Annotated in this window: 86 protein-coding genes and 4 pseudogenes; 52 read left to right on the top strand and 38 right to left on the bottom strand. The window is 64.6% G+C overall.

Annotated features, from left to right (window positions below; translation table 11 throughout):
- Window positions 1–130: 130 nt before the first annotated feature.
- From ugpC to BFL43_RS13155, 5 genes are read right to left on the bottom strand one after another with little or no spacing between them, the layout of a single operon-like run.
- Window positions 131–1,240 carry a sn-glycerol-3-phosphate ABC transporter ATP-binding protein UgpC gene (gene ugpC, locus BFL43_RS13175; protein WP_084892985.1) on the bottom strand — a complete coding sequence of 370 codons (1,110 nt, stop codon included), beginning with the start codon at window positions 1,238–1,240 and terminating at the stop codon, window positions 131–133.
- A gap of 16 nt (window positions 1,241–1,256) precedes the next feature.
- Window positions 1,257–2,132, bottom strand: coding sequence for a carbohydrate ABC transporter permease (locus BFL43_RS13170; protein WP_084892984.1), 876 nt, complete (start codon window positions 2,130–2,132; stop codon window positions 1,257–1,259).
- Window positions 2,132–3,091, bottom strand: a complete 960-nt coding sequence (locus tag BFL43_RS13165) for a sugar ABC transporter permease (RefSeq protein WP_084892983.1) — start codon at window positions 3,089–3,091, stop codon at window positions 2,132–2,134. Before BFL43_RS13165 ends, BFL43_RS13170 begins: the two co-directional genes overlap by 1 nt.
- 4 nt (window positions 3,092–3,095) lie before the next feature.
- Complete coding sequence (locus BFL43_RS13160) at window positions 3,096–4,502, bottom strand: sugar ABC transporter substrate-binding protein (protein ID WP_084892982.1); 1,407 nt, start codon at window positions 4,500–4,502, stop codon at window positions 3,096–3,098.
- Window positions 4,502–5,494, bottom strand: coding sequence for a sugar-binding domain-containing protein (locus BFL43_RS13155; RefSeq protein WP_240498228.1), 993 nt, complete (start codon window positions 5,492–5,494; stop codon window positions 4,502–4,504). Before BFL43_RS13155 ends, BFL43_RS13160 begins: the two co-directional genes overlap by 1 nt.
- Before the next feature lie 120 nt (window positions 5,495–5,614).
- Between BFL43_RS13155 and BFL43_RS13150 the strand changes: the two genes are divergently transcribed.
- Window positions 5,615–6,634, top strand: coding sequence for an NAD(P)-dependent alcohol dehydrogenase (locus BFL43_RS13150; RefSeq protein WP_084892998.1), 1,020 nt, complete (start codon window positions 5,615–5,617; stop codon window positions 6,632–6,634).
- Between the two features lie 14 nt (window positions 6,635–6,648).
- Window positions 6,649–8,124 (top strand): mannitol dehydrogenase family protein, encoded by a 1,476-nt coding sequence (locus BFL43_RS13145; RefSeq protein WP_084892981.1) that lies wholly within the window; start codon window positions 6,649–6,651, stop codon window positions 8,122–8,124.
- Window positions 8,125–8,197: 73 nt separating this feature from the next.
- Here the strand turns inward: BFL43_RS13145 and xylB are convergent, their stop codons facing one another.
- From xylB to BFL43_RS13125, 4 genes are all read right to left on the bottom strand, one after another.
- On the bottom strand, window positions 8,198–9,595 hold the full coding sequence (xylB, locus tag BFL43_RS13140; protein WP_084892980.1) for a xylulokinase: 1,398 nt from the start codon (window positions 9,593–9,595) through the stop codon (window positions 8,198–8,200).
- Between the two features lie 2 nt (window positions 9,596–9,597).
- A complete protein-coding gene (gene treY, locus BFL43_RS13135) occupies window positions 9,598–11,925 on the bottom strand; it encodes a malto-oligosyltrehalose synthase (protein ID WP_084892979.1) in 2,328 nt (775 codons plus the stop codon).
- 32 nt (window positions 11,926–11,957) lie between these two features.
- The gene (gene glgX / locus BFL43_RS13130) at window positions 11,958–14,246 is read right to left on the bottom strand and encodes a glycogen debranching protein GlgX (RefSeq protein ID WP_240498229.1); all 2,289 of its coding nucleotides are present in this window, start codon (window positions 14,244–14,246) and stop codon (window positions 11,958–11,960) included.
- A 251-nt stretch (window positions 14,247–14,497) separates the two neighbouring features.
- Entirely contained in the window at window positions 14,498–16,774 is a 2,277-nt protein-coding gene (locus tag BFL43_RS13125) for an acyltransferase family protein (protein WP_084892977.1), read from the bottom strand.
- A gap of 127 nt (window positions 16,775–16,901) precedes the next feature.
- Here BFL43_RS13125 and BFL43_RS13120 point away from each other — a divergent pair, with 127 nt between their 5' ends.
- The 8 genes from BFL43_RS13120 (at window position 16,902) to BFL43_RS13085 (ending at window position 24,060) form a co-directional block, all read left to right on the top strand.
- Window positions 16,902–18,209: an adenosylmethionine--8-amino-7-oxononanoate transaminase gene (locus tag BFL43_RS13120; RefSeq protein ID WP_084892976.1), complete on the top strand. Its 1,308-nt coding sequence runs from the start codon at window positions 16,902–16,904 to the stop codon at window positions 18,207–18,209.
- Between the two features lie 52 nt (window positions 18,210–18,261).
- Window positions 18,262–19,404, top strand: coding sequence for an 8-amino-7-oxononanoate synthase (locus tag BFL43_RS13115; RefSeq protein ID WP_084892997.1), 1,143 nt, complete (start codon window positions 18,262–18,264; stop codon window positions 19,402–19,404).
- Window positions 19,405–19,470: 66 nt separating this feature from the next.
- On the top strand, window positions 19,471–20,190 hold the full coding sequence (gene bioD / locus BFL43_RS13110) for a dethiobiotin synthase (RefSeq protein WP_143695293.1): 720 nt from the start codon (window positions 19,471–19,473) through the stop codon (window positions 20,188–20,190).
- A 35-nt stretch (window positions 20,191–20,225) separates the two neighbouring features.
- On the top strand, window positions 20,226–21,239 hold the full coding sequence (bioB, locus tag BFL43_RS13105) for a biotin synthase BioB (protein WP_084892975.1): 1,014 nt from the start codon (window positions 20,226–20,228) through the stop codon (window positions 21,237–21,239).
- A 14-nt stretch (window positions 21,240–21,253) separates the two neighbouring features.
- Entirely contained in the window at window positions 21,254–21,490 is a 237-nt protein-coding gene (locus BFL43_RS13100; protein WP_206186660.1) for a hypothetical protein, read from the top strand.
- Window positions 21,490–22,077: a DUF2567 domain-containing protein gene (locus tag BFL43_RS13095; RefSeq protein WP_168176629.1), complete on the top strand. Its 588-nt coding sequence runs from the start codon at window positions 21,490–21,492 to the stop codon at window positions 22,075–22,077. The genes BFL43_RS13100 and BFL43_RS13095 overlap by 1 nt, the downstream gene beginning before the upstream one ends.
- Window positions 22,078–22,118: 41 nt before the next feature.
- Window positions 22,119–23,612 carry an MFS transporter gene (locus BFL43_RS13090; protein WP_084892972.1) on the top strand — a complete coding sequence of 498 codons (1,494 nt, stop codon included), beginning with the start codon at window positions 22,119–22,121 and terminating at the stop codon, window positions 23,610–23,612.
- Window positions 23,605–24,060, top strand: coding sequence for a MarR family winged helix-turn-helix transcriptional regulator (locus BFL43_RS13085; RefSeq protein WP_084892971.1), 456 nt, complete (start codon window positions 23,605–23,607; stop codon window positions 24,058–24,060). Before BFL43_RS13090 ends, BFL43_RS13085 begins: the two co-directional genes overlap by 8 nt.
- Here the strand turns inward: BFL43_RS13085 and BFL43_RS13080 are convergent.
- On the bottom strand, window positions 24,016–24,711 hold the full coding sequence (locus BFL43_RS13080; protein ID WP_084892970.1) for an NUDIX domain-containing protein: 696 nt from the start codon (window positions 24,709–24,711) through the stop codon (window positions 24,016–24,018). The two genes, BFL43_RS13085 and BFL43_RS13080, sit on opposite strands and share 45 nt — an antisense overlap.
- Window positions 24,712–24,902: 191 nt before the next feature.
- On the opposite strand from BFL43_RS13080, the gene nadA reads away from it, so the two are divergent.
- From nadA to BFL43_RS13065, 3 genes are all read left to right on the top strand, one after another.
- Window positions 24,903–25,922, top strand: a complete 1,020-nt coding sequence (gene nadA / locus BFL43_RS13075; RefSeq protein ID WP_084892969.1) for a quinolinate synthase NadA — start codon at window positions 24,903–24,905, stop codon at window positions 25,920–25,922.
- Window positions 25,919–26,785, top strand: coding sequence for a carboxylating nicotinate-nucleotide diphosphorylase (nadC, locus tag BFL43_RS13070; RefSeq protein ID WP_084892968.1), 867 nt, complete (start codon window positions 25,919–25,921; stop codon window positions 26,783–26,785). The genes nadA and nadC overlap by 4 nt, the downstream gene beginning before the upstream one ends.
- A gap of 186 nt (window positions 26,786–26,971) precedes the next feature.
- Complete coding sequence (locus BFL43_RS13065; RefSeq protein WP_084892967.1) at window positions 26,972–28,012, top strand: NAD(P)-dependent alcohol dehydrogenase; 1,041 nt, start codon at window positions 26,972–26,974, stop codon at window positions 28,010–28,012.
- 60 nt (window positions 28,013–28,072) lie between these two features.
- Here BFL43_RS13065 and BFL43_RS13060 read toward each other — a convergent pair whose 3' ends face one another.
- Window positions 28,073–28,459, bottom strand: coding sequence for a phage holin family protein (locus BFL43_RS13060; RefSeq protein ID WP_084892966.1), 387 nt, complete (start codon window positions 28,457–28,459; stop codon window positions 28,073–28,075).
- 116 nt (window positions 28,460–28,575) lie between these two features.
- On the opposite strand from BFL43_RS13060, the gene hisD reads away from it, so the two are divergent.
- The 21 genes and pseudogenes from hisD to BFL43_RS12955 all read left to right on the top strand — a co-directional run bounded on the left by hisD (window position 28,576) and on the right by BFL43_RS12955 (window position 51,857).
- Window positions 28,576–29,904 (top strand): histidinol dehydrogenase, encoded by a 1,329-nt coding sequence (hisD, locus tag BFL43_RS13055; RefSeq protein ID WP_084892965.1) that lies wholly within the window; start codon window positions 28,576–28,578, stop codon window positions 29,902–29,904.
- On the top strand, window positions 29,901–31,025 hold the full coding sequence (locus BFL43_RS13050) for a histidinol-phosphate transaminase (protein ID WP_084892964.1): 1,125 nt from the start codon (window positions 29,901–29,903) through the stop codon (window positions 31,023–31,025). Before hisD ends, BFL43_RS13050 begins: the two co-directional genes overlap by 4 nt.
- The gene (gene hisB, locus BFL43_RS13045) at window positions 31,022–31,642 is read left to right on the top strand and encodes an imidazoleglycerol-phosphate dehydratase HisB (RefSeq protein WP_084892963.1); all 621 of its coding nucleotides are present in this window, start codon (window positions 31,022–31,024) and stop codon (window positions 31,640–31,642) included. The genes BFL43_RS13050 and hisB overlap by 4 nt, the downstream gene beginning before the upstream one ends.
- Window positions 31,639–32,283, top strand: a complete 645-nt coding sequence (gene hisH, locus BFL43_RS13040) for an imidazole glycerol phosphate synthase subunit HisH (RefSeq protein WP_084892962.1) — start codon at window positions 31,639–31,641, stop codon at window positions 32,281–32,283. Before hisB ends, hisH begins: the two co-directional genes overlap by 4 nt.
- 31 nt (window positions 32,284–32,314) lie before the next feature.
- Window positions 32,315–32,572, top strand: coding sequence for a hypothetical protein (locus tag BFL43_RS13035; protein WP_084892961.1), 258 nt, complete (start codon window positions 32,315–32,317; stop codon window positions 32,570–32,572).
- A gap of 6 nt (window positions 32,573–32,578) precedes the next feature.
- Window positions 32,579–33,319, top strand: coding sequence for a bifunctional 1-(5-phosphoribosyl)-5-((5-phosphoribosylamino)methylideneamino)imidazole-4-carboxamide isomerase/phosphoribosylanthranilate isomerase PriA (gene priA, locus BFL43_RS13030; RefSeq protein WP_084892960.1), 741 nt, complete (start codon window positions 32,579–32,581; stop codon window positions 33,317–33,319).
- Between the two features lie 13 nt (window positions 33,320–33,332).
- A complete protein-coding gene (locus BFL43_RS13025; RefSeq protein WP_240498227.1) occupies window positions 33,333–34,187 on the top strand; it encodes an inositol monophosphatase in 855 nt (284 codons plus the stop codon).
- Complete coding sequence (gene hisF / locus BFL43_RS13020) at window positions 34,184–34,957, top strand: imidazole glycerol phosphate synthase subunit HisF (RefSeq protein WP_084892959.1); 774 nt, start codon at window positions 34,184–34,186, stop codon at window positions 34,955–34,957. The genes BFL43_RS13025 and hisF overlap by 4 nt, the downstream gene beginning before the upstream one ends.
- A 43-nt stretch (window positions 34,958–35,000) precedes the next feature.
- Window positions 35,001–35,348, top strand: a complete 348-nt coding sequence (hisI, locus tag BFL43_RS13015) for a phosphoribosyl-AMP cyclohydrolase (RefSeq protein WP_084892958.1) — start codon at window positions 35,001–35,003, stop codon at window positions 35,346–35,348.
- A gap of 42 nt (window positions 35,349–35,390) precedes the next feature.
- Complete coding sequence (locus BFL43_RS13010; protein WP_028462844.1) at window positions 35,391–35,573, top strand: 4-oxalocrotonate tautomerase family protein; 183 nt, start codon at window positions 35,391–35,393, stop codon at window positions 35,571–35,573.
- Window positions 35,574–35,598: 25 nt separating this feature from the next.
- Window positions 35,599–37,158: an anthranilate synthase component I gene (locus BFL43_RS13005; RefSeq protein ID WP_143695292.1), complete on the top strand. Its 1,560-nt coding sequence runs from the start codon at window positions 35,599–35,601 to the stop codon at window positions 37,156–37,158.
- Entirely contained in the window at window positions 37,151–37,939 is a 789-nt protein-coding gene (locus tag BFL43_RS13000; RefSeq protein WP_084892994.1) for a Trp biosynthesis-associated membrane protein, read from the top strand. Before BFL43_RS13005 ends, BFL43_RS13000 begins: the two co-directional genes overlap by 8 nt.
- Before the next feature lie 148 nt (window positions 37,940–38,087).
- Complete coding sequence (gene trpC, locus BFL43_RS12995; protein ID WP_084892956.1) at window positions 38,088–38,906, top strand: indole-3-glycerol phosphate synthase TrpC; 819 nt, start codon at window positions 38,088–38,090, stop codon at window positions 38,904–38,906.
- 16 nt (window positions 38,907–38,922) lie between these two features.
- Window positions 38,923–40,197 (top strand): tryptophan synthase subunit beta, encoded by a 1,275-nt coding sequence (gene trpB, locus BFL43_RS12990; protein WP_084892955.1) that lies wholly within the window; start codon window positions 38,923–38,925, stop codon window positions 40,195–40,197.
- Window positions 40,190–41,017 carry a tryptophan synthase subunit alpha gene (gene trpA, locus BFL43_RS12985; protein WP_084892993.1) on the top strand — a complete coding sequence of 276 codons (828 nt, stop codon included), beginning with the start codon at window positions 40,190–40,192 and terminating at the stop codon, window positions 41,015–41,017. Before trpB ends, trpA begins: the two co-directional genes overlap by 8 nt.
- Window positions 41,014–41,937: pseudogene (gene lgt / locus BFL43_RS12980) on the top strand (prolipoprotein diacylglyceryl transferase); the annotation flags it as partial. The gene trpA and the pseudogene lgt, both read left to right, overlap by 4 nt.
- Window positions 41,938–42,452: 515 nt before the next feature.
- On the top strand, window positions 42,453–47,024 hold the full coding sequence (gene gltB, locus BFL43_RS12975) for a glutamate synthase large subunit (RefSeq protein ID WP_084892953.1): 4,572 nt from the start codon (window positions 42,453–42,455) through the stop codon (window positions 47,022–47,024).
- A complete protein-coding gene (locus BFL43_RS12970; RefSeq protein ID WP_084892952.1) occupies window positions 47,017–48,522 on the top strand; it encodes a glutamate synthase subunit beta in 1,506 nt (501 codons plus the stop codon). Before gltB ends, BFL43_RS12970 begins: the two co-directional genes overlap by 8 nt.
- Window positions 48,523–48,627: 105 nt before the next feature.
- A complete protein-coding gene (pyk, locus tag BFL43_RS12965; RefSeq protein ID WP_084892951.1) occupies window positions 48,628–50,046 on the top strand; it encodes a pyruvate kinase in 1,419 nt (472 codons plus the stop codon).
- Between the two features lie 421 nt (window positions 50,047–50,467).
- Window positions 50,468–51,349, top strand: coding sequence for an acyl-CoA thioesterase II (locus BFL43_RS12960; protein WP_084892950.1), 882 nt, complete (start codon window positions 50,468–50,470; stop codon window positions 51,347–51,349).
- A gap of 22 nt (window positions 51,350–51,371) precedes the next feature.
- Window positions 51,372–51,857 carry a hypothetical protein gene (locus tag BFL43_RS12955; protein ID WP_084892949.1) on the top strand — a complete coding sequence of 162 codons (486 nt, stop codon included), beginning with the start codon at window positions 51,372–51,374 and terminating at the stop codon, window positions 51,855–51,857.
- Between the two features lie 9 nt (window positions 51,858–51,866).
- Here the strand turns inward: BFL43_RS12955 and BFL43_RS12950 are convergent, their stop codons facing one another.
- Window positions 51,867–52,748: a crotonase/enoyl-CoA hydratase family protein gene (locus BFL43_RS12950; RefSeq protein WP_084892948.1), complete on the bottom strand. Its 882-nt coding sequence runs from the start codon at window positions 52,746–52,748 to the stop codon at window positions 51,867–51,869.
- A 195-nt stretch (window positions 52,749–52,943) separates the two neighbouring features.
- Between BFL43_RS12950 and BFL43_RS12945 the strand changes: the two genes are divergently transcribed.
- Complete coding sequence (locus tag BFL43_RS12945) at window positions 52,944–54,770, top strand: long-chain fatty acid--CoA ligase (RefSeq protein ID WP_084892947.1); 1,827 nt, start codon at window positions 52,944–52,946, stop codon at window positions 54,768–54,770.
- Here the strand turns inward: BFL43_RS12945 and BFL43_RS12940 are convergent.
- On the bottom strand, window positions 54,762–55,442 hold the full coding sequence (locus BFL43_RS12940; protein WP_084892946.1) for a YoaK family protein: 681 nt from the start codon (window positions 55,440–55,442) through the stop codon (window positions 54,762–54,764). The two genes, BFL43_RS12945 and BFL43_RS12940, sit on opposite strands and share 9 nt — an antisense overlap.
- A gap of 185 nt (window positions 55,443–55,627) precedes the next feature.
- Between BFL43_RS12940 and BFL43_RS12935 the strand changes: the two are divergent.
- A pseudogene (locus BFL43_RS12935) lies at window positions 55,628–57,465 on the top strand (long-chain fatty acid--CoA ligase).
- A gap of 45 nt (window positions 57,466–57,510) precedes the next feature.
- Window positions 57,511–58,185: an HAD family phosphatase gene (locus BFL43_RS12930; protein WP_206186659.1), complete on the top strand. Its 675-nt coding sequence runs from the start codon at window positions 57,511–57,513 to the stop codon at window positions 58,183–58,185.
- Here the strand turns inward: BFL43_RS12930 and BFL43_RS12925 are convergent.
- The 4 genes from BFL43_RS12925 to BFL43_RS12910 all read right to left on the bottom strand — a co-directional run bounded on the left by BFL43_RS12925 (window position 58,167) and on the right by BFL43_RS12910 (window position 62,749).
- A complete protein-coding gene (locus tag BFL43_RS12925; protein WP_084892944.1) occupies window positions 58,167–58,364 on the bottom strand; it encodes a hypothetical protein in 198 nt (65 codons plus the stop codon). The genes BFL43_RS12930 and BFL43_RS12925 overlap by 19 nt on opposite strands.
- A complete protein-coding gene (locus BFL43_RS12920) occupies window positions 58,357–59,601 on the bottom strand; it encodes a helix-turn-helix domain-containing protein (protein ID WP_168176628.1) in 1,245 nt (414 codons plus the stop codon). The genes BFL43_RS12925 and BFL43_RS12920 overlap by 8 nt, the downstream gene beginning before the upstream one ends.
- Before the next feature lie 143 nt (window positions 59,602–59,744).
- The gene (locus BFL43_RS12915) at window positions 59,745–61,067 is read right to left on the bottom strand and encodes a lipase family protein (protein ID WP_084892942.1); all 1,323 of its coding nucleotides are present in this window, start codon (window positions 61,065–61,067) and stop codon (window positions 59,745–59,747) included.
- A gap of 158 nt (window positions 61,068–61,225) precedes the next feature.
- Window positions 61,226–62,749, bottom strand: a complete 1,524-nt coding sequence (locus BFL43_RS12910; RefSeq protein ID WP_084892941.1) for an MFS transporter — start codon at window positions 62,747–62,749, stop codon at window positions 61,226–61,228.
- A gap of 107 nt (window positions 62,750–62,856) precedes the next feature.
- Here BFL43_RS12910 and BFL43_RS12905 point away from each other — a divergent pair, with 107 nt between their 5' ends.
- Window positions 62,857–63,384 carry a TetR/AcrR family transcriptional regulator gene (locus tag BFL43_RS12905; protein WP_084892940.1) on the top strand — a complete coding sequence of 176 codons (528 nt, stop codon included), beginning with the start codon at window positions 62,857–62,859 and terminating at the stop codon, window positions 63,382–63,384.
- Here the strand turns inward: BFL43_RS12905 and BFL43_RS12900 are convergent.
- The 3 genes and pseudogenes from BFL43_RS12900 to BFL43_RS12890 all read right to left on the bottom strand — a co-directional run bounded on the left by BFL43_RS12900 (window position 63,359) and on the right by BFL43_RS12890 (window position 66,030).
- Entirely contained in the window at window positions 63,359–63,844 is a 486-nt protein-coding gene (locus BFL43_RS12900) for a phosphoribosyltransferase (RefSeq protein WP_084892939.1), read from the bottom strand. The two genes, BFL43_RS12905 and BFL43_RS12900, sit on opposite strands and share 26 nt — an antisense overlap.
- Before the next feature lie 58 nt (window positions 63,845–63,902).
- Window positions 63,903–64,991: pseudogene (locus BFL43_RS12895) on the bottom strand (dihydrodipicolinate reductase).
- A 31-nt stretch (window positions 64,992–65,022) separates the two neighbouring features.
- Window positions 65,023–66,030 (bottom strand): annotated as a pseudogene (locus BFL43_RS12890) (Rieske 2Fe-2S domain-containing protein).
- Between the two features lie 118 nt (window positions 66,031–66,148).
- On the opposite strand from BFL43_RS12890, the gene BFL43_RS12885 reads away from it, so the two are divergent.
- Window positions 66,149–66,790: a TetR family transcriptional regulator gene (locus BFL43_RS12885; protein ID WP_084892992.1), complete on the top strand. Its 642-nt coding sequence runs from the start codon at window positions 66,149–66,151 to the stop codon at window positions 66,788–66,790.
- On the opposite strand, the gene BFL43_RS12880 is transcribed toward BFL43_RS12885, so the two are convergent.
- A complete protein-coding gene (locus tag BFL43_RS12880; RefSeq protein WP_084892938.1) occupies window positions 66,791–69,163 on the bottom strand; it encodes an FdhF/YdeP family oxidoreductase in 2,373 nt (790 codons plus the stop codon).
- 452 nt (window positions 69,164–69,615) lie between these two features.
- Here BFL43_RS12880 and BFL43_RS12870 point away from each other — a divergent pair, with 452 nt between their 5' ends.
- The 3 genes from BFL43_RS12870 to BFL43_RS12860 are packed head-to-tail and all read left to right on the top strand — an operon-like array spanning window position 69,616 to window position 72,919.
- Entirely contained in the window at window positions 69,616–70,536 is a 921-nt protein-coding gene (locus BFL43_RS12870) for a WcbI family polysaccharide biosynthesis putative acetyltransferase (protein WP_084892936.1), read from the top strand.
- Window positions 70,533–71,543, top strand: a complete 1,011-nt coding sequence (locus BFL43_RS12865; protein WP_084892935.1) for a hypothetical protein — start codon at window positions 70,533–70,535, stop codon at window positions 71,541–71,543. The genes BFL43_RS12870 and BFL43_RS12865 overlap by 4 nt, the downstream gene beginning before the upstream one ends.
- Window positions 71,540–72,919, top strand: a complete 1,380-nt coding sequence (locus tag BFL43_RS12860; protein WP_084892991.1) for a glycosyltransferase — start codon at window positions 71,540–71,542, stop codon at window positions 72,917–72,919. The genes BFL43_RS12865 and BFL43_RS12860 overlap by 4 nt, the downstream gene beginning before the upstream one ends.
- A gap of 25 nt (window positions 72,920–72,944) precedes the next feature.
- Here the strand turns inward: BFL43_RS12860 and BFL43_RS12855 are convergent, their stop codons facing one another.
- Window positions 72,945–74,129: an acyl-CoA dehydrogenase family protein gene (locus BFL43_RS12855; RefSeq protein ID WP_084892934.1), complete on the bottom strand. Its 1,185-nt coding sequence runs from the start codon at window positions 74,127–74,129 to the stop codon at window positions 72,945–72,947.
- 355 nt (window positions 74,130–74,484) lie between these two features.
- Between BFL43_RS12855 and BFL43_RS12850 the strand changes: the two genes are divergently transcribed.
- The 4 genes from BFL43_RS12850 (at window position 74,485) to BFL43_RS12835 (ending at window position 78,828) form a co-directional block, all read left to right on the top strand.
- Window positions 74,485–74,757: a hypothetical protein gene (locus BFL43_RS12850; protein ID WP_143695291.1), complete on the top strand. Its 273-nt coding sequence runs from the start codon at window positions 74,485–74,487 to the stop codon at window positions 74,755–74,757.
- A gap of 65 nt (window positions 74,758–74,822) precedes the next feature.
- Entirely contained in the window at window positions 74,823–75,593 is a 771-nt protein-coding gene (locus BFL43_RS12845) for a thioesterase family protein (protein ID WP_084892932.1), read from the top strand.
- A 692-nt stretch (window positions 75,594–76,285) separates the two neighbouring features.
- A complete protein-coding gene (locus BFL43_RS12840) occupies window positions 76,286–77,236 on the top strand; it encodes an alpha/beta hydrolase (protein WP_084892990.1) in 951 nt (316 codons plus the stop codon).
- 2 nt (window positions 77,237–77,238) lie between these two features.
- On the top strand, window positions 77,239–78,828 hold the full coding sequence (locus BFL43_RS12835) for an NAD(P)/FAD-dependent oxidoreductase (protein WP_084892931.1): 1,590 nt from the start codon (window positions 77,239–77,241) through the stop codon (window positions 78,826–78,828).
- Window positions 78,829–78,830: 2 nt separating this feature from the next.
- Here BFL43_RS12835 and BFL43_RS12830 read toward each other — a convergent pair whose 3' ends face one another.
- The 4 genes from BFL43_RS12830 to BFL43_RS12815 form a co-directional block, all read right to left on the bottom strand.
- Complete coding sequence (locus BFL43_RS12830) at window positions 78,831–79,910, bottom strand: AraC family transcriptional regulator (RefSeq protein ID WP_084892930.1); 1,080 nt, start codon at window positions 79,908–79,910, stop codon at window positions 78,831–78,833.
- Between the two features lie 88 nt (window positions 79,911–79,998).
- The gene (locus tag BFL43_RS12825) at window positions 79,999–80,613 is read right to left on the bottom strand and encodes a Type 1 glutamine amidotransferase-like domain-containing protein (RefSeq protein ID WP_084892929.1); all 615 of its coding nucleotides are present in this window, start codon (window positions 80,611–80,613) and stop codon (window positions 79,999–80,001) included.
- 29 nt (window positions 80,614–80,642) lie between these two features.
- On the bottom strand, window positions 80,643–81,410 hold the full coding sequence (locus BFL43_RS12820; RefSeq protein ID WP_084892928.1) for a glucose 1-dehydrogenase: 768 nt from the start codon (window positions 81,408–81,410) through the stop codon (window positions 80,643–80,645).
- A gap of 29 nt (window positions 81,411–81,439) precedes the next feature.
- Window positions 81,440–82,459: a zinc-dependent alcohol dehydrogenase family protein gene (locus tag BFL43_RS12815; protein WP_084892989.1), complete on the bottom strand. Its 1,020-nt coding sequence runs from the start codon at window positions 82,457–82,459 to the stop codon at window positions 81,440–81,442.
- A gap of 126 nt (window positions 82,460–82,585) precedes the next feature.
- Here BFL43_RS12815 and BFL43_RS12810 point away from each other — a divergent pair, with 126 nt between their 5' ends.
- A complete protein-coding gene (locus BFL43_RS12810) occupies window positions 82,586–83,482 on the top strand; it encodes a helix-turn-helix transcriptional regulator (protein WP_084892927.1) in 897 nt (298 codons plus the stop codon).
- Between the two features lie 100 nt (window positions 83,483–83,582).
- On the top strand, window positions 83,583–83,996 hold the full coding sequence (locus tag BFL43_RS12805) for a cupin domain-containing protein (RefSeq protein WP_084892926.1): 414 nt from the start codon (window positions 83,583–83,585) through the stop codon (window positions 83,994–83,996).
- Window positions 83,997–84,073: 77 nt separating this feature from the next.
- Here the strand turns inward: BFL43_RS12805 and BFL43_RS12800 are convergent, their stop codons facing one another.
- Window positions 84,074–85,414, bottom strand: a complete 1,341-nt coding sequence (locus tag BFL43_RS12800) for an APC family permease (RefSeq protein WP_084892925.1) — start codon at window positions 85,412–85,414, stop codon at window positions 84,074–84,076.
- A gap of 208 nt (window positions 85,415–85,622) precedes the next feature.
- Between BFL43_RS12800 and BFL43_RS12795 the strand changes: the two genes are divergently transcribed.
- Window positions 85,623–85,838, top strand: a complete 216-nt coding sequence (locus BFL43_RS12795) for a hypothetical protein (protein ID WP_143695290.1) — start codon at window positions 85,623–85,625, stop codon at window positions 85,836–85,838.
- On the opposite strand, the gene BFL43_RS12790 is transcribed toward BFL43_RS12795, so the two are convergent.
- The gene (locus tag BFL43_RS12790) at window positions 85,827–86,039 is read right to left on the bottom strand and encodes a zinc-ribbon domain-containing protein (protein WP_084892988.1); all 213 of its coding nucleotides are present in this window, start codon (window positions 86,037–86,039) and stop codon (window positions 85,827–85,829) included. The two genes, BFL43_RS12795 and BFL43_RS12790, sit on opposite strands and share 12 nt — an antisense overlap.
- A 123-nt stretch (window positions 86,040–86,162) precedes the next feature.
- Here BFL43_RS12790 and BFL43_RS12785 point away from each other — a divergent pair, with 123 nt between their 5' ends.
- Window positions 86,163–87,053 carry an alpha/beta hydrolase gene (locus BFL43_RS12785; RefSeq protein ID WP_084892923.1) on the top strand — a complete coding sequence of 297 codons (891 nt, stop codon included), beginning with the start codon at window positions 86,163–86,165 and terminating at the stop codon, window positions 87,051–87,053.
- Window positions 87,054–87,120: 67 nt separating this feature from the next.
- On the opposite strand, the gene BFL43_RS12780 is transcribed toward BFL43_RS12785, so the two are convergent.
- The 3 genes from BFL43_RS12780 to BFL43_RS12770 all read right to left on the bottom strand — a co-directional run bounded on the left by BFL43_RS12780 (window position 87,121) and on the right by BFL43_RS12770 (window position 88,514).
- The gene (locus BFL43_RS12780) at window positions 87,121–87,600 is read right to left on the bottom strand and encodes a hypothetical protein (protein ID WP_084892922.1); all 480 of its coding nucleotides are present in this window, start codon (window positions 87,598–87,600) and stop codon (window positions 87,121–87,123) included.
- Window positions 87,597–87,914, bottom strand: a complete 318-nt coding sequence (locus BFL43_RS12775; protein WP_143695289.1) for a hypothetical protein — start codon at window positions 87,912–87,914, stop codon at window positions 87,597–87,599. Before BFL43_RS12775 ends, BFL43_RS12780 begins: the two co-directional genes overlap by 4 nt.
- A gap of 162 nt (window positions 87,915–88,076) precedes the next feature.
- Window positions 88,077–88,514, bottom strand: a complete 438-nt coding sequence (locus tag BFL43_RS12770) for an Hsp20/alpha crystallin family protein (protein ID WP_084892920.1) — start codon at window positions 88,512–88,514, stop codon at window positions 88,077–88,079.
- Window positions 88,515–88,916: 402 nt separating this feature from the next.
- On the opposite strand from BFL43_RS12770, the gene BFL43_RS12765 reads away from it, so the two are divergent.
- Window positions 88,917–89,636 carry a GAF and ANTAR domain-containing protein gene (locus BFL43_RS12765; RefSeq protein ID WP_084892919.1) on the top strand — a complete coding sequence of 240 codons (720 nt, stop codon included), beginning with the start codon at window positions 88,917–88,919 and terminating at the stop codon, window positions 89,634–89,636.
- A gap of 148 nt (window positions 89,637–89,784) precedes the next feature.
- On the opposite strand, the gene arr is transcribed toward BFL43_RS12765, so the two are convergent.
- Together arr and BFL43_RS12755 are read right to left on the bottom strand one after the other, a co-directional pair.
- The gene (gene arr, locus BFL43_RS12760; protein ID WP_084892987.1) at window positions 89,785–90,213 is read right to left on the bottom strand and encodes an NAD(+)--rifampin ADP-ribosyltransferase; all 429 of its coding nucleotides are present in this window, start codon (window positions 90,211–90,213) and stop codon (window positions 89,785–89,787) included.
- Window positions 90,214–90,343: 130 nt separating this feature from the next.
- Window positions 90,344–90,703, bottom strand: coding sequence for an Rv2640c family ArsR-like transcriptional regulator (locus tag BFL43_RS12755; RefSeq protein ID WP_084892918.1), 360 nt, complete (start codon window positions 90,701–90,703; stop codon window positions 90,344–90,346).
- Window positions 90,704–90,798: 95 nt separating this feature from the next.
- Between BFL43_RS12755 and BFL43_RS12750 the strand changes: the two genes are divergently transcribed.
- Entirely contained in the window at window positions 90,799–91,296 is a 498-nt protein-coding gene (locus BFL43_RS12750; RefSeq protein ID WP_084892917.1) for an ArsI/CadI family heavy metal resistance metalloenzyme, read from the top strand.
- Between the two features lie 49 nt (window positions 91,297–91,345).
- On the opposite strand, the gene BFL43_RS12745 is transcribed toward BFL43_RS12750, so the two are convergent.
- The 5 genes from BFL43_RS12745 to BFL43_RS12725 all read right to left on the bottom strand — a co-directional run bounded on the left by BFL43_RS12745 (window position 91,346) and on the right by BFL43_RS12725 (window position 96,388).
- Window positions 91,346–91,765 carry a low molecular weight phosphatase family protein gene (locus BFL43_RS12745; protein WP_084892916.1) on the bottom strand — a complete coding sequence of 140 codons (420 nt, stop codon included), beginning with the start codon at window positions 91,763–91,765 and terminating at the stop codon, window positions 91,346–91,348.
- Complete coding sequence (gene arsB, locus BFL43_RS12740) at window positions 91,765–92,865, bottom strand: ACR3 family arsenite efflux transporter (RefSeq protein ID WP_084892915.1); 1,101 nt, start codon at window positions 92,863–92,865, stop codon at window positions 91,765–91,767. Before arsB ends, BFL43_RS12745 begins: the two co-directional genes overlap by 1 nt.
- Window positions 92,862–93,245, bottom strand: a complete 384-nt coding sequence (locus tag BFL43_RS12735; RefSeq protein ID WP_084892914.1) for a metalloregulator ArsR/SmtB family transcription factor — start codon at window positions 93,243–93,245, stop codon at window positions 92,862–92,864. Before BFL43_RS12735 ends, arsB begins: the two co-directional genes overlap by 4 nt.
- A gap of 139 nt (window positions 93,246–93,384) precedes the next feature.
- The gene (locus tag BFL43_RS12730) at window positions 93,385–94,326 is read right to left on the bottom strand and encodes a manganese catalase family protein (protein WP_084892913.1); all 942 of its coding nucleotides are present in this window, start codon (window positions 94,324–94,326) and stop codon (window positions 93,385–93,387) included.
- Window positions 94,327–95,329: 1,003 nt separating this feature from the next.
- On the bottom strand, window positions 95,330–96,388 hold the full coding sequence (locus BFL43_RS12725) for a YihY/virulence factor BrkB family protein (RefSeq protein WP_084892986.1): 1,059 nt from the start codon (window positions 96,386–96,388) through the stop codon (window positions 95,330–95,332).
- Window positions 96,389–96,477 lie beyond the last annotated feature (89 nt).

The raw sequence follows: 96,477 nt of genomic DNA, 5'->3' as shown, positions 1-96,477 counted from the left end.
CCGCCAAGCTCAGCTCGGCGTGTTGAACCAATGACCGGATCAACCGTTATTCAGACAGTCCCCTTACAACCAGGGTGGCAGGGAGGGTGCAACAGGTGGGTTTGACTGATTCGGGTGGGTTTGTCTTCGATCAGAGGCTGATGCGCTCCCCGGTCTCGGGGTGAAAGAGGTGTACCTTGCCGCTGTTCTGCCGAAGCCGCACAGCCTCACCCAGTTTTGCCGGTGATCGTTGTCCCGATCGGGCGACCAGGGTCAGCGGGCCGCCTTCGAGGCTGCGGACGTTCTGGTCCTCGAGGGTGGCGTAAACGTAGGTCTCGCTGCCGAGTTCTTCCATCAGGGCCACGGTGACACCGAGGCCTTCGCCGCCGTCACCGAGGGAGAGTTCCTCGGGACGGATGCCGACAGTGACCTCGTGCAGCCCTGACTTCTCCAGCAGGGTTGTCGAGTCGGCGTCGAGATCGATGGTGGCGCCGGCGACCGAGACTCTGCCGTCGCGTACTGGTGCGGTGAACAGGTTCATCGCGGGGGAGCCGATGAACCCGGCGACGAAGGCGTTCTTCGGGCGGTCGTAGAGCTCGGTGGGTGTGCTGAACTGCTGCAGAACACCCTTTTTGAGCACTGCGACCCGGTCGCCCATGGTCATCGCCTCGACTTGGTCATGGGTGACGTAGACGGTGGTGGTGCCGAGCCGCCGCTGTAGTGCCGCGATCTGGGTGCGGGTCTGCACACGCAGTTTGGCGTCGAGGTTCGAGAGCGGCTCGTCCATGCAGAAGACCTGTGGTTCGCGGACGATCGCGCGGCCCATCGCCACGCGTTGGCGCTGACCACCGGAGAGTTTTCCGGGTTTGCGGTCGAGGTACTCGGTGAGGTCGAGGACTTTGGCGGCCTCGGCGACCTTGCGCTTGCGTTCTTCGAGGCCGACACCGCGCATCTTGAGTGCGAATCCCATGTTCTCGCCGACGGTCTTGTTGGGGTAGAGGGCGTAGTTCTGGAAGACCATGGCGATGTCGCGGTCTTTGGGCGCCACGCCGACCATGTTGTCGCCGCCGATCTTGATGGCGCCGCTGTCGATCTCTTCGAGGCCGGCGAGCATGCGTAGGGCGGTCGACTTGCCGGAACCGGATGGGCCGACGAGGACGACGAACTCGCCGTCTTCGATGTCGAGGTTGAGGGAGTCGACGGCCAGTGAGTCGGCGCCGGGGTAGACGCAGCAGGCGTTTTCGTAGCTGATGGTTGCCATGATTGTGTGCTCCTGTTTATTTGATGGCGCCGAAGGAGAGGCCGCGGACGAGTTTGTTTTGGGCGATCCAGCCGCAGATGACGACCGGCAGGGCGGCGATCACGGAGGCGGCGGAGAGTTGGGCCCAGAACAGGCCCTGCCCGGACATGAAGCCGGTCAGTGCCACCGGCATGGTCTGGGCGTTGACGGCGGTCATGTTCACCGCTAAGAAGAACTCATTCCACGAGAAGATCACGCAGATCAGTGCGGTGGCGGCGATGCCGGGGGAGATCAACGGGAGGATGACCTCGCGGACCGAGGTCCACAGGCTGGCACCGTCGATCTCGGCGGCCTCCAGCAGTTCGCTGGGGACCTCGAGGAAGAACGATCGCATCATCCACACCGCGATCGGGAGGTTCATCGAGGTGTAGAGAATGATCAGCGTCCAGACGTTGTCGAGCATGCCGATCTGCCCGACGATCACGTAGAGCGGGATGATCACCGCGACCACCGGCAGCATTTTGGTGCTGATGAAGAAGAACAGCGCGTCGCTGGTCTTCTTGACCGGTCGCAGCGACAACGCGAACGCGGCCGGAACACCCAGTAGCAGAACGAAGATCGTGGACACGGTGGTCACGAACAGCGAGTTGAGCAGTGCGGTACCGACCCCGGCGTCGAAGACCGCCTTGAACTGGTCGAGGGTCGGGGTGAAGAAGAACGTCGGGGGATTGGTCGCGGCGTCGCTCTCCTGTTTGAATGCCGTGAGCACCATCCAGGCGACCGGGAAGAAGAACCCGATGGCGATGAGCCAGGTGAAGACGGTCAGCAGGCTTCCGCCGGTATTGCGCCTCTTCTTGATGTCCTTGATGTCGGTATGCGTTTGTGCCGGTGGCTTGTTCAGTGTCGTGGACATCAGGCTGCCTCCTCTTTTCCGCTGAAGCTCTTGAAGATCAGGCGTAGGGCCAGGCTCGACAGGATGATGGTCGCGACGACCGTCACGACGCCCATGGCTGCGGCCTGTCCGACGTCGAAGCCGAGGAAGGCGCGCTGGTAGATGTAGAAGGGCAGGTTCGAACTGGCGACTCCGGGTCCGCCTGCGGTCATCATGTAGACCGCGTCAAAGGTGTTGACCAGGTAGATGGCCCCGAGCACCGAACCGAGTTCGATGAACCGCCGCAGGTGCGGCAGCGTCAGTTCCCGGAAGAGGCGGACGCTGGTGGCGCCGTCGACGCGGGCCGCCTCCTGGATGTCCTTGGGCATCGACTGCAGGCCGGCCAGGATCAGCAGCATCATGAACGGTGTCCACTGCCAGACCAATTCGGCCATGACACTCGCGAGGGGGAACTCGCTGAGCCAGTCGACGTCGCCGAGCCCGAAGGGGCTCAACGCCCAGTTGACCAGACCGTTGGTGGGGGAGAGCAAGCTGGTCTTCCACAGCAGTGCGGCCGCGACCGGCGTGACCAGGAACGGTGTGATCAACAGGGTTCGGACGATGCTGCGGCCGATGAACTTGCGGTCGAGCAGGATTGCGAAGAACAAGCCCAGCACGACGGAGATGACCACGGTCCCGACGATCAGGATGACGGTGTTCAGGGCGACGGTGCGGAACTGGCTGTCGGTGAAGACATCCACGTAGTTGTTGAGCCAGTTGAACTCTCGGGAACCGGGACGGACCAGGTTCCATGACTGGGTCGAGTAGTACAGCGTCACGATGAACGGAATCTGCGTGACGATGATCATGAAGATCAACGCAGGCAGCAGCGGACCCCGTCGGCGCCAGCCCTCGGCGCGCGAGATCTGATCGCGTTTGGACTTTATCGGCGGTGATGCGGGCTCGGGCTCTGTGTTGCGCTCGGCGAGTGCGGTGGCCATGTCCTCACTGCTCCTTCTTGTAGGACTCGCCGACTACCTCGGCGTACTTCTGGGACTGCTCGAGCGCCTCGTCGACAGTGATCTGGCCGGCGATCGCCGCACTGATCTGTTGACTGACCCGCGTGCCGAAGTCTTGGAACTCGGGGATGGCCAGGAACTGGATTCCGGTGTACGGCACCGGGTCCACGGTCGGTTTTGTCTGGTCGGCGGACTGCATCGCGTTCAGTGTCGGCTCGGCGAATGCACCTGATATCTCCTTGTACTGCGGGAGGTCGTACGTCGAGAGTCGACTTCCGGGCGGGACGCTCGCGGCACCCAATTGCTCGGCCACCGTCTTGATGTAGTCCTTGCTGGTCATCCATTCGATGAACTTCCAGGCGTCGTCCTTCTTCTTGCTGCTCTCGGGGATGCCGAGCGACCAGGCGTAGAGCCAACCGTTGTCGCCCTTGGCCATACTCGGCGCCATCGAATACCCGACATTGCCTGCGATATTGCTGTCTTCAGGGCTCTCGAGGACCGACACCGCCGACGTGGCGTCGTACCACATGGCGACCTGACCTTGTGACATCAAGTTGGCGCATTCCTGGAAACCTGTTGAGGCAGCTCCGGGTTCGCCGTACTGACGTACGGTGTCGACGTAGAACTGCACGGCTTCTTTCACCTGGGGGCTGTCGAGTTGCGCGTTCCAGTCCTCGTCGAACCATCGGCCACCGAAGGCGTTGATCACGGTGTCGAGGGGTGCCAAGGTCTCACCCCAACCCGGCTTGCCGCGCAGACAGATCCCCGAGACGCCGTCGGTGTTGAGCTTCTTGGCGGCCTCTTGCACTTCGGGCCAGGTCGGCTCCGCAGGCATGGTGATACCCGCGTCCGCGAGCATCTGCTTGTTGTACATCAGGAACGACGATTCGCCGTAGAACGGCGCCGAGTACATGTTCCCTTCGTAGGAGAGTGCCTCGCGAAGGGTGGGGATGAAGTCGTCCTGGTCGTACCCGGGGCTCGAGACCATGTACGGGGTGAGATTGACCAACCAACCGTTCTCGGCCCAGGTCGCGGTCTCGTAGTTGCTGATCATGACGACGTCGAACTCTCCGCCGCCGGTTGCGACGGAAGCGGTGATCTTCGCCCGGGCCTCGTTCTCGGAGAGGGTGACGAACTTGAGTTTGATACCGGGATTTTCCTTCTCGAACTGAGGAGACAGTGAAATCGCGTCAGTCATCTGCGAGTTGGACACCAAGGCGATGGTGACTGCTTCACTGCCACCGTCGGTGAAGGATCCGGCGCCGGCACAGGCGGTAGCGGTCAACGCAACCGTCGATGCGAGGGCAAGTGGGGCAAGAAGTCGTCGCCAACGCCGGCGGTGGCCCGGCGACGGGTCGGCGCCGTAAGCGTCGCGCTTGGGTGAACCAGTCATCATTGACCTTCCTGTTGCGAGATGAGCCAACGTGCGCAAGTCAGATCGGTCACCAATGTGGTGGCCAGTCCGCCGCGCACGGCGCCCAGAATCGACTCTTGGCGGTGCGCTCCACCGGATACGAGAATGGTTGTGCGGCAGCCACGAACGGCGTCCAGGGAGACCGACACCGTGCGGTCGACGAGTGAGGACTCGACCGCGGTGCCGTGTACGTCGTAGAACCGGCCGCCGATTTCACCGACCGCGTCCAGGCCGGCCAGTTCGTCGAGGACCGCCGCATCGAGGTAGGCGCCTTCGAAGAGAGTCGTCGACGTGGAGACCGAACCGACGCCGAACACCATGACGTCGGCTTCGTCCGCGGCACCCAGGGATTGGGAGAGGATCGAGTCCCGGCGCATCGCGGTGACGGTCTCGGCGTCGGCGTACAGCGGTGCCATCAGACGAAGTGGCTGGGCGCCGAGCCGCTCGGCAAAACGGGACAGCGCGTGGTCGACGCCGGTGTGATATTCCACCGATGTCATCGAACCGTCCATCTGGACCACGCGCCGGCAGTTCGCTGCGCGCGATCCGAGAGAATCCGCGACCGCGACGGTCTCGGGACCCCACGTGAATCCCAGTGTGTCGGAGGGAAGTAGTCGCCGGGTCAGCACCGAGGCACCGGCTCTCCCGAGTGCGGCGTTGCCGGTGGGTGTTCCGTCGGCGGACTGATCGATGATCAGGACTTCGTCGAGCCCGAACAGCGACTCGATCTCGCGTTCTTCGTCGGTGTGGATGGATCCGGCGAGGTGCGGGGGTGCATCGATGACCACACGCACCAGGCCCTGAGCGCGGGCCCGGGCGATGAGACGTCCGGCCGTCGGACGCGAGAGTCCGAGACGACCGGCCACCTCGGCCTGTGTGAGCCCTTCGAGGTGGTACATCGTGGCCGCACGGACCAGCAGGCGCAGGTCTTGACCTGTGTCGACGGATGGCTCAAGTGGTGACGCGTTCACGCGCCCTCCTCGCTAGATCGTGAGCATATGCTCACTAGTCGTGGATATGCTCAGTAAGCTAACATCCCAGCTGTGACGCACGCAACACCCTTGGAGGAAAGTGACATGCTGCCGACGACGATGAGAGCCAGTGTGCTGACGGCCCCTGGCGAGTTGATCCTCGAACGGCGAGACGTCCCGTCCCCGGACTCAGGTCAGGTGTTGATCCAGGTCAGCGCCGTCGGCGTGTGCGGTTCCGACGCGCACTACTACCGGCACGGCCGTATCGGCGACTATGTCGTCACCGCCCCCCTCGTACTCGGCCACGAAGCCGCAGGTCGAATCGTCTCGGTGGGAGCAGGCGTACCGGTAGACCGAATCGGTGAGCGCGTTTCGATCGAACCGCAGCAACCGGATCCCGACAGCGCACCGAGCCGCCGCGGCGAATACAACCTTTGTCCGCACATGCGCTTCTACGCGACGCCGCCCGTCGACGGAGCGTTGGCGGAGTACGTTCTGATCGGTTCGGCCTTTGCTCATTCGATACCCGATTCGGTGAGCGATGAGGCCGCAGCACTGTTCGAGCCCCTGTCGGTCGCGATCGCTGCGACCCGTAAAGCGGCTGTCGGGGTGGGCGACCGGGTGCTGATCGCCGGCGCAGGACCGGTGGGCCTGCTCTGCGCGCAGGTCGCGAGTGCGGCCGGGGCGGCCGAAGTCGTCGTCACCGACATCAATCCGGAGCGCTGCGCTGCCGCGCTGCGTTTCGGCGCCACCACGGCAGTCGGTCCAGATGAGCTGCCCGTCGCCCTCGACGCGGACTCCTTCATCGACGCGTCCGGCGCGGAACCGGCCATCCTTGCCGGCATCGCATCGGTGCGTCCCGGTGGGCGGGTTGTGCTGGTCGGTATGGGATCGTCGTCGACCATGACCTTCCCGGTGGCGTTGATCCAGAACCGGGAGCTCATCATCACCGGGGTGTTCCGATACGCGAACACGTGGCCGGCCGCACGGGCTCTGGTGACGTCGGGCAAGGTGGACCTCGACGCGATGGTCACCGCACGTTTCGGACTCGACGACGTGGCGCAGGCCCTCGATGCCGACCGCGCGCCGGGCAGTATCAAGGCGGTCATTTACCCGGGTCGCACCGGATCCCCGTCCTAAGGAGTTGGCAGGCAATGACACTGGACAACGCACACCTGGCCGACATCACGACCATCGCGACCCCGGCGTATCTGCGCGGCGAGCTGACATGCGGCATCGTGCATTTCGGCGTGGGGGGATTTCATCGCGCCCACCAGGCGATGTACATCGACCGGTTGCTCACCGCCGCAGCTGATTCCCGCGCGTGGGCGATCTGTGGCGTCGGGGTGTTGCCGAGCGACGCGCGGATGCGGGACGCGCTGGTTCCGCAGGACGGTCTGTACACCCTGACCCTCAAACATCCCGACGGCACTGTCGAGACGTCGGTGATCGGGTCGATCGCCGAATACCTCTATGCCCCCGACGATCCAGAGGCGGTGGTGGCAAAGTTGGCCGCGCCGGAAACCCGAATCGTCTCGCTCACCGTGACCGAGGGTGGCTACAACTTCTCGGCGACGACGGGCGAGTTCGACGAATCGAATCCGGCGATCGTCGCAGACCTGACAGAGGACGCGATCCCCGCTACGACGTTCGGGCTGGTGATCGCGGCTCTGGAGCGGCGTCGAGCGCAGGGTTTGCCCTCTTTCACGGTGATGTCCTGCGACAACATCCAGGGCAACGGCGATATCGCCCGTAAGACATTCACCGCGTTTGCCGAGCTCAAAGATCCGGAGTTGGCGGCGTGGATGTCCGAACACACCTGCTTCCCCAACTCCATGGTCGACCGCATCACCCCCGCGACCGCGCCCGAGTTGCTGACCGAGGTCCTCGAGCGCACCGGCGTCGCCGATCGCTGGCCCGTGGTGGCGGAACCGTTCACGCAGTGGGTTCTGGAGGACTCCTTCTCCGATGGTCGCCCGGCCCTGGAAACCGTCGGTGTTCAGGTGGTGTCCGACGTCGGGCCCTACGAGCTGATGAAGCTGCGCCTGCTCAACGCAAGCCATCAGGCCCTGTGCTACTTCGGATACCTGATGGGGTACCGGTATGTACACGACGCCGCACAGGACCCATTGCTGCGCAACCTGTTACGCGGATACATGAGCAACGAGGCCCGTCACACGCTGCTGCCCGCGCCGGGGGTCGACGTGGACGAGTACATGGACACCCTGATCGAACGATTCTCCAACCCGGCGATCGGCGACACCATTGCGCGACTCTGTCAGGATTCGTCGGACCGAATCCCGAAGTGGCTGTTGCCGGTGATCTCCAGTCAGTTGAAGACCGGCGGCGACGTGCGGCTGGCGGCCGCGGTGGTGGCGAGCTGGACCCGCTACGCCGAGGGCGAGGACGAGAACGGCGAGCCGATCGATGTTGTCGATCCACTCGCGGAGACGCTGGTTCCGCTGGCGAAGAAGAGTCGCAACGACCCGTTGGCCTTCGTCGCCAACACCGCATTGTTCGGTGATCTCGCCGAGGACGACCGGTTCACCCGACCGTACCTCTGGACCCTGGAGTCGTTGCGCGGCAAGGGTGCTCGTGAGACGCTGAGCGAGCTCGTGGCCGCCGAATAAGGCACGCCCGACGGCGTTTTCGGCACGCTCGGCGGCTTCTGTCGAGCGTGCCCCTGGTAGCGCCGAACGGGCCTCAGCGGCCGACGGTCAGTGCGGTGGCCTCCTGGTACTGCTCGTACACAGCCGGAACAGGGTCGGCCTCGTAGACGCTCTCGGCGGCTGCGGTCCAGGCGGGAGGCTCGTGGGTGTTCGTCAGTGTCCACGCCGCCTGCCGGGCGGCACCGACTGCGACGTACTCGCCGGGCTCCGGCACGACGACGGGGCAGCCGAAAATGGCCGGTGCGATCTCACGTACGGCCGCAGATCTGGCTCCTCCGCCGACAAGGATGATCCGGTTGATCTCGATGCCCTGCTCCACGATCCGGTCGGCGCAGTATTGCAGTGAGCACAGCAGACCTTCGATGCCTGCGCGAGCGATGTTGGCCTTGCCCAGATTTCGACCGGTCATCCCGTGGAGAGCGCCACGGGTGTGCGGTAGGTTCGGCGATCGTTCTCCCTCGAAATAGGGGACCAACGACAGACCTTCGGCTCCCGGGGGTGCCGACAACGCGAGGTCCGAGAACGTCTGAAGGTCTACGCCGAGCATGTCCGCGACCGCCGCGAGGACCGGTGCGCCGTTGAGTGTGCAGACCAGCGGCAGTTGTCTGCCGGTCGCATCGGCGAATCCGGCCACGAGTCCGTCGTAGTCGGCAGGGGATCGGTCACCGACGGCGCTGACCACACCCGAGGTGCCCAGCGACACAACACAATCACCGGGCCCGGCACCCAGGGCCAGGGCGGCGGCGGCATTGTCGCCTGCCCCTGCGCCGAGGCCTGCACCGCCGGCGGTGCGGGCAGCGGTCTCGGACGGCGCGGCGATGCGAGGAAGTAGCGGACTTCGTCCACGAAGCGCCAATTGCAGGAGGTTGTCGTGATACTCGCCGGTGCCTGCGCTGAAATAGCCGGTCCCACTGGCGTCGCTGCGGTCAGTCCAGAGTTCTGCTATGTCGGACGAGCTCGACAGCCGCCAACTGAGCCAGTCGTGGGGAAGGCACACCGCGGCGGTGCGATCGGCGTTCTCGGGCTCGTGATCGGCAAGCCATCGCAGTTTCGACACGGTGAAGGACGCGACGGGAAGGAGACCGGTTTCATCGACCCACGGTTTCGGCCCTCCGAGGTCGTCGATCAGGTCGGTGGCCGCGCTGTCGGAGCGGGTGTCGTTCCACAGCAAGGCGTCTCGGACCACCGCGCCGTTCTCGTCGAGACAGATCATGCCGTGTTGCTGCGCTCCCACCGACACCGCGGCGACGTCGTCGATGCCGCCGGCGTCGTCGATCGCTCCCTGCAGCGCGTCCCACCACCTGTCGGGATGGATCTCGGTGCCGTGCGGATGCGGTGCGCTGCCGGACCGGACGATCCTGCCGTCCTCGGTGTCGCACACCACAACCTTGCTGGACTGGGTCGACGAGTCGATTCCGGCGACCAGCGTCATCTCTACTCCTCAGCGCGCTCGAGAATCGCGACCGAGGTTGCGAGCCGCGCCGTCGCCACGCTACCGGTGAAATCGGCTCCGGTCAGCAATTCTCGCCATGTGCCTGCGGGAAGCTCGAGTGTCGTCTGCTCCCAGTCGCTGTCTTCCAGTCGTGCGGTCCAGCGGCAGCCGGCCACGATCACCGAGACGCCGGTTCCTCGTTCACCGCGACCGAAGGCGACGACATGGGCTGCGGCGGGACCGGACGCCGACAGGGCGTGATAATCACCGGCCACGAACACGTCTGGTCGCCGGCGCCGCAGGTGCAGCGCGGTGCGCACGACGGCCACCTTGGGATGGTCCACCGACTGCGAGTAGTCGACGGGACGTCGATTGTCCGGGTCGACCAGCGAATCGTCGAACCACTCGGTGCCCTGGTACACATCGGGGATACCAGGGGCGAGTAGAGCCAGTGCCTTCTGCACCACGGCATCGGACTCGAGGTGATGCCGGGTGTCGTGGACGAGTTCGGTCAGGTCGTCGGCGCACGGGCCGTCGAAGATCTGATCCAGCCAGGTATGGACGGCGGATTCGAAGGCCTCGTCGACCTCGGTCCACGTGGTCCCGACCCCGCCTTCGCGAATCGCCTTCGTCGCGTAATCGTGTATCCGAGCGCGTAACTCCGCTGTGATCACGCCGTCCACCGGCCATACGCCGAACAGATTCTGGCGCAGGAACAATCCGGTGACACCGGCAGGCGCGGGGTTGCGAGCCTGGGAGCGATCGGTCAGCTCTGCCCAACGCTCCGGAATCTGCGACAGGAACCCGATCCGCGCCCGGACGTCTTCGCTGCGCTTGGTGTCGTGCGTCGACAATGAGGTCAGCGCGCGCGGCCACGCCGACGCCCGGTCAGTGTTGAAGTGGTGGAAGTCGTCGAGGGAATCCGCGAAGACCCCAGGGCTGCCACCGACCTCTTGCAGGCTGACCAATCTCGCGGTCCGGTAGAAGAGGCAGTCTTCGACGCTCTTCGCCGTCACCGCACCACAGACCTGCGCCAGGCGTGCCCGCGACTCTGCATCGGAGGTGACTGCCGAACCGATCAGATCGAAGGACGACGACAGTGCGGGGAGCCGCTTCCTCTCGGTGTCGAGAAGCGACTCGAGCGTGCCCGACAGCACCGGATAGTCACTGCGGTACACGCCGAGCCCGGCCACCACCGCGCCGATCGCGACGTCGAGATCCTCGGCCGCGGGCACGTCGGCGCCGTTCGCGGTGGCCACAAGAGTTCGTCGAAGCCGTGCCCTCTCGGCGGGAAACGTCTCGTCCAGGATCGAGAGTTTGAGGTGCCGCTCGGTGGCTTCCAACCAGAGGTTGTCGCCGCGGTCGCTGCTGTAGCGCTGGTGTAGATCGCCCATCGGGCCTTCACCCTCGGGGTCGACCAGTACTGCGCCGACGGCGCGTAAGACCTCGTAGCCGGTGGTCCCATCGACCGGGAGGGACGGATCGAGCGGTTCGGAGCGGGACAGGATCTTCTCGATCAGCAGTACGCGTTCCGGCCCGATGTCGGCACGCAGGTTTGCGAGGTAACCGGCCGGGTCGGCGAGGCCGTCGGGATGATCGACTCGGATCCCGTCCGTGAGATCCTCGGCGACCAGTTGCCGAACGAGGGTGTGGGTGGCGGCGTACACGGCGGGGTCTTCCTGCCGCAGCCCCGCGAGACCGTTGACCGAGAAGAACCGTCGGTAGCCGATGACACCGATGTTCCAGGGCACCAACCGATACGACTGCTCCTGATGCACGGATGTGGCCGACGCCGGGTTGGCCGGATCATAGGTTCCCGGCGCCAGCGGGAACCGGTGCTCGTAGAAGGCGAGTTCCGGCTCGTTGCCATCGGTGTCGATATCCAAGGCGCCCAGATCGTCGGGGGAACCGAGGACGGGGAGGGCGATCTTGCCCTCGGCGCCATTGTCTTTCGACCAGTCGATGTCGAAATAGCCGGAGTACTCCGATGCGGCACCCAGCCGCAACACATCCCACCACCACGGATTCTGCCGGGGATCTTCGATACCGGTGTGGTTGGGAACGATGTCGACGATCAGACCGATGTCTCGCGCCGTTGCCGCCGCCCGCAGTGCGCGGAGTCCCTCGATACCACCGAGCGCTGGGGAGACCTCGGGCGGCGGCACCCAGTCGTATCCGTGGTTCGACCCGGCCTGCGCGGTCTGGATCGGTGACAGGTACAGGTGGCTCACCCCGAGCGCCGCGTAGTGATCGAGGTGTTCGATCGCGTCGGCGAACGTGAACCCGGCGTGTAGCTGAAGCCGATAGGTTGCCGTGAGCGGCAGGATCATGGGAGCTCCGGTGCTTGTTCGAATACGAGTGGTCAGTTCACCTTGCGGAGTACCAACAACGACCGTTCTCTAACCAGTAGGCCGCTCTCGGCTTGTGCGCTCACCGAACTGTCTCCCACAGAGTTGGCGGTATCGAGTACACCGACCCACTCCTCGGCGTAGAAGGCCGTCGGTATCCGGAACTCGATCGGCTCGTAGTGCGCGTTGAAACACATCAGGAAGTCGTCGTCCCGCACGACCCGGCCGCGGACATCCTTCTCGCCGATTGCTGATCCATTCAGGAACACTGCGAGGGACTTGCCGAAACCGCTGTCCCAGTCGGCCTCGGTCATCTCCTCGCCGCCCGGGGTCAGCCAGGCGATGTCGCGTGGCTGATCACCTGAGCGGATCGGCCGCCCCGCGAAAAATCGGCGGCGGCGGAACACCGGATGAGCGGTTCGCAGCGCGATGACGCGCGAGGTGAACGCGAGTAGGTCTGAGTTCTCCTCTGCCAGGGACCAATCCATCCAGGCGATCGGGCTGTCCTGGCAGTAGACGTTGTTGTTGCCGTTCTGGGTGCGGCCGATCTCATCTCCGTGCGCGATCATCGGGGTGCCCTGGCTGAGCATGAGGGTCGCCAGGATGTTCCGCTGTTGGCGGGCCCGCAGACGTTCGATCTCCGGATCGTCGGTCGGTCCCTCGACACCACAGTTCCACGACCTGTTGTGGCTTTCGCCGTCGCGATTGTCCTCGCCGTTCGCGTCGTTGTGCTTCTCGTTGTACGACACCAGGTCTCGCAATGTGAAACCGTCGTGCGCGGTCACGAAGTTGATGCTCGCGCTGGGGCGGCGTCCGGTCGCCTCGTACAGGTCGGACGATCCGGTGAGCCGGGATGCGAACTCGCCCAGCGTTGCCGGCTCGCCGCGCCAGTAATCGCGGACGGTGTCGCGGTATTGCCCGTTCCACTCGGTCCACAGTCCGGGGAAGTTGCCGACCTGGTAGCCGCCCTCACCCACGTCCCACGGCTCGGCGATCAGCTTGACCTGGCTGACCACCGGATCCTGTTGCACGAGATCGAAGAACGCGGACAGCTTGTCCACGTCGTGTAGCTCTCGTGCCAGGGTGGAGGCGAGGTCGAATCGGAAACCGTCGACGTGCATCTCGAGAACCCAGTACCGCAGCGAGTCCATGATCAGCTGGAGCGTGTGTGGATGCCGGACATTGAGGCTGTTGCCGGTGCCGGTGTAATCCATGTAGTGCCACGGTTCGCCGTCGAGAAGTCGGTAGTAGGCGGCGTTGTCGATCCCGCGGAACGCGATACTCGGACCGCGGTGGTTCCCCTCGGCGGTGTGGTTGTAGACCACGTCGAGGATGACCTCGATTCCTGCCTCGTGGAACGCGCGAACCATCGCCTTGAACTCGGGGACGGCGCTGCCGGCCTTTTTGTTCGACGCGTAGTCGGCATGCGGCGCCATGAACCCGAAACTGTTGTAGCCCCAGTAGTTTTTGAGACCCTGGTCCAACAGGGTCTGGTCCTGCAGGAACTGATGGACCGGCATGAGTTCGATCGCGGTGACACCCAGATCGGTCAGGTGGTCGATGATCGCCGGATGCGCGAGCCCCGCGTAGGTGCCGCGGAGTTGTTCCGGGACCTCGGGATGCGTCGCGGTCATGCCCTTGACGTGGGCCTCGTAGATGACGGTCTCGTAGTACGGCCGGTTCGGTGCCCGGTCGTGCTGCCAGTCGAAGAACGGATTGATCACGACCGAGGTCATGGTGTGCCCCAACGAATCGAGCCGCGGCGGCTCGCCGAACAAGGGATCTGGCGGCTCAGGTGTCGGGGCGGGCTCGACGACGGCTTGCTCCAGGGCGGAGTCGCTGTCGTCGTCGGTCGCGGCGGCGTCGGAGTCATCGTCGTCGACGGTGACTGTCACCTCGTCGACATCTGAAGGGACGGAGGACGTCTCGGGCTCCGCCGGCTCGGCCTTGGGGGTCTCGAGCACGATTGGATAGGAATACAGGGAGGCGTCGCCGTCGAACTCGCCGTGAAACGCCTTACCGTAAGGGTCGACGAGCAATTTCGAAGGGTCGCAACGCAAACCCTGCCGCGGGTCGTAGGGACCGTGCACCCGGTAGCCGTACATCTGGCCCGGTGAGATCGAAGGCAGGTACGCGTGCCAGACGTACCCATCGACCTCGTCGAGCGAGATTCGGGTCTCCGAATTGTCCTTGCCGATCAAGCACAACTCGACCTTGGTGGCGACCTCGGAGAACAGGGAGAAGTTCGTGCCGGCGCCATCGAACGTGGCGCCCAATGGATAAGCGGTGCCCGGCCACACCATCAGCTCGGCGGCGACGGCGTGGCTTGCTCCGTTGGTGGAACCGTTGGCGGAGTCGGGCGAAGCGGCGGTGGCCGCCGGGTCGACCAGGTCGGTGTGCGCTCGAGCGCCGGTGACCCCGGCGTGCGCACCACTCTCGGGCGGCGTCATCTGCACCCTCGATTTTTCATGGCTTGACCCTACTTGTCGGCGGAGCGGGTGGCATGTCCAGCGCACCGGGGTGCATCAGCGCGGACCGGCCGTGAATGTGGTGATCAGGTCCAGGGCAGCGCGGCCTGCATCTGCCGCTGCAATTCCGGGATCAGGCTACGGACGAACGTCGCGCTGAGGTGGTGGAGGTCGTGGTAGACGATGATGTTTCCCACTACTGCGGGGCACTGTGTTTCGTTGCACATTCCGTCGGTGAGGTCGAGGGGCAGCACGTTCGGGTGATCTTGCACGATGTCCTGAGTGGGATTCGTGGGGGCGAACGATGACGCGCGCGACGTGGAGCACTCATCGACATCGTTGTTCGAAAGACAGTCCGGGGTGTTGATCGACCCCTCGCCGTTGTGCGGCCACGACGTGTCGCGGATGCCGAGCACCGGGATGCCGGCCTCGCCGAACTGGTCGAAAATCGGCAGGTAGTCGTCGGGAACCCAGTCACCCGGCTCGAAGTCCCGAGGGCGCGTGGAGTTGGTGAACACCGCATCGGGTCTGTCGGCGATGATCTGGGGCACCACCTTCTCGACCCAGTCGTGACATTGCGGGTATGGCACACCGGCCTGTTTCGGAACCAGTTCTGTCGAGAGCGGGCAGCCCATCTTCAAGTACGTCTTGATCTTGAAGTGGTTCTGTTTGCCGAGGATGTCGAGAGCGGTGATCCACATCTCCGCATGCGACCCTCCGGCAAGCGCAATCGTTTTGGTGGCCAACGGATCCCCGTAGACACCGACGTGCACACCGTCGTCCTTGAAGTCGCTGATATGACCGTTGAACGACGTCGCGGGCAGATCCTTGACGACCTGCAGCGGCGAGGGTTGCGGGTCGACGTGGGGGACCGGTGCGTTCTCGAGCAGCGCCCGCGCTCCCGGATACACCCGCGGGTCGAGATTTGTCGTGTCCACGGTCATGTGTTCGACGTGGTAGTCCCAGGCCTTGAAACCCACGGTCATCAGAATTGCGCCGACGGCCAGCATCGTCGTGACCACGGTGGTGTAGTTCAGCATCCGTGCGCGCCACTGGTTGACCGGTGCGGCGTGGGCCGCCTGGTGGTGCCGAGTCGGACTGCCCTTGTGAGGCGGTGACTCTTTGTGGATGGACACCGATCGCGGCGCACGGAGCGGCTCTTCGATGTACCGCTTGGTCAGCCAGGCCATCGCGATCGACACCGCGATCAGTACGGTGCCCTCGACGATCGAGGCGTGGTTCTTGTCCCGCCATGTCAGATAGAAGATCAGCAGCGGCCAGTGCCAGAGGTACAGCGCGTAGGAGATGGAACCGAGCCACACCATCTGCCGGGTCGAGAGCCCCTGGTTGATCGTGGGCTGATCCGTCTTCGGACCGTGCTGCAGGCCTGTCGCGCCGGCCCAGATGATGGCGAGGGTCGACAACACGGGGACCAGCGCCCAGGGGCCCGGATACTGCTCGACCCCGACGATCCACCACCCGCAGGTGATGATCATGCCCAGAGCGACGATGGCCACCAGGCTGCGGATGGCGTTGGGTACCCGCCACTTCGGCATCCAGATCGCAAGCAGCCCGCCGGCGAGCGGTTCCCATGCGCGGGAGATGGTGTCGTAGTAGTTGAACTGCTGGTTGACCTCCATGCGCATGTGAGCCCAGTAGAAGGACACAGCGGCGACGCCGAGGATGGCGAGGAACACCACGACCCGGATCACGGTCGGATCGGCCAGCTTCTTCACGCCGGCCCGCACCAGCAACTTGATCGCACCCGCGAACGCGAGGGCGGTGAGCATCGTGATGACGAAGAACTGACCCTGCACCGACATCGACCACAGATGCTGGAGGGGGCTGTTGGCCGAGCTCGCCGCGGTGTAGTCCTGCGAATTGAACGCCAGATGCCAGTTTTGGTAGTAGAAGAGGCTTGCGATGACCTCTTTGCCGGTCGACACCCATCTCGTCTCGGGGAAGATCAGCAACGTGCCCAGGCTGATCACGATGAGGATGGCCACCAGTGCCGGCAGTAGTCGTCTGGCGAGTCGGGTGAGTCGCTTTGTCGGATTGACGGTGTGCCAGAGCGTCGCGCGATCGTCCTGGCTGACGATCACGTGGCGGAGCAGCGATCCGACGAAGAAGTAGCCGGAAAGGGTGAGGAAGACATCGACGCCGCCGGAGACCCGTCCGAACCAGATGTGGAAGCACGCCACCAGCACGATGGCGAGGCCGCGAAGGCCGTCGAGATCAGTGCGATACGAGGGCACGGTGTCGGCGGGGACCGACGGCGGCCGACTTTCCACACTGGGCGAGGCTGTCAACTGGTTGTGTCTCACTTGTCCGGTTGCGCTGAAAGATGTGTTGCTTCCCAGCATCGGGTTGGCTGTTCCGGCACGTAATGTACCTGCTCTTGCTTAGAATCCCCGGCCGGGAACGCCGCACGGGGCTCTCTAGGGTGGAGCAGTGCCCCCATTGCCCGAGTTCCCTAACCCCCGAGCGCCGATGTCGGCGCAGGAGATAGTGCGCCTCGATTCCGAGTTGATCTGGCATCCCTACGGGACTTTGCCGCACCCGGATCCCGCGCCGCGGGTGGTGCGGTCTGCGGCCGGAGTGCGGCTGACGTTCGCGGACGGGACAACCGTCGTCGACGGGATGAGTTCGTGGTGGGCTGCGATCCACGGCTACGCCCATCCGGTTCTCGACGAGGCCGCGCGCCGCCAGCTCGACGCGATGGCACACGTCATGTTCGGCGGTCTGACCCACGAACCGGCAGCTCGGCTGGCCGAAGTCCTCGTCGACATCACGCCGGAGCCATTGCGCACCGTCTTCTTCTGTGACTCGGGATCGGTCTCGGTGGAGGTGGCGGTGAAGATGGCGCTGCAGTACTGGCGGGCACGCGGCGAGTCGCGGCGTACCCGGCTGCTGACCTGGCGCGGCGGATATCACGGGGACACGTTCACACCGATGAGCGTCTGCGATCCCGAAGGTGGAATGCACACCCTGTGGACCGACGTGTTGACCCCGCAGGTGTTCGCAGACGCACCCCCCGCAGGGTTCTCGGCCGACTACGTCACACATCTGGAGAATGCGGTCGCCGAACACTCAGGCGAGCTCGCCGCGGTCATCGTGGAACCGGTTGTGCAAGGCGCCGGCGGCATGAGATTCCACGACGCGCGTTATCTGACCGAGCTGCGCCGGATCTGTGACGAACACGGACTGCTGCTCATCTTCGATGAGATCGCCACCGGGTTCGGCCGCACCGGTGCGCTGTTCGCCGCGAATCATGCCGGGGTGTCGCCCGACATCATGTGTCTGGGCAAGGCGCTCACCGGCGGATACCTGTCGATGGCCGCGACACTGTGTACCCGTGCCATCGCCGAGACCATCTCCCGCTCGGAGGTCGGGGTGCTGGCGCACGGCCCGACCTTCATGGCCAATCCGCTGACGTGTGCGGTGGCCCTGGCATCGACCGAACTGTTGCTGGCCTCGCCGTGGCAACAGCGGGTGGCGCGTATCGAAGAACGTTTGACCACCGGACTGGCCCCGTTGGCCGAGCTGCCGGGGGTGCGAGAGGTCCGGGTGAAAGGCGCGATCGGCGTCGTGCAGTTGGAGCAGCCGGTCGACATGGGCCCGGCGACGGATGCCGCGGTCGACGCGGGCGTCTGGTTGCGGCCTTTCCGCGACCTCATCTACACGATGCCGCCTTTCATCTGCTCCGATGATGACCTCGACGCCATCATCGGTGGTATCGGCGCGGCGGTAGCGGCGGTGACCGGGCCGGTTCGGCGAGCGGGTGTCCGGCAGCCATAGTGGGTGAGAGGTGACATCGTCGCCTGTGAGACGCTCTTGGGCAGTGAATCCGATGACATCTTCCGATACGGCGACCGCGCTCAGCTGGCTTGACGAGGCCGCGGATGTGCGCGCGGCCGCGGGCCTGCATCGCACGTTGGTGCCGCGCGCTGCCGAGAGTGACCTGCTCAACCTGGCGTCCAACGACTATCTCGGGCTGTCCCGCGAACCGTCTGTGATCGCGGGTGCGCGCGACGCTCTCGAGCGGTGGGGTGGCGGGGCCACGTCGTCGCGGCTGGTGACCGGCACGACCACGTTGCACTCCGAACTCGAGGCCGACCTCGCGGCTTTCCTGGAGTACGAGTCTGCGCTTGTGTTCTCGTCCGGCTATCTGGGGAACGTCGGGGCCGTGTCAGCGCTCATGGGCCGCGGTGACCTGATCGTCAGCGATGGTGGCGCACATGCGTCGTTGATCGACGGATGCCGTCTTTCGCGTGCACGCGTGGTGGTGGTCGATCGCGGTGACCACGATGCGGTCCGGCGCGAGCTCGACGAGCGGACCGAAGAGCGCGCCATGGTGGTCACCGACTCCGTGTATTCCATCGACGGTGCCATCGCCCCGGTGACGCAGCTGTATGCCGCCGCCCGCGACCACAACGCCGTCCTGCTCGTGGACGAGGCTCACGCGCTGGGCATCCGCGGTGCCGGGGGGCGCGGTGTCCTGCACGAGGCGGGACTGTCCGGAGCCCCTGATCTCGTTGCCACCGCGGTGCTGTCCAAGTCGCTGGGCTCTCAAGGGGGAGTGGTGCTCGGATCGGCAGCAGTCCGCGATCACCTCATCGACCGCGCCCGGAGCTTCATCTTCGACACCGGCCTCGCCCCGGCGGCCGTCGGTGCCGCGCAGGCGGCGTTGACCCTGTTGCGGCACCGCCCTGAACTCGCGGTCCGCGTGCGGTCGAATGCCGCGCGCCTGGCCCAACTGTGCGGCGGAGAAGTGCCGGAGGCCGCCGTGGTCTCGATCGTCCTCGGCGACCCGGCCCGCGCCCTCGACGCCGCCCAGCGGTGCCGAGACCGTGGAGTCCTCGTCGGCTGTTTCCGGCCGCCGTCGGTCCCGCCGGGCACGTCGCGACTGCGGCTGACGGTCCGCGCCGACCTCACAGACGACGACATCACGAACGTGGCCGAGGTGGTCAACTCCGTGCTCGCCGAGATCTGACATGTCTCCCGTCGAGCGTGCCGAAAACGCCGTCGAGCGTGCCACCGCGATCGCTATCGGCCCGTCATCGTGAAGCTCGTGATCACCGGCACCTCCACAGAGGTCGGCAAAACGGTCGCGACCGCCGCACTCGCGGCTGCGGTGATCGGCCGCGGAGCCTCGGTCGCTGTCTGTAAACCCGCGCAGACCGGGGTGGGGCCGGGTGAGCCCGGGGACATCGCCGAAGTGCGTCGGCTGACCGGGGTCAGGGCCACTGCAGAGAGCTTTCGCTACCGCGACCCGTTGGCGCCGGACCGGGCCGCCCGCCGGGAGGGCGCGCCGTTCGTGGACCTCGAGACGGTGCTGTCCGCGGTGTCAGAGTTCGACGATCACGACCTGACATTGGTCGAAGGCGCCGGGGGAGCGCTGGTGCGGTTGGCCCCGGACCTCACCATCCTCGATGTGGCGGCAGGCCTCGACGCGCCGTTGCTGGTGGTGGCTGCCGCAGGGCTCGGCACCCTGAACCACACCGAGCTGACCATTCGCGCCATTCACGCCGCCGGCCTCGACTGTGCCGGCATCCTCATCGGTTCCTGGCCCGACGAACCCGATCTCGCGCAGCGCTGCAATCTGGAAGACCTCCCGCTGGTCACCGGAGTTCCGATCGTCGGCCGGATCCCGGCAGGCGCGGGCGGTTTCGATCGGCAACGCTTCGGTGCGCAGGCATCGCAATGGTTCGATGCCGGTTGGCTGTCGCGGCTTGTGGCGCACCCCAAGTCCGCCGACGCAGGTGATAGGGCACACTAGGACCGCAAAGTGTCATGACGAGAGGGAGGCCCAACGTGACCCAGGCGCCAGTACGCACGGACATTCTCGACGTCGCGCGTGAGCAGGTGTTGGAACGCGGAGAGGGTTTGAGCCAGGAGCAGACGCTGCAGATCTTGCAGTTGTCCGATGACCGGCTGACGGACCTGCTGCAGCTCGCACACGACGTGCGGATGAAGCACTGCGGACCCGAGGTCGAGGTGGAAGGCATCATCTCGCTCAAGACCGGTGGTTGTCCCGAGGATTGCCATTTCTGCTCGCAGTCGGGCCTGTTCGCGTCGCCGGTGCGCAGCGCGTGGATCGACATCCCGGCGCTGGTCGAGGCGGCCAAGCAGACTGCCAAGTCGGGTGCGACGGAGTTCTGCATCGTCGCTGCGGTCCGTGGTCCGGACAAGCGTCTGATGGCTCAGGTCGCGGCCGGTATCGAGGCCATTCGCGCCGAGGTCGACATCCAGATCGCTTGCAGCCTGGGCATGTTGACGCAGGAGCAGGTCGACGAGCTCAAGGCGATGGGGGTGCACCGGTACAACCACAATCTGGAGACCGCGCGCTCGCACTTCCCGAACGTCGTCACCACGCACAGCTGGGAAGAGCGGTTCGGCACGCTGAAGATGATCCGCGAGGCCGGCATGGAGGTCTGCTGCGGTGGCATCCTCGGCATGGGTGAGACGCTCGAGCAGCGGGCCGAGTTCGCCGCGGATCTCGCTGCACTCGATCCCGACGAGGTTCCCCTGAACTTCCTGAACCCGCGTCCGGGTACCCCGTTCGGGGACCTCGACGTCTTGCCGGCCGCCGAGGCGCTCAAGGCGGTTGCCGCGTTCCGGTTGGCGTTGCCGCGCACCATCTTGCGGTTCGCCGGTGGCCGCGAGATCACCCTCGGCGATCTCGGCGCCAAGCAGGGCATCCTCGGTGGCATCAACGCGGTCATCGTCGGTAATTACCTGACGACCCTGGGTCGTCCGGCCGAAACCGATCTGGATCTGCTCGAAGAGTTGCAGATGCCGATCAAGGCACTCAACGACTCGATTTGAGCGCGAGCCCACTCGTGAGTGACATCCCGACACCACTGGCCGCACCGTTGGTGTTCGGGGTGTACACCGGGGTGAAACTCGACGTCGAAGACCCGCAGTCCATTCCGCGCGCAGCGCAATTGGGCTTGGAGCCACCGCGCTATTGCGGTCAATGTGGACGCCGGATGGTGGTGCAGGTGCGCCCCGACGGCTGGTCTGCCCGCTGTTCGCGGCACGGTACTGTCGACTCCGTGGAGCTGACACAACGTTGATGAGCAGTGGTCGGTCCGGGCTGTTCGCGGCGGCGGGCGTGGCGGCGACCGGGATCATCTGGGGCATCGCCTGGGCATTGCTGACGCCGGGTATCGAAGGCCGGGTCGTCGAGGACGGCCGGGCGGTCGCCATCGGCGATGCGACTGCCGAGTTCGGCGCGATCGGGCGATTCTTCTGTCTTGCACTCGCGGCGGGTGTCGTCCTGGCCATCGTGTTCTGGTACCCGCCTGCGCTGCGCGGTCCTCTGGGGGTGGCCGGGTTGTCGGTCGGCGCGGTTGCGGCGGGAATCGTCGCGATCTGGGTTGGTGACGCCGTCGCCCGGCAACGTTTTTCTGGCCGAGACGGCGTTCCGGTCGGCGGTGAGTTCACCCAGCCGCCCACTCTCCGGATCGATGGCGCACATCTCGACACCTTGGGCGGGCTGAGCGTGTCGTGGGTGTTGCTGGTGGTCGCGCCTATCACCGCGTTGGTGACGTACTTCCTGCTCGTGGTGATGAATCGAGAAGCCGATCTCGGCCACCCGGCCTCGGCGACCGATGACTCGGCGGCCCTGGATACGACGCAGAGTGAGCCATCGCACAGTTGAGGTTCTTGCCGCGTCGATAGTTGTAGTTTCACAATAGTTAGGTGAACTCAACTACAGGCACGCTCAGTCCGCGCCGCAAGGCCGCGGTCTTGGCGACCTGTTGCCTCAGTCTGCTGATCGTCTCGCTCGATGCCACCATCGTCAACGTCGCCATCCCGTCCATCCGTAGCGATTTCGACGCAACGCCGTCCCAGCTGCAGTGGGTCATCGACGTCTACACCCTGGTGCTGGCGAGCCTGCTGCTGCTGTCGGGGACGATGGCGGATCGCTTCGGCCGACGTCGGGTATTCCAGATCGGGTTGGGTACTTTCGCGCTCGGATCGCTGCTCTGCAGTCTGGCGCCGAGTATCGAGGTGCTCATCGCCGCCCGGTTCCTCCAGGCAGTCGGCGGGTCCATGCTCAATCCGGTTGCGATGTCGATCATCACGCAGACGTTCTCCGGCCGCGTGGAGCGAGCGAGGGCTGTGGGTGTCTGGGGAGCGGTCGTCGGTATCTCGATGGCCCTCGGTCCGATGGTGGGTGGCCTGCTCATCGATTCCTTCAGCTGGGAGTCGGTGTTCTGGATCAACCTGCCCATCTGTGTGGTCGCCATCGTCGCGACGGCGCTCGTAGTTCCCGAATCGAAGTCAGCGAAGGTCCGGGGGCTCGATCCCATCGGCCAGGGTCTGGCGATCGTCTTCATGGCAGGCATGATCGTCGGGTTGATCGAGGGACCGGGCCTGGGCTGGACCGATCCGCGCACCATCGCGATCTTCGCCGTCGGGATCGGGGCGTTCGTGGCCTTCTGCCGCTACGAATTGCGCCGCGACGAACCGTTCATCGAGCTTCGGTTCTTCCGGAGTGTCCCGTTCGCCGCGGCGACGGTCACCGGCGTATTCGCCTTTGCCGCGTATGGCGCTTTCTTGTTCATGATGTCCATCTACCTACAGAGCATTCGCGACTATTCGCCGGTGCAGACCGGGCTGATGTTCCTCCCCATTGCCGCCGGAACGCTGGTGTTCTCGCCTCTGTCGGGGAGGCTCGTCGGCAAATACGGGACGCGGCCCTCGCTGGTGATCGCCGGGTTGTTGCTGGCGGTGGCGTCGGCCACCCTGACCCGACTCGACCAATACACACCCAACTGGCAACTGCTGGTCGTCTTCGGTCTGTTCGGTGTCGGCTTCGGCATGGTCAATGCTCCGATCACGACGGCCGCGGTCAGTGGGATGCCGCGGGATCGGGCCGGTGCAGCCTCGGCCATCGCGTCGACCAGCCGCCAGGTCGGGATCAGCCTGGGTGTCGCGTTGTCGGGAACGCTCGCCGGATCAGTGATCGCCGCGGATGCGAACTCGGCAGGCTCGGTGCACGACATGGCTCCGTTGTGGTGGGTTTCGGTCGGACTGGCCCTCGGCATCGCCGCGCTCGGGTTTTACTCGACGACCGCGTCGTCGGCGCGCACCACGCAGCGCGTTGCCGCGTTGTTCGCAGAATCGGACGAGGAACCGATCACGCAACCAACCCTGGCCGGGCACGCTCGCGGGAGCGCACGTGAGTGATCGCCGAGACGACGTCTGGCAGGTGATGGCCTCGCTGGTGCACAGTAATCGCGATACCTGGCGCCGAGCGGTGATCGAACGTAGTGGCCTGCCCTTCAGCAGATTTCGGGTACTGAGCAGGCTCGATGACGGGCCTCGCTCGGTCAAGGCGTTGGCGGCCGCGGCAACGCTCGACGCGCCCGCGACCACCGTCGCCGTCAACGATCTAGCCGAGCGGGGACTGGTGGACAGGAAGGTCGACCCCGGCAATCGCCGAACCAAGATCGTGTCGCTGACCGAGGCCGGACGTGAACTCCTCGATTCGATCCGATCAATCGGTGATCCCGCCCCGTCGGCGTTCGAAGTCCTGTCAGATGAAGAACTCTCGACGCTGGCCGAACTGCTGGAAAAGTTGGGTCAGGGGTCAGGGCGGCGGACGCAGCGTCGCGAACTCGTCGGTGATGCGTAATCGGTTGTCGGCGAAGCGATACAGCGCAGGCGGTCGTCCGCCGTTCGGTCCCGTTCGGCCGACCGTCCCGGTTGCGGTGATCACGCCGCGGCGCGACAAGATGCGCAGCAGGTTCGTCGAATCGACCGGGTATCCCAGTGCAGCGCAATAGATGTCGGACAACGCTGACATCGAGAACTCGGGTGGCGCGAGCGCGAACGCGATGTTCGTATAGGACAGCTTCGCGGCCAGCCGTGATCGTGCCCTCTCGATGATCGTGCTGTGGTCGAAGCTGATCTGGGGCAGCAGTGACACCGGATGCCAGCGTGTGTCCGGTGGCAGGTTGGGTCGCGAATCCGAGGGCACCATGCCGAGGTACGACGATGCGATCACCCGCGGACCGGGGATCCGGTCGGGCGCAGAGAACACGGTCAGCTGTTCGAGGTGGGCGACCTCGCGGACGTCGACCTTGTCTGCGAGTTGACGAAGCGCGGACGTCCTGAGGTCTTCGTCGGCATGGAGGTGGCCACCTGGCAGCGACCACGAACCGGCCTGCGGGTCGTACGCGCGTTGCCACAGGAGCACCGACAGCTGGGGGGCTTGGCCGACGTGGTGCTCGCGAACCTGGAACACGGCGCAGAGGACCTCGTGAAGGACACTCTGAGCAGGCATGGCTGCGAGTGTAGTGGCTCATTCGCCCCGTGCCTGACCAGCCGAGTTACTCCCCGGGCGCTGACGGGTGATCGGCCCCACACCGCGCAGTGCTACGATCGGGGACAGGTTTTCGATCTACAGTCGAAAACCCAGCCCCCAGCCCAGGCCGGCCACCGATTGACCGGCGCCACGAACAGGAGGTGGTTGTCATGACCACCACGTCACTCACGCTCGGGTCGACCGAACCCGCCTACACCGGGGTCGAGCCGACACCCGAATGGTTTGCCGAGATCAAGAGCCTCGCCAAGAAGCGCAACGCCACCCTGCTGGCCCACAACTATCAGTTGCCCGCCATTCAGGACGTTGCCGATCACGTGGGCGATTCCCTCGCGCTGTCGCGCATCGCGGCAGAGGCCGAGACCGACGAGATCATCTTCTGCGGCGTGCACTTCATGGCGGAGACCGCCAAGATCCTGAGCCCCGACAAGCGGGTCCTGATCCCGGACGAGCGGGCAGGCTGTTCACTCGCCGACTCGATCACCGCCGATGACCTGCGTGCGTGGAAAGCGGACTATCCCGATGCGGTGGTCGTCTCGTACGTCAACACCACCGCGGAGGTCAAGGGTCTGACCGACATCTGCTGCACCTCGTCGAACGCGGTCGACGTCGTGAACTCGATCGATCCCGACAAAGAGGTGCTGTTCCTGCCGGACCAGTTCCTCGGCGCCCACGTCAAGCGCGTCACGGGTCGACAGAACATGCAGATCTGGGCAGGCGAGTGCCACGTTCACGCCGGTATCAACGGCGACGAGCTGACCGCCAAGTCGCAGTCGCACCCCGACGCCGAACTGTATGTGCACCCTGAATGTGGTTGCGCCACCTCGGCTCTCTACCTCGCCGGTGAGGGTTTCGTTCCTGCCGACAAGGTGAAGATCCTTTCGACCGGAGGCATGCTCGACGCTGCGCGGGAAACGGGTGCGACGCAGGTTCTCGTCGCGACCGAGGTCGGAATGCTGCATCAGTTGCGCAAGGCTGCGCCGAACGTCGATTTCCAGGCAGTCAACGATCGCGCCTCATGTCCCTACATGAAGATGATCACCCCGGCCGCGCTGCTGCGTTGCCTGCGCGAGGGCAAAGACGAGGTCCACGTGGCACCTGATGTCGCCGCGCGGGCAAAGCTGAGTGTCCAGCGGATGATCGAGATCGGCACCCCCGGGACAGGGGAGTGACGGGCAACCCAGCCGGCACCGCGGAGGTCGCGACCCTGATCGCGACCGCTCTTGACGAGGACCTGCGTTACGGACCCGACGTCACCACGGCCGCAACAGTTCCCGCCGGCGCGGTGGCGACCGCGGTGCTGTCGAGTCGTCAGCACGGTGTGCTGGCAGGCCTCGACGTCGCGCTCGAGGTCTTCGACGCCGTCGTCGGTGCCGGTGAGTACGAGGTTCTCGACCGGCTCGAGGACGGCGCCGAACTCGAACCCGGCACGGCAGTGGCCACTGTGCGCGGCCCGGTTGCGGGATTGCTCGTTGCCGAGCGCACGGCACTGAACCTCCTGTGCCACCTGTCCGGAATCGCGAGCGCCACGGCCCTGTGGGTCGCGGAGGTCTCCGATACCAAGGCGCAGATCCGGGATTCACGAAAGACGTTGCCCGGCATGCGCGCACTGCAGAAGTACGCGGTGCGGTGCGGGGGCGGCCACAACCATCGGATGGGTCTCGGCGACGCCGCGCTGATCAAGGACAACCACGTCGCAGCGGCAGGATCTGTCACGGCAGCGCTGAACGCGGTGCGGGCCGCAGCGCCCGACATCGCGTGTGAGGTCGAGGTCGACAGTCTCGAGCAACTCGACGAAGCCCTGGCATTGAGCGCTGAACTCGTTCTGCTGGACAACTTTCCGCTCTGGCAGACTCAGATGGCGGTGCAGCGTCGCAATGCGAAGTCTCCGGCGACGGAACTGGAGAGTTCGGGAGGGCTCACCATCGACGTCGCGCAGGATTACGCCAAGACCGGTGTCGAGTACCTGGCGGTCGGAGGTCTCACGCACTCGGTGACTGCCCACGACATCGGCTTCGATTGGGTCGGCAACTGACAACAGGGCAAACGGCGCCGGCTTTGTAAGTCTGCGCCGGCCCTGCAACACCGGCACGTGGACGGAAAGCCGGCACGTATTCCGAGTTGTGGCACATCTCGCAATCATTAGCCATGCTCACATGCGTATGTAGGCTTGATTTCGGCGGTTCCGCCCATCCCACCCGATTTTCGGAGGTAAGAACACGTGCCGACCATCAATGCCTACGCCGCGCCGTCCGCGAACGACGCTCTGGTGCCCACCACCATCGAGACCCGCGAGGTGGGTCCGGCCGACGTGCGCATCGCCATCGCCTACGCCGGCATCTGTCACAGCGACATCCACACCGCCCGCGATGAGTGGGGTGGTACCCGTTACCCCGTCGTACCCGGTCATGAGATCGCGGGCACCGTCTCCGAGATCGGTTCCGAGGTCACCAAGTACCAGGTCGGGGACCGGGTAGGGGTTGGATGCTTTGTCGACTCCTGCCGCGAATGTGAACCCTGCCTTCTCGGCCAGGAGCAGTACTGCGAGAAGGGGAATGTCGGCACCTACAACGCAATCGGCGCCGACGGAAAACCAACCACCGGTGGCTACGCCCAGGAAGTGGTGGTCGACGCCAACTACGTCCTACGGATCCCTGACTCGCTGTCCCTCGATGTGGCGGCCCCGCTGTTGTGCGCCGGCATCACCACCTACTCGCCCTTGCGCCATTGGGGCGCGGGCCCGGGCAAACGAGTGGCGGTCATCGGGCTCGGAGGTCTGGGCCACGTGGGAGTCAAGATCGCCCACGCGATGGGTGCGGAGGTCAGTGTGATCTCACAGTCACTGAAGAAGATGGAAGACGGACTCCGTCTCGGTGCGAGCAACTACTACGCCACCGACGATCCCGACACCTTCAAAACACTTCGCGGCAAGTTCGACCTCATACTCAACACCGTCTCGGCGAACTTCGACATCAACAAGTACATGTCGATGCTTGCCATCAACGGGACGCTCGTCGAACTCGGTCTGCCCGAGAAACCCATCTCGGTACGTGCCTTCTCACTCGTCGCGAACCGCCGATCCCTCGCCGGTTCGATGATCGGCGGGATCGCCGAGACACAGGAAATGCTCGACTTCTGTGCCGAACACAACATCGGTGCCGAGATCGAGGTCATCTCGGCCGATCAGATCAACGAGGCCTACGAGCGCGTCGTTGCCTCCGACGTCCGCTACCGCTTCGTCATCGACAACTCCACCTTGTAATCCCGATAGTGGGTCCTTATGGCGAACAAAACCCCTGGTCAGGGTCGCTAAAAGGGCACATCATCGGTCTTGACGGTCGGGAACCAGCGCGCCGAGCAGGAAGTTCACGACCGAGATGATGATCGAACCCCAGATCGCGGTCCAGAAGCCATCGACGCTGAGTCCGAAGTCGGTGGTTTCGGTGACCCACGCCGTCAGCAACAACATCAGCGCGTTGATGACCAGGGTGAACAGTCCGAGGGTCAGTATCAGCAGCGGTAGCGAGAGCAGCTGGACGATCGGTTTGATCGCGGTGTTCACGATGGTGAAGACCAGGGCGATGAACAGCACCACCAGGATCTGAGCAGCGGTGTCTCGACCGTCGGTGGCAATCGAGATGCCACCGACGAGCGCGGCGGCGATCCAGATGGCGACGGCATTGATGAGTAGTCGGGCAGCGAAGACCATGCGGAGAATCGTAGTGCTGCGGACCACCGGTGAAAACGGCTGGCCGGACCGCATATCCTTGAGGTCAGTCCATGGCGAACTGTGGATCGTTCACCAATTGTCAGGAGTCAGTGTCCATGCTTGCCCGCACCGACCTTCGCGGCGGCAGTGCCACCACCGCCCAGCTCCGCCGGGCGCTGCCGCGCGGCGCCACCGATGTCGACACCGTCCTGGAGCAGGTCAGGCCCGTCATCGACGCGATACGCGAACGCGGTGCCGCCGCCGCCCTGGAGTACGGCCAGAAGTTCGACGGCGTCGCACCTGACACGGTGCGGGTACCGGCCGACCACATAGACCGGGCTCTCGCCGATGTCGCCCCCGACGTCCGTGCCGCGCTGACCGAGTCGATCGATCGGGCCCGGCGTGTGCATGCCGCCCAACGCCGCACCGATGTCACCACCGAGGTCAGCCCGGGCGGCACCGTCACCGAACGGTGGATCCCCGTCAGTCGGGTCGGTCTCTACGTTCCCGGCGGCAACGCGGTCTATCCCTCCAGCGTGATCATGAACGTGGTGCCCGCTCAGGAGGCGGGCGTCGAAACCCTGGTCGTGTCCTCGCCGCCGCAGGCCCAGTTCGGCGGCTTGCCCCACCCCACGATCCTGGCGGCGTGTGCGCTGCTCGGGGTGACCGAGGTCTGGGCGGTCGGAGGGGCTCAGGCCGTGGCGTTGCTGACCTATGGCGGTACCGACACCGACGGCGCCGACCTCGAGCCGGTCGACCTCATCACCGGGCCCGGCAACATCTACGTCACCGCAGCAAAACGGCTGTGCCGCAGCGTGGTCGGTATCGATTCGGAGGCAGGTCCGACCGAGATCGCGATTTTGGCCGACGACTCCGCCAACCCGGTCAACGTCGCCGCCGACATGATCAGCCAGGCCGAACACGATGTGATGGCCGCGTCGGTCCTCGTCACCGACAGCGCGGCGCTGGCGGACGCAGTCGACGCCGAGATCGAGATCCAGGTGCAGCGGACCAAACACAGCGAGCGCGTCCGCGAGGCGCTTGGCGGTACGCAGTCCGGAATCATTTTGGTGGACAACGTCGATCAGGGTTTGCGGGTGGTGAACGCGTACGCTGCCGAGCACTTGGAGATCCAGACGAGAAACGCATCTGCCGTCGCCGCGCGGGTACACAGTGCGGGCGCCATCTTCGTGGGCGACTACTCGCCGGTCAGCCTCGGCGACTACTGCGCCGGTTCCAACCACGTTCTTCCCACCTCGGGTTCGGCGCGGCACAGTTCGGGCCTGTCGGTTCAGACGTTCCTCAAGGGTGTCCACATCATCGACTACGACGAGGCGGCTCTCAAAGAGGTCTCGGGTCACGTGCTGACCCTGGCCGATGCCGAGGACCTGCCGGCTCACGGTGACGCGGTGCGGGTGCGCTTCGCCGGAGGAGGCGCCGAGTGACGCCGGCCACGAGTCGGATCTCGCTGGACGATCTCCCGCTGCGCGATTCGCTGAGGGGTCAATCACCCTACGGCGCACCGCAGCTCGACGTCCCGTTCCGGCTGAACACGAACGAGAACCCGCACCCGCCCTCGCAGGCGTTGATCGACGATGTCGCGGTGTCGGTGCGCGAGGCCGCCGCCCAGTTGCACCGATATCCGGACCGTGACGCCGTGGCACTGCGGACGGATCTGGCGAGGTATCTCACCGCGCGGACCGGCGTCGAATTGGGTGTCGAAAACCTGTGGGCTGCAAATGGTTCCAATGAGATCCTGCAGCAGCTGCTGCAGGCCTTCGGCGGGCCGGGTCGCAGCGCGCTCGGGTTCGTCCCTTCCTACTCCATGCACCCGATCATCTCGACCGGCACCGATACCGTCTGGATCGACGGAAAACGCAGCGCCGATTTCTCGTTCGATCTCGCGGGTGCACTGTCCGCGATCGAGGAGCTCGGTCCCGACGTGGTGTTTCTCACCTCGCCGAACAACCCGACCGGCGGGTCGATCGCGCTCGATGACATGAGGGCGGTTGCCGCGGCGGCGCCGGGAATCGTCATCATCGACGAGGCATACGGCGAGTTCTCCGCGGCGCCGAGTGCGGTCGAACTGATCGACGAGTTCCCCGCGACTGTCGTGGTGAGCCGGACCATGAGCAAGGCGTTCGCGTTCGCCGGCGGCCGCCTCGGGTATCTGGCCGCGGACCCGGCGGTCATCGACGCCCTGCTCCTGGTGCGTTTGCCGTACCACCTGTCTGTGGTCACGCAGGCCGCTGCCAGGGCGGCTCTGCGCCACGCCGACGACACCCTCGCCGGTGTCGCCGCAATCGTTGCCGAACGCGAGCGGGTCGTTGCCGCGCTTACCGGATACGGCTATGACGTCACCCCGTCGGACGCCAACTTCATCTTGTTCGGCCGGTTCGCCGACGCCACCGCGAGCTGGCAGCACTACCTCGACGGTGGGGTGTTGATCCGCGACATGCATATCGACGGACATCTGCGTGCGACGATCGGGCTGCCCGCCGAAAACGATGCCCTCCTCACCCGGAGCGCCGAACTCGCACGTACCGACCTGGTAGGAGAACTATGAGCAACTCGCCACGTGTGGCCCGGATCGAGCGGACCACGCGCGAATCCGCGATCACCGTCGAGATCAACCTCGATGGCACCGGCACCACCGACATCTCCACCGGCGTAGCGTTTTACGACCACATGCTGACCGCGTTCGGTGCGCACGGCAGCTTCGACCTCACCGTGGCGGCCAAGGGCGACGTCGAGATCGAGGCCCACCACACCGTCGAGGACACCGCGATCGTGCTCGGCCAGGCGATCCGGCAAGCCCTCGGCGACAAGAAGGGCATCCGGCGCTTCGGTGATGCGTGGATCCCGATGGACGAGACCCTGGCGCAGGCGATCGTGGACGTCTCCGGGCGCCCCTACTGCGTGTTCACCGGCGAGCCCGAGCACCTGCTGACCACCACCATCGGCGGAAACCCCGGAGTGCCGTACCACACCGTCATCAACAAACACGTCTTCGAGAGTCTTGCGATGAACGCGCAGATCGCGCTGCATGTGCGCACCCTGTACGGCCGGGATCCACACCACATCACCGAAGCGCAGTTCAAGGCTGTGGCGCGGGCCCTGCGCGCGGCAGTCGAACCCGACGCCAGGGTCACCGGCGTGCCGTCGACCAAAGGAACGTTGTGAGCACGGGCGACCGCACGGTCGCGATCCTCGACTACGGGTCCGGCAACCTTCGCTCGGCGCAGCGGGCGCTGGAACGAACCGGCGCCCAGGTGACGGTCACCTCGGAACCGAAGATCGCGCTCGAGGCAGACGGGCTCGTGGTTCCCGGCGTCGGCGCCTATGCCACGTGCATGGCCGGCCTGCTCGAGGTCAAAGGCGACCGGATCATCGACGAGCGACTCGCCGGCGGCCGGCCGGTACTCGGGATCTGCGTGGGCATGCAGATTCTGTTCGAGCGGGGCGTCGAGTTCGGGGTCGAGGCGGATGGCTGCGGTCAGTGGCCGGGGACGGTCACCGCGCTGCCCGCCCCCGTGCTGCCTCACATGGGCTGGAACACCGTCGAGAGTGAACCGGATTCGGTCCTGTTCGAGGGGATGCCCGAGGATGAGCGGTTCTACTTCGTGCACTCGTACGCGGCGCAGAGTTGGGAGTTGGCCGCGGACGGACCTCTGAAGCCGGCGAAGCTGACCTGGTCGGAACACGGCGGTCGCTTCCTCGCGGCGGTCGAGAACGGACCGTTGTCCGCGACCCAGTTCCATCCCGAGAAATCCGGCGACGCCGGCGCGCGGCTGTTGAGCAATTGGGTCCGGTCGCTCGGATGAGCGCGATCGAGCCCATCTCGCCCGACGTCCGATGACACAGCAGCGGCGATTCTCGTTCGCCAGGCTCGCATTGTTCTCACTCGGCGCCGGCGCGCTGGTACTCGCCATCTCGGTACCCGTGGTGATCGGGTTGGCGCAGCTCTCTCCTGTCGCGGCTTTGATCGTGGCAGTGCTGGCGCTGATTCTCGCCGTTGCTGCGATGGGTATCGTTGCCAACCGGATGGTCGACCGCGCGGCCGATGCGATGCGCGCGGAATCCGACCCGAAATCTACAACTGAGGGAGATTGACACACCATGAACGCCCGACTTGAACTGCTTCCGGCGGTCGATGTGGCCGACGGCCAGGCGGTACGCCTGGTGCAGGGCGCGGCCGGCAGTGAAACCTCGTACGGTTCGCCGCGTGACGCCGCGCTGACCTGGCAGCGCGACGGTGCCGAGTGGGTGCATCTGGTGGATCTCGACGCCGCATTCGGGCGGGGCAGCAACCGCGACCTGCTCGCCGGTGTCATCGATGAACTCGACGTGAAGGTGGAGTTGTCCGGCGGGATCCGCGACGACGAGTCGCTGAAGGCCGCACTGGCCACCGGTTGTGCGCGGGTGAATCTGGGCACCGCCGCCCTCGAGAACCCGGAGTGGTGCTCGCGGTCGATCGGTGAATACGGCGATCGCATCGCAGTGGGCCTCGATGTCCAGTTCGTCGACGGCTCCTACCGGCTGCGCGGGCGCGGCTGGGTATCCGACGGCGGCGAGCTGTGGGACGTCCTGGAGCGACTCGAGCGGGACGGCTGCAGCCGCTACGTGGTCACCGATGTCACCAAAGACGGCACCCTGACCGGACCCAACCTCGAGTTGCTGCGTGAGGTGACCGCCAAAACCGATGCGCCGGTGGTGGCTTCGGGTGGGGTATCGACTCTCGACGACCTCGTCGCAATTGCCGGGCTCGTCGGCGAGGGTGTGGAAGGCGCGATCGTCGGCAAGGCGCTCTACGCCGGACGTTTCACCCTGGTGGAGGCCTTGGCGGCGGTCTCTTCATGACGCTGGCCTCTTCGTGACGTCCACCGGCGGACTGCCCGCAGGCCTCGACCCGGAGCGACTGCTGGCGACGGCGGTCGACGTCCTCGACTCGGTGGTCGACCGCTTCCTGTCCGGCGTCGGCGCTCCCAGCGCGGTGATGAAGGGACACAACGACTTTGCCACCGAACTGGACCTTGAGCTCGAGCGGGTGATCACCGCCGAGCTCTCCGATCGCACCGGTGTCGGGGTGCACGGTGAAGAGTTCGGTGGCCCGGAACTGGACACGGGGACCGTCTGGATCGTCGACCCGATCGACGGCACCTACAACTATTCGGCCGGCTTGCCCATCGCGGGCATCCTGCTCGCCCTCGTCCACGACGGCCAACCGGTCCTCGGGCTGACGTGGTTGCCCATGTCCGGGCTGAATTATGCGGGTTTCGTGGACGGCGGGCTGACATGCAACGGGAAGCCGGTGGCTCCGATGCCGGAGCTGGCCCTGAGTGAGGCGATGCTCGCGTTCGGCGCCTTCAACATCGCGAGCCGGGGCCGGTACCCCGGCGCCTTCCGCCTCGAACTGCTCGGCGAGCTCAGTCGGCGGGCCGCTCGACTGCGGCTGTTCGGCAGCACCGGCTTCGACCTCGCGCTGACTGCCGGCGGATCACTGGGTGGCGCAGTGAGTTTCGGGCATCACGCCTGGGACAACGCAGCAGGCGCCGCACTGGTGCTCTCGGCCGGCGGCCAGATCAGCGACATCGAGGGCAGACCGTGGTCGGTCACCTCTCCGTCGATCATCGCCGCGAGCCCCGGTGTCCACGCAGAACTACGACAACTGATCGTCCGGCTCGGCGAGCCCGGCGATTTCGTACCACCTGAGGAGAAGTACCGATGACCGTCGCTGTGCGGGTGATCCCGTGTCTGGACGTCGACGACGGCCGGGTGGTCAAGGGTGTCAACTTCCAGAACCTCCGCGATGCGGGCGACCCGGTGGAACTCGCCGCGGCATACGACGCGGCGGGCGCCGATGAACTGACATTTCTCGACGTCACCGCCTCGAGCGGCAATCGCGGCACCATGCTCGACGTCGTCCGTCGCACCGCGGATCAGGTCTTCATCCCGTTGACCGTCGGTGGCGGCGTGCGTACGGTCGCCGACGTCGACATCCTGCTGCGCGCGGGTGCCGACAAAGTGGGCGTGAACACCGCCGCAATCGCAAATCCCGACATACTCGGCGAGATGAGCAGGCATTTCGGCTCGCAATGCATCGTCCTGTCCGTCGATGCGCGCACCGTGCCCGCCGGAGACGCGCCGACCCCCTCAGGGTGGGAGGTCACGACCCACGGTGGACGCAAGGGCACCGGTATCGACGCGGTCGAGTGGGCCCGGCGTGGCCAGGACCTCGGTGTCGGTGAGATCCTGCTGAACTCCATGGACGCCGACGGGACGAAGAACGGCTTCGACCTGAAGATGATCACCGCGGTGCGCGCAGCCGTCGGGGTACCCGTGATCGCCAGCGGTGGCGCCGGCGCGGCGGAACATTTCCCACCCGCTGTGCGTTGCGGGGCAGACGCGGTGCTGGCCGCCTCGGTCTTCCATTTCGGTGAACTCACCATCGGCCAGGTCAAGGACGCCATGCGTGCCGAACACATCCCGGTGCGCTGAACGCCGCACTGCGCCAGATCTTTACGCACGAGGAGTCGATGACATGTCGCTGGACGCCCAGATAGCAGGACAGCTCAAACGCAACGCCGACGGGTTGGTCTGCGCCGTGGTGCAGGAAGCGGGCACCGGCCAGGTGCTCATGGTCGCCTGGATGGACGACGACGCACTCGCCCGCACCCTGGACACCGGTGAGGCCACCTACTTCTCGCGCTCGCGCGGCAAGCAGTGGATCAAGGGGGAGACCAGTGGTCACACGCAGAAGGTCACCGAGGTCCGCCTGGACTGCGACGGCGACACCGTGCTCCTGACCGTCGAACAGATCGGCGCCGCCTGCCACACCGGTGACCACACCTGTTTCGACGCGAACGTCCTGTTCACCACGATTTCCTGACCACCTGATTTTCCGAGCGACACCAGTGAGGGGCACCCATCGATGCCATTGATCCAGATCTCGCAGACCCCCGGACTCAGTGACCGTGTGAAGCGCGAGACCATCGCCGCCGTGACCGAGGCCTACGCACGCGCCACCGGTAAGAATCCCGACTCGGTGTGGGTCACGATCACCGAGGTCCCGCGTTCGCACTGGGGTGTGGGTGGGGAGCCGCTCGGGCAGTAGCGGCGGGCTGGGACACTAGGTGACGATGCCGAACAAGACCACCGCCTCAACTGCAGGCGGCTTCCCAGACACCACCACGATGGCACAGTTCCTCGAACTGGCCGCCGATCACCGGGTGGTACCGGTGACCCGCAAGGTGCTCGCAGACTCGGAGACGCCACTGGGCGCCTACCGCAAGCTCGCCGGTGACCGACCCGGGACGTTCCTGCTCGAATCAGCGGAGAACGGTCGTTCCTGGTCGCGCTGGTCGTTCATCGGAGCAGGTTCGCCTGCCGCGTTGACCTCGGTGGACGGCGAAGCACAGTGGTGGGGCACCCAGCCCGCGGGCGCCCCGTCAGGCGGTGACCCGCTGGCGGCCCTGGCCGAGTCCTTGAAGATCCTCGCGACCGATCGCTTCCCCGGCCTACCGCCGCTGACCGGTGGTTTCGTGGGTTTCCTCGCCTACGACGCGGTGCGCCGTCTCGAACGCCTCCCCGACACCACAGAGAACGATCTGAAGTTGCCCGAGATGCTGATGCTGCTGGCAACCGACATCGCGGCGGTCGACCACCACGAGGGCACCATCACGCTGATCGCCAACGCAGTCAACTGGGACGGGACCGACGACCGGGCGGAGAACGCCTACGCCGACGCGGTCGCCCGGCTCGACACGATGACCGCGGCGCTCGCCGCGCCTGCGCCGTCGACCGTCTCGACGTACCGCAGTGCCGTCCCCGAGTTCGAGGCCCAGCGCACCCGCGAGGAGTACGGGACGATCGTGACGAGTCTGGTGTCGGAGATCGAGGCGGGCGAGGCGTTCCAGGTGGTGCCCTCGATGCGCTTCGAGATGAAGACCGACGCCGACCCGATCGACGTGTACCGGGTCTTGCGCACGACCAACCCCAGTCCATACATGTACCTGCTCCGGGTTCCCGGTAACGGTGGACCCGACTTCACCATCGTGGGTTCGAGTCCGGAAGCCCTTGTGACCGTCAAGGATTCGGTGGCCACCACCCATCCCATCGCAGGTACCCGCTGGCGGGGCGCCAACGAATCCGAGGACGTCCTGCTCGAGAAAGACCTGCTCGCGGACGAGAAGGAGAACTCCGAGCACCTGATGCTCGTGGATCTCGGGCGCAATGATCTCGGCAGGGTCTGCGAACCGGGCACGGTCGAGGTCCGCGACTATCGGCACATCGAGCGCTACAGCCACGTCATGCATCTGGTGTCGACGGTGACCGGCCATCTCCGGTCCGGCAAGACCGCGCTCGATGCGGTCAACGCCTGCTTCCCGGCAGGCACGCTCACCGGCGCACCCAAGGTACGGGCCATGGAGTTGATCGACGAACACGAGAAGACCAGGCGCGGGCTGTACGGCGGCATCGTGGGTTATCTCGACTTCGCAGGGGACGCCGACACCGCGATCGCGATCCGCACCGCCGTACTCAAGGAGGGTCGTGCTTATGTGCAGGCCGGCGGGGGAGTCGTGGCGGACAGCGAACCCGACTACGAATACAACGAGGCCAGCAACAAGGCCAGCGCCGTGCTGCGGGCCATCGCGGCGGCCGGAACCATGACCAGGGTGAGTGGGTCCGGCGATGAGTGAGCCCACAGACCCGACGCCTGCCGGACCGGACCCGACGCCGGTTCCCGCGTCGACATCGGCAGCCTCCGCCCGGGCCGGCCGGGGCAGACGACTCGGGATCATCGCGTTGTTGCTCGGGCTCGCCGCCGTGGCCTTCTGGAGCGCGTCACGAATGACCTGGGCCGAGCTCATCGGAGCCGACGGTTTGGCCCCGCCCCGCACGTTCACGGTGAAGGGGTCGGACTGGACGCCACTGTTGACACCACTCGCGCTGGTGCTTCTCGCGGGGATCGCGGCAGCGGCGTCGCTGCGTGGGTGGGCGCTGCGGCTGACGGCGATCGTCGTCGCCGCCGTGGCCGTCCTCGGCTTGCTGCCCGCCCTGACCCTGCTGACCGGCGACGATCACACCTCGTACGCCGCCGACGTCATCGATCTACCCAACCGCTACCAGGCTGTTCAGGTCGACACCTCGATCCTGCCCGGGTTGATCGTCTGCCTCGGCACCGCCTTCGCGGTTCTGGGCGCTGTCGTCATGCTGCAGATCGCATCTCGTGATGCTCCGATGTCGTCGAAGTACAAGTCGCCTGCGGCTCGGCGGGCCGAACTCGAGGAGCAGGTCTTCGCCCAGCGGGCAGCCGAGAAGAAGGCCGCGACCACCGCAAGCGCAGACGCAGAGAACGAATCCGGGACGGCAGCGAAGTCGGTGCCCGCGGCCGAGACGGACTCCGGGAACAACGAACGCTTGCTGTGGGATGCACTCGATACCGGCGACGATCCGACCATCGGTCCGGCAGACCGATGAAAAGTGACGGGACTCACGTGGACTGGTGGTACCCCGAATCCGGTCGCGGCGGGGTCGCAGCTACCCTTTGTGTACTGAAAACACGAGCAGCCGTGTCCACGACCAACCAGGGCGCAACCTCGTCAGTCGCGTCAGAAAGGGGTTGATCATGAGCACGCAAACCGTCCTCGACTCAATACTCGCCGGAGTCAAGGCCGATGTGGCTGCCCGCGAATCAGTGATCGACTTCACCGCGATCAAGGCAGCCTCCGCATCAGCACCGGACCCCATCGACGCCGCAGCGGCTCTGCGCGAGCCGGGCATCGGGGTCATCGCAGAGGTGAAGCGGGCGAGCCCCTCCAAAGGCGACCTCGCCGACATCGTCGACCCGGCCGCACTGGCATCGGCCTATGAGGCCGGCGGCGCCCGGATCATCAGCGTCCTGACCGAGGAGCGCCGGTTCCGCGGTTCGCTCGCAGACCTGGACGCGGTACGCGCCGCGGTACAGATCCCGGTCCTTCGCAAAGACTTCATCGTCGGCCCGTACCAGATCCACGAGGCGCGCGCCCACGGTGCAGACGTCATCCTGCTGATCGTCGCGGCACTCGAGCAGAACGTGCTCTCGGCCCTGCTCGATCGCACGGAGTCGCTCGGTATGACGGCGCTTGTCGAGGTGCACACCGAAGAAGAGGCGGACCGTGCCTTGCAGGCGGGTGCGTCGGTCGTGGGTGTCAATGCCCGCAACCTCAAGACCCTCGAGGTCGATCGAGACAGTTTCTCCCGGATCGCTCCCGGACTGCCATCCCAGGTGATCCGGATCGCTGAGTCCGGGGTCCGCGGTACCGCCGATCTGCTGGCCTACGCCGGAGCCGGCGCCGACGCGGTGCTGGTCGGAGAGGGGCTGGTCACTTCTGGTGATCCACGTGCCGCCGTCTCCGAACTGGTGACCGCCGGAACACATCCGTCCTGCCCCAAACCAGTCCGATAGGCCCTGAGTTCTCCTTATGACGTCGTCGTCTTCTGCACCCCTTTCCGATCTACCCTCCGCCAGCGCCGGCCTGGTCAGCCGTACCTCGCTGGAACCCGACCGCGGTGGTCACTTCGGTGTCTACGGTGGACGCCACGTACCCGAGGCCCTGATGGCCGTGATCGAAGAGGTCACCGCCGCGTACGAGAAGGTCCGCTCCGATGATGAGTTCCTCGGCGAACTCGATCGGCTACAGCGCGATTACACCGGCAGGCCGTCACCGTTGTACGAGGCCACCAGACTCTCCGAGCTCGCCGGCGGCGCACGGATCTTCCTCAAGCGAGAAGACCTGAATCACACCGGATCCCACAAGATCAACAACGTGCTCGGGCAGGCGTTGCTCGCGAAGAAGATGGGCAAGAACCGGGTGATCGCGGAGACCGGTGCCGGTCAGCACGGGGTGGCCACGGCGACGGCGTGCGCGATGCTCGGCCAGGAATGCATCATCTACATGGGCCGGGTCGACACCGAACGGCAGGCGCTCAACGTCGCCCGGATGAGGTTGTTGGGCGCGTCGGTCGTATCGGTCGAAACCGGTTCGGCAACCTTGAAAGATGCCATCAACGAGGCGATGCGCGACTGGGTCACCAACGCGCACGACACTTACTACTGCTTCGGCACCGCGGCCGGACCCCATCCGTTCCCGATGATGGTGCGCGACCTGCAACGCGTGGTCGGACTCGAAACCCGTCAGCAGATCCTGCAAGCCGCGGGTCGATTGCCCGACGCGGTCGTCGCCTGTGTCGGCGGCGGTTCCAACGCGATCGGCATCTTCCATCCGTTCCTCGACGACACCGATGTTCGGCTGATCGGCTACGAGGCTGCCGGAGACGGTGTCGAAACCGGCCGACACGCGGCAACCTTCACCGGCGGAACCCCGGGTGCGTTCCAGGGCGCCTACTCGTATCTCCTGCAGGACGAAGACGGACAGACCACCGAATCGCATTCGATCTCCGCCGGCCTGGATTACCCGGGCGTCGGACCCGAGCACGCGTACCTCAAGGACATCGGCAGGGCCGAATACCGGCCGATCACCGACACCGAGGCAATGGACGCGCTGGCACTGCTCAGTCGCAAAGAAGGCATCATCCCGGCCATCGAATCGGCGCACGCCGTCGCCGGCGCCCTCAAACTGGGTCCAGAGCTCGGTGCCGACTCGATCATCGTGGTCAACCTGTCCGGGCGTGGCGACAAGGACGTCGACACCGCCGCCAAATGGTTCGGACTCTTCGAAGTGGATGGTCATGCCTGAATCCCCCTCGGCCGATTCTCGGCTGGGACCGCTGTTCGCTCAATGCCGTGAGGAAAAGCGCAGCGCCCTCATCGGTTACCTGCCGGTCGGCTACCCCGACCTGCCGGGTTCGCTCGACGCGATGCGCACGATGGTCGAGGCCGGCTGCGACATCATCGAGGTCGGCGTTCCGTACTCCGATCCGGTGATGGACGGACCGACCATCCAGGAGGCCGCCGAACAGGCGCTGCGCCAGGGTATCCGTGTCAAAGACGTCTTCAAGGCCGTCGAGGCGATCTCCGAGGCCGGTGGCAGTGCTGTGGTGATGACCTACTGGAACCCGGTGCTGGCGTACGGAATCGATGCGTTCGCCCGCGATCTCGCCGGGGCCGGTGGCCTGGGTCTGATCACCCCCAACCTGATCCCCGAAGAGGCCGACCAGTGGATCGCCGCCTCGCACGAACATGACCTCGACCGGATCTTCCTCGTCGCCCCGTCGTCGACGGAGGAACGGCTCGCGATGACCCTCGAGGCGAGCAGTGGATTCGTCTACGCCGCCTCCACCATGGGTGTCACCGGTGCCCGCGACAGCGTGTCGACGATGGCCCCCGAGCTCTGTGCCCGGGTCCGGCTGCGCTCCGACATCCCGATCGGTGTGGGTCTCGGCGTACGGAACAAGAAGCAGGCCGCGGAGATCGCCGGCTACGCAGACGGCGTGATCGTCGGCTCCGCATTGGTCAGCGCCGTGACCGAGAGTCCTGATGCGCTCCGCGCGCTCACCGCCGAATTGGCAGAGGGTGTCCGGGCCGGCCACACCGAACGTGCCGGGGTTCATTCGTGAGCACCGAGGTGCTGGCCTATATCCCCAGCCCGTCGCAGGGTGTGTGGAACGTAGGCCCGTTTCCACTCCGGGCCTACGCGCTGTGCATCATCGTCGGCATCATCGTTGCCATCTTCTGGGGCAACCGACGCTGGGTGGCCCGCGGTGGACGCGACGGTGAAGTTCTCGACGTTGCGATCTGGGCGGTGCCCTTCGGTCTGATCGGTGGCCGGATCTATCACGTCATGACCGACTGGAACACCTACTTCGGTGACGGACCGAAGAGCCCGATCGACGCCCTCAAGATCTGGGACGGCGGACTCGGGATCTGGGGTGCGGTGGCCTTCGGTGCTCTCGGTGCCTGGATCGGTGCCCGCCGGGCCGGGATCAAACTACCTCCGTTCGGTGACGCCATCGCGCCCGGAATCCTGCTGGCGCAGGCGATCGGCCGACTCGGAAATTACTTCAACCAGGAGCTGTACGGCGATCGCACCGACCTGCCGTGGGGCCTGGAGATCTTCGAGCGCTCCGACTCGTCGGGCTTCACCAGTCCCGGCTTGATCGACGGCAAGTCCACGGGTGTGGTCTACGCGGTCGTCCAACCGACCTTTCTGTATGAGCTGCTGTGGAACGTGCTGGTGGTGCTGGCGCTCGTCTTCATCGATCGTCGGTTCCGGATCGGGCACGGGCGGTTGTTCGCCCTCTACGTGGCCGGGTATTGCCTCGGGCGGTTCGTCATCGAGACGCTGCGCACAGACACCGCGACCCTGCTCTGGGGCATCCGTATCAATCTGTTCACCGCGGCCATCGTGTTCGCGTGTGCCGCCATCTATGTGGTGATCGCCCCCAAGGGCCGCGAGACCCCGGCCGAGATCTATCACCCGGGCAGTGGGCCGGACCCCGAGCTCAGCGAGGACCCGGTGGCCGGTTTCGTCGAGGACGACGCACCCGTCGAGGCGAAGACCACGTCTGGTGGGACCGCAACCAAAACTGCTGAAACCACGACCAAGGCGGCTGAGACCAAGGCCGAGACGGCCGATACCAAGGCCGAGGTCGCTGCGACACCCGCCGCCGAGGCGAAGGCAGCGGAGCCGAAGCCTGCCGAGGCAACGTCAGCAGCGACTGAACCGGCCGATGTCGCAGCGGCGACTGAAGCGACCCCGGTCGCACCGGTGCCCACGCCGACCGACACCGAGGAAGCCGAGACCGAGGCCCCGACCGACTCGAAACTGGACTCTGCGGCCAAGCCGTATCGGAAGGCCAAGCCCGACACCGCAACCGGTGGAGACGACCAGACTGTTTAGGGTCTGCTCACCCTTTATTTGCCTGATATCATGGGCAGTTGCACCACCGCGAGTTCCGCAGGTGCGCATATTTCACCCCACGGGCCAGTGACGTCCTGAGGATTACTGGCTGGTTCCTCGCGTGATCGAGGGCCTAGGCGTGGAGGTCGGATTTGCTGTTCTCTCAGCTCCCGGAAGCCCAGGGTCTGTACGACCCGGACATGGAAGTCGATTCGTGCGGTGTCGCGATGGTCGCGGACATCCACGGCCGGCGCAGTCACGAGATCGTCGCCGACGGGTTGCTGGCCCTCGAGAATCTCGATCACCGCGGCGCCGCCGGAGCCGAGACCAACAGCGGCGACGGCGCGGGCATCCTCATGCAGGTCCCGCACGCGTTCTTGCGCGAGGTCGTCGACTTCGATCTGCCTGCCGCAAATCTGAATGGTGAGAACACCTTCGCCGTCGGCAACTGCTTCCTGCCCGCAGATCCGGCGACCAGGTCACGAGCGGTCGCCCGGGTCGAGGAGATCGCGGCGGAGGAGAACATCACCATCCTCGGGTGGCGCGAACTGCCGGTCGAGGTGGATGCCGCCGACATCGGTCACACCGCCCGGGGTTGCATGCCGTACATGGCTCAGCTGTTCGTCAGCGGACCACTGAACGCCGACGGCACGGCACCCTCAGGATTGGATCTCGACCGCCTGGTCTATCCGCTGCGCAAGCGTTCCGAACGCGTCACCCCGGAGTTGGAGGCCGACGGCAGCGGTCTGTATTTTGCCTCGCTGTCGAGCCGGACGATCGTCTACAAGGGCATGCTCACCACGATGCAGCTGCCGCTGTTCTACACCGATCTGCGCGACAAACGCACTGAGAGCGCGATCGCGATCGTTCACTCACGCTTCTCCACCAACACCTTCCCGTCCTGGCCGCTGGCCCATCCGTTCCGGTTTGTCGCCCACAACGGCGAGATCAACACGGTCCGCGGTAACCGGAACCGCATGCGTGCCCGCGAGGCGCTGCTCGAGACCGACCTGATCCCCGGCGATCTCACCCGGTTGTTCCCCATCTGCACCCCCGAAGCGTCCGACTCCGCGTCCCTCGACGAGGTCCTCGAACTGCTGCACCTCGGTGGTCGCAGCGTCCCGCACTGCGTGATGATGATGGTCCCCGAGGCCTGGGAAAACGTCCCCGACATGGATCCACGCCGCCGGGCCTTTCTGCAGTTCCATTCGTCGTTGATGGAGGCGTGGGACGGACCGGCATGTGTGACCTTCACCGACGGCACGCTCGTCGGGGCCGTTCTCGACCGCAACGGCCTGCGCCCCGGGCGCTGGTGGCAGACCCGAGACGGCAAGGTGGTGCTCGCGTCCGAAGCGGGCGTGCTCGACATCAAGAGCGAAGACATCGTCGCGAAGGGCCGGCTGGAACCCGGGAAGATGTTCCTGATCGACACCGCTGCCGGACGCCGGATTCCCGATGCCGAGATCAAGGGCCAGTTGATCAACGAGCGACCTTACGAGGAGTGGCTGCACGCCGGCTTGCTCGAACTGGCCCGGCTGCCGCAACGGCCGCGGTTCATCCCGACCCACGACTCGGTGGTGCGGCGGCAGGTCTCGTTCGGGTACACCGAGGAAGACCTGCGGGTGCTGATCGCGCCGATGGCCGCGTCGGGATACGAGGCTCTCGGTTCCATGGGCACCGACACCCCTATCGCTGTGCTCTCTCAGCGTTCGAGGTTGCTCTACGACTACTTCGTCGAATTGTTCGCGCAGGTGACCAACCCGCCGCTCGACGCGATCCGGGAAGAGATCGTCACCTCGATGGCCCGCGTGATGGGCCCCGAACAGAACCTGCTGGAGCCGACCGCGGCGTCGTGTCGGCAGATCCTGCTCCCGTGGCCGGTCCTGGACAATGACGAACTCGCCAAGATCGTGCACATCAACGACGAGGGCAACCACCGTGGTCTGTCCGCGAAGGTGCTGCGGGCGCACTACCCGGTCGCCGAGGGCGGACCGGGACTCGAACGCGCGCTGGCGGACCTGCGGACGCGGGCCAGCGAGGCCATCGCGAGTGGCTTCCACACGCTGGTCATCAGCGACCGGGAAACCGACCGCGACAACGCGCCCATCCCGTCGCTGTTGGCCACCTCGGCCGTGCACCACCACCTGGTGCGGACGAAAGAGCGCACCCGGGTGGCGCTCGTCGTCGAGAGCGCCGACGCGCGGGAGGTCCACCATGTGGCCCTGCTGATCGGTTTCGGCGCGGCAGCGGTGAACCCCTACCTGGCGTTCGAGACCATCGAGGATCTCGTCCGGGAGGGTGAACTCACCGGTGTGGCGGCGTCGAAGGCGGTGCGGAACTACTTGCAGGGCCTGGGTAAAGGTGTGCTCAAGGTGATGAGCAAGATGGGTATCTCGACTGTCGGGTCGTACACCGCGGCACAGTGTTTCGAGGCTGTCGGCCTCTCGGGTGATCTCGTCCGCGAGTACTTCACCCGCACCGTGTCGCGGATCGGTGGCGTGGGCCTGGACGAGATCGCAGAAGAGGTACGCCTGCGCCACCATCGGGCGTACCCGCCGAACCCCACCGAGCAGGTCTATCGGCGCCTCGAGATCGGCGGCGAATACCAGTACCGGCGTGAGGGCGAACTCCACCTGTTCAGCCCCGAGACGGTCTTCCTCCTACAGCACGCCTCGAAGTCGGGAAAGACCGACGTGTACCGCAAGTACACCGATGAGGTGAACCGGCTCTCGCGCGAAGGCGGAACGTTACGCGGATTGTTCGAATTCGATACGCAGGGAAGAGAACCCGTACCCCTCGAAGAGGTTGAGTCGGTCGAATCGATCATGAAGCGGTTCAACACCGGTGCGATGAGTTACGGCTCGATCTCTGCGGAAGCCCACGAGACGATCGCGATCGCGATGAATACCATCGGTGGCCGGTCGAACTCGGGGGAGGGAGGCGAGGACACTGACCGGCTGTACGACCCGATGCGGCGCAGCGCGGTCAAGCAGGTCGCCTCCGGCCGCTTCGGTGTCACCAGTGATTACCTCATCAACGGGACAGACATCCAGATCAAGATGGCCCAGGGCGCCAAACCTGGTGAAGGCGGCCAACTCCCGGCGTACAAGGTGTATCCGTGGATCGCCAAGACCCGGCACTCCACGCCCGGAGTGGCCCTGATCTCGCCGCCGCCGCATCACGACATCTACTCCATCGAGGATCTGGCCCAGTTGATCCACGACCTCAAGAACGCCAACTCGCAGGCGCGGATCCACGTGAAGCTGGTCAGCGCGATGGGCGTGGGCACAGTGGCGACAGGGGTGTCGAAGGCGCATGCCGACGTGGTGCTCATCTCCGGGCACGACGGTGGCACCGGTGCGTCGCCGCTGACCTCGCTCAAGCACGCCGGAACCCCGTGGGAGATCGGGCTGGCCGACGCGCAACAGACGTTGATGCTCAACGGGTTACGCGATCGCATCACGGTGCAGTGCGACGGCGCGTTGCGCACCGGACGTGACGTGATGGTGGCAGCGCTCCTCGGTGCGGAGGAGTACGGCTTCTCCACCGCTCCGCTGATCGTCGCCGGGTGCATCATGATGCGCGTCTGCCACCTCGACACCTGCCCGGTCGGCGTCGCGACCCAGAATCCGAAGTTGCGGGCGCGGTTCACGGGCCAGGCCGAGCACATCGTGAACTTCTTCAAGTTCATCGCCGAAGACGTCCGGGAGCATCTGGCGATGCTCGGCTTCCGCACCTTGGACGAGGCGATCGGGCGCTCGGACGCGCTGCACACGGCGCCCGGGGTGGCGCATTGGAAGTCGAAGGGACTCGACCTGTCGCCGATCTTCCGGATGCCGGTGAACGATTCGCCGCGTCGCCGGATGCGCGGACAGGATCACGCCCTGGACAAGGCGCTCGATCAGACCCTGATCCAGCTGTCGGAGGGCGCACTCGAAGACGCGCACCCGGTGCACCTCGATCTCCCCGTGCGCAACGTCAATCGCACGGTGGGGACTCTGCTCGGCTCCGAGGTCACCCGTAGGTATGGTTCCGACGGACTGGCCGAGGACACGATCACTGTCTCGCTGACCGGTTCTGCGGGCCAGTCCCTCGGTGCGTTCCTGCCGCCCGGGGTCACGCTGTCGCTCACCGGTGACGCCAACGACTACGTCGGCAAGGGGCTGTGCGGCGGCAAGATCGTGGTCAAGCCGCACAGCGACGCAACGTTTGTCGCCGAGGATCAAGTGATCGCCGGCAACACCATCCTCTACGGCGCCACCAGCGGACAGGTGTATCTCCGGGGCCGGGTGGGGGAGCGATTCTCCGTCCGCAACTCGGGTGCCATTGCGGTGGTCGAAGGTGTCGGCGACCACGCGTGCGAGTACATGACCGGTGGGCGCGTGATCATCCTCGGGCCGACGGGACGCAATCTCGCTGCGGGAATGTCCGGTGGGATCGCGTTCGTCTACCACCTGGATTCGTCGAAGGTGAATCAGGCGATGGTGGATCTGCAGAACCCCGACCCCGACGACCTGCTCTTCCTCCACGATCAGGTGAGCCGGCATGTCGAGCTGACGGGTTCGGCGGTCGGGGCCTCGATGCTGGCCGACTGGCCCCGGCGCAGCCGGAAGTTCACCAAGGTGATGCCCACCGATTATCAGCGCGTGCTCGACGCCGCGCGCATGGCGGAAGCGGAAGGACGAGACGTGGATTCAGCGATCATGGAGGCGGCTCGTGGCTGACCCGCGCGGATTTCTCGAAGTCGGCAAGGCCGAAGCGGTCACCCGGCCGGTGTACGAGCGGGTCAACGATTGGCGGGATGTGTACGCCGACAACGACCCCCTCAAGGAGAACGAGAACGTTGCCGAACAGGCGCGCCGTTGCATGGACTGCGGGATCCCGTTCTGCCACTCGGGCACGGCGGGTTGTCCGCTCGGGAACCTGATCCCGGAATGGAATGATCTGGTGCGCCGTGGCCGGTGGGACGCCGCCAGCGATCGCCTGCATGCCACGAACAACTTCCCGGAGTTCACCGGGAAGATCTGTCCGGCCCCGTGCGAGTCCGCGTGCGTGCTGTCGATCTCGCAGGCGACCACCGGCGGCAGTGTCACCATCAAGCGCATCGAGAAGACGATCGCGGAGGAAGCTTGGCGCGAGGGTCTCGTCGGTCCGCAGACATCGATGACCCATTCGGGGAAGACCGTCGCGGTCGTCGGTTCCGGTCCGGCCGGGCTCGCCGCCGCACAGCAACTCACCCGCGCCGGCCACACCGTGACCGTCTTCGAGCGTGACGACCGACTCGGCGGCTTGCTGCGATACGGCATCCCCGAATACAAGCTGCAGAAATCAGACGTCGATCGTCGGCTGGGGCAGATGCGGGCCGAGGGCACCGAGTTCGTCACCGGCTGCAACGTGGGCGTCGATCTGACCGTCGACGAACTCCGAGAGCGATTCGACGCGGTCGTGCTCGCAGTGGGAGCCCTGGCGGCCCGGGACAACACCGGGGTGCCCGGGAGAGACCTGAACGGCGTTCATCTGGCCATGGAGCATCTGGTGCCCGCCAACCGGGAGTGCGAGGGCGATGGACCGTCACCGATCTCCGCGCAGGGCAAACACGTCGTGATCATCGGGGGCGGTGACACCGGTGCAGACTGCCTCGGCACCGCGCACCGGCAGGGCGCGGCGTCGGTCACCCAACTCGACTACAACCCGGAGCTGCCATCGGACCGAGACGACGACCGATCGCCGTGGCCGACCTGGCCGCTCATCCTGCGCAGTTCGTCCGCGCACGCCGAGGGCGGCGCCCGTCGGTACGAGGTCGCGGTGCAGCGGTTCGTCGGCGACGACGACGGCAACGTCATCGCGATGGTCCTGGCCGAGGTGACGGTCCAGCGTGACGACGACGGGAACCGTACCGTCGTCCCCATCGGCGACGAGTTCGAATTACCCTGTGAGTTGGCACTATTCGCGATCGGTTTCGAAGGAGTCGAGCGCACCGAACTGCTGTCCGAGCTCGATTTGGCCCCGAATCGTCGCGGCGCACTCGCCTGTGGCAGCGACTGGCAGACCGACGCTCCCGGCGTCTTCGTGTGTGGCGACGCGCACCGCGGGGCCTCGCTGGTCGTCTGGGCGATCGCAGAGGGACGTGCCGCCGCACGAGGAGTGGACGAGTTCCTGATGGGCGAATCGGACCTGCCCTCACCGATGCACCCGGCGGCGCTACCGCTGTCGGTCCGCTGAAGCGCATTTCTGCAGGGACCGCCATCTTCTTAACACAGCGAATTATGGGTGACGTCTTGGCTACTTACGTGGAGAGGATCGCCTGTGCGGACTAGGCTCGGCGAGGTGAATCGACGTACCAAAATTGTGTGCACCCTCGGACCGGCCACCGCGACCGACGATCGGGTGCGTGAACTGGTCGAGAGTGGAATGGACGTGGCGCGGCTGAACTTCAGCCACGGCAAACACCAAGACCACAAGGAGATGTACGACCGGGTCAGGAAAGCGTCCGACGTGACGGGACACGCGGTCGGCATCCTCGCCGACCTGCAGGGCCCGAAGATCCGACTCGGGACCTTTGCCGACGGCCCAGTTCAGTGGACCGCAGGCGACGAGGTCAGGATCACCGTCGAGGACTGCGCAGGCACCGCCACCCGCGTCTCCACCACCTACAAAGAACTGGCCAATGACGCACAGCCCGGTGACCGGCTGCTCGTCGACGACGGCAAGGTCGGGCTGACTGTCGTCGAGGTCGACAAGAACGACGTGATCTGCACCGTCACCGAAGGCGGCCCGGTCAGCAACAACAAGGGTGTCTCCCTGCCCGGCATGAACGTCTCGGTGCCTGCCATGTCGGAGAAGGACATCGCCGACCTCGAGTTCGCGCTTGCCCTCGGTGTCGACCTGATCGCGCTGTCGTTCGTCCGTTCACCCGCGGACATCGAACTGGTCCACGAGATCATGGATCGGGTCGGCCGCCGCGTTCCGGTCATCGCCAAGCTGGAGAAGCCAGAGGCCATCGACAACCTGGAAGCGGTCGTCCTGGCCTTCGACGCCGTCATGGTCGCCCGCGGCGATCTCGGTGTCGAGTTGCCCCTCGAAGAAGTCCCGCTCGTCCAGAAGCGCGCCATCCAGATGGCTCGGGAAAACGCCAAGCCGGTCATCGTCGCCACGCAGATGCTCGAGTCGATGATCGAGAACTCGCGACCCACCCGCGCCGAGGCCTCTGACGTCGCCAATGCCGTTCTCGACGGTGCCGACGCCGTCATGCTCTCCGGAGAGACCTCGGTCGGCAAGTACGTCATGGAGACCGTGCAGACCATGGCCCGGATCGTGAAGGCCGTCGAGAACGGGACCCGCGACGTGCCGCCGCTCAGTCACGTCCCGCGCACCAAGCGCGGAATCATCTCCTACGCTGCTCGCGACATCGGCGAGCGTCTCGACGCGAAGGCCCTGGTGGCGTTCACCCAGTCCGGAGACACCGTGCGCCGCCTGGCCCGTCTCCACACGCGGCTGCCGCTGCTGGCATTCACGCCGCTGCCGGAGGTACGCAGTCAGCTCGCCATGAGCTGGGGAACAGAGACCTTCATCGTCCCGCGCGTCGAATCCACCGACGAGATGATCAAGCAGGTCGACGCCTCGCTCCTCGAGATCGGCCGCCTCAAGGTCGGCGACCAGGTCGTCATCGTCGCCGGTGCACCTCCCGGAACCGTCGGCACGACGAACCTGATCCATGTTCACAGGATCGGTGAGGACGACCACTGATTTGGCGGGCTGGCGCCCGCGTGCAGGCAGCCCTGAAGTCGCGTGCTCTTCCCTCGTCGGCTCAGTCGCTTCGCTCCCTCGCTCCTCAGTCCAGAGCACGCGGGGGCTGCCTGCGCTCCTCACCTCGCTAGCGCTCGCTCGTCGGCAGTCCAGAACCACCGCGGCCACACCTCCCAGGTCTTCGCATCGCTGCGCTCGCTCAGACCTCCGTCGAGCGGGCCGATAACGCCGACCGGGCCGATAACGCCGTCGAGTGGGCCGAAACAGCCGTCGAGCGGGCCTCTGCGCGCGTTGATCGTGCCTGTGCACGGCCAGAACGGCCCGGTCGGCGTTCGGTAGGGCCCGGTCGGCGTTTGGTAGGGCCCGCTCGGCGTCCGGAGCGGCTCAGCCTCGCAGCGGTGGCGTCCTCTAGAGTCTTGCTGTGACTGAAGCCCCCGGTACGACGTCTGATCTGAGCAAGCTGCTCGCAATCTTCGATCTCGAGCAGCCCGAACCCGACCTCTTCATCGGGCTGCACCCGACGGAGGTCGGGGCCCGCACCTTCGGCGGGCAACTGTTGAGCCAGGGAGTGGTGGCTGCCGGGCGCAGTGTGCCCCGCCCTACTCCCGTACACGCGCTCAACGCGCACTTCATCCGCGGCGGCGACGTCACCAAACCGATCGAGTACCACGTCACCCGGCTCCGCGATGGCAAGCCGTTCGCCAATCGTCTCGTGACCGCCATGCAGGACGGCGAAGACATCTTCTCCATGCTCGTCGCGTTCCAGGACAACAAGGCAGGCCTGGAGCATTCGGTGCAGAGTCCTGACGTTGCCTACCCCGAAGATCTGCCACCACTCGGTGAGCACTTCAAGGGCTTCGAGGATCGCATCGCACTGTTCGTGAATGCCATGCACCCGATCGACATCCGATTCGCCAACGATCCCACGTGGAAAGCGCGCGAATCGGGGGAGCGGCTCGAGCACAACAGGGTCTGGATGCGGACCGATGGTCAGATGCCCGACGACCCGCTGCTCCACATCGCTGCCCTCTGCTACGCCTCCGACACCACCGTTCTCGACTCGATCATCACAACGCACGGCTTGTCCTGGGGTATCGACCGCTTGTTCGCCGCGACCGTGAACCACTCGATGTGGTTTCACCGCGACTTCAGATTCGACGAATGGTTGCTGTACGCGACGGAGTCACCCGTCGCTGCGGGGTCGCGGGGCCTGGGCACCGGTCGGTTCTTCACCCGTGACGGTCTGCTGGCCACAACAGTCGTGCAAGAAGCGCTGATCAAATACTTCCCGCCGAAGAACTGACCCGATAGGGCAGACTCAAACCATGCAGCCCGTCCAGCAGACGCCGCAATACTGGCTGAATCCCGGCCCCGATCTGCCCCCACGGACATGGCAACGCCGGACCCGCAAGCCGATCATCGTGATCAGCTCGATCGCTGCGACGATCCTCGCGGTGATCGCGATCGGTGCCCTGGCCCTCGGTGTGCAAGAACGCGACTTCACCGCCGACGGCTCCGTGGTTCTCACCGATCAGCAGTACGAGGTGTCCGCCACCGACATCTGCGGCGGCACCGGCGAATTCGAGGATGTGAGACAAGGCACCCGGGTGCGGGTGCTCGATGAGGACTTGTCGATCCTCGGACAGTCCGAGTTGTCTGCACCTGAACTGTCCGACAACCGATGCTTCCTGCCGTTCTCGATATCAGGGATTCCCGAGGGTCGGGCCGAGTACTTGGTCGAAATCGGCACAACCCTGCGCTACGAAGCCACTGAGTCCACATTGGCGGGCGGGATCACGATCGAACCCTGAAGCCCCGGATCAGATTTCGCGATCCCGGAACACCGGTGTCGAGCGAGTCATGCCCGCCTTGCGCGCGATCGCGTGGTTCTTGGTTCGCAGCAGTCGGAGCTGCAGAACCTGCTCGACGGGGAACGAGAATCGCGGGGACCGCGACCAGGTCTTCTCGAACAGCTTCTTGGTCGACGCCACCGAGTCCGGTGAGCGGGCGGCGATCTTCTCGATCAACGCCAGTGCTTCGGCGTGCGGGTCGTCGGCGACACCGGTCACCACACCGATCTCCTTGGCGTAGTCGGCCGAGAACATCTCCCCGGTCATGGTCAGACGCTTCGCGGTGTCGATCCCGGTGAGCTGAGACAGCGCCGCCGACGCCGACATGTCAGGGATCAGACCCCACTTGGCTTCGAGGATGGAGAAGTCGGCGTCGGGGGTGGCGAACCGGAAGTCGGCACCGAGGGCGATCTGCAGGCCGCCGCCGTAGCAATGGCCGTGGACTACAGCGATCACCGGCACGGGCACCCGGCGCCAGTGCCAGGCCGGATTCTGGAAACCGTTGGAGCCCTGCAGCAGATTCGGCACGAACGTACGCAGGACGCTCTTCTGCTTTCCTGCGAGACTGCCGACATCAAGCCCGGCGCTGAAGGATTTGCCGGCACCACTGATGATCACCGCGCGCAACGTACGGTCTTTCGCAGCCTGTTGTGCGGCCCGGGTGAGCCCGGCGAGCAGGGGCAGGGTGAGGGCATTGTGCTTGTCGGGCCGATTGAGCTGGACATGTGCGATCGGTCCGGCGGCCGTGTGCTCCACGCAGTACGTCACGGAGTCGTCGGCGGCCGGGCTGCCGTGCGGATCGGCGGCGAGCGTCAGCGGTGCAGGTGCGGATACGCCATCGGTCGCTGGCATGTTGGGGCTCCTTCAGGTGGGAATCTTCGGTCCTACGGTACGCGGGCCGGCGCCGTATTGATCCGCGGCAGGCACCGATTCTGTTATCTTCAGATCACACCTGTGGTCAGAAATGGGCCGGGAAAGCTGTGGGCCCAGAAGTTGCTGTCGCACAGCCAGTTTGATCCGCCCCCGAGTAATCGATGGAGAAGTCCGATGTCAGTCGTTGCCGAGATCGCCTTTCCGCACGCATCCGGAGTCGGGGTGCGCACGCTGCCCGAAGGTTTTACGCACACCGCCCGCATGCGTCCTGACGCTGTCGCGTTGCGCACGTCGGGAGGTACGGTCGAGATCACCTGGGCCGAGTATGCGCGGCGGGTCGAGCGCATCGCTGCCGGGCTGTCGGCGTTGGGCGTTCGCCGCGGCGAACCGGTGGCACTGATGCTCAGCAACCGTCCGGAGTTCCACCTGGTCGACACCGCACTCCTGCATCTGGGTGCCATTCCGTTCTCCATCTACAACACGAGTGCCCCCGAGCAGATCGACTACTTGTTCACCGACGCGGGCAACTCGGTGGTCATCACCGAGCAGGCCTTCGTGGCGGCGATCGAAGGTGCCGGGACGGCGATCGATCACGTGGTCAGTGTGGACAGCGGCGGCACCATCACGCTCGCGGAGGTCGAGGACACCGACCTCGGCGACTTCGATCTGCAGGCAGCGGCCGACGCGGTCCAGCCTTCCGATATCGCGACCCTGATCTACACCTCGGGCACCACGGGCCCGCCGAAAGGTGTCGAGATCACCCACGCGAACATCGTTGCCGAGTTGTCTGCGCTGGCAGAGCACCTGACCATCGGTTTCGACGATCGCATCATCTCGTATCTGCCCGCGGCGCACATCGCCGATCGGGTGTCCGCGCACGCGGCGAGCCTGGTGCGCGGCATCCAGATCACGTCGGTATCGGACCCTCGCGAGATCGCCGCCGCGCTCGCCGAGGTGCATCCGTCTGTGTTCTTCGGGGTGCCCCGGGTCTGGCAGAAGATCAAGGCGGGGATCGAAGGAAAACTCGAGGCGGAAACCAATCCGGTGAAGTCGAAGCTGGCGGCGTGGGCCCTCGGTGTCGGATCCGCGGCGGCTCGCGCCGACCTCGCGGGCACGAGCCGCGGCCGCATCCTCGACGTCCAGTACAAGATTGCCGACAAGTTGATCCTCTCCGCCGTGCGCAGCGCTCTCGGTCTGGACAACATCAGCTTGGCGGCCTCGGGAGCGGCGTCGATCCCCGCGGAGGTCCTCGAGTTCTTCGCCGGTCTCGGTATCCCGGTCGTAGAGGTGTGGGGCATGTCCGAGACCACAGCGGTCTCGACCATGACCACCGCCGACGATCTCAAGATCGGTACCGTCGGCAAACCCCTGACCGGGGTCGAGATCAAACTCGCCGACGACGGGGAGTTACTGGTACGTGGCCCGATGGTCATGCGTGGTTACCGCAACCAGCCGGAGAAGACCGCGGACACGATCGACTCCGACGGCTGGCTGGCCAGTGGTGACATCGCCACCGTCGACGACGACGGCAACTACAAGATCGTCGATCGCAAGAAAGAACTACTGATCAACGAGTCGGGGAAGAACCTGTCGCCGACCAATATCGAGAACGCACTCAAGGCGGCGTCGTCGTTGATCAGCCAGGTCGTCGCCCTCGGCGACGGTAAGCCGTACGTGGCAGCGCTTGTGGTCCTGGACCCCGATGTGGCTGCGGCGCGTGCCGGCGCTCTCGGTCTCGACGCTGCCGATCTCGCCTCGCTCGCCGAGCACCCCGACATCCGGGGGGAGGTCCGGGCCGCGGTCACGACGGGCAACGGCAAGTTGTCGCGCGTGGAGCAGATCAAGCGGTTCGTGATCCTGCCCCAGGCGTGGGAGCCGGGAGGGGAAGAACTCACGCCGACCATGAAACTGCGGCGCAAACCGATCTCCACGAAGTACGCAGAGCTGATCGTCGACCTCTATGCGACCGATACCGGTGGCGCGGTGATCGACCTACGGTGAGTCGGCCTCGCGTTCGGCTCTGCGCTGGTCGAGGACGAAGAACACAAGGGTGACGGCAAGGAAGCCGGCGGCCAGCCACACTGCGTGGGCGTCGAACAATTGCGTCGCTACGGCGCCGATGAGCGCACCCGCGGCGAAGGTCCCGGCGACTCTGGCGTAGGTCGAAAAGGCCGACAGAGCTTCCGTGCGCTTGTCGACCGAAGCGGCGTAGCCGTACTCGATCATGTGCATCAGATTGCCGGTCGTCGCGACGGCGAAGTAGCCGAGTTCACCGATGCTGCGAAACATCGTGATCGTCATGGCCGTGCAGAAGGCGATGGGCACGGTCACGTAGGTGTGGGGGACCGAGGTCGGCACAAACCCCACGACCGCCAGCACCCCGACCTGAAGCGCGATCGTCCACCGAATCGGATGGTTCAGCAGATGATCGACCCTGCCGGATTTGATGTGTACGGCCAAGGTCACGCCGAGCAGAAACGCCAGGATCGGCCACAGATGTAGCAGTGCCGCAGACCAGTGGCGGTCGGACAGCCCGATTCCCATCAGGATCACATTGGCGGTCTGGACGTTGGCGAACACCCCTCCGCGGACGAGGAACGTGTACGAGTCGAGGAAGCCGCTGGCCAAGGTGATGAGCAGGGCGAACCGTAGTGTCGAGCTCGTACTCTGCACGGGGCCACTTTCGGTGGAAATTATTGGTCTGAAAGATATCAGGATCCACCGAACAACCCCGGCGAATCTGCTCCGCGAGGGGTGTCCTCGGGGATAGGTTCTCGAGTACAGGCATGTCCGATTTCAACGTTGCTCGCGGCGTGCCGCATCGAGACTTGTCGCCATCATCTGTCAGGAGTTCACCGATGAACCCGAATACCGCAGACACCGTCTTTCACCACGCTTCCGGAGCGGCGGTCCACACCACGGCAGAAGCGTTTCAGCACACCGCAAAGATGCATCCGGACCGCGTCGCGTTGCGTACCCCTGGGGTATTCAGGAGATCACGTGGCGTGAGTACGCCACGCGAGTGGAATCGATCGCGCTGGGGCTGGTGACCCTCGGTGTGAAACGCGGCGACACCGTCGGCCTGATGTTGACGAATCGGCCCGAGTTCCACCTCGTGGACACCGCGATCGTGCATCTCGGTGCCATCCCGTTCTCCGTGTACAACACCAGTGCACCGGAGCAGCTCGCATATCTCTTCGGTGACGCCGCCAACCGGGTCGTCGTGACCGAGCAGGTCTTCATGCCCGCGATCCGGGAATCCGGTGCCGCCCTCGAGCACATCATCACCGTCGACGGTCCCGCCGAGGGCGCCATCGAACTGCGCGACGTCGAGGCCGATCCGGACACCGAGTTCGACTTTCAGGCCTCCTGGCGGGCGGTGGAACCCGACGACCTCGTCACGTTGATCTACACATCCGGGACGACCGGGCCGCCGAAGGGGGTGGAGATCACCCACCGCAACGTGATCGCGGCCGCCGAGTCGGTGTCCGCCGAACTCGACACCGGCTTCGACGATCGGATCATCTCGTACCTACCTGCCGCACACATCGCGGATCGGGTTTCCTCGCACAGTGCAAATCAGTTGCGGGGCATACAGATCACGTCGGTTTCCGATCCTCGCGAGTTTGCCGCGGCCCTCCCTGATGTGCGGCCGACGGTGTTCTTCGGCGTTCCCAGGGTCTGGCAGAAGATCAAGGCCGGCATCGAGGCGAAGGTAGGAGAGGAGACAAGCCCGGTCAAGTCGAAGCTCGCCGCATGGGCGCTCGACGTGGCCGCGCGTGCTGCCAGGGCAGACCTGTCGGGTCGACCACGGGGCCGGGCTCTACAGGTGCAGTATCAGTTGGCGGACTCGCTCGTGCTGTCGAAGGTGCGCGCCGCGCTGGGACTCGACGAGCTGAAGTTGGCGATCTCGGGCGCTGCGTCGATTCCGGCGGAGGTCATCGAGTTCTTTGTGGGACTGGGCATTCCGGTCATCGAGGTGTGGGGTCTGAGTGAGACCACGGGCGCGGCGACGAAGACCACCGTGGACAATCTGAAGGTGGGCACCGTCGGCAAACCCGTAGAGGGTGTCGAGATCAAGCTGGCCGAGGATGGGGAAGTGCTCGTGCGGGCGCCGATCATCATGCGCGGATACCGCAACAAACCGGACAAGACCTCGGAGGCGATCGACTCCGACGGCTGGTTCGCGACGGGCGATGTCGGCACCATCGATGCCGAGGGCAATCTGACGATCGTTGATCGGAAGAAGGAGCTGATCATCAACGAGTCGGGAAAGAACATGGCTCCGAGCACCATCGAGAACGCGATGAAGGCGAACTCGTCGCTGGTCAGTCAGGTGGTGGCGATCGGCGACGACAAGCCGTACATCACCGCGCTGATCGTGCTCGATCCCGATGTCGCCGCGCTTCGCGCCAAGATGCTTGGTATCCCGGAGGCCCAGATCGCCGACCTTGCACGCAATCCGGCGATCGTCGAGGAGGTGACGTTGTCGGTGAAGGCGGGCAACACGAAGCTGTCCCGGGTCGAGCAGGTCAAGCGATTCGTCATCGTTCCGTCGGCGTGGGATCCAGGAGGAGTCGAGTTGACCCCGACGATGAAGCTGCGGCGCAAGCCGATCGCGAGCAAGTACGAGCAGACCATTGTCGATCTGTATTCATCGCCTGCAGGCCCTGGTGTCGTCGACCTCGCAGAATGACCGCCCGGCAGGCGACGTCGGGCCGGCACGGGAGATGATGGCAGGGTGATTGAAGCACTGGTTTTCGACATGGATGGCGTGCTGGTCGACTCGGAGCCGATCTGGGAGGAGGTGCGCCGCGGCGTCGTTGCCGAATACGGCGGCACGTGGCTCCCCGAGGCACAGACGGCGCTGATGGGGATGAGCACCCCCGAGTGGGCGGCCTATCTGAGTGCAGACCTCGGCGTCGGCAAGGCGCCGGCGGAGGTCGCGACCATCGTGATCGATCACATGGTGGCCCGTTACGAAGAACACCTGCCGGTGCTACCGGGTGCGGATGAAGCCGTTCGTCGCTGTGCAGCGCGCTGGCCACTCGGCCTGGCCAGTTCGTCGCCGCGCAGACTCATCGACGCGGTACTCGAAACAGCAGGCTGGACCGACTTGTTCGAGGTCACCGTCTCGACCGAAGAACTCGACCGTGGCAAGCCCGCACCGGACGTGTACCTGCACGCCGTACGGGAGCTGGGCCGAGAACCCGCCGCATGCGCGGCCATCGAGGATTCGTCGAACGGCATGCGATCGGCGACGGCGGCAGGTTTGATTCTGATCGCGGCGCCGCGGCCGGACTATCCGCCTGCCGATGATGCTCTCGCGAAGGCGGCCCTCGTGATCGACGGAATCGACGCGCTGACAACGGACGCGGTCGAGTCGCTGGGCACAGATCAGGCGAGCACGCGGTAGGTGACAGTGGCGGTCCGACCGGGCTGACCGTCGTCGACGGATACGAGATCGGCGAAGTCCTCGCCCCGTTCGTCGGCCGCGTCGGCCGCGACGTTCTCGAAGTAGAACAGCCGCTCGTGCTCGGAACGCCACAGATCCCCTGTCTGCGGCACCTGGTGAACGATCGTCCGGTCACGCATTGATCGCCGGTCCTTTCCCTTGCAGTGTTCCGCCGACCGGCAGCGACGCCATGGTTCGGCTGCGGTGCGTTTCGAGGTGTTCGGCGATCCGCGCTGCGGCGTGCACCCGGGCGCCCTCGAAGGTGAGTGGGTCGTGCCCCGAGAGGTCTGCGACCTTGAGCAATCGGTAGGAGATCGTGTTGCGGTGCAGATGCAGGGCTCGTGCGGCCGCCTGCGCATTGCAGGAATGGTCGAGAAATGTCCACAACGTCGCTCGCAGCAGGTCGTGTCCGTCGAGGACCGCAGAGATCTGGCGGTACCGAGTGTGTACCTCTGCGGCAGCGGTCGCAACGCTGTAGGCAAAGACGACGTCGTCGAGGCTTGCCAGTGTTTGCGTCGATTCGCCGATCTGGTTGAGGGTGCAGATGAGGTGCGCGTGCTCCACGGCCGAGGGGATCTCCGCGTGGGAGGCCGCGGAGAAGGCACCCCCGGCATACGCGGGAGGGGAGCCGAGCATTCCATCACGCGCTCCCTCGAGCTGAGTCCGCACCGATTCGAGTGTGCGTTGTCCGTCGGTGTCGGCGGTCTGCTGGGGGACCAGCGCGGTCCACGTGCTGCGTTCCGGTGCGACAAGCGCTCCGGGAATGGCCACCAGGCGTTGGTAGAGGGCGCGGGCGGCACCCGCGTCGCCGTCCAGCGGGCAGATGGTGATCACCAGATATCTGGAGGCCAGTGGAGGAAGATGCGCCAGCGACCAACTCTGCGGAGCCTGGCCGCGCAGGAGGGCCACCGCAACCGTGCGCGCGGTGTCGTCTCTGTCGGGGAGGTCGCTCGCCGGCGCCTGGGTGCAGGCTACGGCGATCCGCGCCGTGATCCTGGTCAGATAGCGCATGAGTTGCCCTGCGCCCGCGATGAGAATCTCCTGCTCGTCCGGGGTCGAGCCTTCGGACAGTCGGGACCAGATCAGGGTGGCCCCGGAGCGGTATGCATCGAGAATGCTGTCGAGTGGCACTCCGTCGTGATGACGAGTGAGCGCCAGTGCCACCACGGGTTCGAGCTCCGCATCGCTGGGTTCGACCCCCGTGACCATCGACTTGATGAAGAGATCGATGTTTCGGTGGACACCGAGGACAAAGTCCTCCTCGACCAACGCCGCTGGCGTCTGCTGGTAGGGCGGAAGCTGATCAGAGAACCCGGTGATCACTCCGGCGGCCCGCCGGTGCAGATTCTCGAGCGCCATCTTGCGGTTCGCGGTCATACCTGTTGACGAGGCATTCTGGTAAAAATCCCCTCTGGAGAGATCGGTGTGTGGTGGTAAGGACACCTCACCGAAGCACGGGCACGCCATGAAGGAAAGAGAGAATTTTTGACCAAGATTTTGTGCAGTCGCACAAGCTTTCGTCAGCCACCAGGGAAGTTCTCCGGAAGGGGAGCGAGGTCCGCCTTGAATCTGGGCCCCGGTGGGAGTCCGCGGAGGACGGCGGTGGTCCACGCCACAGCGGGCGGCCAGCCGACCACGGCATTGACGATGTGTTCAGGTAGTGGCATCGAGTAGAAGCGCATGTCGGCGCCGCGATCCCAGTACGACTGCACGGTGGGTAGCACGACGTCGGCAGGCGGGATGAGCTCGTCCCATACGCCGTGCCACCAGAAGATCGGGGTGTCGGGGATGTGTTTGCCGAGGCTGTTGTCCTCGAGCACCTGTGCGATCGCAGGTGCGGTGGCCAGTGACTTACCGGGCTGAAAATAGGCGCTGATCGGACGGTAGAAACCGCCCAGGGCCAGCGTCGCGTAGCAGCGGCGCTGTGCGTCGGCGACCAGTTGCTGACCATCTGCGTCGAGGATGTCTGCAGGTTTGAACTGGTCGGGATAGCTCCGCGACAACGCGGCCCAGCCGAGCCACATCGTAAAATTGCTGAGTCCGGTGAGTCCCGGTTGGGGCTCGCTCGCGTACTCGACCTGCGCCGCCAGGTCCGCGGGGAAGCCGCCGAACGCGCTGCCGAGCAGATGTACATCCGGCGCATACGATTCCCGCAATTCGGCAGCGCGAACCGATCCCGATCCCCCGCCCGAGTATCCGTAGAGGGCGATTCCGGAGTCCCTGAGCCCCAGCGCCTTGTCGTTCTTGACGGCGCGCAGGCTGTCGAGCACCATCTTTCCTTCGTCGTAGGTGTTGAATGTGTTGAACTTCCCGTCGAAGTCCGGGATGTTGATCGCGAAACCCTGCCCGAGCCAATAGATCAGGAGTGCCGATTCCTTCATGGTTCCGGTCTGCAGGGTGTGCGATGGGTTGCAGGACGAGTCGGTGGAATCGATGGCCTCCTGGAACGACAGCACCGGCCGAGGGCTGCCCTCCCACGGTATGCCGGGCACGATCAGCGATGTGGCAGTGACGATCGGCCGGTTGTGCACGTCGTTCGACCGGAAGAGCAGTTGCTTGGTGTAGACGGGAAACGGGATGCCGAGAATCCGCGTCTGGACTTCACGGGTGCGCACGATCTGCCCTGCAGCATACGAACCGAGGTTCGAGGGATCGGTGTACCAGGGGTCGTCCTCCGGCGTGGGGATCGGTAGCTGATCGTAGATGTCGGGTTCGGAAGGCAACTGCGGCAACTGATTCTGGTCAGACGGGAATGCGGGCGGGAACGACGGACCGGCCGACGCGGTACCGACCGCACTCATTCCGGCGATGCCCACGCACAGCGCGACGACCAACGGCACCATCGATCGAAGTAGAGATATGACCATGAAGTGAACGCCCCCTCGAACGAGCCGGACCCGAGATGGGCCTCGTCGTGACTGAGATCACTGTGCGGTGAGCGGGGGAGCGCGCGCTAGTGACGAAGCGACGGAGTTGCTGGTGTCGCATTCGAGCACCTGCACTAGACCGGTCGGTCAACCGGTTTCTTGAGCCGAACATGGACGAGCACCGCACTCAGCGCCAGCACGGCTGCCGTTGCGATCGACGCAGCGTGCATGCCGGAGACGAATGCGGCGTTGGCCGAATCCGTCAGCGCCACAGCGGCCTCCGGGCCCAGCTGCGCTGCAACGGTTGAGGAGCCACCCAGCGTCTCCTGAGCCGCCGCGGCGGACGAGGGGTCCAGCGCCCCGGTGTCGAGACCTCTGCGGAAGATCGACATGACCACACTTCCCAGGACTGCCACGCCGAGTGCCACCCCCAGTTCATAGGCGGTCTCAGAGACCGCCGACGCTGCACCGGCTCGTTCTGGCTCGACCGCGCTGACCACGAGGTCCGACGTCAGGGTCAACGCGATCCCGACTCCGATCCCCACCAGCACGAAACCTGCGATGAACAGCCCGACGCCGCTGTCGGTACCCAACCCGATGAGCAGCAGTGCCCCGACGGCCGATATGGCGAGTCCACCCGCCAAGACCGTACCGGCGGTCCACACGCGGACGAGATAGGCCGCACCCAGGGAAGCGACCGCGCTGGCTGCGGTCCCCGGCAGCAACACGAGGCCGGCTTCGAGTGGGCTGCAGCCCAGCACCTGTTGCAGGTACTGCGACCCGAAGAACAACACTCCGGACAGGGCGAAGATCGACAGGAAGTTGGTGAACACTGCAGTCGAGAAGTCGGCTTTGCCGAACAGTTCCAGGTCGATCATCGGTGCGTCGAGGATTCGCTGTCGTCGCACGAAGACGACGCCGGCCATGATCCCGACGAGTGCTGCGACCAGGTCCGTCAGGCTCGGCCCGTGTGCCGCAGTCTCCTTCACGGCGTACACGATCGGCACCAGCGCCAGCATCGACAGACCTGAGCTCAGCAGATCGAATCTACCCGGACTCGGATCCTTGGATTCCGGGATGACCAAGGGGCCCAGAATGATCAGAGCGGCCATGAGGGGGAGGTTGATGAGGAACACCGAACCCCACCAGAAGTGCTCGAGCAGCCATCCACCGACGAGGGGGCCGCCCGCAGCGCCGCCACCTGCCATCGCGCTCCACACCCCGATGGCGGTGACGCGCTGACGGGGATCTTTGAAGATTGTCCGGATCAACCCGAGCGTGGCCGGCATCAGGGTCGCCCCCGAAACACCTTGCAACACCCGCGCGGCGATGAGCATCTCCGGGCTGACGGCAAACGCCGCGAGCACCGATGCGATACCGAATCCGGCCGCTCCGATCAGGAGCAGGCGGCGCCGTCCGATGCGATCGCCGAGGGTGCCCATGGTGATGAGCAGGCCGGCGAGGACGAATGAGTAGACGTCGATGATCCAGAGGAGTTGTGTGCTGGTCGGTTCGAGATCGGCGCTCAGGAACGGTAGGGCGATATCCAGCACGGTCGCATCGATCGCGATCAGGAGTACGGCGAACGCGAGTACGACGAGTCCCAGCCACTCCTTGGCTCCTGCGGTCTGGCGATCGCTGTGCTGCGTTCCAGACATGCGCGAGCGGCTCACGACGCGTACTCCCTTGTGTTCGGCCCGGAGAAAACCGTCCGGACGGTACAGTAACCGTATCAGTGAACCGTCCAGCCGGTAAAGTAGCGGCCATGGCCTCTGACACCCGTGACCGGATCCTCGATGCCCTGGAAGAGATGTTGCTGAACGAGGGGCTCTCGAGGGTCACGCTGGAGAGCGTCGCGAAGTCGGCCGGGGTGTCGAAAGGCGGTCTGCTGTACCACTTCAGCAACAAAGATGCACTGATCGCCGCGATGGTTCGGCGACTGGGAGAACGCTCGGACGGCCAGCGCGCCGACGCCGCCCGCGGCGGGACCACGGTCGCCACCTGGTACCTGCAGCCCCCGGAGTCGACGTCCGACAAAGAACTCGCGTTGTTCCGCTCGACCCTGGCGGCGTTGCGCAGCGTTGATGGGAACCCCGGTGAGATCCAGGCGGCGGTCACCGAGGTGATGCAACTATGGGACGAGGGTCTACGAGCCGAGATCGATGACCCCGTGAACGCCGAGATCATCCGGCTCGTGGGCGACGGCCTGTATCTCGGGGGATTGTTGGGTTTGCCGTCGATCGACCCCGACCTGCATCAGCGAGTCGTCAATCGGCTACTGCGCGAGGCGTGATCGGCGGCTCGGTGGACCACGGGAAGTTGATCCAGAGGTCGGTGTACTTCCACGTGTAGTCGGCGCGGATCACCGATGCCGGCTTCTCGTAGAGCACGGCGGTTCTGACCTCCGACGCGTGGTCGCGGCAGAACGAGTGCACGAGTTCGAGGGTCTTCCCACTGTCGGCGACATCGTCGACCACGAGAACGCTCAGGCCGTCGAGTTCGGTCGCGTCGAGGATCGGCGGCAGGATGACCGGACTGTCCAGGGTCGTCCCGACGCCGGTGTAGAACTCGACGTTCATCGTGAACAATGCCTTGCAGTCGAGCGCATAGGCCAGCGCTCCGGCGGGTACGAGACCACCGCGAGCGATGCCGAGTACGACGTCGGGAGCAAAACCCGAGTCGGCGACGATCTGCGCGAGCTCCCGGCTTGCGCGTCCGAAGATCTCCCACGTCAACACTTCTCGATCGCTCATCGACCAATGGTCGCATGCCGCGGACTCGTGGCAAACGGATGGCCGCTCGACCTCCAGGCTATTTCTTGAAGCGGCCGGCGAATCCTCTCAGCGGGAGGTCGGCACTGGTGATGATGCCCGGCCGCGCCGCGACGACGCTGCGGATCGAGTTGAGAGCGGGCAATCCGGTGACGGTCATGCCGATGGAGGCGAAGTTGGCGGGATCGGACAGATCAACGCCGCGCTTGGGAAAGATCATGTGCTTGTTGTAGATGCACGGGTCGCCTTGGATCTGAGTGATGTAGCAGCCCTTGATGTCCCAGTTGGGTGTGGTGTGTGGAGTCATCTGCCATTCCAGATGGGTCTCGATCCTGGGAACGCCGTCGACCATGCCCTGGTACTTGATGTAGTTGCCGCCGAGTGATCCCTTGGGCAGCTGATACCAGCCCAGATCGACGTCCTTGGTGCACGCGCCGAGTTCATAGCTGAACGTCACCTCGTCGAGTTCGAGGCCGAAGCAGTCAGCCATCAGGAGCACGCTGTCGCCGAAGACCCGGGTGTACTTCTCGAGTTTGTCCGGAATACTCGGATCGTCGACGGGCAAACCGTAGCCGACCTCGATCCAGGTGTCCTTGGAGTGGTGGCAGGACACGTCGACCGATTCGAGGGTGATGATGTTCTCGATCTCCGCGACATCGGCCGAGCACACCACGCCGAGAATTTGGTTGACACCGGGATTCATGCCGGTGCCGTAGAACGTCGATCCGCCCCGCTGACACGCTGCCTCGAGCACCTCGGTGACCTTCTTGCCCGACACGTGCGGATGATTCTCGTCGCGGTGGTGACCGGTGATGAAGTCGGCGGTGGTGACGATGTTGATCCCCGCTTCGAGCACCTTCTCGTCGGCGGCGTCGGGAAATACGCCGTGGAACGTCACGACATCGGGGTGTGCGGCGATGATTTCCTCGACGGTCCCGGTGGCCGTCACGCCGATGGGGTCGAGTCCGGCGATTTCACCTGCGTCGCGGCCGATCTTCTCCGGTGTGTATCAGTGCAATCCGATGAGTTCGAGATCTCGGTGAGCGCCGATTCGCTTGATCATCTCGGTTCCCACGTTGCCGGTCGCGACCTGGAAGATCCGAATCGGGGGGTGCTCAGGCGTGCTCATGAAGTGGCCTTTCGGGCGAGGGGGTGGATGGTCAGCGAGCGGTTGCTGCCTTCGGGTCGAAGTCGGCGGGATAGAACTGGGTGGCCCACTTTGTGATGGCGGTGAAGCCTTTGAACTCCGAGGGAGAGAGGGCGGGTGGGTCGGAGTAGCGCTGGTACTTCCAGATTCCGATGTCGTTCTGGAACTGTTCGATCACGCCGCGAGCATTGCGCAGCGCACGAGAAGTGGGTCCGTCGTTGTCGTCGCCGGGGGTGCGTCCGATCCAGACGGTGAACCGGATGTCCGAGGTCGCGTCGTCGATCGGGGTGACCGAGGTGAGCGTGCGATTGTCGATCATTCCCCAGCTCTTGGTGCCTGCCACCCCGATTCCGCTGTTGATCGCCTGCACTCCACTGTTGATCTCGTCGGCAGGCACATCGTCGAACGCGATGGTGAAATCGACATAGGACACCGGGGCGTCGAAGTCGTGACGGGTGAACTCGGGCACCAGTGGGGTGTTGTGCACGTATTTGAAGTGCGCGAAGTCCACCCCGTTCTCCATCAGGTACTGCGGATGGATCTCCAGCCCGGTCTCGAACAATGTGCTGTGGCCGTAAGCGGGTTAGTAGTCGGCGGCGCTCCTGCCGTCGTCGAACCCCGACAAGACATCGGCGACCTCGAAATACGGTGCACGACCGTTCTCGTCGAACCAGATGAACACTGATTCGCTGTGCTCGGTGACCGGGTAGGTTCGGATCCGCCTGCCCTTGTTAGGGCGCTTTTCGTAAGGAATGCACACGTTTCGTCCCTGGTTGTCCCACTCCCAGCCATGGAACGGGCACCGCAGGATCTCGCCGTCGACGGTGCCTCCGTGGCCGAGATGCGCACCCAGATGTTCGCAGTAGGCATCCATGACCGTGACCTGGCCCGATGCTGATCTCCAGGCGATCATCTCAGTGCTGAAATACGTCATCCGATGAACGTCACCAGCCCGGATCTCCGCCGACCACGCCACCTGAAACCAGCCCGTCGGCTTCATGGGCAGCGGTGTTTTCGCCATCGAGGCCTCCCGTACGAGTCGTCGGATCCGAAAGGAATGATAGACCCCTCTGCGAATGTTTGGAAGAGGGTTCTATGAATCTGGATGTGCGCGATGAGGCGTCGTTAGTATGGGTGAGATGACCGAAGCGGAGGTTGCCGGCAGACGCAGCAACAAACGAGGGATGGCAACTCGTGACAGCATGCTCGACGCCGCGCTACGGTCCCTGGCCTCTGGCGATCCCGGCGCTGTGTCGGGCAACCGCATCGCCAAAGAGATCGGCGCCACCTGGGGAACGGTCAAGTATCAGTTCGGTGATATCGACGGTCTGTGGGCAGCGGTGCTGCAATACACCGCCGAGCGTCGAGGCGATCTGCCGGCGAGCGCGCCGGCGAGTGCGTCGCTGCGTGACCGGGTCAGCGCCATCGTCGACAATCTGTATGAAGGCTTGAGCGGCAAAGACTCTCGCGCCATCGAGACCTTGCGAGCCGCGATGCCGCGAGACCGCGTGGAGTTCGAACGGCTGTACCCGCTGACCGCAGCCGAGTTCGAGTCGTGGCGGCAGGCGTGGCTCGACACCTGCCGCCGCGCGTTCAGTGGCCTGGATGTCGACCCGGAGCGAGTCGCCGAGGTCGCCGCGTTCATACCCGGCGCCATGCGGGGGATGGTCTCGGAGCGCCAGCTCGGTACGTACACGGACCTGGACCTGGCCAGGCGTGGTTTCACCAACGCGATAGTGAACTATCTCGAGCCGTCGTTCTCGACAACCGGTCCGGCCTGATCAGCTCAGGTGGTGCGGCTGCGGATGAGACCTGTGATCCCAGTCAGATCCGGTCGAATCCTGATCAGGCGAGCCGGTATCCGGATTTCCCTGTCCTGCCGGAACCAGGGACACGATGATCGATTTCGATGTCGGACAGTTGCTGTCGAGAGCGGTGGAGTCCAGCGGAACCAGCGGGTTGGTCTCGGGGTAGTAGGCGGCAGCGCACCCTCGCGGTGTCGCGTATTCGACGATGCGGAATGACGGTGCGCACCGGACGTTGTCGTCATCGTCCCAGCGCGAAACGATGTCGACGATGTCGCCGTCGCGGTGACCGAGTGCCGAGATGTCCTCTCGGTGCATGAAGATCACCCGTCTGCCGCCCTCGATGCCGCGGTACCGATCGCTGAGTCCGTAGATCGTGGTGTTGAACTGATCGTGACTGCGGAGTGTCTGCAGGATCAGGTGGCCGGCGGGAACCTGCAACACCTCGATCGGCGAGACGGCGAATTCTCCTCGGCCGGAGTCTGTCTCGAAGGTTCGCGTATCACGAGGTGGATGGGGGAGGATGAAGCCTCCCGGTCTGCGCACATTCACCTCGTAACCCTCACAGCCGGGCACGACGCGGGAGATGTGGGCACGGATGGTGCGGTAATCACCGCGCATGGCGGCCCAGTCGATGCCATGGCGGTCGCCGAGGGTGGCTTCCGCGATGCCGGTGACGATCGCGACTTCCGATCGCAGCTGAGGGCTCGCCGGGGCCAGCGGTCCCCGGGAGGCGTGGACCGAACACGTCGAATCCTCGACCGTGATGAATTGTGGCCCGCCCGCCTGGACGTCTTTCTCCGTGCGGCCGAGGGTGGGCAGGATGAGTGCGGTGTCCCCGCACACGAGGTGACCCCGGTTGATCTTCGTCGAGATCTGCACTGTCATCCGGGCGCCGCGAAGAGCCTTGAACGTGACGTCGCTGTCGGGTGTGGCCTGCGCGAAGTTACCGCCGAGACCCAGGAAGAAGTGGGCCTTGCCGTCGCGCAACGCGCGGACGGAATCGACTGTGTCGAGGCCGTGTTCGCGCGGCGGATCGAAGCCGAACTCACGCTGTACCGAATCCAGGAAGTGCTGAGGCGGTCGTTCCCAGATGCCCATGGTGCGGTCTCCTTGGACGTTGGAGTGCCCACGGATGGGGAAGAGCCCGGCGCCGGGCTTGCCGATATTGCCCTGTGCAAAGGCGAGATTGGTGAGTTCTTTGATCGTGGCGACCGCGTTGCGGTGCTGGGTCAACCCCATCGCCCAACAGAAGACCGTGGCTTTCGAACTGCGCAGGAGCTCGGCCGCATCCGTGATCTGCTGACGGGTCAGGCCGGTTGTCGTTGTCACGACTTCCCAGTCCACCGCCCGCACGTGCTCGCGCCAAGACTCGAAACCGGTGGTGTGCGCATCGATGAAGTCGTGGTCCAGGGCATCCCATTCGACGAGCAATGACCCGAGAGCCTGGAACAGGGCGAGGTCGCCGTTGAGCGCGATCGGCAGGAACATGTCGGTCAGGTCGGTGCCCGGTCCCACCATGCCTCGCGGGGTCTGCGGGTTCTTGAAGTTGACCAACCCGGCTTCGCGCAGTGGGTTGATGGCCATGATCTTCGCGCCGTTCTGCTTCGCCTTCTCGAGGGCGGACAGCATCCGGGGATGATTGGTGCCCGGATTCTGCCCGGCGATGATGATCAGTTCGGCGTTGTAGACGTCGTCGAGGGTGACGCTCGCCTTACCGATCCCGATCGATTCCTGCAGGGCGATCGAGGTTGATTCGTGGCACATGTTGGAACAGTCGGGCATGTTGTTGGTGCCGAACGCGCGGGCGAACAGTTGATACACGAAGGCAGACTCGTTCGACGCCCGGCCCGAGGTGTAGAAGATGGCCTCATCGGGGGTTTGGAGGCCGTTCAGTTCGTCGGCGATGAGTGCGTACGCGTCATCCCATGCGATGGGTTCGTAGTGGGTCCCGCCGGGCCGTTTGATCATCGGGTGGGTGATGCGACCCTGTTGACCGAGCCAGTGCTCGGTGTGACTGTCCAGCTCGGCAATGCTGTGAGCAGCGAAGAATTCCGGTGTGGCCCGGGTGGTCGTCGCTTCTTCTGCGACTGCTTTTGCGCCGTTCTCGCAGAACTCCGCAGTGTGCCGGTGACCTGGGTCGGGGTCCGGCCAGGCGCAGCTCATACAGTCGAATCCTTCGGCCTGATTCAGCGACAGCAACGTCTTCGCGGTGCGGACCGGTCCCATGTGACCCAGTGCGCGTTTCATCGAGACTGCGACAGCCGTGGGTCCTGCTGCATGATTCTTGGGCGGTTCGATGTCGAGGTGGCGCAAGTCGTTCTCGTTGTTGTCGTTGTTTGCCGGCATGGTGCCCCTTCGTGTCTCACGCGCTCACGTCACATCGTCGACTGGATGGCTGCGTGAACATGGTTACCCCGTAGGGCCGGTCCTCACGCCTACTGCGCGGGCGGTGTTTCCCGGACCTCGACCGTGGCTATCCGTGAGACGAAGGGCCGTGCCAGAACTTGGCCGAAGCCACGCCATCGGGACAGAGGGTCGCAGCACTCATGGAAATTGTCGCATTCGTCGTGATCGCCGTCGTTGTGATCGTCGTCTTGATTCTGCTGCCGCGCAGGAAGAAGACGCAGCAACCGCATGACAACCAGCCGCACCTGAGGCACGAGCACCGCACGGGACGGGCGCGGGCCCTTCGCGATCGGCTGCGTTCCAAAACACCTCGGGAGTGACGAAGTCGATGATTGCTTCTTCCCGGGATCGGATACCCCGGGGTGAGGTCGACGGTCAGCGGAAGGTGTGAGGTGGACGGGCGGACGTTACATTACGGCGAGTTCTACGGTGTCTCTGACGGCACGGCCGCCGACGACCGGGATCTGTTGGTCGTATGGGGCAACTGCCAGGCAGAAGCGTTACGGATCGTACTGTCGAGTTCGATCGATCTCCCGTACCGCACGGTGCGGGTGCCGCCCGTCCACGAACTCGAGGTCGACGACATCCCATCGGTTGAACACGTGGTCCGGCGCGCGTCGGTGATCGTCACGCAGCCGGTCCGCGCCGGGTATCGGGGATTGCCGATCGGCGGGCAGGATCTGATCGAGATGGCGCCCTCGGCGACCCGAATTGTGTGGCCGGTGATCCGCTACGGCGGTCTGTATCCATTCCAGGTGATCGTCAGGCATCCGGAGAGTCCTGCCGCCACGCCCGCGGCAGTCCCGTACCACGATCTGAGAACCGTTGTGGCTGCGAGAGACCGACGAACGTCGTTCGGTGACTGGGACATCGATCTCGAACCTGGTCGTGTTCGCGCTGCGGCCCAATGGAGTATCGAGCAACTCGCGGCCCGTGAGCGTCGGCAGTGCGATGTCGCCATCTCCGATGCTCTGCTCGGGCTCGGTGCTGACGCGGCCCACACGATCAATCATCCAGGCAACAGCGTGCTGCTCGCCCTGGCGGGTCGCATTCTCGATGAACTCGACGCAGACGCGCCGTCTACGCCGGATCGCGAGTTGCTGGGCAATGTTCGGGCGCCGTTGGAACAGCGCGTCGTTGATGCGCTTGGTCTCACCGCGACTGCGCGCGAGGATTGGCTGGTCGACGGTCTGCCGCTGAGTGACGAGTATGTCCACGAGCGGCAGTTGGCCTGGTATGCAGCACATCCGGAGTTCATCGAGGCCGCGCTGGACCGGTATGTCGAGCTGATCGACATTCTGGGACTTTCATGACCCGACCCATCGGGCATTACGTCGTCGGCCCTCGTTCTCACGGCGTCGTTCGTTACGCACGCTCGGTTCTCGACGCTGCGATCGTGATCGGTGCGGATCACAGACTCCTTCTCGGCCGTACGCCCCTCTCTGGACGCCTTGCCGCCGCGGGTGAATGCGGCATCGTGCATATCCATGTCACCGACAAGTTGTTCGGCTCCAGCCCTGCGGCAGCGCAGCAAAAACTGCTCTCGACGATGGCGGAACTCCGGCGACCGATATCGGTGACATTTCATGATGTGCCACAACCATCCGATGGTCCGGGGATGCGCCGGCGCGCGGCCTTCTACGCCGCGGTGGCGCGGCAGGCAGTGGGGGTGATCGTCTCGAGCCACCACGAAGCCGCACTGTTCGCGGAGTTCGTCGATGCGTCCATCGAGGTGCAGGTGGTGCCTCTCATGTTCGATGGCGTCCGCGTCCAGAAGCCGTCGCTCACGAGGGAAGTGACTGTCGGTGTCCTCGGGTTCCTGTATCCGGGAAAGGGACATCTGGAAACGTTGCAGGCGATGGCCGATCTCGACCCATCGGTCGGTTTTCTCGCGCTCGGCACGCCCTCGCCGGGGCATGACCACCTCGTCGACGATTTGGGCAAGGTCGCAGCGGACTCGGGGCGCAGTTGCGAGATCACCGGCTTCCTCACCGATGATGAACTGCGTCGACGAATGGCCGAAGTCACCGTCCCGGTGGCGTACCACCGGCACATGTCGGCTTCCGGTTCGATCAATGCCTGGATCTCGGCGGGACGCAGGCCACTGGTTCCGCGGACGGCATACACCCTGGAACTTTCTGCGCGGTCCCCTGGCGTGGTGGCGATGCATCCGGACGACAACGATGCGTTGCGGTCTGCAGTTACAGCCGCTGTCGCGAGTCCTGAACACACCTGGACCGACTCAGCGGTGACGACGTCACCGACCGCTGTCGAGGTCGCTCGGGAATATGACCGGCTGCTGCGACGGTGGAGCGGATGAACGTCATAGAGCTGCAGGACGGTCGAGTCGTCGTACCGGACAATCGGTGGGACCTCGCCAAAGATTGCTCGACAACCCCGCTGGTCAGTGTGGTCATCCCGTACTACAACCAGCCTCGGCAACTGGCTCTGGTCCTCGAGGCACTGACGGCCCAGACATATCCGATGGACCGGATGGAGATTGTGATCGCCGACGACGGCTCGACAGACCCGCCGGACGTCGACCGCTGGTCGTGCTGTCTGTCGGTGATCGTGGTGCGTCAGGAGGACAGGGGATTTCGGGCTGCTGCCGCCCGCAATCTCGGGGCGGCCGCGTCGTCGGGGTCGATTCTGTGCTTTCTCGATGCGGACACCGTCCCCACCCCCGATTACGTTCGGCGGGCCATCAGATTGCCGGCGGTGGCGCCGGACTCCGTCGTGGTCGGGCGCAGGTTGCATGCGGATTTAGCAGACGTCGCCCCGGGACGGGTCGGCCGGTGGTTCTCGGAGAACTCCGCCGCCGGGCGATCGCACGACGAACGTGAACCTCGGTGGCTGGCGGACGCCTACCAACGCACGTCGAATCTTCTGATGCCGGGATGGGACGGGTATAAGTATGTGATCAGCGCCGTGTTCACCTGTAGTCGTGAGCTTTTCGACGACATAGGCGGTTTCGACCCCACATTTGTGCAATACGGGGGAGAGGACTGGGAACTGGCCAATCGTGCATTCATGATGGGCGCGGTGTTTGCCCACGAACCCGCTGCAATCGCGTGGCACGACGGCCCTGACTGGGCCGAGCGACCGGTCTCGGACCGACTCGCGGGGAAAAACGCCGAAGCCCTGGCACTCGCTCCTTTGATCACCGATCCTGCTGCCAGGACCTCGGGCCTCGGGTACTCGGTTCCCGACCTCGCTGTCGTCATCGACACGGAGGGGCACACGGCGCCGTCGTTGTTGCGGACGGTCGCGAGTGTCCTGCGCGGCGTCGACGGTCGGGTGTGGTTGCAAGGGCGCGCAGCGCAGAGTCTCCATCGCGCTCTGGGAATTGAGGACTCACGCGTCCTCGTCGGGTATCCAGGGCCGGCGATCAACGGCCGCTGCCGATTCTACGCCGAGGTGAGCGGACGAGTAGTGTTCTCGCGCAACAGTATTCCGCTCCTCGTTGAGGAACTCGATCCGGGAAAAGCCGGTCAGGTTATCGTCGATTTCGACCGATCGCGGCCGGCGGCGGTGACTGTGTGGTCGTCGCGCGCGCGTCATCGATCGCGTCGATGGTCGAAGGAAACGCAGCGCACAGAGGACGAACTGCTTCGGGCTTTGTTCGGCGTTCGACGCGTTGCGCCGACCGAAGTCGGGATCGCCGTTGCCGATGCCGACCCGTCGCTGTCCTGGTGACGGCCGCCCCGTTGTCAGCTACTTGCTACCGTCCGAGAAGTTCGTCGGAGATGATCCGCATCTGTATTTCGCTGGTGCCCTCGAAGATTTTGGTCAAACGCGCATCGCGCCAATACCGTTCGACCTGGAAGTCGGTGGTGTAGCCGGCGCCGCCATGGATCTGGACGGCTTCACTGGTGACCTGCTCCGCCATCTCGGTGGCGACGAGTTTGCACATCGATGCCTCCAGCGAGCAGCGTCGACCGGTGTCGATGTCGGTCGCGACCGAGTACATCAATTGACGAGCTGCCTCGATGTCCGCCGCCATCTTGGCGATCTTGAATCGCAGGTATTGGAAGTCGGCGAGGGGGTGTCCGAATTGCCGGCGGGCGTGCATGTACGCGATGGAATCCTCCAGCGCGCCGCGAGCCAGCCCGATTGCGCGGGCCGCGGTGTGGGCGCGGCCGACCTCGAGCCCCGACACTGCCAGGTAGAAGCCCTTACCCTCCTCGCCGAGCATCCGGTCTTGCGGAATCCGGAAATCGTCGAAGGCCAATTCCCAGGTGTCCCATCCGAAATAACCGATCTTGCAAATCTTGGTGCCCGAGATGCCCGCGGGAAAATTGTTGCGCTGCTTGTCGATCAAGAATGCGCTGATGCCGCGGTGGGGTTTGGCGGGATCCTTGACCCGATCTGTTCGTGCGAAGAGGACCATGTAGTCGGCCTCGTGCGCGTAGGTGCACCACATCTTCGTGCCGGTGACGACCCAGTCGTCACCGTCGCGGGTGGCTCTGCAGGCGATGTTGGCGACGTCGGACCCGGCTTCGGCCTCGGACAGTGCATAGGCCCCGAGGTACTCGCCGCGCGCAACGCGGGGAAGGAGGTCTGCCTCCTGCGCGGGTGTGAATCCGCCGCCCATGCCGTTGCCGCGAGCCAGCAGGCCGCTCACGCTCATCCAGGCCCGGGACAATTCTTCGGCCACCAGGCAGTATTCGAAAACTCCCAGACCAAGGCCACCGAACTCCTCGGGAATCATGATTCCGAAGAACCCGATGTCGGCCATCGCCTGTTTGAGGGTCTCTGGAATGGCGCCTTGCACCGGGTCGAGTTCATTCGCTACCGGGAGCACCTCTTTCATCGCGAATTCACGGGCGAGGTCGCGGATTGCGAGTCGGTCGGCAGTCAGGTGACGAGGCGAGTCGGTGCGAGGCTGTGAAGGCCTATGGGTCATGACGCTCCTCAGTCGGGTGGGGTCGTTACGCCGAGCACTGTTCGTCGATGACCCGTCTGGTCGACGTGCAGTGAAGCCAGTAGAGCAGAGTATCCCGGTGCGCCTCCGACTCTTGTGCGTCGCGGGTGAGCAGCCTATTCTGGTTGCGCGGCTGACACCCAGCCGCCGCGGAGTACATAAGCCGGGCGCCGTGGGTTGTGCGGAACCAGCCGCGACGTCGTCACGATCTCGGATACATGCATGCTGTCGGGGCAGCGTTCCGCTTATGGTCGACGTGAACTGTTGCCACGCATAGTGATCGAGACGTTCCTGCACTTCTGTTGAAGAATGCGGGATACGGGTCCGGGGACACCACATGCATTCTCGTGATGATGATTCGACAGACCGGCGAACGATGGAGCCGTCTGCGCTACCTGACATGTGGATGTCGCAGCCGAGCGCATTCAATGGTCGCGATGAACCAGATGCGACTGCGACCATCGCGCTCGCTGCCTCGTTCGCCCTCGCCATCGGGTCGGTGGTCTTTGTTGCCGGCCTCGTCCTCGGCGGCTTGCTGCTCGCGTTGTTGAGCCTGCTGATAGTGATCGGCGTGATCGGTTTGGCGTTCTTGCTTCAGTGGCTCGACTAGGGCATCTCGCAGGGTGGTCTACACTCACTTCAGTTAATCGACACTAACTGAAGTTGTGGGGGCTGATGTCCTATTTTGAACGGCTCGGAGCCAAGACCTTCCGTCCCACCCCTCATGTCGGTGGCGCCTGGAACCTCGAGGAGCAGCACATCGCGCCTGCGCTGGGGCTGCTGGTCCACGCCGTCGAATCCGATCGCGACGCGCGGAGAGACGATCGGCTCACCATCTGCCGACTGTCCTACGACATCCTCGGTACGGTGCCGCTCGCGCCCTGCGACGTTGCGGTCACCGTTCTTCGAGGAGGGCGGACGATCGAGTTGGTGGAGGCCGTTCTCGGTCACGCCGGACGGGCGATAGTCCGGTTGCGCGCCTGGTTGATGCGATCGGGGGACACCGATACGCACGCCGGTACGTCGCTGGGGCCCATCGAACCGCCTGAGGCATTCGAGGCCTGGGATCCGTCGAGCGTGTGGCCGGGCGGTTTCATCGCCTCGGTCGAGGTCCGGCGCAAACAGATGGATACCGGCAGGGCTGCGTATTGGGTCCGCACCATGCAGCCGCTGGTCAACGATGAGCAGGTCAGCGTTTTGGCGTCCGTTGCGGGACTGCTCGACATCGCGAACGGAATGGCGGTTCGCGCTGATCCACGTGAAATCGCTTATCCAAACCTCGATCTCACCGCACACCTGTTCCGGCAACCCACGAGTCGATGGATCGGATTCGACACGTCGGTGTCGTTCGGGCCCGACGGGGTCGGCCTGACCAGCAGCACCTTGCATGACGTATCCGGTCCGATCGGGACCCAGTCGCAGATACTGACCGTTCGGCCGTTCTGATCACTTGTCACCCGCAGTTGGTCGACAGATACACGCGCTTTGGCCGCCACAGGAGTTTGTGGCGGCCAAAACTGCGCTGATGCTACGCGTCGCTGCCGGTTACGATTGCCTCGGCGATATCCCAGAGCGCGTTGTCTATGGACTCGATGAAGTAGAAAATCGCAGATAGCATAAGGGTCCTTCCTCGACCATTGATGTGTAATTCGGTGCGGACAAACCATCAATCACGCGTCCGTACAGATGTATTCGTCCCAATCTCCGGACCCCTGGCAATAAGTGCAGGTGGGTTCGGAGTTCAATCGAGAGTGGCGCTGAGATACCAGTTCAGGCCCGCTGAATGTTCATACTGTTTCGATGAAACACTATGCGTTTCTCTGTACCATAAATATCACAAACGCCGTGGTGTCCACAATGGAAATCGTAGTTTTCTACACCGCTCAATAGTTTTCGAAGCCAAGAGTGATGTCGGGTAAAGGCCGTTTACGGAGATTCTGTTTCGCGGCAGCTGTACCTGATTGCGGGCACGCCGCAGCACCGCTGTGGCCGCAACTGTCGCGAAGTTGGCCGCGACTGCGATAGGGATCGATGCTGATCGACCCTAGGTTGAGTAGACCATGATCTACGTCACAGTCCGTGCTCTACGCACCATCTGACCAGCGAAGATCTGCCACCCAGGTCGAAAGGCGATGTACATGGCATTGGACGAGGTCAGCCAGGGGTTCCTCGCAGAGATGGCGGCGTCGCGCACTCCACCGGTACATGAAGGCACACCTGCGATCGCGCGGATGTCTGGAATGGTCTTTGCCGGTATGAGCGGACGCGGCCCGGACGTCGGCGAGGTCCGGAACGTGCGCCTCGACACGCCTGACGGCGACACGATCCGAGTACGCGCAATCATCCCCGAGGGTGCTCCGCGGTCGGTCATCGTCTACTTCCACGGAGGAGGTTGGGTGATCGGCGACATCGACCTGCAGTACGACCATCTGGCGCGTGACCTGGCGAACCGCACCCAGTCGACCGTGGTGCTGGTCAACTACCGCAAGGCACCCGAGCACCCCTTTCCGGCCGCCCTCGAGGACGGCTGGCTCGGGCTGTTATGGGCCGCGGACAATGCCGGCGATCTCGCCTCCGCCGACATGCCGCTGATCGTCGGCGGTGACAGTGCCGGCGGCAACATTGCCGCAGTGTTGACTCGGTGGGCTCGCGACCGCGGAGGCCCCAGCATCGGATACCAGGTCTTGGTGTACCCGGTCACCGACTGCGACCTCGATCGCGACTCCTACCTCGCGCCCGAGAATCAACTACTTCTCAGCAGGGACACGATGGTCTGGTTCTGGGGTCACTACCTCGAGGACCCGGATGAGCGTAGGAATCCCGATGCCTCACCCATCCGGGCCGACAGTCTGGCGGGGCTGCCCCCAGCGCTGGTATACGTCGCCGAGTTCGATCCACTTCACGACGAGGGCGTCGCATATGCCGAAGCCTTGAAGGCGGCCGGGGTGCCGGTGACACTCGAAGAAGCTTCCGGACAGATGCACGCCTACTTTCAGATGGCCAACATGTTTCCCGGCTATCTCACAGGAATCGAACTCGTTGCCGAGTACATCGGAAAGTTTCTCGCAGACAACGGGAAAGGCGAATAAACATGGTCGATCACGACGTCGTCATCATCGGTGCGGGGTTTTCGGGGCTGTATCAACTGCACAAACTCCGCACACTGGGCTTTGACGCCACCATTCTCGAAGCAGGCCCTGAGGTGGGTGGCACCTGGTACTGGAATCGTTACCCGGGCGCCCGCTGCGACATCGAATCGATCGAGTACTCCTACTCGTTCGACCCCGAGTTGGAGCAGGAGTGGAACTGGTCCGAACGCTACGCCGCTCAACCCGAACTCCTCGCCTATATCCGGCATGTCGCAGAGAAGCACGACCTGAGGAAAGACATCGTCTTCGGGACACGCGTGACCGCTCTCGAATTCGGCGACGACTCCTGTCGTTGGACGATTCGTGCCGACGACGGTGTCGACCGCACTGCACGCTTCGTCATCGCGGCGACCGGGTGCCTATCGGTACCGACTCAACCCGACATCGTCGGCGTCGACGACTTCGATGGCGATACCTACTGGACATGGAACTGGCCAGAGGGCGGCGTCGACCTGACGGGTAAACGAGTGGCTGTTGTCGGCACCGGGTCATCAGGGCTGCAGACCATCACCGCCATCGCGCCGGATGTCGCGCACCTCAATGTCTTTCAACGTACCCCGGTGTTTGCGGTCCCGGCGTTCAACCGCGACATCGATGACGAGCTGGCCGAGGTGAAGTCGCGGTATCGCGAGTTCCGTGCCGAGAGCAAGGTCACGCGTGGGGGTGCGCACTGCGCCGATCCCGAACCGAAGTTCTTCGACGAGTACAGCACCGACGAGGTGATCACGGAATTGTCACGTCGGTGGACTGACGGCGGATTGTGTTATCAGCAGTCGTTTCTCGATCTGGTCCAGGACCCTTCGGTGAACAAGGCGGCAGCCGACTTCGTCGCAGACCGGATCCGTGACAAGGTGAACGATCCGGTTCTCGCCGAAAAGTTGATACCCACCACGTATCCCATTGCGACCAAACGTATGTGCGTCGACACCGGATACTTCGAGGTGTACAACCAAGACAACGTCACGTTGGTCGACCTGCGTGAGGATCCCCTCCACCGCGTCACGGCTCAGGGCATCGTCGCCGGGAACACCGAGCACGAGTTCGACGTCATCATCTTCGCCACCGGCTTCGACGCGATGACCGGCGCCTTGCAGGCCATCGACATACGGCATGGCGAGGTGACGCTGAGGGAGAAATGGTCGGAAGGGCCCCGAACGTATCTGGGTCTGATGGTGGCGGGACTACCCAACCTGTTCACCATCACCGGTCCACAGAGCCCGTCGGTGCTGTCGAACATGCTCACCTCCATCGAGCAGCACGTCGACTGGATCACCGACGTGCTCGAGGTGATGCGTGACCGTGGTCAGCGCCGCATCGAGCCTGAAGTGCAGGCGGAGAACGGTTGGGTCGACATCACCAACGACACCGCGGACATGACCCTCTTCCCGCAGGCAGCTTCCTGGTACATGGGCGCCAACGTGCCCGGGAAACGACAGGTCTTCTTGCCCTTCGTGGCCGGCGTCGACGTGTACAAGCAGATCTGCGATGGTGTTGCCGTCGCGGACTATCACGGCTTCGAGATCACCGCCTGACGTCAGTTCGGCCGATGCGGATCGTCCCAGCGCCGCATCGCCCGGGTGAAGCTGGACCAGTCACGGTAGCCCAGCCGTTCCGCGATCTGGGTGCGGGGGAGCGAGGTATCGCGCAGCAGGTCGTGGGCGACGCTTCGGCGGGTGTCGTCGTGTATCTCCCGATAGGAGGTTCCCTCGCGGGTCAGGCACCGCCGGAGGGTCCGACTCGAATACTGCAGTGCGGCTGCGCATTCGTCGAGTGTGTGGTCGAGGGTGGGCAGGGTCATCAGATGCGCGCGCACCCGGCCGGCGACCCCACCGGAGCGGACGCGCTCGGCGCGTATGCGTTCGCAGTGGCCCACCATCACCGCTTCGGTGTGTTCGTTCGCCATCGGCAGCTGCCAGTTGAGGTAGTCCTCGTCGAAGATCAGCTCGGTGCGATCCTGATCGAACAGAACCGGGACTCCGAACACTGTCCGGTACCTGGCGAGCCCGTCAGGTGGTGGTGCTTCGTGCTCGAAATGAACCACTTGTAGCGGGTCTTCGGATGTGTGCGCAAAGAGTTCGCGCTGCATCTGCAGGCTGGCGCTGATGTCACGCTCCACCACGAAACAGGCGATGTCGTCGGGAACGTTGTCTGTTCGTAGCGTGAGCGCCCACCGATCTCCGGGACGGAGTTCACCGTGGATCGTCGAGAACGCGAAGGTCAGCGGAGAATACCGAAGACCCAGGCGGACCATGTCGGACACGACCGAGCACGTCATGAGTAGGTAGCCGTAGTACCCGTATGCCGTCAGGTGATAGTCCCGGCCGACCTCTACGCCCAAGCCGGGCCGGTTGTCGAAGGTGGTCAGAAGGTTACGGATCACGGCTATCTCTTGCTGGGCCTCGATCAGGTGCTCGGCGTCGGCGAGTGCCTCGGCGCTGATACCGGTACCGGACAACAACGTGGCCGTGTTGCAGCCGCGGCGGGCAGCCCAATCGCAGATCAGGGACACCCCGACCGTTGTCCGCGGGTGATCCCACGGATCAGTGGTCGCCGCGAAGATCCGGTGAGAATCATGGCCGTCGACAGGAGAATGACTGATGACGGCATCGCTCATGTAGCGGGTCCCCGGTGCATGTGACCAGTATCACGATCGAGAGCGTGCGAAGCAACAACGTGCGTCGACGCCGGTATCGGTCTCGCACTCAGGACGAGACGACCGACAGGTTGCCACCGGAGACCAGCAGTGCCTGGTCATCGGCGATCAGACGCAAAGTGAATTTCTCGCCGTAGAGGCGAACGACCTCGTCGACGACCGCGGGTCCGGAGACTATCCCGTCGGCGTGCGGCACGATGACCTCGTCGATCCAGCCGAGCCCGGTCGTGGAGTGCAGTCCGGTTGCCTCCGTGGGGTCGTCGAGCAGACCGAGTGGTTCGATGTCGGCGCCGATGACGCAGGCACCGGCACTGGCACCGATGTAGGGGAGACCTGCCTCCACGTGTGCAGTCAGCTTGTCGGCAAATCCGGTGCGTCGCATCGCCGCGAGCAGATGGAACACATTGCCCCCGGAAACAAAGACCGCGTCGACGGTGGCCAGAGCCTTCTCCATGTTTGCCGCGGTCATGGCTTCGATGTCGAGTTCCACCGTCTGCCAACCCTGATCGTGAAGAGTGGTCCGGTCGAGATCGACCCAGGCGCGATCGTCGTAGATCGACGACGCGGTCGGGACGAATCCGATCCGTGCGCCAGGTCCGGTTCGGGGCGTCAAGAAACCCGGAACCGCCGACAACCAGCGGCTCACCAACAAGAGTTCGGCCACGGCAACAGCGTGTCACGCCGGGTGGTGGGTCATAGGCCCACGGTCTGTCCGCCGTCTATGACGAGGGCGTGGCCGGTGGTAAATGCGCCGAGGTCTGAGGCGAGCCATTGGACGGCGGAGGCGATTTCTTCGGGCCGTCCCATCCGGCCGACGGGTTCTTGGGCGGTGACGCGTGCTCTTCCTTCGGCGGTGCCGCCGGAGAACCGGTCCATCATGGGGGTTTCGATGATGCCGGGGCAGATGGCGTTGACGCGTATCCCGGCGGCGGCGTAGTCGAGGGCGGCGGATTTCGTCATGCCGATCACGCCGTGTTTGACTGCGGTGTAAGCGCTTTGGCCTCGTATTCCGATGACGCCGGCACCGGAAGAGGTGTTGATGATCGAGCCTCCTCCCGTCTGGAGCAGAAGCGGTATCTGGTGCATCATGCACAGAAAGACGCTGGTGAGGTTGACGGCGACGACGCGGTCCCAGCTGTCTTCGCTGATGTCGGCCAGAGGCGCGACGGGTTGCTCGATGCCGGCGTTGTTGAACGCAATGTCGAGGCGCCCGAACGTGTCGACCGTCGCAGTCAGTGCCGCCGTTATGTCATCGCTGCGGGTCACGTCGCAGCGCAGTCCCAGGGCGCGACCGCCCTCCTGCTCGATGAGGTCGGCGGTGGCTTGTGCACTCTCGCTGCTGATGTCGGTGGCCGCGACGTGGGCTCCGGCGGCGCCGAATGCCATCGCGGTGGCGCGACCGATCCCGCTGCCTGCGCCGGTGATGAAGGCGACCTTTCCGACGAACTCGTTGCTGGTCATGGGTTGTCCTCTCGGTGAGTCGAGCCGGGCTAGATGGTGAGCAGAACTTTTGTGGCGCGGCGCTCGTCCATTGCCTTGTAGCCCTCGGCCGCCTGCTCGAGGGGAAGGGTGAGGTCGAAGACTTTGCCGGGATCGATGGTGCGGTTCCAGATGAGCTCGATGAGTTCGGGGAGAAACCGGCGGACGGGGGCGGGCCCACCGTGTAGGTGGATGCCGGAGAAGAACAGTTCGAGGCCGGGCAGGTCGACGTCGTGGGAGACCCCGACGTACCCCAGGTGCCCTCCTGGGCGGGTGGAGCGAATGGCCTGCATCATCGATTCCTGGGTGCCGACGGCTTCGATGACCGAGTGGGCGCCCGGGCCGTCGGTGAGTTCCTTGATCTTCGCGACACCGTCGTCACCGCGTTCTTCCACGACATCGGTGGCTCCGAAGTCACGGGCCAGCTGCTGGCGGTCGGCGTGGCGGCTCATGGCGATGATGCGCTGCGCACCGAGCTGCTTGGCAGCGAGCACTCCGAGCAGCCCCACGGCGCCGTCGCCGACAACCGCGACAGTCTTGCCCGGGCCCGCCTCGGCTGCCACAGCGGCAAACCAGCCGGTACCCAGGACGTCGGATGCCGCGAGCAGCGACGGGATCAAGTCCGCATCGGGCTGTCCCGGGGTGGCGACGAGGGTCCCGTCGGCGAGCGGGATGCGGGCGAACTCGGCTTGGGTACCGATCTCGCCCATGATCTGCGCGTGGACGCACCGCGATTGGTAGCCGGCCTGGCAGATCTCGCAGGTGTTGTCGGAGGCGAAGAAAGATCCGACGACGAAGTCACCGACCGCAACGTTTTTCACCGCGTCGCCGATCTGGGTGACGGTGCCGACGTATTCGTGACCCATCGGGATGTGATCGGCGGGATCGTCACCTCGGTACGGCCACAGATCGGACCCGCATACACACGACGCGGCGATCTTGATGATGGCGTCGGTCGGTTCGATGATCACCGGGTCGGGCCGGTCGCTGACCTGCACGACACCAGGCTTGCTCAGAATTACTCCACGCACGTGTTTCTCCTTCATCGAGTGCTGTTCCTCCACGAAACCAGTTCCCTCTGGGCTGGGGGAGTCACTGTCAAGGGGTGTATTGCCAGGGCATCCCTTGATTGCGTGGGCGGACCTACGCTGGGACACATGGATAACAAGGCCGAGGTACGTGAGTTCTTGATGTCACGCCGCGCCAACGTGACACCGGAGGCCGCCGGGTTGCCGGCGGGACCGAATCGCCGGGTCCCGGGCCTGCGGCGCAGTGAGGTCGCCACCCTGGCGGGGGTCAGTGTGGAGTACTACGCCCGGCTCGAGCGGGGCACCATCGCGGGCGCGTCGGCGTCAGTGCTGGATGCGATTGCCCGCGCTCTCCAGCTCGATGACACCGAACGTGCGCACCTGCTCGATCTGGCTCGTGCTGCCGACGGGATCCCGACGTCGGGTCGACCGCGGCGGCGAAGTTCCAAACCCGCTGCGCCGCGGGTGAGTTTGCAATGGGCACTCGATTCCATCACTGACGGCGTCGCGTTTGTCCGCAACCAGCACCAGGATCTGTTGGCAACCAATGAGCTCGGGAAAGCCTTCTATTCGCCCGTCCTCGGCGATGGCGGGCGCACGCCCAACCTCGCCCGATTCCAGTTCCTCGACCCGGCCTCGCGCGACTTCTATCCCGAGTGGGACCTGTTCGCCGAGATGTGTGTCTCGATCATGCGGGCCGAAGCAGGGCGTGACCCCTTCGACAAGGGGCTACAGGATCTTGTCGGTGAATTATCGACGCGCAGTGACGTTTTCCGCACGCTATGGGGCGCACACAATGTGCGGACCCACGGTTCGGGCTTCAAACGCTTCAACCATCCGATCGTCGGTGAGGTGAGTCTGGCGTACGAAGAACTTGTCATCACCGCAGATCCCGGCTCGATTCTCATGGTGTACACCGCCGAACCCGGATCGCCGAGCGCCGAGCAACTTCGACTGCTCGGCTCATGGGCCGCAGATCACGCCGAGACTCAACGCCGACCGGCGCCGCACGGAGCCACCGAGTGAGTAGCGACAACTTGCCGAGCCTGCATCGAGAGTGGGCACGGGCTTTCGGAATCAGTTGGCCGGTAAGGCCTTTACATCCAACAGACACAGAAAGAGAATCATGCGAATAGTTCGCAGCTCGATTGACACTGTCAAAGGTCCGCAGGACTGGTTCACCGGAGACGTGTTCATCGACGCGGTGGCTGCTGCGCCCGCCCCGTCTCGGGTGTCGGCAAATCTGGTGCACTTCATGCCCGGCGCCCGGACGCACTGGCATCGCCACGCGCTCAGTCAATCGGTTTTCGTGACAGAAGGAGTCGGATTGTGCCAACGGCGCGGCGGGCCCATCGAGGTCATCCGACCTGGCGACCGGGTGCTGTTCGAAGCCGACGAGGAGCACTGGCACGGGGCAGCACCCACTCGACTGATGGTGCATCTGGCCATCAACGAAGGTGACGACGAGCACGCAGTGGTGCAGTGGCTCGCACCGGTCAGTGATGAGGAGTACGGCCAGGCGCCGTCGCTGACCGACTGATCTCTCCCGCGGGGTTGGCCGACAGAGTTCAGCGTGCAGCTGGTGTCCGGATCTGCTCGGCTCAGCCCCTGCGGGTGTCAGGACGCGCGGTGGCGCACCCAAGTCGCAACGACGTGTAACACCACGCCAATCGCGAGGAGAAGGCCACCGAACATCCACACCTGTGCACTCTGCTGCGTGAGCAGCAGCACGCACGACGCCACCCCGAGAATCGGTACGACTGTCGGGACGCGGAAGTGTTTGTGCTGCACACGATCGCGCCGCAGGACGAGGACGGCGATGTTGGTCGAGATGAAGACGAACAGTAAGAGCAACACCACCGTCTCGGCCAGCGTCGACAAGTCGCCGGTGATCGTGAGCAGCATGGCCACGACCGTTGTCGCGGCGATTGCAGCCCACGGGGTGCCTCGGTTGGGTAACACCTTGCCCAGCGCGCTCGGCAGCAGCTTGTTCTCGGCCATACCGAAGGCCAGTCGGCTCGCCATGATCATGGTCAGCAGAGCGCCGTTGGCGACCGCCACGAGGGCGATCGCGCTGAAGACCCAATCAGGTATGCCCACGCCGGACGCGCCGACCACCGCGAGCAGAGGTCCCGACGACTCGGACAACTCAGCAGACGGCAACGCAACAGAGCTCGCGAGACCGACCAAAACGTAGACAACTCCGGCCGTGATCAGGGACCCGAAGAGCGCGAGGGGATACACCCGGCTCGGGTTGCGGATCTCCTCTGCGACATTGGCCGAGGTCTCGAACCCGACGAACGAGTAGTAGGCGATGATCGCTCCGCTCAGGATGGCCAGCGCAGGGGTGGATCCGTCCGGGAAGTCGCCCACCCTGGACACGTCCCCGTTACCGTCGCCGAGCATGATCGCGACGACGACGATGACGATGACCAACCCGCTCAGCTCGACGACCGTCATCGCCACATTGCTTCGTACCGACTCGCTGATACCTCTGGCATTGAGGCAGGCGACCAACGCAAGGAACACCATCGCGGCCGGGACGGCGGGTACGTCGATGAAGGTGGTCAGATACTCGCCGGAGAATGCGAGCGCGAGTCCAGCCGCGCTGGTCACCCCGGCGGCGAGCATGCAGAACCCCACGAGGAACGACAGGATCGGCCACTTATAGGCGCGAGCGGCAAAGACGGCAGCGCCGCCGGCCTGCGGATACTTGGTCACCAATTCGGCGTACGAACCTGCAGTGAGCAGCGCGAGCAAGAGCGCAACGATGAGTGGTGCCCACAGTGCGCCACCAACTTCTTCGGACAGCACGCCCATCAGCGCGTAGATGCCGGCTCCGAGTACGTCGCCCAGAATGAAGAAGAAGAGCAGAGGACCGGTTATCTTCCGCTTCAGTTTCGACTCTGGCTCGTCACCCCTCACCTGAGTACCCGAAGAATTGGCTGCGGCCGTCATTGGCGTCTCCCGTGGTGCAGGCCCCGAGGGCGTGGTTGATCGATCTCGGACAGGATCAGCTGTGTCCTCAGCGATCGTCGCCGGTACGTGTAGCCGCTTCGCCGGGAACGGAAACCTACCCGTCGTCAACGCGTTTAGGAGTCGGGTGGCTGGTTACTATCACGCCGGTACTGACTGTCGGGACGAGATGACGTGGCTGGGAGGCTTGATGTCTGGTGTGGGTGAACTCGACCGAGATGCGTCAGGAGATTCTGGGTTGGGCGCAACTCAGGTGCGGGCGGACCGAGACGAAGCCGGTGCCTCGACCCCATCGGTCGAGCAGGACCTGTTGTGGGGTGACTGGGGTGGGGTGGTCGCCATCACCGCGATCCTGGCGACTGTGATCGTCGTGTTGACGCTCACGGTGGGGGCGTTACCGCTCTGAAGTTTCTACTGCAGCACCGCAAATACCGCATTGCTCGAAGTGACGACGGTTCCAGCGTGCGATCGGGACAAAGAACACCGTGAACTGCTTGAACTCCCGCATGCGCGCCCATTGAGTGGTGTTGTGGCACCGAGGGCATGCTCGAACGCCAGCGGAGCCGAGTTGTTGCCGCTTGAGGCCGTAACCGAAGAACAGGAGCACACCGCCAGCATAGAGATCCGGTCCGTCTTTGATCGGAGCGCGTGACAACGTCGAGTGCACCGATGACTTTCGGGTGGTTGCGCCGTCGATACCTGTGGATGTGCAACAGGCAGGAGCCCGAGCATGAGCAGACGGTATGGAGCGGCGTCGACCTCGGTACGAGCAAATGGTGTGGATCTCGGTGTCGAGAGCTTCGGCCGCGACGACGATCGGTTGGTGCTGCTGGTCGGCGGCACCACGATGATGTCCTGGCCCGACACGCTGTGCGAACGGCTCGCGGACGGCGGGCGGCGCGTGGTCCGATACGACCTGCGCGATTCCGGTATGTCGACCACACTCGACCCGGAGAACCCGGCGTACAACCTGCGAGATCTGGCCGCCGACGCAGCCGCGCTCGTCGAGGAACTCGGCGCTCAGACCGCGCTGCTCGGTGGGGTCGGCGTGGGTGGAATGGTCGCGCAGGTCGCGGCCCTGGACCACCCGGAGGTGTTCTCGGCTCTGACACTTGTCGGCACCCGGCTGGTCGCACCCGGACCTGTCGACGAAGACTTGCCCGACCACGACCCGGCGCTCATGGCCGCGTTGTTCTCCCGGCCGATGCCGGATTGGTCGGACCGAGATGCCGTTGCGGTCTTCGCGGCCGAGGGTGCCGAGGAGGTGGGCGACGACCCGGAAGAGGCGCGGGCAACAGCGGTCCGCATCTGGGACCGGACGACGTCGACGGATCCTGCGGTGCACCAGGCGAACCAGCTCGGCATGGTGTTCTCCCGAATCGATTGCGCTCCGCGCTGGCGAGAGCGTCTTGGTGAGCTCGACCTACCCACGCTTGTCGTGCACGGTCGCGCCGATCCGTTCTTCCCAATGGGCAACGGCGAGGCACTTGCCGCCGAGATCCCAGCGGCGCGACTGCTTGTCCTGGACGAGATGGGTACCGCCCTGCGGCACGCCGACGCTGACCAAGTCGCTGCCGCCATGCTTGCCCTGTCGCCTGAGCATCCCGCGTGGGCGGGGTAGGCGAGATACACGTGCGCGGTTCGTGACCGCGCGATTGATGCAGGCACACATCTCATCCCGCGGGGTCTCACGTCGCGTACTGCACGCTCAACTTGGGGTGGTGGCGACTGCGGGGCTGCAGAGCGCCGATCCAGTGCCCATCGAGGACGGTGGCGACGAAAATGCTGCTGTCGACCTGGATCGTGGTACCGAGGTATAACCGGCCGTTGATGACTGCTCGGCCGCGGCCCAGTACGGGGAGGTAGTCGTCGGGTGGACCGGGGTTGGACACCACCTCTCCGATATCCCAGGCGAACGGATCCGTTCCCGTGGCATCTCTGACCGTGCGTACCGCATTCTCCAGAAGTAGTGCGGGATAGACCCTGCGTTCCGCGGGATCACAATCGGGTTGTGCGGTGGAATGAGTCGACACCGTTGTCAACCAGATCCGGTGCTCGTCGTCCCACGCCCATCGGGTCACATCGTCTTCACCAGATGTGTGGGTGGGCAGCCACCGGGCGAGTTCGTCGGTAAACCACACGCCGACAACGTCGTTGACTGTCTTCATCGGAGAACTCCTGGATTCCCCGAACGTGTTGTGCCATGAACGAATGTCTCGCGGGTATCGGTCGAGTGTTCTCCGATGGCGGGCTCGGCTGCTGCGAAGGCGGTTTCGAGGTCGGCGAGTCGACCTAGGGCACGGAATGCGCCGGCCATCAACGCCACCGTCATCAGAGTGGTCACAGCGACCGTGCCGATCGAACTGCCGATGATGATCTGAACGCCAACCATCAGCAATAGAGCGTTGGCCACAGCGGCCGCGGCGAGTGCTGCCGTGTCCGCTCGAGCCGTGTCGGTTGGCTTGTGGGATGGGTTACTCATGCTCCTCTCGCTTTCGGTGAAACCCACACGCGTACATCGAAAGGTCGTCACCCACCACGGGGTGACGGTCGGTGGTGGTGGTGCCGCCCCAGGTCTTGGGCGGCACCACCACGTGGTCGGGGTTGTTGGTCGCGTTCGTGGGGGCTATCTGGAGGCCCGGCGTCAGCCGCCGGCCGGTTCGATGGACCGGGCGCCGCCGCTGTGTTCGATCTCGATGCGGCGTGGCTGGGCCTTCTCGGCGAGCGGGATGGTCACCGACAAGACCCCGTTGTCGTAGTGCGCGGAGATCGCGGTGGGGTCGATGCCATCGCCGAGGGTCAGTTGCCGTCGGTAGGAGCCGAAGGGTCGTTCGTTGGTCAGCCACTGCACGCCCTCGTCAGAGCGCGCGGTGCGTTGCGCGGACAGGGTCAGGACCCCGTTGTCGACGCTGACGTCGACTGATCCCGGGTCCACCCCGGGCAGGTCGGCGGTCAACAGGTAATGGCCGTCGAGTTTGCATAGGTCCATCGGCATGAACCGTGGTGTTCGAGGCGACCCCGCCGATTGCAGCAACCCGCGGGTCAAAGCATCAACATCACCGAAAGGATCGAAACGAAGCACAGCAACCCACCTCCTCCATCTCCGGGCCCGCCACCGGTTGGCGGGCTACCAATCACTGTGCAAAACATGTTTTAGCACTCGCACACGCCGCCCGCAAGACCTCGGTCGAGATGAGATTTCCGGACCGAAAAGACTGCCCCACAGTGTGACTGGGCGCAGAGAGGCATGCGGCACACGCTCGTATCGGCGGTGAGCAAGAGGTGGGATCAAGCGGGGCTCCGAGCATCCTGGGTGCACGCGGGAGTAAGTGGCCGAGCTGCCGGCTCAAGGCATCACCATGGCAGTGCAGCTCCCCAGTTCCGGTCGCGAGGCGTAGAGTCAAGATTTGAAGCCGATCAACGGATTTAAGCGGGATGTCGACGAACGAGATGTTTGCATCGCTACTCAGACGAGAGCAAACATATGTCATCTCCCATTGGTTCAGCCGACCTCCGCGGCCCCAATCTGGCCACAGCGCTGGCCTCGCTCGCCGAAGGGGTGTCGGCCGCCCATGGCGCTGACGACGCCCTGAGGGCGGTGACCACTGCGGTGGTCGAATTGCTCGACGGCGCAGACAGTGCCGATATCCTGGTCATCGCAGGCCGCAAGAAGCAATACCGTTCATACGCTGCAACGAGTGCACTCCCGCGTGAGATGGATGATCTGCAGGAACAGGTGGGTGAAGGGCCTTGCATCGAAGCCGCGACGGGGACCACCGTGGTCCGGGCCGATGACCTGAATACAGAAACCCGATGGCCTGAGTTCTGCAGGGGCGCAACCGCTGCCGGTGTCACCAGCATGCTTTCGTTCAGGCTGTACACCGCACCGAGCGTGTTGGCGGCTCTCAACGTCTTCGGAAAAGCGGCCAACGCGTTCACTGACCGCGACGAAGAGGTCGGGCTCATGCTCGCCACCAACGCGGCGGTAGCGCTGCAAATGGCCAATAGTCGTGAGCAATTCGAGTCGGCGTTGGCAAGCCGTGACATCATCGGTCAGGCCAAGGGCATGATCATGGAACGTTTCCGCGTCGACGCTGTACAAGCGTTCAACCTTCTGGTGAAGCTGTCGCAGGATTCCAATACACCCGTTGCCAAGCTCAGCGCCCAACTTGTCGAGCTGGGCCCACCCACCGTCGAGCAGTAGACCGGCGCGCTTAACGGGCGCGGGCCGCCGCTGCCGCGGGCACGTCGGTGGTGGGAACATTTGCCCATCCGCCGCCGCGACAAACGCCGGCCGGGTGACTTCAGCCGTGGCCGGCGGCGCATCTGGTCGGCTGCTCTTTGTGTGGCAACTAGTCGTACAAGACGTTGCCACCACGCCTGGCCAGCGCATCCAACCCCGCACGGAATTGTCGAAGGTACTCCTGAGAATGCCCCACCCAGTCGGACACCTCCCCAACAACTTTTACCGGCAGACAACTCCGATAAGAATGCGTTGGATTACCAGGAAATTTCTTGTCGGTCACGTTGGGATCGTCTTCCACATCGTCTTGCGGCTCCACGACGTAAACCCGGCACGGACCGTCGCCAACCGCCATCTCCGCCGCGAGAACCGCACCGTCCAACACCTTCGTCATGTAGACGTAATTCGATATGTGCTCGGGACGATAATTCGACCGGTGGCCGGGCACCAGGAAGTCGCCTACCCGAAGATCGGCCTTGGTGCCGTGAAAGAACGCCCCCGATTCATGCACCTTGAAACGTTCCGGCGTATCAGCCATATCTGCCATTGAGACCCCCAAGTCGGATGTTTGCCCGACGATTATGGACGGGGGCCGGGGCCTTGCCGCAAGCCCCCACCCCCGCAGTAACATGAAGAGGGGAGATCTTCAGCTGCCGGAGTTCGAGGGCTCAGCGGCAGCACGACGGGTCGAGTACCTGGCGCAGTGCCTGCAAGGCATCGGTGTGGGCACGGTAGAACACATTCATCCCGCGGCGTTCGGGGCGAACCATCCCGGCCTTCTTGAGCTGCCCGAGGTGGTGGCTGACCGTCGGCTCTGACAATCCGACCGCGGCCGCGAGATCACATGTGCACACCTCACCCGCTTTGTCGGTGAGCAGAATCGACATCAGTTTGATCCGAACAGGATCAGCAAGCGCCTTGAGCCGCAACGCAACTTCGAGCGCTGCCGCGTCGTCCATCGCCGACGCGGAGACCGGTGCGCAGCAGATGGGCGCACTCATGTCGATTACCGGCAACGTCTTGGGCATGGGGCAACTCTACCGAGTTCATTGACATATGTCGAAGAGCTTGGCACTCTAAATCTGTCGATAATTCGATATATGTCTCACAGGTGGAGGTAGTCATGTCCCGTATGCAGCTGGCGCTCAATGTCGATGATCTGGATCAGGCGATCGAGTTCTACTCGAAGCTGTTCAATGTTGCACCGGCCAAACACAAACCTGGATATGCGAACTTCGCTGTCGTCGAGCCGCCGCTGAAGCTCGTGTTGCTCGAGAATCCTGGTCAGGGCGGGACGATCAACCATCTCGGTGTCGAGGTCGACTCGAGCGAGGAGGTGCACTCGGAGATTGCCCGGTTCAGTGGCGAGGGGTTGTTCACGGAGGAGGAAGTCAACGCGACGTGCTGTTTCGCCACTCAGGACAAGGTGTGGGTGACCGGTCCTGAGGGCGAGAAGTGGGAGATATACACCGTGCTTGCAGACTCCGATACCTTCGGGACGAGCCCGAAGTTGCTGGCGGAGGGGGTCGTTGGAGGCGGTGAGCCGTCGGTGTGTTGCGGCAGCTCCGGATCGTCGCAGGACGCAGAGGCCGCGCCGAATACCGGCGCGGCCTGCTGCTGACCATCTGGTCATGACGGTGGGCGCCGGTCGGAGGTACCCACCAAGTCGCTCAGCTCGCGGTCAGGCGGGTAGTGAGGCCTGCGACCCGGGCGGCGATGTCGTCACGGATCACGCGCATGCGGTCGATGCCGTCGATGCCCCGCTGCGAGGGTTCATCGGTGTCCCAGACTTCGACGACGACACCATCTGGTGCGGCGACCTCTGCCGAGCTACCCAGCACGACGATGATGTCCGCGGCGCGCATGAGGTCGTCGGTGAGCTGTCGCGGGTGATGATCGTTGACCTCGGCGCCGACTTCGGCCAGCACTTGTGCGGACAGTTCGTTGACGTGTCCGCCGATGGCGGCCGCGGTGCCGGCCGAAGACGCGCTGATCGCGGCGCCGGCCATCTTTCGCGTAAGTGCCTGCGCCATCACCGATTTACCGCGGTTGCTCACGCAGACGAACAATACCGCCGGGGTAGGGGACATCAGGACACCTCGGAGGCCTGCGCCGCAGTTTGTCGAGGCGTGAAACGTTTGCGTAGTGCCAGGGAGACATAGACAAGTCCTACCAGCACCGGGACCTCGATCAGGGGGCCGACAACACCGGCGAGGGCTTGGCCCGAGGTGGCGCCGTAGGTGGCGATCGCGACAGCGATGGCGAGTTCGAAATTGTTGCCGGCCGCGGTGAACGCCAGGGTGGTGGTGCGCTCGTACCCGAGCCCCATTGTGGCGCCGAGGACGTATCCGCCACCCCACATGAGAGCGAAGTACACCAGCAACGGGATCGCGATCCGGACGACGTCGAGTGGCTGCGAGGTGATTTGATCACCTTGCAGCGCGAAAAGGATGACGATCGTGAACAGCAGACCGTAAAGCGCCCATGGGCTGATCCTCGGGATGAACGTCGACTCATACCAGTTGCGGCCCTTGGTCTTCTCGCCCAGGTAGCGGGAGAAGAACCCGGCAACGAGAGGGATGCCGAGGAAGATCAGCACGGACTTCGCGATCTGCCAGGGGGAGGCGTCGATGGTGGTCTGTTCCAGACCGAGCCACCCCGGCAGCACCGAGAGGTAGAACCAGCCGAGGACGGCGAACATGATCACCTGGAATACCGAGTTGATCGCCACCAGCACCGCGGCGGCCTCGCGATCGCCACATGCCAGGTCGTTCCAGATGATGACCATTGCGATACAGCGGGCCAGGCCGACGATAATCAGCCCGGTCCGGTACTCAGGGAGATCGGCGAGAAAGATCCAGGCCAAGGCGAACATCAATGCTGGACCCAGGACCCAGTTGAGCGCCAGGGATCCGACCAGGAGGCGTTTGTCGCCGGTCACGGTGTCGAGTCGGTCGTAGCGGACCTTCGCCAGGACCGGGTACATCATGACGAGCAAACCGATTGCGATGGGCAGTGAGACACCGTCGACCGAGATGGCCGACAGTGCGTCGTTGAGTCCTGGGATCATCCGTCCCAGGACTAGACCCACGACCATCGCCACGCCGATCCACACCGGCAGGAAGCGATCGAGAGTGGACAGTTTCCCGACGACTGCGGGGTGCTCAGAGGTGCCGGTGGGGCTGCTCATGAGGTGACCAGTGCGACGTCACCGGTGGTGGGGTCGGCTGCGCTCAGCACGGAGGAAAGCTGCTGTAGGGCAGTTGGAATGACCCAGTAGTACACCCAGGTGCCGCGTCGTTCACAGTCGAGCAGCCCTGCCTGGCGTAGGACTTTGAGGTGATGAGAAATCGTTGGTTGAGACAGATCAAACGATCCGGAGATGTCGCAGACGCATGCCTCGCCGCCCTGATGGCTGGCCACCAGACTCAGCAGCCGCAGCCGCACCGGATCGCTCAGCGCTTTGAACATGCGGGCCAACCCGATGGTGTGGTCGGCGCTGAGCGGCTCCTGCATCAGCGGCGAGCAACACACGTCCGGCTCGCTCGACGTCTGGCATTGGTTCGACATCTGTCGATATTGACAGATGTCGAATCAGTCGCACAAGTCGGATCCGACCCGGCCCGCAGCAACTGGCCAAAATGCAGAGTAACGATGCGACAGTGAAGCAAGCTGTCGCATCGTTACCCTGACCAATCCTGAAGAGCTGCTACTTTTTGGGGTCGTCGGCCGCAGCGATCTCTACTTCTGCGGTGGCCTGGATGAGCGCGAGCAGCTCTTTGTCCAGCCCGGGTGAGAATTCTTCCCGCCGTTCCGGCGCGATGGTCATCGGGAACCCTTCGGGCATGATCGCGGTGCTCAGTTCGGTTCCATCATTGCTGGGTGAAGCGCCGCGGTAGAGCTTGGCGGCATCGCTCTGGTTATCAGCGCTGAAGGTGTACTGAATGCTCTGCAAACCCTGGTCGACAAGCTTTTTGACCTCGGGGAATCGTTCGGCGTTCGTCTTGGGAATCGGGAGAATCGAACCCCAGTTGACCCCGAGGCTCTCGAGGGCTTTGGCGAAAGCGTTCTCGTGGGCTTGGTCGCGGACGATGAGGTACGCGATGGTCGAACGGGCTGTCTTGTTGTCGGTCATCTCGTAGATCCGGCACTTCTGCAGGCGGCCGGTGGATTCCAGCATCAAGTTGTACAGCAGGTCCAGGACGAGGTTGCCGCTGTTGTAGACATAGGACCCGGACCAGGGGTTGCCCGCTGCGTCGACCGGTAGCGCGCCTTGCGCGCCGACCAGATAGTGGTGGATGTTGCTGGTATCGAGGGCGATCTTCAGAGGCGTGGCACCCTTTGCGCCCGGCTTGTCGACCGGGTCGGTCTTCTTGCCGCGATACTCCGGTGAGCCGTCGAGGAGCCGCGAGATGGTTGTCCCGATGAGTTCGACGTGGCTGATCTCCTCGGTGCCGACTCCCTGCAGCAGGTCCCGGTACGGCTTGGATGCGGGGTCTCCGCGAAAGTTCATCGACTGGAACAGGTACTGCATCATCGTGCGCATCTCGCCGAACTGCCCGCCCAAACCTTCTTGCAGAGCGTTCGCTGCGGCGGGATCGGGCTCGTCGACTGCTATTTCGTTGATCAATTGCTGAGTGTGTAGGTACATGATTCTCCTCGGGCTCATTTAACGAGGTTCCGGCGCTGCCGGAACGGGTCAGTGGATGTAATCGGGTGGCCGGAAAGTTGCTTTGGGCGCATTCGTCCATGAGCGAGGACGCGGTCACATGAGCGCCCGCAGCGGTTGAGGTCCACTCGGTCGACAGACGCCGCATTCTGGAGCAACTGGTCTCAGTGGTCATACCCAACGCCTCAAATGGCAAACCCCGCACGCCGATACGAGTTTGTGGGGTGACGCGCCGGAAAACGCTCATCGGGCCGGGCGGTGCTGCCCGTCGATCTGGTTCTGGTGCGTAAAGCCTTGGCATGCCAAATGTTCCGGGGCGGACCAGAGGTGCGCCGACGGCGGCGAGAGCGAGGGCGGGGCGGGGCGGTGCGACGGTGCACTGATGTACCGCCCCGACCCTCGTGTTCAGCGTTGTTGGTCGGCGACCGTGGTGGTGGCCTGTTGAGCGTGGTCCTGGAGGTCCTGGGCTGCGGACGCCCCTTCGTCCTTGACCGGCCCCGAACGCGATCTGCCCAGCCGCCAATGGGTTGCCCTGGGTTTGTGCTTTGAGCGCGCCGGGTGCGGACTGTACGGCGTCGGAAGCCGACTGCGCGGTATCAGACACCGACGACTTCGGTGAACTGGCCGCGTCGGAGGTGCCCTGTGCGGTGTCGGTGGCTCGCCCTGAGAAGTGTTGTGGGCGTTGGTGAATGAGATACGCCTACGGTGTAGGCCGCTGAGGTCCAGATCGCTTGTCGGCCCGCCTGGCTGACATCTCGCAGACCCGGTGACCACGCCGCTCCCGAGCGGCACCCCGGCTCTTTTCTGAACCGAAGCGCCTGGGCCGGCCGCCGTGCTTTCGCTGCGGCGCCGACTTATGCGGTGTCTACCCCGATCGCAGATGCACAACACGCAGCTTGCGTGGCACTCGCGCGGTGGACGGCAGATTGCGGTGTGCGGTCGACGCCCCAGCAGCAGAGATCAGGGGCGTAAATCAGATCTGAGGTCATTGCGTGGTCTTGCCCGATGACTTGCGCAGGGCCCGGCCGCGATCGATGAACTTCTGGTCGGTCTCGGCGTTCTTGTCCGAAGCCTTGGTGTCTCGGGGCGGCAGCTGCAGGTGTTCCTCGGCAGGCATACCGGCCTGCAACTGTCGGCCACGTTCGAGTTCGGAGTCGAACTCGGCGCCGAACAACAACGCCAGGTTGGTCAGCCACAACCACAGCAAGAACACGATCACACCGGCCAGAGCACCGTAGGTCTTGTTGTAATTGCTGAAGTTCGCGACGTATAACGCGAACAGTGCCGACGCCACAATCCAGGTGACAATGGCCAGCGCCGCACCGGCACTGACCCACCGGAACTTGGGCTGCTGCACATTGGGAGTCGCCCAATACAGAACCGCCACGATCACGATGACGAACACCAGAACCACCGGCCAGCGAGCAATGCTCCACACCGTCAGCGCGGTATCACCGAGCCCGATGGCATCTCCGATCGATGTCGCGATCGGCCCGCTGACCGCCAGCATCAACGCGACCGCAGCTGCCATGACCAAGGCAACGAGCGTCACCAGCAGCATGACCGGCCGCAACTTCCAGATGGGGCGCCCCTCTTCGATTTCATACATCCGGTTCATCGCCCGGCCGAACGCACCCACATACCCAGACGCCGACCACAACGCGCCCACCAAGCCCAGCACCAGCGCGAACCCGGCGCTGGGCGCAGCGACGAGTTGCTCGATCGGCCCGCGCAACGTATCGACCGCCGAGGACGGGCCGAGATCATCGACCATCTTCAACACCGCATCAGTGGTCTTCTGGCCTTGGCCGAACAGACCGAGTAGCGACACCAATGCCAGCAGTGCGGGGAACAACGACAAGACGGCGTAGTACGTCAACGCCGCCGCAAGGTCGGTGCACTGGTCCCGGGAGAACTCACGCGCCGTCTTACGCAACACGAACCATAAAGAGTGCTTCGTCAGATCGGTGGGCGAATCGGGTTTGCGGGAGTCATCGGGATCAGCCGAGGCGGGATCATCGCGTACCTCAAGTCGCTCACTCATCACACACCCCCCGGTCCCGCGACGAGAACGGGAGTGTCCGATTAACGGTGGATCCGACCTTGGTGTCGGTTAGTTACCGTTTGGGGTGA

It is taken from the genome of Williamsia sp. 1135 (assembly GCF_002095395.1).
In the GTDB taxonomy this organism is placed as follows: domain Bacteria; phylum Actinomycetota; class Actinomycetes; order Mycobacteriales; family Mycobacteriaceae; genus Williamsia.
This window is presented reverse-complemented; position numbering and strand designations above follow the sequence as displayed.

What these genes read in the sequence shown, in the direction of transcription:
- ugpC (WP_084892985.1), bottom strand. Translation starts at nt 1,240, where the DNA reads ATGGCAACCATCAGCTACGAAAACGCCTGCTGCGTCTACCCCGGCGCC.
- BFL43_RS13170 (WP_084892984.1), bottom strand. Translation starts at nt 2,132, where the DNA reads ATGTCCACGACACTGAACAAGCCACCGGCACAAACGCATACCGACATC.
- BFL43_RS13165 (WP_084892983.1), bottom strand. Translation starts at nt 3,091, where the DNA reads ATGGCCACCGCACTCGCCGAGCGCAACACAGAGCCCGAGCCCGCATCA.
- BFL43_RS13160 (WP_084892982.1), bottom strand. Translation starts at nt 4,502, where the DNA reads ATGACTGGTTCACCCAAGCGCGACGCTTACGGCGCCGACCCGTCGCCG.
- BFL43_RS13150 (WP_084892998.1), top strand. Translation starts at nt 5,615, where the DNA reads ATGAGAGCCAGTGTGCTGACGGCCCCTGGCGAGTTGATCCTCGAACGG.
- BFL43_RS13145 (WP_084892981.1), top strand. Translation starts at nt 6,649, where the DNA reads ATGACACTGGACAACGCACACCTGGCCGACATCACGACCATCGCGACC.
- xylB (WP_084892980.1), bottom strand. Translation starts at nt 9,595, where the DNA reads ATGACGCTGGTCGCCGGAATCGACTCGTCGACCCAGTCCAGCAAGGTT.
- treY (WP_084892979.1), bottom strand. Translation starts at nt 11,925, where the DNA reads ATGATCCTGCCGCTCACGGCAACCTATCGGCTTCAGCTACACGCCGGG.
- glgX (WP_240498229.1), bottom strand. Translation starts at nt 14,246, where the DNA reads ATGGTGTGGCCGGGCACCGCTTATCCATTGGGCGCCACGTTCGATGGC.
- BFL43_RS13125 (WP_084892977.1), bottom strand. Translation starts at nt 16,774, where the DNA reads ATGCTGGGAAGCAACACATCTTTCAGCGCAACCGGACAAGTGAGACAC.
- BFL43_RS13120 (WP_084892976.1), top strand. Translation starts at nt 16,902, where the DNA reads ATGTCGGCGCAGGAGATAGTGCGCCTCGATTCCGAGTTGATCTGGCAT.
- BFL43_RS13115 (WP_084892997.1), top strand. Translation starts at nt 18,262, where the DNA reads ATGACATCTTCCGATACGGCGACCGCGCTCAGCTGGCTTGACGAGGCC.
- BFL43_RS13095 (WP_168176629.1), top strand. Translation starts at nt 21,490, where the DNA reads ATGAGCAGTGGTCGGTCCGGGCTGTTCGCGGCGGCGGGCGTGGCGGCG.
- BFL43_RS13080 (WP_084892970.1), bottom strand. Translation starts at nt 24,711, where the DNA reads ATGCCTGCTCAGAGTGTCCTTCACGAGGTCCTCTGCGCCGTGTTCCAG.
- nadA (WP_084892969.1), top strand. Translation starts at nt 24,903, where the DNA reads ATGACCACCACGTCACTCACGCTCGGGTCGACCGAACCCGCCTACACC.
- BFL43_RS13060 (WP_084892966.1), bottom strand. Translation starts at nt 28,459, where the DNA reads ATGGTCTTCGCTGCCCGACTACTCATCAATGCCGTCGCCATCTGGATC.
- hisD (WP_084892965.1), top strand. Translation starts at nt 28,576, where the DNA reads ATGCTTGCCCGCACCGACCTTCGCGGCGGCAGTGCCACCACCGCCCAG.
- hisB (WP_084892963.1), top strand. Translation starts at nt 31,022, where the DNA reads ATGAGCAACTCGCCACGTGTGGCCCGGATCGAGCGGACCACGCGCGAA.
- BFL43_RS13035 (WP_084892961.1), top strand. Translation starts at nt 32,315, where the DNA reads ATGACACAGCAGCGGCGATTCTCGTTCGCCAGGCTCGCATTGTTCTCA.
- priA (WP_084892960.1), top strand. Translation starts at nt 32,579, where the DNA reads ATGAACGCCCGACTTGAACTGCTTCCGGCGGTCGATGTGGCCGACGGC.
- hisF (WP_084892959.1), top strand. Translation starts at nt 34,184, where the DNA reads ATGACCGTCGCTGTGCGGGTGATCCCGTGTCTGGACGTCGACGACGGC.
- hisI (WP_084892958.1), top strand. Translation starts at nt 35,001, where the DNA reads ATGTCGCTGGACGCCCAGATAGCAGGACAGCTCAAACGCAACGCCGAC.
- BFL43_RS13010 (WP_028462844.1), top strand. Translation starts at nt 35,391, where the DNA reads ATGCCATTGATCCAGATCTCGCAGACCCCCGGACTCAGTGACCGTGTG.
- BFL43_RS13005 (WP_143695292.1), top strand. Translation starts at nt 35,599, where the DNA reads ATGCCGAACAAGACCACCGCCTCAACTGCAGGCGGCTTCCCAGACACC.
- BFL43_RS13000 (WP_084892994.1), top strand. Translation starts at nt 37,151, where the DNA reads ATGAGTGAGCCCACAGACCCGACGCCTGCCGGACCGGACCCGACGCCG.
- trpC (WP_084892956.1), top strand. Translation starts at nt 38,088, where the DNA reads ATGAGCACGCAAACCGTCCTCGACTCAATACTCGCCGGAGTCAAGGCC.
- trpB (WP_084892955.1), top strand. Translation starts at nt 38,923, where the DNA reads ATGACGTCGTCGTCTTCTGCACCCCTTTCCGATCTACCCTCCGCCAGC.
- trpA (WP_084892993.1), top strand. Translation starts at nt 40,190, where the DNA reads ATGCCTGAATCCCCCTCGGCCGATTCTCGGCTGGGACCGCTGTTCGCT.
- BFL43_RS12955 (WP_084892949.1), top strand. Translation starts at nt 51,372, where the DNA reads ATGCAGCCCGTCCAGCAGACGCCGCAATACTGGCTGAATCCCGGCCCC.
- BFL43_RS12950 (WP_084892948.1), bottom strand. Translation starts at nt 52,748, where the DNA reads ATGCCAGCGACCGATGGCGTATCCGCACCTGCACCGCTGACGCTCGCC.
- BFL43_RS12945 (WP_084892947.1), top strand. Translation starts at nt 52,944, where the DNA reads ATGTCAGTCGTTGCCGAGATCGCCTTTCCGCACGCATCCGGAGTCGGG.
- BFL43_RS12925 (WP_084892944.1), bottom strand. Translation starts at nt 58,364, where the DNA reads ATGCGTGACCGGACGATCGTTCACCAGGTGCCGCAGACAGGGGATCTG.
- BFL43_RS12920 (WP_168176628.1), bottom strand. Translation starts at nt 59,601, where the DNA reads ATGACCGCGAACCGCAAGATGGCGCTCGAGAATCTGCACCGGCGGGCC.
- BFL43_RS12915 (WP_084892942.1), bottom strand. Translation starts at nt 61,067, where the DNA reads ATGGTGCCGTTGGTCGTCGCGCTGTGCGTGGGCATCGCCGGAATGAGT.
- BFL43_RS12910 (WP_084892941.1), bottom strand. Translation starts at nt 62,749, where the DNA reads ATGTCTGGAACGCAGCACAGCGATCGCCAGACCGCAGGAGCCAAGGAG.
- BFL43_RS12905 (WP_084892940.1), top strand. Translation starts at nt 62,857, where the DNA reads ATGGCCTCTGACACCCGTGACCGGATCCTCGATGCCCTGGAAGAGATG.
- BFL43_RS12900 (WP_084892939.1), bottom strand. Translation starts at nt 63,844, where the DNA reads ATGAGCGATCGAGAAGTGTTGACGTGGGAGATCTTCGGACGCGCAAGC.
- BFL43_RS12885 (WP_084892992.1), top strand. Translation starts at nt 66,149, where the DNA reads ATGACCGAAGCGGAGGTTGCCGGCAGACGCAGCAACAAACGAGGGATG.
- BFL43_RS12880 (WP_084892938.1), bottom strand. Translation starts at nt 69,163, where the DNA reads ATGCCGGCAAACAACGACAACAACGAGAACGACTTGCGCCACCTCGAC.
- BFL43_RS12865 (WP_084892935.1), top strand. Translation starts at nt 70,533, where the DNA reads ATGACCCGACCCATCGGGCATTACGTCGTCGGCCCTCGTTCTCACGGC.
- BFL43_RS12860 (WP_084892991.1), top strand. Translation starts at nt 71,540, where the DNA reads ATGAACGTCATAGAGCTGCAGGACGGTCGAGTCGTCGTACCGGACAAT.
- BFL43_RS12855 (WP_084892934.1), bottom strand. Translation starts at nt 74,129, where the DNA reads ATGACCCATAGGCCTTCACAGCCTCGCACCGACTCGCCTCGTCACCTG.
- BFL43_RS12850 (WP_143695291.1), top strand. Translation starts at nt 74,485, where the DNA reads ATGCATTCTCGTGATGATGATTCGACAGACCGGCGAACGATGGAGCCG.
- BFL43_RS12845 (WP_084892932.1), top strand. Translation starts at nt 74,823, where the DNA reads ATGTCCTATTTTGAACGGCTCGGAGCCAAGACCTTCCGTCCCACCCCT.
- BFL43_RS12840 (WP_084892990.1), top strand. Translation starts at nt 76,286, where the DNA reads ATGGCATTGGACGAGGTCAGCCAGGGGTTCCTCGCAGAGATGGCGGCG.
- BFL43_RS12835 (WP_084892931.1), top strand. Translation starts at nt 77,239, where the DNA reads ATGGTCGATCACGACGTCGTCATCATCGGTGCGGGGTTTTCGGGGCTG.
- BFL43_RS12830 (WP_084892930.1), bottom strand. Translation starts at nt 79,910, where the DNA reads ATGAGCGATGCCGTCATCAGTCATTCTCCTGTCGACGGCCATGATTCT.
- BFL43_RS12820 (WP_084892928.1), bottom strand. Translation starts at nt 81,410, where the DNA reads ATGACCAGCAACGAGTTCGTCGGAAAGGTCGCCTTCATCACCGGCGCA.
- BFL43_RS12810 (WP_084892927.1), top strand. Translation starts at nt 82,586, where the DNA reads ATGGATAACAAGGCCGAGGTACGTGAGTTCTTGATGTCACGCCGCGCC.
- BFL43_RS12805 (WP_084892926.1), top strand. Translation starts at nt 83,583, where the DNA reads ATGCGAATAGTTCGCAGCTCGATTGACACTGTCAAAGGTCCGCAGGAC.
- BFL43_RS12800 (WP_084892925.1), bottom strand. Translation starts at nt 85,414, where the DNA reads ATGACGGCCGCAGCCAATTCTTCGGGTACTCAGGTGAGGGGTGACGAG.
- BFL43_RS12795 (WP_143695290.1), top strand. Translation starts at nt 85,623, where the DNA reads ATGTCTGGTGTGGGTGAACTCGACCGAGATGCGTCAGGAGATTCTGGG.
- BFL43_RS12785 (WP_084892923.1), top strand. Translation starts at nt 86,163, where the DNA reads ATGAGCAGACGGTATGGAGCGGCGTCGACCTCGGTACGAGCAAATGGT.
- BFL43_RS12780 (WP_084892922.1), bottom strand. Translation starts at nt 87,600, where the DNA reads ATGAAGACAGTCAACGACGTTGTCGGCGTGTGGTTTACCGACGAACTC.
- BFL43_RS12775 (WP_143695289.1), bottom strand. Translation starts at nt 87,914, where the DNA reads ATGAGTAACCCATCCCACAAGCCAACCGACACGGCTCGAGCGGACACG.
- BFL43_RS12765 (WP_084892919.1), top strand. Translation starts at nt 88,917, where the DNA reads ATGTCATCTCCCATTGGTTCAGCCGACCTCCGCGGCCCCAATCTGGCC.
- arr (WP_084892987.1), bottom strand. Translation starts at nt 90,213, where the DNA reads ATGGCTGATACGCCGGAACGTTTCAAGGTGCATGAATCGGGGGCGTTC.
- BFL43_RS12755 (WP_084892918.1), bottom strand. Translation starts at nt 90,703, where the DNA reads ATGCCCAAGACGTTGCCGGTAATCGACATGAGTGCGCCCATCTGCTGC.
- BFL43_RS12750 (WP_084892917.1), top strand. Translation starts at nt 90,799, where the DNA reads ATGTCCCGTATGCAGCTGGCGCTCAATGTCGATGATCTGGATCAGGCG.
- BFL43_RS12745 (WP_084892916.1), bottom strand. Translation starts at nt 91,765, where the DNA reads ATGTCCCCTACCCCGGCGGTATTGTTCGTCTGCGTGAGCAACCGCGGT.
- arsB (WP_084892915.1), bottom strand. Translation starts at nt 92,865, where the DNA reads ATGAGCAGCCCCACCGGCACCTCTGAGCACCCCGCAGTCGTCGGGAAA.
- BFL43_RS12735 (WP_084892914.1), bottom strand. Translation starts at nt 93,245, where the DNA reads ATGTCGAACCAATGCCAGACGTCGAGCGAGCCGGACGTGTGTTGCTCG.
- BFL43_RS12730 (WP_084892913.1), bottom strand. Translation starts at nt 94,326, where the DNA reads ATGTACCTACACACTCAGCAATTGATCAACGAAATAGCAGTCGACGAG.
- BFL43_RS12725 (WP_084892986.1), bottom strand. Translation starts at nt 96,388, where the DNA reads ATGAGTGAGCGACTTGAGGTACGCGATGATCCCGCCTCGGCTGATCCC.